The organism is Rhizobium sp. B230/85, assembly GCF_019355735.1.
Lineage (GTDB): Bacteria > Pseudomonadota > Alphaproteobacteria > Rhizobiales > Rhizobiaceae > Rhizobium > Rhizobium rhododendri.
In genome coordinates, this window is record NZ_CP072156.1 from 2,286,421 (window position 1) to 2,399,560 (window position 113,140).

General features: G+C 60.9%; 111 protein-coding genes, 1 tRNA gene, 2 pseudogenes and 1 riboswitch (2 of these 115 running past the window's edge). Of the genes and pseudogenes, 63 read left to right on the forward strand and 51 right to left on the reverse strand.

Annotated features, from left to right (window positions below; translation table 11 throughout):
* Together cysC and J5289_RS11140 are read right to left on the reverse strand one after the other, a co-directional pair.
* On the reverse strand, positions 1-1,200 hold the 5' portion of the coding sequence (cysC, locus tag J5289_RS11135) for an adenylyl-sulfate kinase (RefSeq protein ID WP_209183786.1). It extends 714 nt beyond the left edge of the window; only the first 1,200 of its 1,914 coding nucleotides appear in the window; the start codon lies at positions 1,198-1,200; the stop codon falls past the left edge of the window.
* Positions 1,201-1,714: 514 nt separating this feature from the next.
* Positions 1,715-2,857, reverse strand: a complete 1,143-nt coding sequence (locus J5289_RS11140) for a hypothetical protein (RefSeq protein ID WP_209183787.1) — start codon at positions 2,855-2,857, stop codon at positions 1,715-1,717.
* 212 nt (positions 2,858-3,069) lie between these two features.
* Between J5289_RS11140 and J5289_RS11145 the strand changes: the two genes are divergently transcribed.
* From J5289_RS11145 to J5289_RS11180, 8 genes are all read left to right on the forward strand, one after another.
* Positions 3,070-3,417 carry a transposase gene (locus tag J5289_RS11145; RefSeq protein ID WP_209187428.1) on the forward strand — a complete coding sequence of 116 codons (348 nt, stop codon included), beginning with the start codon at positions 3,070-3,072 and terminating at the stop codon, positions 3,415-3,417.
* Positions 3,418-3,467: 50 nt separating this feature from the next.
* Complete coding sequence (gene tnpB / locus J5289_RS11150; protein ID WP_374108558.1) at positions 3,468-3,761, forward strand: IS66 family insertion sequence element accessory protein TnpB; 294 nt, start codon at positions 3,468-3,470, stop codon at positions 3,759-3,761.
* A gap of 77 nt (positions 3,762-3,838) precedes the next feature.
* A complete protein-coding gene (locus J5289_RS11155) occupies positions 3,839-5,497 on the forward strand; it encodes an IS66 family transposase (RefSeq protein WP_219258763.1) in 1,659 nt (552 codons plus the stop codon).
* Complete coding sequence (locus J5289_RS11160) at positions 5,497-6,081, forward strand: plasmid pRiA4b ORF-3 family protein (protein WP_209187419.1); 585 nt, start codon at positions 5,497-5,499, stop codon at positions 6,079-6,081. Before J5289_RS11155 ends, J5289_RS11160 begins: the two co-directional genes overlap by 1 nt.
* Positions 6,082-6,652: 571 nt before the next feature.
* Positions 6,653-7,213, forward strand: a complete 561-nt coding sequence (locus J5289_RS11165) for a transglutaminase-like cysteine peptidase (RefSeq protein WP_374108282.1) — start codon at positions 6,653-6,655, stop codon at positions 7,211-7,213.
* Between the two features lie 247 nt (positions 7,214-7,460).
* A complete protein-coding gene (locus J5289_RS11170) occupies positions 7,461-8,225 on the forward strand; it encodes a hypothetical protein (RefSeq protein ID WP_209183788.1) in 765 nt (254 codons plus the stop codon).
* Positions 8,226-8,351: 126 nt separating this feature from the next.
* Entirely contained in the window at positions 8,352-9,851 is a 1,500-nt protein-coding gene (locus J5289_RS11175) for a D-alanyl-D-alanine carboxypeptidase (protein ID WP_209183789.1), read from the forward strand.
* A 107-nt stretch (positions 9,852-9,958) separates the two neighbouring features.
* On the forward strand, positions 9,959-10,225 hold the full coding sequence (locus J5289_RS11180) for a hypothetical protein (RefSeq protein WP_142822746.1): 267 nt from the start codon (positions 9,959-9,961) through the stop codon (positions 10,223-10,225).
* Position 10,226: 1 nt separating this feature from the next.
* Here the strand turns inward: J5289_RS11180 and J5289_RS11185 are convergent, their stop codons facing one another.
* Both J5289_RS11185 and J5289_RS11190 read right to left on the reverse strand, forming a co-directional pair.
* Entirely contained in the window at positions 10,227-10,664 is a 438-nt protein-coding gene (locus J5289_RS11185) for a DUF1489 family protein (RefSeq protein ID WP_209183790.1), read from the reverse strand.
* A gap of 61 nt (positions 10,665-10,725) precedes the next feature.
* Positions 10,726-12,132 carry an L-serine ammonia-lyase gene (locus tag J5289_RS11190; protein WP_209183791.1) on the reverse strand — a complete coding sequence of 469 codons (1,407 nt, stop codon included), beginning with the start codon at positions 12,130-12,132 and terminating at the stop codon, positions 10,726-10,728.
* A gap of 211 nt (positions 12,133-12,343) precedes the next feature.
* On the opposite strand from J5289_RS11190, the gene J5289_RS11195 reads away from it, so the two are divergent.
* The 3 genes from J5289_RS11195 to J5289_RS11205 all read left to right on the forward strand — a co-directional run bounded on the left by J5289_RS11195 (position 12,344) and on the right by J5289_RS11205 (position 14,589).
* A complete protein-coding gene (locus J5289_RS11195; RefSeq protein ID WP_111221941.1) occupies positions 12,344-13,036 on the forward strand; it encodes a DUF599 domain-containing protein in 693 nt (230 codons plus the stop codon).
* Between the two features lie 77 nt (positions 13,037-13,113).
* The gene (locus tag J5289_RS11200; protein ID WP_209183792.1) at positions 13,114-14,103 is read left to right on the forward strand and encodes a heparan-alpha-glucosaminide N-acetyltransferase; all 990 of its coding nucleotides are present in this window, start codon (positions 13,114-13,116) and stop codon (positions 14,101-14,103) included.
* A gap of 12 nt (positions 14,104-14,115) precedes the next feature.
* Complete coding sequence (locus tag J5289_RS11205; protein WP_209183793.1) at positions 14,116-14,589, forward strand: isoprenylcysteine carboxylmethyltransferase family protein; 474 nt, start codon at positions 14,116-14,118, stop codon at positions 14,587-14,589.
* An 18-nt stretch (positions 14,590-14,607) separates the two neighbouring features.
* On the opposite strand, the gene J5289_RS11210 is transcribed toward J5289_RS11205, so the two are convergent.
* Together J5289_RS11210 and mgtE are read right to left on the reverse strand one after the other, a co-directional pair.
* On the reverse strand, positions 14,608-15,000 hold the full coding sequence (locus J5289_RS11210; RefSeq protein ID WP_209183794.1) for a MerR family DNA-binding transcriptional regulator: 393 nt from the start codon (positions 14,998-15,000) through the stop codon (positions 14,608-14,610).
* 93 nt (positions 15,001-15,093) lie between these two features.
* Positions 15,094-16,512 carry a magnesium transporter gene (gene mgtE, locus J5289_RS11215; RefSeq protein WP_142822752.1) on the reverse strand — a complete coding sequence of 473 codons (1,419 nt, stop codon included), beginning with the start codon at positions 16,510-16,512 and terminating at the stop codon, positions 15,094-15,096.
* Between the two features lie 164 nt (positions 16,513-16,676).
* Here mgtE and J5289_RS11220 point away from each other — a divergent pair, with 164 nt between their 5' ends.
* Entirely contained in the window at positions 16,677-17,183 is a 507-nt protein-coding gene (locus J5289_RS11220) for a peptide deformylase (protein WP_209183795.1), read from the forward strand.
* A gap of 54 nt (positions 17,184-17,237) precedes the next feature.
* Positions 17,238-17,729 carry a BON domain-containing protein gene (locus J5289_RS11225; RefSeq protein ID WP_209183796.1) on the forward strand — a complete coding sequence of 164 codons (492 nt, stop codon included), beginning with the start codon at positions 17,238-17,240 and terminating at the stop codon, positions 17,727-17,729.
* 69 nt (positions 17,730-17,798) lie between these two features.
* Here the strand turns inward: J5289_RS11225 and J5289_RS11230 are convergent, their stop codons facing one another.
* Together J5289_RS11230 and lipB are read right to left on the reverse strand one after the other, a co-directional pair.
* Positions 17,799-18,338, reverse strand: coding sequence for a hypothetical protein (locus J5289_RS11230; protein WP_209183797.1), 540 nt, complete (start codon positions 18,336-18,338; stop codon positions 17,799-17,801).
* A gap of 376 nt (positions 18,339-18,714) precedes the next feature.
* Positions 18,715-19,434 carry a lipoyl(octanoyl) transferase LipB gene (gene lipB, locus J5289_RS11235; RefSeq protein WP_209183798.1) on the reverse strand — a complete coding sequence of 240 codons (720 nt, stop codon included), beginning with the start codon at positions 19,432-19,434 and terminating at the stop codon, positions 18,715-18,717.
* Between the two features lie 201 nt (positions 19,435-19,635).
* On the opposite strand from lipB, the gene J5289_RS11240 reads away from it, so the two are divergent.
* From J5289_RS11240 to fghA, 10 genes and pseudogenes are all read left to right on the forward strand, one after another.
* Positions 19,636-19,720, forward strand: a tRNA-Leu gene (locus tag J5289_RS11240).
* A 182-nt stretch (positions 19,721-19,902) separates the two neighbouring features.
* Positions 19,903-20,838 carry a DMT family transporter gene (locus J5289_RS11245; RefSeq protein ID WP_209183799.1) on the forward strand — a complete coding sequence of 312 codons (936 nt, stop codon included), beginning with the start codon at positions 19,903-19,905 and terminating at the stop codon, positions 20,836-20,838.
* Positions 20,839-20,922: 84 nt separating this feature from the next.
* A complete protein-coding gene (locus J5289_RS11250; RefSeq protein WP_209183800.1) occupies positions 20,923-21,633 on the forward strand; it encodes a hypothetical protein in 711 nt (236 codons plus the stop codon).
* A 109-nt stretch (positions 21,634-21,742) separates the two neighbouring features.
* A pseudogene (locus J5289_RS11255) lies at positions 21,743-23,216 on the forward strand (acetyl/propionyl/methylcrotonyl-CoA carboxylase subunit alpha); the annotation flags it as partial.
* Positions 23,201-23,464 (forward strand): annotated as a pseudogene (locus J5289_RS29820) (acetyl/propionyl-CoA carboxylase subunit alpha); the annotation flags it as partial. The pseudogenes J5289_RS11255 and J5289_RS29820, both read left to right, overlap by 16 nt.
* Positions 23,465-23,560: 96 nt before the next feature.
* The gene (locus J5289_RS29825; protein ID WP_374108583.1) at positions 23,561-23,752 is read left to right on the forward strand and encodes a biotin/lipoyl-containing protein; all 192 of its coding nucleotides are present in this window, start codon (positions 23,561-23,563) and stop codon (positions 23,750-23,752) included.
* Between the two features lie 101 nt (positions 23,753-23,853).
* Positions 23,854-25,119: a hypothetical protein gene (locus J5289_RS11260; RefSeq protein WP_209187468.1), complete on the forward strand. Its 1,266-nt coding sequence runs from the start codon at positions 23,854-23,856 to the stop codon at positions 25,117-25,119.
* A 149-nt stretch (positions 25,120-25,268) separates the two neighbouring features.
* On the forward strand, positions 25,269-26,396 hold the full coding sequence (locus tag J5289_RS11265; RefSeq protein WP_209183803.1) for an S-(hydroxymethyl)glutathione dehydrogenase/class III alcohol dehydrogenase: 1,128 nt from the start codon (positions 25,269-25,271) through the stop codon (positions 26,394-26,396).
* A gap of 54 nt (positions 26,397-26,450) precedes the next feature.
* Entirely contained in the window at positions 26,451-26,918 is a 468-nt protein-coding gene (locus tag J5289_RS11270) for a YaiI/YqxD family protein (RefSeq protein WP_209206557.1), read from the forward strand.
* Positions 26,915-27,748 carry an S-formylglutathione hydrolase gene (gene fghA, locus J5289_RS11275; RefSeq protein WP_209183804.1) on the forward strand — a complete coding sequence of 278 codons (834 nt, stop codon included), beginning with the start codon at positions 26,915-26,917 and terminating at the stop codon, positions 27,746-27,748. Before J5289_RS11270 ends, fghA begins: the two co-directional genes overlap by 4 nt.
* 75 nt (positions 27,749-27,823) lie before the next feature.
* Here the strand turns inward: fghA and J5289_RS11280 are convergent, their stop codons facing one another.
* The 7 genes from J5289_RS11280 to crcB form a co-directional block, all read right to left on the reverse strand.
* On the reverse strand, positions 27,824-28,213 hold the full coding sequence (locus tag J5289_RS11280) for a DoxX family protein (protein WP_111221925.1): 390 nt from the start codon (positions 28,211-28,213) through the stop codon (positions 27,824-27,826).
* Positions 28,214-28,325: 112 nt separating this feature from the next.
* On the reverse strand, positions 28,326-29,858 hold the full coding sequence (locus J5289_RS11285; RefSeq protein ID WP_209183805.1) for an acyl-CoA carboxylase subunit beta: 1,533 nt from the start codon (positions 29,856-29,858) through the stop codon (positions 28,326-28,328).
* Positions 29,859-29,923: 65 nt separating this feature from the next.
* Positions 29,924-30,409 carry a hypothetical protein gene (locus J5289_RS11290; RefSeq protein WP_209183806.1) on the reverse strand — a complete coding sequence of 162 codons (486 nt, stop codon included), beginning with the start codon at positions 30,407-30,409 and terminating at the stop codon, positions 29,924-29,926.
* 53 nt (positions 30,410-30,462) lie between these two features.
* Positions 30,463-31,251 (reverse strand): ATP12 family chaperone protein, encoded by a 789-nt coding sequence (locus J5289_RS11295; protein WP_209183807.1) that lies wholly within the window; start codon positions 31,249-31,251, stop codon positions 30,463-30,465.
* Positions 31,252-31,260: 9 nt separating this feature from the next.
* The gene (locus J5289_RS11300) at positions 31,261-31,917 is read right to left on the reverse strand and encodes an HAD-IA family hydrolase (RefSeq protein WP_142822773.1); all 657 of its coding nucleotides are present in this window, start codon (positions 31,915-31,917) and stop codon (positions 31,261-31,263) included.
* On the reverse strand, positions 31,914-32,909 hold the full coding sequence (locus tag J5289_RS11305) for an RluA family pseudouridine synthase (RefSeq protein ID WP_111221920.1): 996 nt from the start codon (positions 32,907-32,909) through the stop codon (positions 31,914-31,916). Before J5289_RS11305 ends, J5289_RS11300 begins: the two co-directional genes overlap by 4 nt.
* Before the next feature lie 135 nt (positions 32,910-33,044).
* Positions 33,045-33,422 carry a fluoride efflux transporter CrcB gene (gene crcB, locus J5289_RS11310; protein ID WP_209183808.1) on the reverse strand — a complete coding sequence of 126 codons (378 nt, stop codon included), beginning with the start codon at positions 33,420-33,422 and terminating at the stop codon, positions 33,045-33,047.
* A gap of 155 nt (positions 33,423-33,577) precedes the next feature.
* Between crcB and J5289_RS11315 the strand changes: the two genes are divergently transcribed.
* Positions 33,578-33,850: a hypothetical protein gene (locus J5289_RS11315; RefSeq protein ID WP_111221918.1), complete on the forward strand. Its 273-nt coding sequence runs from the start codon at positions 33,578-33,580 to the stop codon at positions 33,848-33,850.
* A gap of 13 nt (positions 33,851-33,863) precedes the next feature.
* Here J5289_RS11315 and J5289_RS11320 read toward each other — a convergent pair whose 3' ends face one another.
* On the reverse strand, positions 33,864-34,394 hold the full coding sequence (locus J5289_RS11320) for a copper chaperone PCu(A)C (RefSeq protein ID WP_209183809.1): 531 nt from the start codon (positions 34,392-34,394) through the stop codon (positions 33,864-33,866).
* A 181-nt stretch (positions 34,395-34,575) separates the two neighbouring features.
* A riboswitch (glycine riboswitch) is annotated at positions 34,576-34,662 on the forward strand.
* A gap of 154 nt (positions 34,663-34,816) precedes the next feature.
* Between J5289_RS11320 and gcvT the strand changes: the two genes are divergently transcribed.
* The 3 genes from gcvT to gcvP are packed head-to-tail and all read left to right on the forward strand — an operon-like array spanning position 34,817 to position 39,207.
* Positions 34,817-35,953 (forward strand): glycine cleavage system aminomethyltransferase GcvT, encoded by a 1,137-nt coding sequence (gene gcvT, locus J5289_RS11325; RefSeq protein WP_209183810.1) that lies wholly within the window; start codon positions 34,817-34,819, stop codon positions 35,951-35,953.
* Between the two features lie 27 nt (positions 35,954-35,980).
* Positions 35,981-36,343 (forward strand): glycine cleavage system protein GcvH, encoded by a 363-nt coding sequence (gene gcvH, locus J5289_RS11330; protein WP_142822779.1) that lies wholly within the window; start codon positions 35,981-35,983, stop codon positions 36,341-36,343.
* Positions 36,343-39,207 (forward strand): aminomethyl-transferring glycine dehydrogenase, encoded by a 2,865-nt coding sequence (gene gcvP / locus J5289_RS11335; RefSeq protein WP_209206556.1) that lies wholly within the window; start codon positions 36,343-36,345, stop codon positions 39,205-39,207. Before gcvH ends, gcvP begins: the two co-directional genes overlap by 1 nt.
* A gap of 35 nt (positions 39,208-39,242) precedes the next feature.
* Here gcvP and J5289_RS11340 read toward each other — a convergent pair whose 3' ends face one another.
* Positions 39,243-39,866: a LysE family translocator gene (locus tag J5289_RS11340; RefSeq protein ID WP_209183812.1), complete on the reverse strand. Its 624-nt coding sequence runs from the start codon at positions 39,864-39,866 to the stop codon at positions 39,243-39,245.
* 95 nt (positions 39,867-39,961) lie between these two features.
* Entirely contained in the window at positions 39,962-40,354 is a 393-nt protein-coding gene (gene sufA, locus J5289_RS11345) for a Fe-S cluster assembly scaffold SufA (protein ID WP_209206555.1), read from the reverse strand.
* Between the two features lie 276 nt (positions 40,355-40,630).
* Between sufA and J5289_RS11355 the strand changes: the two genes are divergently transcribed.
* Positions 40,631-41,691, forward strand: a protein-coding gene (locus tag J5289_RS11355) for an IS630 family transposase (protein WP_374108560.1) whose coding sequence is annotated in 2 segments (ribosomal slippage) — positions 40,631-41,158 and positions 41,161-41,691 — 1,059 coding nt in all. Because the reading frame shifts where the segments join, the coding sequence is not laid out codon by codon here.
* A 190-nt stretch (positions 41,692-41,881) separates the two neighbouring features.
* Here J5289_RS11355 and J5289_RS11360 read toward each other — a convergent pair.
* The 7 genes from J5289_RS11360 to J5289_RS11390 all read right to left on the reverse strand — a co-directional run bounded on the left by J5289_RS11360 (position 41,882) and on the right by J5289_RS11390 (position 49,077).
* Entirely contained in the window at positions 41,882-42,160 is a 279-nt protein-coding gene (locus J5289_RS11360; protein WP_209183815.1) for a type II toxin-antitoxin system ParD family antitoxin, read from the reverse strand.
* A gap of 49 nt (positions 42,161-42,209) precedes the next feature.
* The gene (locus tag J5289_RS11365; protein ID WP_209183816.1) at positions 42,210-42,590 is read right to left on the reverse strand and encodes an SUF system Fe-S cluster assembly protein; all 381 of its coding nucleotides are present in this window, start codon (positions 42,588-42,590) and stop codon (positions 42,210-42,212) included.
* A 114-nt stretch (positions 42,591-42,704) separates the two neighbouring features.
* Complete coding sequence (locus J5289_RS11370; RefSeq protein WP_209183817.1) at positions 42,705-43,946, reverse strand: cysteine desulfurase; 1,242 nt, start codon at positions 43,944-43,946, stop codon at positions 42,705-42,707.
* 12 nt (positions 43,947-43,958) lie between these two features.
* Positions 43,959-45,233, reverse strand: coding sequence for a Fe-S cluster assembly protein SufD (gene sufD, locus J5289_RS11375; RefSeq protein ID WP_209183818.1), 1,275 nt, complete (start codon positions 45,231-45,233; stop codon positions 43,959-43,961).
* A gap of 22 nt (positions 45,234-45,255) precedes the next feature.
* Positions 45,256-46,011 carry a Fe-S cluster assembly ATPase SufC gene (gene sufC, locus J5289_RS11380; RefSeq protein ID WP_142822795.1) on the reverse strand — a complete coding sequence of 252 codons (756 nt, stop codon included), beginning with the start codon at positions 46,009-46,011 and terminating at the stop codon, positions 45,256-45,258.
* Positions 46,012-46,292: 281 nt separating this feature from the next.
* On the reverse strand, positions 46,293-47,762 hold the full coding sequence (sufB, locus tag J5289_RS11385) for a Fe-S cluster assembly protein SufB (RefSeq protein ID WP_142822796.1): 1,470 nt from the start codon (positions 47,760-47,762) through the stop codon (positions 46,293-46,295).
* Between the two features lie 148 nt (positions 47,763-47,910).
* Entirely contained in the window at positions 47,911-49,077 is a 1,167-nt protein-coding gene (locus J5289_RS11390; protein ID WP_209183819.1) for a cysteine desulfurase family protein, read from the reverse strand.
* A 220-nt stretch (positions 49,078-49,297) separates the two neighbouring features.
* Between J5289_RS11390 and J5289_RS11395 the strand changes: the two genes are divergently transcribed.
* Positions 49,298-49,975, forward strand: a complete 678-nt coding sequence (locus tag J5289_RS11395; protein WP_111221903.1) for an alpha/beta hydrolase — start codon at positions 49,298-49,300, stop codon at positions 49,973-49,975.
* Positions 49,976-50,062: 87 nt separating this feature from the next.
* Here the strand turns inward: J5289_RS11395 and J5289_RS11400 are convergent, their stop codons facing one another.
* Together J5289_RS11400 and J5289_RS11405 are read right to left on the reverse strand one after the other, a co-directional pair.
* Positions 50,063-50,740, reverse strand: coding sequence for a hypothetical protein (locus J5289_RS11400; RefSeq protein ID WP_209183820.1), 678 nt, complete (start codon positions 50,738-50,740; stop codon positions 50,063-50,065).
* A gap of 170 nt (positions 50,741-50,910) precedes the next feature.
* The gene (locus J5289_RS11405; protein ID WP_209183821.1) at positions 50,911-52,035 is read right to left on the reverse strand and encodes an anhydro-N-acetylmuramic acid kinase; all 1,125 of its coding nucleotides are present in this window, start codon (positions 52,033-52,035) and stop codon (positions 50,911-50,913) included.
* Between the two features lie 145 nt (positions 52,036-52,180).
* Here J5289_RS11405 and tyrS point away from each other — a divergent pair, with 145 nt between their 5' ends.
* Positions 52,181-53,437, forward strand: coding sequence for a tyrosine--tRNA ligase (gene tyrS / locus J5289_RS11410; RefSeq protein ID WP_209183822.1), 1,257 nt, complete (start codon positions 52,181-52,183; stop codon positions 53,435-53,437).
* 54 nt (positions 53,438-53,491) lie between these two features.
* Here tyrS and J5289_RS11415 read toward each other — a convergent pair whose 3' ends face one another.
* Entirely contained in the window at positions 53,492-56,923 is a 3,432-nt protein-coding gene (locus J5289_RS11415; RefSeq protein WP_209183823.1) for an AsmA-like C-terminal region-containing protein, read from the reverse strand.
* Positions 56,924-57,027: 104 nt separating this feature from the next.
* On the opposite strand from J5289_RS11415, the gene J5289_RS11420 reads away from it, so the two are divergent.
* The 5 genes from J5289_RS11420 to J5289_RS11440 all read left to right on the forward strand — a co-directional run bounded on the left by J5289_RS11420 (position 57,028) and on the right by J5289_RS11440 (position 61,900).
* Positions 57,028-57,495 carry a peroxiredoxin gene (locus tag J5289_RS11420; protein ID WP_209183824.1) on the forward strand — a complete coding sequence of 156 codons (468 nt, stop codon included), beginning with the start codon at positions 57,028-57,030 and terminating at the stop codon, positions 57,493-57,495.
* Between the two features lie 10 nt (positions 57,496-57,505).
* Positions 57,506-58,336 (forward strand): ferritin-like domain-containing protein, encoded by an 831-nt coding sequence (locus J5289_RS11425; protein ID WP_257623401.1) that lies wholly within the window; start codon positions 57,506-57,508, stop codon positions 58,334-58,336.
* Between the two features lie 106 nt (positions 58,337-58,442).
* Positions 58,443-59,717 (forward strand): M23 family metallopeptidase, encoded by a 1,275-nt coding sequence (locus tag J5289_RS11430; RefSeq protein WP_209183826.1) that lies wholly within the window; start codon positions 58,443-58,445, stop codon positions 59,715-59,717.
* 234 nt (positions 59,718-59,951) lie between these two features.
* Positions 59,952-61,478, forward strand: a complete 1,527-nt coding sequence (locus J5289_RS11435; RefSeq protein WP_142822806.1) for a DEAD/DEAH box helicase — start codon at positions 59,952-59,954, stop codon at positions 61,476-61,478.
* On the forward strand, positions 61,478-61,900 hold the full coding sequence (locus tag J5289_RS11440) for an NUDIX domain-containing protein (RefSeq protein WP_209183827.1): 423 nt from the start codon (positions 61,478-61,480) through the stop codon (positions 61,898-61,900). Before J5289_RS11435 ends, J5289_RS11440 begins: the two co-directional genes overlap by 1 nt.
* 9 nt (positions 61,901-61,909) lie before the next feature.
* Here J5289_RS11440 and J5289_RS11445 read toward each other — a convergent pair whose 3' ends face one another.
* The 5 genes from J5289_RS11445 to J5289_RS11465 form a co-directional block, all read right to left on the reverse strand.
* Positions 61,910-62,230: a TfoX/Sxy family protein gene (locus J5289_RS11445; protein ID WP_111221896.1), complete on the reverse strand. Its 321-nt coding sequence runs from the start codon at positions 62,228-62,230 to the stop codon at positions 61,910-61,912.
* A 4-nt stretch (positions 62,231-62,234) separates the two neighbouring features.
* Entirely contained in the window at positions 62,235-62,852 is a 618-nt protein-coding gene (locus J5289_RS11450; RefSeq protein ID WP_247749093.1) for an NTP transferase domain-containing protein, read from the reverse strand.
* On the reverse strand, positions 62,852-63,547 hold the full coding sequence (locus J5289_RS11455) for an XdhC family protein (RefSeq protein WP_209183829.1): 696 nt from the start codon (positions 63,545-63,547) through the stop codon (positions 62,852-62,854). Before J5289_RS11455 ends, J5289_RS11450 begins: the two co-directional genes overlap by 1 nt.
* Positions 63,547-63,867 carry an XdhC family protein gene (locus J5289_RS11460; RefSeq protein ID WP_374108270.1) on the reverse strand — a complete coding sequence of 107 codons (321 nt, stop codon included), beginning with the start codon at positions 63,865-63,867 and terminating at the stop codon, positions 63,547-63,549. The genes J5289_RS11455 and J5289_RS11460 overlap by 1 nt, the downstream gene beginning before the upstream one ends.
* A gap of 117 nt (positions 63,868-63,984) precedes the next feature.
* Positions 63,985-64,440: a flavin reductase gene (locus J5289_RS11465; RefSeq protein ID WP_209184114.1), complete on the reverse strand. Its 456-nt coding sequence runs from the start codon at positions 64,438-64,440 to the stop codon at positions 63,985-63,987.
* 197 nt (positions 64,441-64,637) lie between these two features.
* On the opposite strand from J5289_RS11465, the gene J5289_RS11470 reads away from it, so the two are divergent.
* The 11 genes from J5289_RS11470 (at position 64,638) to J5289_RS11520 (ending at position 74,415) form a co-directional block, all read left to right on the forward strand.
* Positions 64,638-65,720: an ABC transporter substrate-binding protein gene (locus J5289_RS11470; RefSeq protein WP_209183831.1), complete on the forward strand. Its 1,083-nt coding sequence runs from the start codon at positions 64,638-64,640 to the stop codon at positions 65,718-65,720.
* 101 nt (positions 65,721-65,821) lie between these two features.
* Positions 65,822-66,508 (forward strand): ribulose-phosphate 3-epimerase, encoded by a 687-nt coding sequence (gene rpe / locus J5289_RS11475; RefSeq protein ID WP_111221891.1) that lies wholly within the window; start codon positions 65,822-65,824, stop codon positions 66,506-66,508.
* Complete coding sequence (locus J5289_RS11480; protein WP_374108269.1) at positions 66,495-67,001, forward strand: hypothetical protein; 507 nt, start codon at positions 66,495-66,497, stop codon at positions 66,999-67,001. Before rpe ends, J5289_RS11480 begins: the two co-directional genes overlap by 14 nt.
* 89 nt (positions 67,002-67,090) lie before the next feature.
* Positions 67,091-68,392 (forward strand): adenylosuccinate lyase, encoded by a 1,302-nt coding sequence (gene purB / locus J5289_RS11485; RefSeq protein WP_209187471.1) that lies wholly within the window; start codon positions 67,091-67,093, stop codon positions 68,390-68,392.
* Between the two features lie 74 nt (positions 68,393-68,466).
* Positions 68,467-69,021, forward strand: coding sequence for an alpha/beta hydrolase (locus J5289_RS11490; protein WP_142829152.1), 555 nt, complete (start codon positions 68,467-68,469; stop codon positions 69,019-69,021).
* 111 nt (positions 69,022-69,132) lie between these two features.
* Positions 69,133-71,679: a bifunctional diguanylate cyclase/phosphodiesterase gene (locus tag J5289_RS11495; RefSeq protein ID WP_247749094.1), complete on the forward strand. Its 2,547-nt coding sequence runs from the start codon at positions 69,133-69,135 to the stop codon at positions 71,677-71,679.
* 239 nt (positions 71,680-71,918) lie between these two features.
* Positions 71,919-72,683: a phosphoribosylaminoimidazolesuccinocarboxamide synthase gene (gene purC, locus J5289_RS11500; RefSeq protein WP_111221888.1), complete on the forward strand. Its 765-nt coding sequence runs from the start codon at positions 71,919-71,921 to the stop codon at positions 72,681-72,683.
* 18 nt (positions 72,684-72,701) lie between these two features.
* Entirely contained in the window at positions 72,702-72,944 is a 243-nt protein-coding gene (gene purS / locus J5289_RS11505) for a phosphoribosylformylglycinamidine synthase subunit PurS (RefSeq protein ID WP_142822821.1), read from the forward strand.
* Positions 72,945-72,963: 19 nt separating this feature from the next.
* Positions 72,964-73,221 (forward strand): hypothetical protein, encoded by a 258-nt coding sequence (locus tag J5289_RS11510; protein WP_209183833.1) that lies wholly within the window; start codon positions 72,964-72,966, stop codon positions 73,219-73,221.
* On the forward strand, positions 73,218-73,889 hold the full coding sequence (gene purQ / locus J5289_RS11515; protein WP_209206549.1) for a phosphoribosylformylglycinamidine synthase subunit PurQ: 672 nt from the start codon (positions 73,218-73,220) through the stop codon (positions 73,887-73,889). The genes J5289_RS11510 and purQ overlap by 4 nt, the downstream gene beginning before the upstream one ends.
* 118 nt (positions 73,890-74,007) lie before the next feature.
* The gene (locus tag J5289_RS11520; RefSeq protein WP_209183834.1) at positions 74,008-74,415 is read left to right on the forward strand and encodes a hypothetical protein; all 408 of its coding nucleotides are present in this window, start codon (positions 74,008-74,010) and stop codon (positions 74,413-74,415) included.
* A gap of 15 nt (positions 74,416-74,430) precedes the next feature.
* Here the strand turns inward: J5289_RS11520 and J5289_RS29710 are convergent, their stop codons facing one another.
* Complete coding sequence (locus tag J5289_RS29710) at positions 74,431-74,667, reverse strand: DUF1127 domain-containing protein (RefSeq protein ID WP_209183835.1); 237 nt, start codon at positions 74,665-74,667, stop codon at positions 74,431-74,433.
* A gap of 101 nt (positions 74,668-74,768) precedes the next feature.
* Here J5289_RS29710 and J5289_RS11530 point away from each other — a divergent pair, with 101 nt between their 5' ends.
* The 4 genes from J5289_RS11530 (at position 74,769) to J5289_RS11545 (ending at position 79,516) form a co-directional block, all read left to right on the forward strand.
* Positions 74,769-76,187 carry a PLP-dependent aminotransferase family protein gene (locus J5289_RS11530; protein WP_209183836.1) on the forward strand — a complete coding sequence of 473 codons (1,419 nt, stop codon included), beginning with the start codon at positions 74,769-74,771 and terminating at the stop codon, positions 76,185-76,187.
* 132 nt (positions 76,188-76,319) lie between these two features.
* Entirely contained in the window at positions 76,320-76,913 is a 594-nt protein-coding gene (locus J5289_RS11535) for an acyloxyacyl hydrolase (protein WP_209183837.1), read from the forward strand.
* Between the two features lie 122 nt (positions 76,914-77,035).
* Positions 77,036-79,267 (forward strand): phosphoribosylformylglycinamidine synthase subunit PurL, encoded by a 2,232-nt coding sequence (gene purL / locus J5289_RS11540; RefSeq protein WP_209183838.1) that lies wholly within the window; start codon positions 77,036-77,038, stop codon positions 79,265-79,267.
* A gap of 15 nt (positions 79,268-79,282) precedes the next feature.
* Positions 79,283-79,516 (forward strand): BolA/IbaG family iron-sulfur metabolism protein, encoded by a 234-nt coding sequence (locus J5289_RS11545; RefSeq protein ID WP_142822835.1) that lies wholly within the window; start codon positions 79,283-79,285, stop codon positions 79,514-79,516.
* A 16-nt stretch (positions 79,517-79,532) separates the two neighbouring features.
* On the opposite strand, the gene J5289_RS11550 is transcribed toward J5289_RS11545, so the two are convergent.
* Complete coding sequence (locus tag J5289_RS11550) at positions 79,533-80,684, reverse strand: hypothetical protein (protein ID WP_209183839.1); 1,152 nt, start codon at positions 80,682-80,684, stop codon at positions 79,533-79,535.
* Positions 80,685-80,970: 286 nt separating this feature from the next.
* Here J5289_RS11550 and grxD point away from each other — a divergent pair, with 286 nt between their 5' ends.
* The 3 genes from grxD (at position 80,971) to J5289_RS11565 (ending at position 83,966) form a co-directional block, all read left to right on the forward strand.
* Positions 80,971-81,303 (forward strand): Grx4 family monothiol glutaredoxin, encoded by a 333-nt coding sequence (grxD, locus tag J5289_RS11555; RefSeq protein WP_142822838.1) that lies wholly within the window; start codon positions 80,971-80,973, stop codon positions 81,301-81,303.
* 139 nt (positions 81,304-81,442) lie between these two features.
* Positions 81,443-82,672, forward strand: a complete 1,230-nt coding sequence (locus tag J5289_RS11560; RefSeq protein WP_209184117.1) for a multidrug effflux MFS transporter — start codon at positions 81,443-81,445, stop codon at positions 82,670-82,672.
* Positions 82,673-82,682: 10 nt separating this feature from the next.
* A complete protein-coding gene (locus J5289_RS11565) occupies positions 82,683-83,966 on the forward strand; it encodes a multidrug effflux MFS transporter (RefSeq protein WP_209183840.1) in 1,284 nt (427 codons plus the stop codon).
* A 10-nt stretch (positions 83,967-83,976) separates the two neighbouring features.
* Here J5289_RS11565 and J5289_RS11570 read toward each other — a convergent pair whose 3' ends face one another.
* From J5289_RS11570 to J5289_RS11620, 11 genes are all read right to left on the reverse strand, one after another.
* Positions 83,977-84,801, reverse strand: coding sequence for an inositol monophosphatase family protein (locus J5289_RS11570; protein ID WP_209183841.1), 825 nt, complete (start codon positions 84,799-84,801; stop codon positions 83,977-83,979).
* Between the two features lie 21 nt (positions 84,802-84,822).
* Positions 84,823-85,650, reverse strand: a complete 828-nt coding sequence (locus J5289_RS11575; protein ID WP_209183842.1) for an inositol monophosphatase — start codon at positions 85,648-85,650, stop codon at positions 84,823-84,825.
* Positions 85,651-85,698: 48 nt separating this feature from the next.
* A complete protein-coding gene (ttcA, locus tag J5289_RS11580) occupies positions 85,699-86,571 on the reverse strand; it encodes a tRNA 2-thiocytidine(32) synthetase TtcA (protein WP_142822845.1) in 873 nt (290 codons plus the stop codon).
* 72 nt (positions 86,572-86,643) lie between these two features.
* Positions 86,644-87,573, reverse strand: a complete 930-nt coding sequence (locus J5289_RS11585) for a glutaminase (protein ID WP_142822846.1) — start codon at positions 87,571-87,573, stop codon at positions 86,644-86,646.
* Between the two features lie 67 nt (positions 87,574-87,640).
* Entirely contained in the window at positions 87,641-88,258 is a 618-nt protein-coding gene (rpsD, locus tag J5289_RS11590; RefSeq protein ID WP_111221875.1) for a 30S ribosomal protein S4, read from the reverse strand.
* Between the two features lie 280 nt (positions 88,259-88,538).
* The gene (locus tag J5289_RS11595; RefSeq protein ID WP_209183843.1) at positions 88,539-90,053 is read right to left on the reverse strand and encodes an ATP-binding protein; all 1,515 of its coding nucleotides are present in this window, start codon (positions 90,051-90,053) and stop codon (positions 88,539-88,541) included.
* A 182-nt stretch (positions 90,054-90,235) separates the two neighbouring features.
* Positions 90,236-90,523: a HigA family addiction module antitoxin gene (locus J5289_RS11600; protein ID WP_209183844.1), complete on the reverse strand. Its 288-nt coding sequence runs from the start codon at positions 90,521-90,523 to the stop codon at positions 90,236-90,238.
* A 40-nt stretch (positions 90,524-90,563) separates the two neighbouring features.
* Positions 90,564-91,364, reverse strand: coding sequence for a glutamate racemase (gene murI / locus J5289_RS11605; RefSeq protein ID WP_142822851.1), 801 nt, complete (start codon positions 91,362-91,364; stop codon positions 90,564-90,566).
* Entirely contained in the window at positions 91,345-92,172 is an 828-nt protein-coding gene (locus J5289_RS11610) for an RNA methyltransferase (protein WP_142822853.1), read from the reverse strand. Before J5289_RS11610 ends, murI begins: the two co-directional genes overlap by 20 nt.
* A gap of 76 nt (positions 92,173-92,248) precedes the next feature.
* A complete protein-coding gene (locus tag J5289_RS11615; RefSeq protein ID WP_209183845.1) occupies positions 92,249-94,261 on the reverse strand; it encodes an FUSC family protein in 2,013 nt (670 codons plus the stop codon).
* Positions 94,262-94,306: 45 nt separating this feature from the next.
* Positions 94,307-94,849 carry a hypothetical protein gene (locus J5289_RS11620; RefSeq protein WP_209187472.1) on the reverse strand — a complete coding sequence of 181 codons (543 nt, stop codon included), beginning with the start codon at positions 94,847-94,849 and terminating at the stop codon, positions 94,307-94,309.
* Between the two features lie 230 nt (positions 94,850-95,079).
* On the opposite strand from J5289_RS11620, the gene J5289_RS11625 reads away from it, so the two are divergent.
* Both J5289_RS11625 and J5289_RS11630 read left to right on the forward strand, forming a co-directional pair.
* Entirely contained in the window at positions 95,080-96,291 is a 1,212-nt protein-coding gene (locus J5289_RS11625) for an NADP-dependent isocitrate dehydrogenase (RefSeq protein WP_111221868.1), read from the forward strand.
* Between the two features lie 79 nt (positions 96,292-96,370).
* Entirely contained in the window at positions 96,371-96,817 is a 447-nt protein-coding gene (locus J5289_RS11630) for a GNAT family N-acetyltransferase (protein WP_209206548.1), read from the forward strand.
* A gap of 73 nt (positions 96,818-96,890) precedes the next feature.
* Here J5289_RS11630 and alaS read toward each other — a convergent pair whose 3' ends face one another.
* Together alaS and recA are read right to left on the reverse strand one after the other, a co-directional pair.
* Positions 96,891-99,551: an alanine--tRNA ligase gene (gene alaS, locus J5289_RS11635; protein WP_209183848.1), complete on the reverse strand. Its 2,661-nt coding sequence runs from the start codon at positions 99,549-99,551 to the stop codon at positions 96,891-96,893.
* A gap of 163 nt (positions 99,552-99,714) precedes the next feature.
* Positions 99,715-100,803, reverse strand: a complete 1,089-nt coding sequence (recA, locus tag J5289_RS11640; RefSeq protein ID WP_111221865.1) for a recombinase RecA — start codon at positions 100,801-100,803, stop codon at positions 99,715-99,717.
* A gap of 240 nt (positions 100,804-101,043) precedes the next feature.
* Here recA and J5289_RS11645 point away from each other — a divergent pair, with 240 nt between their 5' ends.
* The 3 genes from J5289_RS11645 (at position 101,044) to J5289_RS11655 (ending at position 103,939) form a co-directional block, all read left to right on the forward strand.
* Positions 101,044-101,988, forward strand: coding sequence for a carbohydrate kinase family protein (locus J5289_RS11645; protein ID WP_209183849.1), 945 nt, complete (start codon positions 101,044-101,046; stop codon positions 101,986-101,988).
* 46 nt (positions 101,989-102,034) lie between these two features.
* Positions 102,035-102,961: a pseudouridine-5'-phosphate glycosidase gene (locus J5289_RS11650; RefSeq protein ID WP_209183850.1), complete on the forward strand. Its 927-nt coding sequence runs from the start codon at positions 102,035-102,037 to the stop codon at positions 102,959-102,961.
* Positions 102,962-103,054: 93 nt separating this feature from the next.
* Positions 103,055-103,939, forward strand: coding sequence for a DMT family transporter (locus J5289_RS11655; RefSeq protein ID WP_209184118.1), 885 nt, complete (start codon positions 103,055-103,057; stop codon positions 103,937-103,939).
* A gap of 17 nt (positions 103,940-103,956) precedes the next feature.
* On the opposite strand, the gene cckA is transcribed toward J5289_RS11655, so the two are convergent.
* Positions 103,957-106,563 carry a cell cycle histidine kinase CckA gene (gene cckA / locus J5289_RS11660; protein WP_142822868.1) on the reverse strand — a complete coding sequence of 869 codons (2,607 nt, stop codon included), beginning with the start codon at positions 106,561-106,563 and terminating at the stop codon, positions 103,957-103,959.
* A gap of 333 nt (positions 106,564-106,896) precedes the next feature.
* Between cckA and J5289_RS11665 the strand changes: the two genes are divergently transcribed.
* Entirely contained in the window at positions 106,897-107,991 is a 1,095-nt protein-coding gene (locus tag J5289_RS11665; RefSeq protein WP_209183851.1) for a flagellar biosynthetic protein FliO, read from the forward strand.
* Between the two features lie 92 nt (positions 107,992-108,083).
* Here J5289_RS11665 and dksA read toward each other — a convergent pair whose 3' ends face one another.
* Positions 108,084-108,503 carry an RNA polymerase-binding protein DksA gene (dksA, locus tag J5289_RS11670; RefSeq protein WP_142822871.1) on the reverse strand — a complete coding sequence of 140 codons (420 nt, stop codon included), beginning with the start codon at positions 108,501-108,503 and terminating at the stop codon, positions 108,084-108,086.
* A 281-nt stretch (positions 108,504-108,784) separates the two neighbouring features.
* On the opposite strand from dksA, the gene J5289_RS11675 reads away from it, so the two are divergent.
* The 4 genes from J5289_RS11675 (at position 108,785) to J5289_RS11690 (ending at position 112,577) form a co-directional block, all read left to right on the forward strand.
* The gene (locus tag J5289_RS11675; protein WP_209183852.1) at positions 108,785-109,294 is read left to right on the forward strand and encodes a histidine phosphatase family protein; all 510 of its coding nucleotides are present in this window, start codon (positions 108,785-108,787) and stop codon (positions 109,292-109,294) included.
* Positions 109,295-109,373: 79 nt separating this feature from the next.
* A complete protein-coding gene (locus J5289_RS11680; protein ID WP_209187473.1) occupies positions 109,374-110,849 on the forward strand; it encodes a YcjX family protein in 1,476 nt (491 codons plus the stop codon).
* The gene (locus J5289_RS11685) at positions 110,846-111,922 is read left to right on the forward strand and encodes a YcjF family protein (protein WP_209183854.1); all 1,077 of its coding nucleotides are present in this window, start codon (positions 110,846-110,848) and stop codon (positions 111,920-111,922) included. Before J5289_RS11680 ends, J5289_RS11685 begins: the two co-directional genes overlap by 4 nt.
* Positions 111,923-112,025: 103 nt before the next feature.
* Positions 112,026-112,577, forward strand: a complete 552-nt coding sequence (locus J5289_RS11690) for a hypothetical protein (protein ID WP_209183855.1) — start codon at positions 112,026-112,028, stop codon at positions 112,575-112,577.
* Between the two features lie 55 nt (positions 112,578-112,632).
* Here the strand turns inward: J5289_RS11690 and folK are convergent, their stop codons facing one another.
* Positions 112,633-113,140, reverse strand: the 3' portion of a protein-coding gene (gene folK, locus J5289_RS11695) for a 2-amino-4-hydroxy-6-hydroxymethyldihydropteridine diphosphokinase (protein WP_247749095.1). It continues 11 nt past the right edge of the window; 508 of the gene's 519 nt are visible here — the last part of the coding sequence; its start codon lies off the right edge, out of view; it ends in the stop codon at positions 112,633-112,635.

Genomic DNA, 113,140 nt, shown 5'->3' on the forward strand with positions numbered 1-113,140 from the left:
TACCGAGATGTTGGCCACGCCTAGCGCGTTGCGCTCAAGCGTCTTTGTCGCCTCATGGGCAAAGCTGTCTACGTTGATGCGGCATTGCAGATCCGTCACCGTGGCGTTGACCTGCTCCACCTCCGTCCGCAGGATATAGGATCGACCGGGTAACAACGGCTGCTCATCGAACCAGACGAGATTGGCGGCGAACTGGTCAGAGACATGCGGATGCGCGGAGGGCGACACAAGCATATTGCCGCGCGATACCTCTACCTCGTCCTCGAGCACGATCGTGATCGCCTGGCCTTCGATGGCGCGCGTAAGATCTCCATCGTCGGTGACGATGCGCTTCACCCGTGTCAATTTGCCGGATTTGGCGATGGCGACGACATCACCCTGCTTTACCGATCCGGAAGCCACTGTGCCGGCAAAGCCGCGCAAATCGAAATCGGAACGGCTCACATACTGCACCGGAAAACGAAATGGCGCGTCGGCAGTTGCCTCCCCGATCGATACGGTCTCGAGCTGCTCCAGCAAGGTCGGACCCACATACCAGGGTGTCCGGTTCGATCGCCGCACGACGTTGTCGCCGTGGCGCGCCGAAACAGGGATCGCCTCGATTGTCTCGAAACCGAGTTCAGCAACAAACCCGCGATACTCCTCCTCGATACGTCGGAATACGTTGCCATCAAATGCGACAAGATCGCATTTGTTCACCGCCAGAACGACGTGGTTGATGCCGAGCAGCGAGGCGATGACCGAATGGCGGCGCGTCTGGGACAGGATCCCCTGGCTTGCATCGACAACGACGACCGCCAGATCGGAAGTCGATGCGCCCGCCGCCATGTTGCGCGTGAATTGAGCTCGACCCGGTGCATCGGAGGCAATAAATTTTCGCTTCGATGTTGAAAAGAACCGATGACCGGGATCATTGTCAGACACCAGCGATCCCTTGGCTTCCTGCGCATTGGCGAGCGGCGAAAAATCGGTGTCTTCATTGTTGGAAGATGCGTACAAATGGCTTTGACTTTCGGACGCAGGTTCGTGTGCAATCACGCTGTCATCGTCCAGAAGCCGGCCAATTAGTGTGGACTTGCCGCCATCGATCGATCCACACGTCAGAAACCGCAGTTGCGGCTTCTGCGTCCGCGCGGTAGCGATCGCTCTTTTTTCATCAGCGGCAGGCTTGCCTAGGGACCTGTTCAAATGGGGGCGCATGCCTGTCAAAATAACCCGCTTATGACTTTGTGTTCATCCGCAAATGCGCGTCCGAATCAAGTTAGAGAAGGGGCTTCCCTTCAGTTATCGCCGGCGGCAGCTGATAGTTTGCCGCGCTTGAACACCTACATTCTAAGGAGCAGGCTCTGCTCAGGTACCGACAACGTGAAGTTGACATCTGCTTCGCTAAGGATTCGTAGGTCACTGTTCAGATAATGTCATTAGTCTCTGGAATTTCAAGTTGGCGACCAATTTAAAAACCAAAAGACAGTTCTTTAAATACCAATCCGTATCCACCTGCGAAATACACTTAGGATTGCAATAAGCGTGAGAAAATCGGCAGAATAACAGGCAGCGGCCTGACACTTCTGAATTGCGGCAATAAATATGTTAGCGCCGCATTCAGGCGTTGAAGTTTTCAACGCCTGAAAAAGATGAGGATAAGGGTGACAGCCGCTCGTAACGTCAACCTGATGCCAACAAAGCCCTATCAATCAACCCCGCGCCAAACTTTTCACCGGCGGCTGATACCCCTGGCCGCTGACAACGCTGCGCGTACGGGAGCCGTGGCGCGCCATGTCCGGCTTTCGGTGACAGCTCTGAAATCGGCTTCAGCCTTTTCAGCGCGAGCTTGTTCGGTGGAAACCGCAATTTGCAGTTTGGCGGCTTTGCTTTCGGCGCGCTCTGCCTGCACGCGCAATCCGGATGCTTCATTCGAGAGCCGAGCGGATTCTTGCACCAACGCGGCCACTTCGCTCTGGAGGCGGGACACTTCGCTTTGCAGACCTTCGGATCCGCTCTTCAACCCGGCTGCTTCGCTTGCAGAACGACCCGCCTCATCAGAAACCCGCGAAAGCTCCGCACGAACTCGAGCCAGTTCGCGCCGCAGCGCAAGCATGTCAACTTCGTCATGCCTCAGTGACGCCGGCCCCCGGTGCAGCGTCGGTGAAGTCTCCCGTTTGGTCCCCTCGTCAGTGCCGACACGCACCTTAGCAGGATCGGCTATTCGCTCGTGGGCCGAATATGCGAGCTCTGGCGTCACCTCCGGCGGGAGGACAGGCTGGAGCGCTCTGAAGAGGTATTGCTTGTCCTCGATTATTTTCGGGAAAGCCAGAAAATGGATCGGTATCTCGACTTTTGCGGCGCGCCAGATCAAGTCGTGGAACGACACAGCCAGCAGGCGTGCCTGATCGAGGGGATTGACCGAGTAGACTACACCGCCAGGTGTCGTTCCCCAAACTTCCCAACTTTGGTCCAGCTCTGCCATCCAGGGAGCCGACTCGTGCATCGCCCGCATCTCTAGGACTGTGCGGCTGGTCGCAGCTTCCACGAGATCGCGAACGGGAATCAAAATTGCGTCCACGGCGATATGCGGGTTAGCCAGGATTTGTTCAAAATACTGACCGATCCACGGAGACTTCACCACATAGGGCAGGTTTTCTCCGGTTCCGCTGACGATTTCTTCCAAGCCGGCATTTGCCGTGTCGTCCCACATTACCTGGCCATCTCTGCTGCGCGAGAGAGTGGTATCGAGCCCGAGTTCTGTTAGATAGCGCACCAGAAAACTGGTGCCTGCACGCCCGGTGCCAGCAATCAGAAGATGACGCTTTGGCGATTGGTATGAGCCCGCCGCTGGATCGGCTTTAGTTTCGTTCAATCTATTACATCCTTTATTGCGCTGATGTAGCGCTGAAAACAAACGGCAGCCGTATTACGCGGATGGCTGCATGAGACAGGGCACTCACCCGTTCATAAGTTTGACGTGGCACCAATGTTTTGTATCGCTCCGGCGTGGACCGCCTTGCGAGTTTTGGGCGATATCGTGATTTTGCGCTCTTGAGAGTGGATTTAAGAGCGCAATGAGGAACTATGGCACAGGCCATTTTGCTGACGGGTCAAGAACGGCGCCGTCGTTGGTCACCGGATGATCGACAGGAAATTCTGGAGGCAGCATTCGCTCCCGGTGCAAATGTGTCGGAGGTAGCGCGTCGTTTTGATGTTTCGACGGGGCTGCTCTACACGTGGCGCCGCCAGGCGCTGTCGGTTGAGGTGACGGATGGTCCTGCCTTCGTGCCCGCGACGGTCGTGGGTGCCGCGGGCGGTGGCGATGTCGTTGCGGCGACGATCGCTGTGGACTTTGCGAACGGTACCAAGGTGAGGATTGCGTCCGGGGCACCTTGTGATCTTGCCGCAGCAGTAATGCGAGCGCTCAAATGATCCCGATCAGTTCGAGCGTGCGTGTTTGGATTGCGAGCGGCCATTGCGATATGCGCAAAGGGATGCAGGGTCTTGCTCTGATCGTGCAGGAAGGTCTGGGCCGTGATCCGTTCAAGGGGGACGTTTTTGTCTTCCGGGGGAAAAGTGGCCGGCTGATCAAGGCTCTTTGGCATGACGGAATTGGCCTTTCGCTATACGCAAAGCGGCTCGAGCGCGGCCGCTTTATCTGGCCGGCGACGGAGGATGGAGCGATTGCGCTGACGGCTGGCCAGATGTCCTATCTGCTTGAGGGAATTGACTGGCGAAACCCGCAGCAGACATGGCGCCCGACGAGCGCGGGATAGCGTTTTTTTGGCGGGATTGCGTGCGGCAGCACCAAGAAAAGCTATACAAATCAGTGGTTTTGTGATTCACTTCGAGCATGGAAACCGGCTCGGGAAATCACCGTGATCATGCTGCAGCCCTGGAAGCAGAGCTAGCGATTGCGCGGTCGGAACGGGCTACTGCTTTGGCCGAATTGGCTGTTGCCAAGGCCAAGGAGGCCGACGATCAGGCCATCATTCTTCGCCAGAAAGTCTATATCGAAAAGCTGCAACGGGAACTGCGCGGTCAGAAGTCGGAACGGACAGCGCGGCTGATCGCGCAGATGGAGCTGATGCTTGAGGACGCCGAAGCGGCGGCGACCGAAGATGAGCTTGCCGCCGAAATGGCCGTTGCCGCAGCTGCTGCGATTGCGGTCACCGGCTTTACGCGCAAGCGGCCCGTCAAGAAGCCTTTCCCGGAATATCTTCCGCGTGAGCGTGTCGTGGTGCCTGGTCCGGTTGCCTGCAGCTGCTGTGGCGGTGAACGGCTTCGCAAGCTCGGCGAAGACATCACCGAAACGATGGAGAGCGTACCGCGTAGCTGGAAGGTCATTCAGACGGTGCGGGAAAAGTTCACCTGCCGTGACTGCGAGAAGATCAGCCAGGCACCTGCACCCTTCCATGTCATACCGAGAGGATGGGCGGGTCCGAGCCTTTTGGCGATGATGCTCTGCGACAAGTTCGGCCAGCACATTCCCCTCAATCGCCAGGTCGAACGTTTTGCCCTGGAAGGTGTGCCAGTCAGTCTGTCGACAGCAGCAGACGCGATTGGCGCGTGCTGCCAGGTCCTTGACCCGCTTGTGAGGCGGATTGAAAGCCATACGTTCGCGTCTGAACGGATCCACGGTGATGACACGACCGTGCCGGTTCTCGCTCTCGGCAAGACCGTCACCGGTCGGATATGGAGCTACGTCAAGGACGATGCTCCGTTTGGCGGAACGGCGCCTCCGTCGGCGATGTTCTATTATTCCCGGGACCGGGCCGGCGAACATCCACAGGCGCATCTGGCCAATTATAGCGGCATCCTTCAGGCGGATGCCTATACGGGCTATGGCCAGCTCTATCTTCCTGATCGAAGTCCGGGCCCGATTCATGAGGCGGCGTGTTGGGCGCATGCCAGGCGACCATTCTTTGCGCAAGCCGATTTGGAGGCAAACGCGCGCCGAAAAGCGCAGGGTAAAAATGCCGCCGTCATCTCGCCGGTCGCCTTGAACATGGTGCAGCGGATCGACGCACTGTTCGAAATCGAGCGCCATATCAATGGCCGTACGGCCGATGAGAGAAAAGCAATCCGCCAGCAGTTGTCAAAACCGCTGATCGACGACGTGGAGATATGGATACGCGAACATCGCGCTAGGTTACCGCGCGACAATGACTTGGCAAAGGCGTTTGACTACATGCTGAACCGCTGGGAATCGTTCACCCGTTTCCTCGACGACGGGCGCATTTGCCTGTCGAACAATTGTGCGGAGCGATCTCTACGCGGTGTGGCACTCGGACGGAAAGCCTGGCTATTTGCCGGTTCCGATCGAGGGGGCCAGCGGGCGGCGGCCATGTACAGCCTGATAGTCACCGCGAAAATGAATCGCATTGACCCACAGGCCTGGCTTGCCGATGTCCTTGCCCGCATCGCCGACCATCCAGTCAGCCGTCTTGATGAGCTTCTCCCCTGGAATTGGCGGGAAACCACAACATCGCCACTGAGGCAGGCGGCCTGATGGCAGGTCCTCTCGTTCGCTTAAAGATCATGCTCGATGACGTTGATCCCTTGGTGATGCGGCGCGTTGTCGTCCCATTCCGCATTCGGCTTGACCGGCTTCATGAGGTTCTTCAGGAGGCTTTCGGCTGGACAAACAGCCATCTGTATGAGTTCAGGATCCGTGACATCGGGTTCGGCGTGCCTGATGGCGGCTTTGATGGTCCCATCGATGCACGCAAAGAAACGCTTCTTGCTGCCATAGAAGATATCGGCGCGAAATCATTCAAGTATCTCTATGACTTCGGCGACGGCTGGACGCACACCGTGAAAATCGAAAAGGTTTTACCGGCGACCGCCGGCTTCGACGATCCCTTCCTGCTTGACGTTGTCGGACGATGTCCACCGGAGGATGTCGGCGGTCCGTGGGGTTATGAAGAGTTCCGCGAGGCCATTGCGGACACCAACCATGAGCGTCACCACGAACTTGTGGAATGGTGGGGCGATGCGCACTACGATCCTGGCGATGTCGACGCCGGCAATCTCCGCAAAAACGTCGAGGCTTTAGCTGCAAAGTGGAAACGCCGATCGCGAAAGAAAAGCTGAACCTGCGGTCCTCGGCGAATGCTTACAATGTTTTGCCAATTCACGATTTGCGCGAGATATGACGAACGCCTGACAAATTCAATCGTTGGGGAATTGTCAGTTCTCAGCTCCGCGCTAAGCGGAGAAAAAAACGCATTTCCGAAAAATAATTTTTTGCACAGCTGCCGGGCTGAAGGCGGAGATAAGTGGATATTGGGGTGACAAAACGTGCTGGGATGTTCTGAAACGGGACAAGGTGTGCTGGATCGGCACAATTTCTTTCACAGTCCGCTCAGGCAGTCGCATTTTGGTACAATGGCGTAAAACCTATAGATATCAGTGGGATGCCGGCGTTGGGGGCTGCTTTCGGCCGTCACTTCGTCTTTTCCCATGTATTTCGATTTTCGTTCAAATTTGCGTCGATTTTTATTCGAGTTTTATTACTGTTTGTCTTTTGTTTTATTCTATTAAGTCCTTAATTTGACTACGTAATTTTGCGTGGGGTAAAAACGTCTGTGGCAATGTCGTCTCCATAACGGGGACGAAAAAAATGATAACATCCTTGCTGCGCAGAGCCGCCACGGCCGCCGTCATGACCCTCAGCCTGATTGGCTTTGCAGAGGCCACACCGGCGACCATGGGGATTACCGGAAATGCTGCTCCGCCGATCGGCCACTACGAATTCTGCCGCGATAATCCGAGCGAGTGCGCCTATGCCGGTGGCGATGCCGGTCCTGCAATTCTCAGCGAAGACCGCTGGAAGACGATCCTCAAGATCAACTACACTGTCAACACGACGATCAAGCCGATGACCGACATGGAACTCTACGGCGTCGAGGAAAAATGGGCGATCCCCACCTGGGCCGGCGATTGCGAGGACTACGCGCTGCTGAAGCGCAAGGAGCTCATCGCTGCCGGGTTCTCGCCGTCCGACACGCTGATGACAGTGGTTCTGCAGCCAAACGGCGAAGGCCATGCCGTGCTGACAGTGCGCACCGACCATGGCGATTTCATTCTCGACAACATGCGCAACAAGGTCATGCTCTGGTCGGATACGGAATACACATATCTGAAGCGCGTTTCGGTCGAAAATCCTTCACGCTGGGTCAAGATCCAGGATGGCCGCGCAGTTGCCGTCGGCAGCGTGAAATAAGCTTTTGCATAACCGGTCGCCAGCGCTTCGCTGTCGTCCGTCAAGCCCGGTCTGTCCCCGTACTCGTCATTGACCGGCGCTTCGAGCCGTTCCCGCTGTCCCGGGAACGGCTCTTTTTTGTTTCCAGCCAATGCAGCCGGCAATTAACCCGACGTTAACCATGATGGCGCCAACTGGGTCGTATCAAGACTCATTCGTATTGTTGCCGGGGCACAAAGCGGCCGGCGGATAAACGAAGGCAAGATCCATGGCCGCCGCCTCCCCGTCGAATACTACCGTGGATAACCACCTACCGCTCGTGAGTGGTGGCGTGGCGTGGCGATTGTTTTTCCTGCTGGCGTTGCTGGTCGTCCTGACGATCGCCATTGCCGTCGGTGGACGCTGGATCGGCAGACGGATTTCACTCGCCGGCCACACCACCAGCACACAGACTTTTGCGATCACCATCGGCGAAGACAGCCTGAGGCTGGCGGCAAATACCATCCGCTTCCCGAGCGAACGCATCGATGGCGTCACCGAGCGTGTCGATCTCTATCTGACGTTTCCCGAGATACAGGGATACAGCGACGCCAACAGTCAGAATTTCAATGATATTTCCCGCTCCTCCTCGCTGGTCTTCCTGCAGCTGACGCAAGGGACGATGTCACGCGACATGTCCGGACGACTGGAGCCGATCTACGCGCATCTGATCGAGGGCGCCCCATTTCCGGGGCCGAACGGACTGACGGCACATCGGCTTCGGTCCGATGCCGGATATGCCGGCGAGACCCTACTGACAGCACCGCGGCTCGGCAAGCCGGACTATGTCGTCCGCTGTCTGCTGCCGTCTTCGCCTGACAAGGCCACCAGTGCAGATTGCCAGAGAGACGTCAAAATCGGTAACGATCTCAGTCTTCTCTACCGCTTTTCCAGCCGCCTTTTGGGCGACTGGGATCATATTGATGCCGCACTTCAGCAGTTTGTGGAAATGCGCCTGACCCAATCCGCAACACCAACGGCTGCCCTTCCCTGAGACGTCGCAAAAGCAGCCAAATCCCGCAACGAACTGTTCATCATAAACCGATTGGTAACGCTAAGCCCCTATTATTGCCCGCAACGGGCGCTCTGGGGAGGTTGCGGCCGGATCGTTGGAATTAAAATGCAAGTGAAGAGTGAAATAGTGCCCAGGTCAATTTTCAGAGCATCGTCGTCCCGTACCCGTCGGTTTGTCACCAAGATTTGCCTCGGTTTCGCCATGATGGTCTCCGTCATTGCCGTCGCATCGCCGTCAAACGCTGCAAAATATGCTGGGATCGTCGTTGATGCGAAGACGGGCAACGTGCTCTATAGCGAGGATGCTGATTCTCTGCGCTATCCGGCGTCTCTGACCAAGATGATGACCCTCTATCTCACCTTCGAAGCGCTTGAATCGGGCCGTATCAAGCTTGACACCCAGATACCTTTCTCTGCGCTTGCCTCAGCCCAGGCACCCACCAAACTCGGCGTTCGTCCCGGCGGCACGATCACCGTCGAACAGGGAATCCTCTCGCTGGTGACGCTGTCGGCCAACGACGCTGCAATGGCGCTTGGCGAATATATCGGCGGCTCCGAGGAAAAATTCGCTGCGCTTATGAATAACAAGGCGCGTGCTCTCGGCATGACGCGCACGACCTACCGCAATCCGAACGGCCTGCCCAACACCGCGCAGATGACAACGGCGCGTGACCAGGCCCGGCTCGGCATCGCCCTTCGCGAGCATTTTCCCCAGTATTACGGCTACTTCTCGACACGCTCCTTCACATTCGGCAGGCGCGTGATCGCCAATCACAATCGCCTCGTCGGTTCGGTTCGGGGCGTTGACGGCATCAAGACGGGTTACACACGGGCTGCCGGGTTTAATCTGGTGACGTCTGCAGAGCTCGAAGGTCGCTCTATCGTCGGCGTCGTGCTCGGTGGCGCCTCTACCCCTGCCCGCGACAACCAGATGCGCAAGCTCGTTGCTACCTATCTGCCAAAAGCATCGCTGCATGCAGACGCCGGCAAGGCTGTGGCGCAGGTCGCCCAGGTGGCCCCGGAGCGTCCGGCCTTCCAGGCACCGGCGCCTTTGAAACCGAATGTCGCCGCTGCCGCAGCCCGCATGGCCGCTATGGGCGATGTTCGCCCGCCCGCAAGCGTGCCCACGCCGTCCGGCCGTGACCCGTCGTCCAGCGTCGCGGCATTCGCCGCAGTCACGCCGACATCGTCCAATCCACTCGTTGCCACCAAGCCACACAACAAGAATGTACCGCCGAACGACGTCGCCTCGATCGCGCCGGCCTACGCCCAGTCGTCCAGCGACAGCGATGACGTCGACAGCGTCGTGACCGCGTCCACCCGCCCGGCCAAGGCCAATCCACTGGATGACAAGGGACCCCGCGGGTGGGTAATCCAGGTCGGCGTTTCTCCCAGCAAGGAGATGGCAAGCGATCTCCTCGACAGCGCCAAGAGCAAGGGCGGCAAGTCGCTGCGCTCTGCAAAGGCCTACACGGTGGCTTTCGGGAGTGGCAACTCTCTCGTCTACCGCGCCCGCTTCGGCGGCTTCGAAGACCAGCGTGAAGCCACCAACGCCTGCAGCGTCCTCAAGCGCTCCGGTATCAAATGCTGGGCGAGCCTGCAGTAGGCCGTCTTGCGATGTACTGGCCGATGCCGCGTTCCAGCATCGGTTCTTCGAATAGACGCGTAATGTTCGTTCGACCCTGAATTTGTAATGTGTACGGGGAATTTAAAATGGCAGTGAACGAGAACAGTCCGGATATCTCGGTCGGGGGGGGCAAGGGCAGGCCGAAAGCCTACGCGCTGCACCCTCTCCACGAGGCGGCAATGCGGATCGCCGAAATCGGGCGCGGCCGCTCCCGGTCTAAAACCAAAGACCTGATCGGTGTACTGTTGTGCCATGGCGCGCGCGCCTGGCGCTATTCGCAGCCCGAAGCACGCATCCATCTGCATGTCTCGACCATCAACAGACAGGCGCCAGTGCTGATGCGGCTTCGCTAATTCAGAGAAGACCGAGTTCGATGAGTTCGCGGCGAAGCTCCGCGGGCATCTCGGCAACATCTGCGCCGAGGCTATGCAGGTCGCGCGGAACGTCTTCCTCGGTCAGGTAGCGCCAGCCCTGGAAGGGGCGGCGCGGTTGGCTGGTGGTCTCGATGACTTCCGGACCGAGGATAAGCCTGCAGCGCGAAATCCCCTCCCCGTCGGTAAAGCTGACGACATCCAGGAGCTTCTGACGGGCCTGGACCTGGCCCTTGATCACCCAGTACAGAGAACCGCCGTCCACAAGCTCCGCGACGCGTTTCGGCACCATCCGGGTCGTGTGCACGCTGTGCGGTTCGAGGCCGGCGGCAAGCGCGGTCAGCGAGCGCTCAGCCACCCATTCACGCAAGTCGTCGATAGAATCGGCGCCGACGCAGAGTTTGATCATATGCAAAGCCATGCGGCCGTTTCAAATCCTTTTGGCCGGCAGCGTCAAGCCTTTCCGGACGGCATCCACAAGCTCAGCACTCGACCACGTTGACGGCCAGTCCGCCTGTGGAGGTTTCCTTGTATTTCTCGCTCATGTCGTAGCCTGTCTGGCGCATGGTCTCGATACAGGCGTCGAGCGGGACGAAGTGCTGCCCATCGCCCTTCAGCGCCAGCGAAGCGGCGGTCACCGCCTTCACCGCACCCAGCGCGTTGCGCTCGATGCAGGGGACCTGCACAAGGCCGGCAATCGGGTCGCAGGTCATGCCGAGGTGGTGCTCCAGAGCAATCTCGGCGGCGTTCTCGATCTGCTCCGGCGAGCCTCCCATGACGGCAGCAAGGCCCGCTGCGGCCATCGCCGCTGCCGACCCCACCTCGCCCTGACAGCCCACCTCGGCGCCGGAAATCGACGCATTGTGCTTGATGATGCCGCCGATGGCTGCTGCCGTCAGCAGATAGTCGCGGATACCGCGCTCGTCGGCATCGTCGTGGAAATGGGTGTAGTAGCGGATCGTTGCCGGGATGACGCCGGCAGCACCGTTTGTGGGGGCCGTGACGACGCGGCCGCCGGATGCATTTTCCTCGTTGACGGCCATCGCGTAGACGCTGAGCCAGTCGTTGGCGAGCAGCGGATTGATGCGGTTGCTCCGCCATTCCTCTTCGAGCTTGGTGTGGATGGTGCGCGCCCGACGACGGACGTTGAGCCCGCCGGGCATAATGCCCTCGCCCTTGAGGCCGCGGTCGATACAACTGCTCATGGCCGCCCAGAGCTTGTCGAGCCCGGCATCGAGCTCCGCCGTGGTCATCTTGGTTTCCTCGTTGGCGCGCTTCATCTGGGCAATTGACAGGCCAGAGCGTTGGGCCATTTCGAGCATCTGCTTGGCGCTGGCAAAGGGAAACGGAATCTTTTCGCCGGCGGCGGGCTTCGATTTATTGGCCCGCATCTGCGCAAGTTCCGTATCGGTCACAACGAAGCCGCCGCCGACGGAATAATAAATGCGCCTGACGAGCAGCCGGTCGTCCTTGTCGAATGCCGAGAAGCTCATGCCGTTGGCATGGCCGGGCAGCGGCGTCTTCTTGTCAAACACCAAGTCGGTCTTGGGCTGGAAGCCGTAGGTCGGGTGGCCGGGGGGCGATATCTGGCCACTGCGCTCCACCTCGGCGATGATGCCGTCCATACGATCCGGATCCACCGTGTCCGGCTGTTCGCCGGTAAGGCCGAGGACGACGGCGCGGCCGGTGCCGTGGCCGATGCCGGTAAAGGCGAGCGAGCCGTGAAGGCTGACCTTGATCTGCGCCACTTGGACATTCGAGGACGGGCGCGGCCATTCGCTCGATAGCAGGAGATCGAGAAACAGGTTGGCTGCCGACATGGGCCCCATTGTGTGCGAACTCGATGGACCGACACCGATCTTGAAGACGTCGAAGACGGAGAGAAACATGAAAACCTGCAGATAGGAGGAACGGCTACAACGAAGCTATGTCAACGACATCACGGGCCACGGCGACCCACCGACATCGGATGGGATGACTGCGACATTACGACACTGCGGCCACGGTTCAAAGATAAGATGCACGTGGCGCTCCTTCAACATTGCACTTGCGGCCGTCATGGCTAGTGTCGGGGCTCGAACAGCCCTGGGGACCCGCTCGATGTCGACCGCCGATTTTGCCGCCTTGGCACTTTTCATCTTTCTCTGGATAGCCCTCAACTGGATCACCAGCAGTTCGAGGTTCTTCAACCGCATCAGCCTGACGCAGGCGATGATCGAGCGCCGGCGCGAATGGATCTACAATTCGCTGCGCCGCGACCTGAAGATGATCGATACCCAGATCCTTGCAGGCCTGCAGAACGGAACCGGCTTTTTCGCCTCGACCTCGATCTTCGCGATCGGCGGCTGTTTTGCGCTGCTCGGTGCCACTGACAAGGTCAATGCCTTCTTTGCCGACCTGCCCTATGTCTTCAACGGCAGTCGGACCACCTTCGAATTGAAGGTCGCCGGCCTCGCTGGCCTGTTCGGCTACGCCTTCTTCAAGTTCGGCTGGGCCTACCGCCTGTTCAACTACTGCACGATCCTCTACGGCGCCATTCCGATGATGGGCGATGTCGACAAGGACCCGGCATTGACGCGCCGCGCCGCCGAGCGCGTCATCCACATGAACATCATCGCGGCCCGCAATTTCAACGCCGGCCTGCGGGCGATCTTTCTCTCCATTGGTTATCTCGGCTGGTTCGTCAGTCCCTATGTGTTCATGGTCACCACCCTGTTCATCATCGTCGTGCTCATACGCCGCCAATTCTTCTCCGACGCGCGCCTTGCCATCATGGATATCGACGTGCCTTGAAATCGCCGCGCTTGTCCTATTTCCGGAACATCTTCGGCTGCGGCCGATGAACAGTGTTTCCCGGAAAGGATAAGTTGATGGCTGCTGTCGCCGAGAGCATCGACGAACCGCGCAAGCCCCCGCGTATCGGCCTGCTCGACACGTTGCGCGGCATCGCCCTGCTGGCCATGGCGAGCTATCACGGCACCTGGGACTTCGAGTTCTTCGGATATCTCGATCCGGGCACGGCCGAAACCGGCTGGCTGAAAATCTATGCCCGCGTCATCGCCAGCACCTTCCTCTTCATGGCCGGCGTCAGCCTTGTCCTCGCAAACCGGCCGGCTATCCGTTGGCAACCTTTCTGGAAAAGGCTGGCGATGATCGCGGTGGCGGCGATTGCCATCTCCGTCGTGACGCGGTTCGCAATGCCGGACGAGTGGATCTATTTCGGCATCCTCCACAGCATCGCAGCACTCAGCCTCATCGGCATCGGCTTTCTGTGCCTGCCGACAGCCTGTATCTGGGCGGCCACGGCAGTGCTCGGCGTCGGTTGGGTCGTGAATGTCTTCGTCATGCCGGGTGCGCTTGGGTCGGACCTGTTCAACCCGCGCTACCTTGCCTGGCTCGGCTTTGCGACGATGCCGGTGCGCTCAAACGACTTCGTGCCGCTATTTCCTTGGGCGCTGGCCTTCTTTGCCGGCTTGAGCGCAGCCACTCTCGCCCTGCGCACCAGTCTGCCGCAGCGGCTGGCATCATTGGGTACCGGCAACAGCCTGCTGGCGAAAGGCGGGCGCCACAGCCTGCTCTTCTATCTGCTTCACCAGCCTATCCTGTTCGGTCTCGTCTATCTGCTGTCGCTGGTCGCACCGGCGCCAAAGCCGGATCCTGCTGTCGGCTACCTCCGCCAATGCCAGGCCACCTGCACCCAGTCAGCAGGCGAAGCACTGTGCCGCAGCTTTTGCCAATGCACGCTCACCCGGATGAAAGCACAAAGTCTTTTCGAGCCACTCCAGTCTGGCGCAATCCAGGCAGATCAGAATGATCAAATACAGAGAATCGCAGTACAGTGTACGGAACAAGCGCAGTGACGGGAGTATTCTATGAATGCCTATCGTGCCAAGCCGCTCAGCTTTCCCTGGCCTCCGTTCATCTATGGGCTTGCCATTATCACGGCGCTCGTTGCTGACGCAGTCATCCAGATACCCATACCAGGACTTCGATCTCCCTATTTCTGGACGCTCGGGGCAGCTCTTACACTCCTGGCTGTCTGGCTGGATCTTTGGGCGATGAAAACGTTGCTTGACCGAAGAGCGACGGTCATGCCCCATCGTCGCTCGGTTCACCTGATGACGACAGGACCGTTTCGCTACACCCGCAATCCGATCTACCTTGGTTATACGCTGGTCACGGTCGGGTGGGCATTGCTGACCGGCAACCCCTGGCTACTGGTCGCTGCCCTCGCCGCGACAGTCGCCACCGACTACGGTGCGATAAGGCACGAGGAACTGCACCTGCTGTCCCGATTCGGCTGTGAGTTCGAATTCTACTGCCGCCACACGCGGCGCTGGCTTTAGCCGGAAGACCGCCATATCTCAGGTTCCGACACCGATTTCAGCCAGTCGGCCTATGCAAGCCTCCTCGACATGGTCGAGTTCGGTCAGCGTATCCTCGATGTCCTTGCGCTTTTGCCGCAAATCGTCCCGCTTTTCGGCAATCCGCTTCATCAGAAGCTTGAGCTGGCCGACCTCGCCGGGCGGTTCGCGGTAGACCATGATGATCTCGCGGATCTCGGCAATCGTGAAGCCAATCCTTCGGCCTCGCAGGATTTCGGCAATAAGCCGACGGTCAGCCTGGCGAAACAGCCTTGTGCGGCCGCGCCGCTCCGGGTGGATCAGCCCTTCGTCCTCGTAGAAACGTAGCGTTCGGGTGGAAACGCCGAACTCGCGCGTCAATTCTGTGATGCTGTAGAATTTGTCGACCGGCAATGGATGGCGCCTCCGGGGCTGCAGCAATGGCTCTTACGTAAAAGTCAATTCTAGCCAATCTCGCCAAGCCCGGCAATCGATCAATGCGGCCGCTCAGTGAATGACAAACCACCATGTGGCGATGCCGAGAAATGCGAAATAGCCGGTGCAGTCGGTAACCGTGGTAACGAAGGCCGACGAAGCGATGGCGGGATCGGCGCCCATCCGGTTCAGCAGCAAGGGCAGCAGGATACCGCCAAGCGCTGCCGCCACGAGGTTGATGACCATCGCGGCACCGACGACCACGCCAAGCTGGAGATCGTGAAACCAGAAGGTGGCGATCGCTCCCATGAGGATGGCGAACACGATGCCGTTGAGCAACCCGACGGTCGCCTCCCTGCGGATGATCCGTGCCGCATTGTAGATATCGAGATCGCCGGTCGCCAATGCGCGTACGGTCACCGTCATCGTCTGCGTACCGGCGTTGCCACCCATGGAAGCGATGATCGGCATCAGCACGGCGAGCGCGATCATCTTCTCGATGGAAGCATCGAAGACACTGATGATGCTGGACGACAGGATCGCCGTCAGCAGGTTGACGGCAAGCCAGAGAAAGCGCGACCGCACCGTCGACGCGACGCTATCCGACAGTTCTTCATCGCCGACGCCGCCGAGCCGCTTGATATCCTCGTCCGCTTCCTCGTTGATGACGTCGACGACGTCGTCGATGGTCAGCACGCCGACTAGACGGCCGTTATCATCGACCACAGCGGCAGACAGCAGGTCGTACTGCTCGAAAAGACGGGCAGCCTCTTCCTGGTCCATCTCTGCCGAAATCGGATGCGTCGTCTCGCGCATGATGTCTTCGATCTTCGTCTGGCGTTTGCTGCGCAGGATGCGATCGAGCGCAAGCCCTCCGAGTAGCTTGAAGGTCGGATCGATGACGAAGATTTGCGAGAAGTCTTCCGGCAGCCCCTCTTCCTCGCGCAGATAGTCGAGCGTCTGGCCGACTGTCCAGAAAGGCGGCACGGCAACGAACTCCGTCTGCATGCGGCGACCCGCCGAGCTTTCCGGATAATCCAGCGCCCGCCGCAAACGAACACGTTCGGTGAAAGGCATCTGCGACAGGATTTCGTCGCGGTCCTGCTTGTCGAGGTCCTCCAGGATATAGACAGCGTCATCCGAATCGAGCCCGCCGATACCGGCAGCAATCCGCTCGTTCGGCAGGTGATCGACGATCTCGCGGCGGATCGCCTCGTCGACCTGCGTCAGCGCCGTCATATCGAAATCGTCACCGAGCAACCCGACAAGCGCCAGCCGTAGGTCGGAGTTCAGCGCCTCGAGAAGATCGCCAAGCTCGGATTCGTGCAGACGCACGACATTGCGGTGCAGAAAACCCGTATCGCCGGCATCGATCGCATGGCTTACCTGCGTCAGAAAATCGGCACGTACATTGCCGTCTTCGTCGTAGATGTCGAAGTGCCCGGTGTGGCTTCCGGCGCGAACGCGTTCGTCTGTGTCGGTCGTCGTCATCCGCGCCTCGCATTTTGCCGCATTCAGCACACCGAGTGAGAATGGCTGGATAAAATCCAATGTCAACAAGCGGATAGCCACGAATTCCTGTGGGATGGGAAGCTTGACACAGCCATTCGTTCAACAGTCTAACCGCTACGCCACAGTTTTAAAAAAAGTGACCCATGACCCCTCTCGCCATTCTTCGCTATCCAGATGCCCGTCTGAAGGTCGCCTGTGCCCCGGTGGTTGCCTTCGATGACGAACTCAGCCGGCTGTCGTCGGATCTGCTGCAGACAATGCGGGCAGCACCCGGGGTCGGAATAACGGGCGCCCATGTCGGCATCCTGAAGCGCGTCATGGTGATCGAACTGCAGCCTGGAGACACCATCCTGACCCTCATCAACCCCGAGATCGTCTGGTCATCCACCGAAACGGCGCGCCATCTGGAAGGCAGTGTCTGCATGCCGGGTGCAACAGAGGAAGTCGTTCGGCCCTCCGGCATCCGCTACACCTATCGCGACATCGAAGGTGCGCACCACGAGCACGCCGCCGACGGCTTTCTTGCCGCCTGTATTCAGCATGAGATCGATCAGCTCGACGGCATCTTCTGGCTACAGCGTCTGTCGAAGCTGAAAAGGGATCGGCTTGTCAAAAAATGGGAAAAAGGTGAAAGCGCCCGACGCGATTGAACCAAGCGCGCTTCAAGCCGTTGTGGGTCTGAAACGACGCAAGGGAGCTCGATCATGGGTGGTATTAAGAAAGACACGACACGCGAAGAAGACTACCGCGACTACGAAGAGCGCGACCTGAAGGAAGGCTGGCCCTATGACGACGACGCCGGCGCCTCCTCGGAGCCGTCCGAGAATCGCCCTTATGGCGAGACGGATGCTAATTTCGATGAAGGCAGTAACAAGAGCTTCACCGTTGCGCGCACCGACGCCGACGGCCAGCAGGAGCGCCAGTCCAACCCCCTGACCTCGACGACACGCGATCTCGTCGAATCGGACGATATCGAGGAGCGGGTGATGGATGCGCTCAGCGACGTCGAGGGTGCCAGCCCGGAAATGATCGACGTGCGCTCGGAAGGCACAGTCATCATCCTCGAGGGTGAAGTCGACGATGCTGCCACAGCGCGCCAGCTCGGACGCATCGCCCGCTCGATCTCCGGAGTGACCGCCGTGCGCAACCTCATCCAGATCATCGGCGTGGACGCCAACATCCCCGACGACGACTGAGAACAATACCGTAAACGCAAGAACGGGCGCCCCGACGGCGCCCGTTTTCGTTTGCGTCAAAGTATGAAATCAGCCTTTGAGCTTTGAATTGCAGAGGCTGTAGTAACCGCCGCCCTTCTGGATCCACTTGACGCCGGCAAGGGCATTCTTGGCTTTGGCATCGTGGTAGGCATCGACGCAGGTGTGGAAGCGGGCCTTGCCTGCAGTTTCGGTCGCATATTTCGGAGAAACGGCGGTGGGCAAGCTCAGGCCGGCAGGCGCTGCCATGGTCGGCTTGGCTGGCTCCTTGGCTGGAGGCGCAGTGGCGTCCGGCTCGTCTGCTGCCTTTGTTGCCGTCGGCTTGGCGGCCATTGTGTTGGCCTTGGTCGGCGCAGCAGCAGTGGTTGCGGCCGGCGCTGCGGCGGCAGGCGCTGCAGCGGCATCGGCGCCGCACTGGGCGGTACGGTAGTCGTTCCACTTCATGCCGTTCAACGTCCCTGCGGCCTGCGCCGCCTTGTACTTGACGCTGCACTCTTTCATCGTCAGGGCCGACGCGGGCGTGATCAAGGTCAGCGAGCCAAGCAGGGCGAAAGAGGCGAAAGATGTGAGTAAGAGTGTACGGCTGGTCATTCCAAGTCCTCACTTTGATGGTTGGGTCAGTATCGATCCCGCGATTCCCCATCTTGCGTTGCGCAGGGAGCCGCTGAAGAAGAGACTATTTCAGCGAAGGTGAACGCAGGATGACGAAAAAGCTAGGCCTCATTTCAAGGGACTAGAAGAGAGGCGGTCGGGATTATGGCGTGCACCAGCTGAAACACCACTCCGCAGAGAACGATGAACGCAAGGCCCATGGGCATCAGCAAATTGTTGTTCAGCATGCATGGCTCCCCCCAATACTTGGTTGGAGCATAGTCTACTATCGCGGACTGGCAAGCCCGATATTAATGTTTGGTTAAGCTTGATGCAGCGCCCAGCAACACAATAATATTAAGATATTCGAAGCATATCAGGACTTGTCTTCAACCGTCGGACCAAACACTGCCTCGAATGACTGTCGCAGGTTGACGTCGACGTCTGCCATGGTGACGGGCAGTCCGAGATCGACGAGGCTGGTGACGCCGTAGCTCGCGATGCCGCAGGGCACTATACCCGTGAAATGCTCCAGATCTGGCTCGACGTTCAGCGACAGGCCATGGAACGTCACCCATTTGCGCAGACGGATACCGAGCGCTGCGACCTTATCCTCCGCCATCGATCCATCTGGCAAAGGCGGCCGTTCCGGACGCCGCACCCAGACACCGACCCTGTCCTCGCGCCGCTCGCCACGCACGTTCATCGTCTCCAGCGTGCCGATGATGACCTCTTCCAGCGCTGCCACGAATGCACGGACGTCCTGGCGCCGGCGCTTCAGGTCCAGCATGACGTAGACGACGCGCTGGCCTGGACCGTGATAGGTGTATTCGCCGCCTCGCCCGGTCGCAAAAACGGGAAACCGGTCCGGCTGGATCAGGTCGGCCGAATGGGCGCTCGTGCCGCCGGTATAGAGTGGCGGATGTTCGACCAGCCACACGAGCTCGTCGCTGCGCCCCTCGGCAATGTCAGCCACTTCCCGTTCCATGGTCGCCACGGCATCGGTGTAGTCCACCAGGCCGTGAGCGACACGCCAGCGCACCGGAGGCGAACCAGGGGCCGGAATCATCGAAATCTCAAGATCCTTGCGCAACATCGCCGTCTGACTTCCCTGCAACAATTTATGTGAGACCGCTGGCAATAGCTGCAGCCGTTATTATGGCGTTATATGGATGGTTTAGAGGGTAAATTCAAACGCTTGTCACAGCATGTGAAAAAATCGGTGATAACGCTCTTGTGCCCCTCTAAGCCTTTTGCTACATGCAGCGCGCCGGAGCAATTCGGCACCTACCACGATGCGGTCGTGGCGGAATTGGTAGACGCGCAGCGTTGAGGTCGCTGTGGGGCAACCCGTGGAAGTTCGAGTCTTCTCGACCGCACCATCTCTTCTCGCAGGCTTTATGCAGCGGAACGAAGAGCTCTCTTTAAAGTCGAAAACGACTTTCGCTTCGGCGAGACGCCGGGGCAGCCGGAAGATGTTATTGTTATCCCTGCTTCTCATAGTTGCTCTTGCCTGCGCATTTCGCCTGTGATTGATGTCACGACGAAAACCGCAGAGCACCCAATGTCCCCAGCTGATTCTTCCTTTCAAAATCCGTTGCGCGGAATGCTGATCATGGCAGGCGCGATGGTTGTGCTTCCGGTCATGGATGCGATTGCCAAATATATGGCGACGTTCGAGGGGATGTCGCCGGGACAAGTGACTTTTTACCGCTTCTTCTTCCAGCTCCTCTGTACCCTGCCGCTGCTTCTGGCCGGAGGGTCTGCCTTTTCCACCAGGCGCCCATGGATGAACCTTTTGCGCGGCGTCCTGCATGGAGCGGCAAGCCTGCTGTTCTTCGTGGCTGTCAAATACATGCCGCTTGCCGATGTTTTCGCCATCTATTTCGTCGAGCCCTTCATCCTGGTCTGCCTGTCGGCACTCTTCCTCGGCGACAGGGTCGGCTGGCGGCGGTGGCTGGCGATCGTGGTCGGTTTCGGTGGCGCGATGATCGTCATCCAGCCAAGCTTCGAGATCTTCGGCCTGAAAGCGCTGTTGCCAGTGGCCTGCGCGTTTCTCTACGCCATCTACCTTTTCATGAACCGCGCCATAGGCGAAGCCGATTCGCCTTTGGCAATGCAGACCATGGCCGGTATCGGCGGTACCGTCTTCATGGCCGGTGCCCTGTTCGTCGGCAATGCCGCTGGAGCTGTGGATTTCTCCCTGTCGTTGCCCGGCTCCACCCTCGGCCTCCTGCTGCTTCTCATCCTCGGCTCGATTTCCGGCTACGCTCATATTCTGGTTGTCAGAGCATTTCGTCTGGCGCCCCTCTCGCTGCTGGCGCCGTTTCAGTATTTCGAAATCATTTCAGCGACGGTGCTCGGCTACGCGCTTTTCGGCGACTTTCCGAACCTCTCCAAATGGATCGGTATTGCCATCATCGTCGGCTCCGGATTGTTCATCATCTGGCGCGAACGGGTGAACTCTCGATTGTTAAAAACAGCCGTATTCGCCGACTAGGACGTTAACCGCGATCCTTGAGGCTTTCTCAACCGGAGGGCGGTAAAGAATTTCCCAGTTTCATGATGAAACGGGAGATAAAAGATGAGCGAGTTCCGTCTCTCTTTTCCGGCTTGGCTTCTTGCCGGAAAGAGTCGGCTTTCGGCCGAAGATGTACTGACATTGCGCAGGATTAGCTTTCCGGATGGCATCCGGGCGTCTGAAGACGCGGCTCTCCTGATGTCGATCCACAATTCCATCCCTGAGAAATGCGACGAATGGCATGGCTTCTTTATAGGAGGGCTGGCCGATTTCGTCGTCAATCACAGCTATCCCCAAGGTTCGCTGGATGATGCGAACGCGGCCTGGCTTATACAGGCGCTGTCCAGCGATGGCGTTGTCCACGCACCGAGCGAATTCGAGGTGCTGATGCAGGTCATCGATATCTCGGCAAACGTGCCGCCTGCGCTCGGCGCCTTCGCCATCGACCAGCTGAGATACGCCCTGGCTGCCGGCACCGGCGCCTATTGCGAGGTTCGCAGCATCGACAGCAGGGGTATTACCCGCCACGACGTCGAGTTTGTCAGGCACGTGTACAGACACTCGACAGACGCCTCTGGCATCGTCCTTTCGGCTGTCGAGATCGAGGCTCTCGACCGTGTTGCGCTGGCAGCGGATCCCCATGCAAACCATCCCGACTGGGCCAGGTTGCGACAGGCAGTCCGGGCGAAGCGCAGTGAAAATACGCCGCGCATCCGCTGGCTCCGCGTGTCGGACGATATGCTGGCAGAGGGCAACACCGAGGCCGCCGCCTAAGCCTGGTAAACTCCGGTTGGGCATTTTACCCGCCGGATGTTTTACAGCATTGAACCGCCTGTGGATTTGCGATTAGAACAGTCGATACTCAAGCCGCTGCGGAGCATCGATGTTCACAAAAATCCTGATCGCCAATCGCGGCGAGATCGCCTGCCGGATCATCAAGACGGCGCGGCGGATGGGCATTGCCACGGTTGCCGTCTATTCGGATGCCGACCGGGACGCGCTGCATGTCGAAATGGCCGACGAGTCCGTACACATCGGTCCACCGCCTGCCGCAGAGAGCTACCTCGACGCAGAGAAAATCATCGCTGCCTGCCGCCAGACCGGCGCCGAGGCTGTCCATCCCGGCTACGGCTTTCTCTCGGAACGGGCATCCTTCTGCGAGGCGCTGGAAGCCGAGGGGATCGTTTTCATCGGGCCGAAGCCCAAGGCCATCAAGGCTATGGGAGACAAGATCGAATCGAAGAAGTTCGCCCGCGCCGCCGGTGTCTCCACGGTTCCTGGCTATCTGGGAGTGATCGCCGACGCCGACCATGCGGAGACTATTGCCGCAGAGATCGGTTACCCCGTGATGATCAAGGCCTCCGCCGGGGGCGGTGGCAAGGGCATGCGTATCGCCTGGAGCAGTGCCGATGTCCGCGACGGGTTCGACCGTGCCAGTTCGGAAGCCAGAAGCTCGTTCGGCGACGACCGGCTGTTCATCGAGAAATACATCGTCGATCCCCGCCATATCGAGATCCAGGTGCTCGGCGATGCTTTCGGCACCGTGCTCTATCTCGGCGAACGAGAATGTTCGATCCAGCGTCGGAACCAGAAGGTCGTCGAGGAAGCACCCTCGCCGTTTCTCGATGCCGCCACACGGAAGGCCATGGGCGAGCAATCGGTGGCGCTTGCAAAAGCCGTCGACTACCAGAGCGCCGGCACCGTCGAGTTCATCGTCGACAGCCAGCGCAATTTCTACTTTCTCGAGATGAACACGCGCCTTCAGGTCGAGCACCCCGTTACCGAGCTTGTCACGGGCATCGATCTCGTCGAGCAGATGATCCGGATCGCAGCGGGCGAACGACTTTCCCTGGCGCAGGAAGACGTGGCGCTGAAGGGCTGGGCCATCGAAAGCCGCGTCTATGCCGAAGACCCCTATCGCAACTTCCTTCCATCAATCGGCCGATTGACCCGTTACCGCCCACCGGCCGAGCGCCGGACGACAGATACGGCTCTCCGCAACGATACCGGCGTCTTCGAAGGTGCCGAGGTATCGATGTTCTACGACCCGATGATCGCCAAGCTCTGCACATGGGCGCCAGATCGCCTGCAAGCCATCGAGGCCATGGGCGAGGCGCTGGACGGCTTCGTCGTCGACGGGATCGCCCACAACATTCCGTTCCTGTCCGCGTTGATGAAGCATCCGCGCTGGCGGGAGGGGCGGATCTCCACCGGTTTCATCGCCGAAGAGTTTCCCGATGGCTTCGCGCCGATGGCGCCGGACGCAGAACAGACCGAAACGCTGGTGGCGATTGCCATGGTCTGCGGCACGATCGATGCTGACCGCCGCCAGCACTATGCCGACCGCCTGCGTCCGCCGCCTGGAGACGAGATGATAGACCGTGTCATCAAGCTCGGGACGGATTACTTCCGCGTGCGGATGGCGAAGCGCGATAACGCAACGCCGTTTACGTATCTCATCGAGATAGCGGGCAATGAGATCGCGGTTGTCACCGGCTGGAGACCCGGCGACGCGGTGTGGTCAGGAACGGTGAACGGGCACAGCGTGACTGTCCAGACCCGGGAGCAGTCCAACGGCCTGCGCCTAGATTGGCAGGGCCTGTCGGTCGTCACCCGGTTCCTGACACCCCGGCAGCATGAACTCGACCGCCTGATGCCCATCAAGACGCCGCCCGATACTTCTAACCTGCTTCTATGCCCGATGCCGGGCCTGCTGGTTTCCATCGCGGTGACGGAAGGGCAACTGGTCAAGGCTGGCGAAACGCTGGCGGTCGTCGAGGCGATGAAGATGGAAAACGTGTTGCGGGCGGAGCGTGACCTGACCGTCGGCGCGATCGCGGTCAAGCCGGGGGAGAGCCTGTCGGTAGACGCTGTCATCATGACATTCGCGTGAGCCGGCCGGATGGTTAAATTGGTCGCTATGATCCTCGCGCTTTCTTAAAGAATCCGGCGAGATAAACGCCTTCAGGAGCAATTGCGCCCTGAGGAAAAACCGTGTCGTCGCTCTATTCCGCCATCCTGTTGCTGGCGATCAATCTCGGCGTACTGTGGCTGCTGATGGCTGCTCCCGTCGGGACGCGCACGATCCGCATGCGTCGCTCCTTCCGCCAGCCCGCCGATGCTCTATGGCAGGCGGTCAATCCGTCTGGAGCCAGCGCCGACTGGCACCATGGGGTCATCTCCAGCCGCGCCATCCTGGATAGACCGGGCATTGTCGAGCAGACCTATCGCCATCTCGACCGCCAGGGACAACCGATCCGCCGGCTTTTCGACGTCAAGATGACCGAGCCGACACCCGGCATGCTTGGCTACACGACAACGGTCGTTGACGACAGCACGCTCGACAATCGCTTCTGGCGCCATTTCCACGAACGGCGTCAGGTCGTGACCGACGCATCCGGCACGACGTTGATCGTCGAGCAGACCGATACCTATCGCGGTTTTGCTTTTCTGATCTTTCGCTATTTCACGCTCCGCCGCGAGTTGCGCGCTCTCGAGGGCTGGCTGAAAACAGGCCAGTCGACGCCCAACGGCATTTTTGAACATCCGCTCGTCCAGACCTTCCTGGCGGTCCTGTCGACCCTGATCCTCTGGCCATTTTTCGGCCTGGATGCCGCCGGGCTGATGATATCCACCTTTCTGACGGTAGTCATCGTCCTGCACGAACTCGGTCATATGGCCGCCTACCGGACATTCGGCCATCGCAAGGTGCGGATGATCTTCGTGCCCCTCCTTGGCGGCATCGCGATTGGCGGACGGCCATACAACAGCCTGTTCGAAGTCGCGACCTGCGCGCTCATGGGATCAGGCATGTCCGCCTTCCTGGTGCCGATCCTGATTGCAGGCATCCGCGCCAACGAGGCCGGCTGGCTGCCGGCCGATTGGCACGGACCTCTGCTAGTCTTCCTGCTCATTCTCGGCGCCTTCAATCTCCTCAATCTTTTGCCGATGTATCGCTTCGACGGGGGTCAGGTTCTGCGCCAGATCTTCACCGGGAAATTCAGCCTCGTCTTTGCCAGTTTCGCAATAACGCTGGCGATTCTTGCCGTTGGCTGGTCCATAGGCCTGACCGCATCTACGCTGCTTGCCGCCCTTGCGGTGTTCACGCTGCTCAGCCTGATCGGCTTCGGCTCGGTCAAGCCAAAGCACGAACTGGAGAAAATGTCCGGTGGCGAGAGACTGCTCGTCTCGTTCGGACTCTATGCCGCCGTGGCGATGCATGCCTATGCCATCCGTTTTGCCGCAGACATCCTGTTCTGATCGCGACCTCTTCGGTCGAAACTCCGGCTGGCGTAGTGGCTTCGACTGTGAACCCGGCTAAGTATCTGATTTTTCGCTTGAGCCGCAGCCGCGCGCCGTGCAATGTCGCCGCACTCGACAATCCAGTGCAAATCACCAGGAGACAGACGATGGACGTACGCGCCGCCGTTGCCGTTCAGGCAGGAAAACCGCTCGAAATCATGACCGTCCAGCTCGAAGGCCCTCGCGCCGGCGAAGTGCTGATCGAGGTCAAGGCGACCGGCATCTGCCACACCGATGATTTCACGCTCTCCGGCGCCGATCCCGAAGGCCTTTTCCCGGCGATTCTCGGCCATGAAGGCGCCGGCATCGTTGTTGACGTGGGCCCCGGCGTGACCTCCGTCAAGAAGGGCGATCACGTCATCCCGCTCTACACGCCGGAATGCCGCGAATGCTATTCCTGCCTTTCGCGCAAGACCAACCTGTGCACCTCGATCCGTGCCACCCAGGGCCAGGGCGTCATGCCCGACGGCACGTCGCGCTTTTCCATCGGCAAGGACAAGATCCACCACTATATGGGTTGCTCGACCTTCGCCAACTACACGGTCCTTCCCGAGATCGCGCTCGCCAAGGTCAATCCCGACGCGCCGTTCGACAAGATCTGCTACATCGGCTGCGGCGTGACGACTGGTATCGGCGCCGTCATCAACACGGCAAAGGTCGAGATCGGCTCGACGGCCATCGTCTTCGGCCTCGGCGGCATCGGGCTCAACGTGCTGCAGGGTCTGAGGCTCGCCGGCGCCGACATGATCATCGGCGTCGACCTCAATAACGACCGCAAGGCATGGGGCGAGAAATTCGGGATGACGCATTTCGTCAATCCGAAGGATGTCGGCGACGACATCGTTCCCTATCTCGTCAATATGACCAAGCGCAACGGCGACACCATCGGCGGCGCCGACTATACGTTCGATTGCACAGGCAATACCAAGGTCATGCGCCAGGCGCTGGAATCGTCTCATCGGGGTTGGGGCAAGTCCGTCGTCATCGGCGTTGCCGGCGCCGGCCAGGAAATCTCCACCCGCCCGTTCCAGCTGGTCACCGGCCGCTCCTGGATGGGCACGGCCTTCGGTGGCGCGCGCGGCCGCACGGATGTGCCGAAGATCGTCGACTGGTACATGGACGGCAAGATCCTGATCGATCCGATGATCACCCACACGATGCCGCTCGACGACATCAACAAGGGTTTCGAGTTGATGCACAAGGGCGAAAGCATCCGCAGCGTCGTCTTGTACTGATCTGGTCGAGGGCGGCCTTCCGGCTGCCCTCCCGTCTTGAAAATGGACCGTCTTATGATTTACGTCGATGCCGACGCATGCCCGGTGAAGCCTGAAGTCCTGAAGGTTGCCAAACGGCACAATCTCGAAGTGACTTTCGTCGCCAACTCAGGCCTGCGCCCGTCACGAGATCCGATGATCAAAAATGTCATCGTTTCCAACGGCTTCGATGCCGCTGACGACTGGATTGCGGAGCATTGCGGCGTTGGCGACGTGGTGGTCACTGCCGACGTGCCGCTGGCCGGGCGCTGTGTTGCGACCGGTGCCCTCGTAACGGGTCCGACGGGACGCGTCTTCGACACGGGCAACATCGGCATGGCAACGGCAATGCGCGATCTTGGCGCCCATCTGCGCGAGACCGGCGAGAGCAAGGGCTACAACGCAGCCTTCTCGCCGCGCGACCGGTCCAGCTTCCTCGAAACATTCGACCGGCTCTGCCGGCGGGCGAAAGCCCAAGTCCCCCCGACTGGAGATCCCACATGAAGGTCCATTCCCAGGTTACCGCTTTCGGCGGAATGCAGGGCGTATACTCTCACGAGTCCGAAGCCTGCCAGTGCGAGATGACGTTTGCCGTCTTTGTGCCCCCGCAGGCCATCGAACGGCCCTGCCCGGTCGTCTGGTTCCTCTCCGGCCTCACCTGCAGCCATGCCAACGTCATGGAAAAGGGGGAATATCGGCGGATGGCGGCGGAGCTCGGCCTGATCATTGTCTGCCCTGATACAAGCCCGCGTGGCAACGATGTGCCCGACGAACTCACAAACTGGCAGATGGGCAAGGGTGCGGGTTTTTACCTGGATGCCACCCAAATGCCATGGGCTGCAAACTTCCAGATGTATACCTACATCACCGAGGAACTGCCGGCCTTCGTCGCCCAGCATTTCCGCGTCGACATGACACGCCAGGGCATCTTTGGACATTCCATGGGTGGCCACGGCGCCCTGACGATCGCCCTGAAGAACCCCGACCGTTTTCGGAGCTGCAGTGCTTTCGCGCCCATCGTCGCGCCGATGACCGCCGACTGGTCGACCGGTGCTTTCAAAAAGTATCTCGGTGAAGATCAGGCGACGTGGCGGGCATACGACGCCTGCGCGCTCGTCGAGGACGGCGCCCGCTTTCCGGAAATCCTGATCGACCAGGGTAAGGCCGACGGCTATCTGGACACCGGCCTGCGCCCATGGCTTTTCGAGACAGCGACCGAAGATACCGGCATCGCACTCACGCTGCGCATGCACGAGCGCTACGACCATTCCTACTATTTCATCTCGACCTTCATGGACGATCACCTGAAATGGCACGCCGAGCGGCTGGTCTAGGAAAATCGGTCTAGACGCGAAAACTTGGGTTGGTATCGAAGCGGGGAAGACGAGCGCTTCCCCGCTTCGAGCCTTTTACTTCTTGCGATTGTCGACGGCCAGCAGGCCCGGGCCTGCGAACACGAAAAACAGGAAGACGAAGCAGAACAGAATGGCAGCATCGCCACCGTTGTTGACCGGAAAGAAATCCTTCGGTGCGTGCGCCATGAAATAGGCGACGGCCATGTTGCCGCAGAGAATGAAGGCAACCGGGCGGGTGAAGAGGCCGAAGAGGAACAGCAGGCCACCGAATGCTTCGAGAATACCTTGGGTCAGAGATAGCGCCGTCAGCGGCCCGGCGTGCTCGCCGTTCGGAAAGGCAAAAAGCTTCTGCGTGCCGTGCTCGATGAACTGCAGCGCCGTCATGATGCGAAGGACGGTGAGCGCGTAGGGTTGGTATTGGTTTAATCGATCAAAAAATGCCATGAAAATCTCCGGTTGAAAGCTCCCGCGCCACCGTTAACCTGAGGCTTCGATTCCACGAAGACACAGCTTCTGACACCACATCAATTTTTCGTGTAAAATCCGCGACTTGTCGTCACAGGGGAATGTTGTCGTGCTTCTTCCAGGGGTTCGACAGGTCCTTGTTCCGCAGCATCTTCAGCGCCCTGGCCAAACGCCTGCGGGTTGAGTGCGGCATGATGACCTCGTCGATATAGCCTCGCTCGGCGGCGACGAAGGGTGACAGGAAACGATCCTCGTACATCTTGGTATGCGCCGCGATCTTGTCCGGGTCGGCGATATCCTTACGGAAAATGATCTCGACCGCCCCCTTGGCCCCCATCACCGCGATCTGCGCAGTTGGCCAAGCATAATTGATATCGCCGCGCAGATGCTTGGACGCCATCACATCATAGGCACCGCCGAACGCCTTGCGGGTGATAACGGTCAGCTTCGGCACCGTCGCCTCCGCATAGGCAAACAGCAGCTTGGCACCATGCTTGATCAGCCCGCCATATTCCTGCGCCGTGCCGGGGAGAAATCCAGGCACATCGACGAAGGTGACGACGGGAATGTTGAAGCAATCGCAAAAGCGCACGAAGCGGGCGGCCTTGCGAGAGGCGTCGCTGTCGAGCACGCCGGCCAGAACCATCGGCTGGTTGGCGACGAAACCGACCGTCGATCCCTCGATCCGGCCGAACCCACAGACGATGTTCTTCGCAAAGCTTGCCTGGATCTCGAAGAAGTCCCCCTCGTCCGCCACCTTGAGGATAAGTTCCTTGATGTCATACGGCTTGTTGGCGCTGGCAGGGACGAGCGTATCCAGAGACATATCCATGTCAGTCACCGACTGGTGACTGACAATCGATGGCACCGGCGCGGTGTTGGAAAGCGGCAACAGGTCGATCAGCCGGCGCACCTGCAGCAGGGTGTCGATATCGTTGTCGTAGGCGCCGTCGGCGATCGACGATTTCGTCGTGTGGATCGACGCCCCGCCGAGTTGCTCTGCCGTCACGGTCTCGTTGGTCACCGTCTTGACCACGTCAGGCCCGGTGACGAACATGTAGGACGTGTCGCGCACCATGAAAATGAAATCGGTCATGGCCGGCGAGTAGACGTCGCCACCGGCACAGGGGCCCATGATGACCGAGATCTGCGGAATCACGCCAGATGCAAGGACGTTACGCTGGAAGACCTCGGCGTAGCCGCCAAGTGCTGCGACGCCCTCCTGGATACGGGCACCGCCGGCATCGTAGAGACCGATGATCGGCGCCCGGTTCTTCAGCGCCATGTCCTGCAGCTTGATGATCTTTTCCGCATGCGCTTCGGAAAGCGAGCCGCCGAAGACGGTGAAATCCTTGGCAAAGACGAACACCGTCCTGCCGCTGACCGTACCCCAGCCTGTCACTACGCCGTCGCCGGCAATACGGTTGTCCTGCATGCCGAAGTCGCTGGAGCGATGCTGGACGAACATGCCGAATTCTTCGAACGATCCGTCGTCGAGAAGCACGTCGATCCGCTCGCGTGCTGTCAGCTTCCCCCGCGCATGCTGTGCATCGATGCGAACCTGTCCCCCGCCGAGCCTGGCCGCCTCGCGGCGTTCTGCCAGTTCCTCCAGAATGTCTTTCATGCCAGCCTCAGGTCCAACCGCATTTCAGGGTCTGTCGTCTCACGCCTCGGTCGCTTCCGGACCCGTCAGTTATCCGGTCGCGGCGCCGTAAGCCCGTAGGCCGCACGAATGCGCGCGGCAATATCCTCGGCCATGAGGTCGTCTATTGCATCGCTATCGGCCGAAAACGTTGTCGACTCGAAGGAGTTCACGGCAACCACCGAGCCTGTATCGATCGCACTGGCGTCGATATCGACCTTTGCGGAGTTGCGGTTCTTCTCGTAGCCCTGTGCCCGCTCGGATTGTGTGATGTGGATGGTGAGTGCCACGGCACCCTCCGTCACAGCACGCTTGGTGGCAGCAATCGCGGCGTTCACCCGTGTGCTGACCTCAGACAGCAGCCTCGGAGACGCGCCATTCGCGGAGACGACAGTGACACTGCGGACATCGTAGACAGGCCCGGGCGGCGGGTTCAGAGGCGGCATATGATAGCACGCGGACAGCAGCACGCATGCTGCCAGCGCCGGCAACAGCCGAACCTTGGTGGAGAAAGAAATTTTGCTGCCGATCATCACGCTACGCCCGTTAGGCCTCAACCTTCGCTATAACGGATTGCAAATCAACACTATTCCGCCAAAGCGTGACGAAAAACCTCGGCAGCGGTCAGAAATTCTGCAAACCGCAGCGACCGTCGGTGCTCCGCTTCTGCATCGCTACCCCACTGTTCGCTCGTCCAGTCCTCGTCAAGATGTGCCAGCGACCAGCTTTCTTCTGCCGGAAGATATCCCTCAGCAAACGCCAGTGTGAGGATCGCCGATCCCGTCAGCGTCGTCAGGGTATGAAGGCCTGCCAGTTGCAGCGGGTTTCCGTATTTCGAGAGCGCTGATTCGAATTTGTCGATGGCCTCTTTCGGCTGCTCCCGATGTATCACGCCTTCGGCCAGCAGAAACCGGGCCCCGAATGTCGCATCTGCCCAGTCCAGTACGGGGTCCCAGCGCTCTGCCTGGCGCCGGACGAGTTCGACCGGCGTATGCGCCCGGTAGCAGATGAGATCGATGCCGCTGTATCGGACGATGTCGTCGGAAACGGCCTTGGGATCTTTGGCGATCCCATCCAGCGCCGTGTTGACCAGCCGCGTGACCGGCATCGTCATCGGGTCGATGAAATCAGCCTGGGCCCGCCATTCCCGGGCGATCCGATCTGCCAGCACCGCGTTTGCAACGCTCAGTGCGTTGCGGGCCGGTGTCTTCACGGGACGACCGTCGAGTTCGACTGCAAAGCCACCCTCGCCCTGGCGAACGCCTACCTCCTTGTAGAAGCGCTTCGGCAGCGGCTTCTTCATGGCCATCTGTGCCCGGCGAACCGGGTCGGGATCGCTCAGCTGCTGGGTGAAATCTGTCAGATCTTCGCGCATCGGATAGCCTCAGACAATATGGCTCAGCAGGTCGTTCGGATGGTGGGCGATGGCGTCTGCACCGCTTGCAAGCAGGTCTTCTATTGCTGCATAGCCCCAGGCGACGCCGATCGCCGTTGCACCGGCGGCCTTGGCCATCTGCATGTCGTAGATCGCGTCGCCAATGACAACCGTATCGTGGGCAGAGATGCCGGTTTCCTCGCAGCACTCGGTCACCATAGCGGGGTGCGGCTTCGACGGGCAGTCGTCGGCTGTGCGCGAAACGACGAAATGCGGCGCAAGGCCGTGCATGTGGAGGATCTCGGTCAGCCCGCGACGGGATTTGCCGGTGACTGCGCCGATCGTCAACGCGTCGCCGCGCGCAACCAGCGTATCGACCAGCGGCCGTATACCGTCGAACAACGGCGTATCCATGCCCGGCTCATCGCGCACATCGGTGTAGATGGTCTTGTAATGAGCCATCATGGCCACCGCCTCGTCGTCGACATGCTGACGGCCCAGCATGCGGGCAATGGCGATATCGAGCGTCAAGCCGATGATCGACTTGGTCGAAGCGATGTCCGGCCGTTTGTGCTTGAAGTCGACGAAGGTGCGGGCCATCACCTCATGGATCAGGCGCGCGCTGTCGACGAGCGTACCGTCGCAGTCAAAGAGAACGAGCTTCATTCTTCGTTGTTTTCATAGGGCGAGAGATCGAAGCCGAGCAGGTTCCAGCTCTGCACCATGTGTGGCGGCAATGGTGCCGTCACGCGCAGCCGTCCGCCGTTCGGGTGCGGTATATCGATGTGGCGGGCATGCAGATGCAGCCGCTTCTGGATACCGCCGGGGAAAGGCCAGTTGTGGTCTTCCTCGAAATATTTCGGATCGCCGATGATCGGATGGCCCATGCCCAGCGCATGAACTCGGAGCTGGTGGGTACGGCCCGTATAGGGCTCCATCTCAAGCCATGCCATAGTCTGCGCAGCTGTTTCCAGCACACGGTAATAGCTGATCGCATGATCGGCGCCGTCTTCGCCGTGCTTGGCGATGCGCATCCGATCGCCGTCCGGTGTCGCTTCCTTCACCAGCCAGCTGGAGATCTTGTCCTCGTGCTTGCGCGGTACGCCCTTGACCAGCGCCCAGTAGGTCTTTTTCGTGTCGCGCTCGCGAAACGCCGCTGTCAGCTTCTGCGCTGCACCGCGGGTGCGGGCGACAACGATCACACCGGTCGTGTCGCGGTCGAGGCGGTGCACCAGACGCGGCTTTTCGCCCTTCTTGCTGGTCCAGGCTTCGAGCATCTTGTCTAGATGACGGTGAAGGCCGGAGCCGCCCTGCACGGCGAGGCCGGCCGGCTTGTTGAGTACAAAGACTTTCTCGTCCTCGTGCAGGAGCATGCGGGCCAGCAGATCGCCGTCGTCGTCGTTCTTCAGGTCGCCGCCGCTGATCGGGCCGCCCTTGATGATCTTCTCGTCGATATCCATCGGCGGAATGCGGACGGTCTGTCCGTACTGGACACGCGCGTCGGTCTTGACGCGTCCGCCATCGACCCGCACCTGGCCGGAGCGAAGCAGTTTCTGCAGCTGCCCGAATCCGAGGCCCGGAAAATGCACCTTGAACCAGCGGTCAAGGCGCATGCCCGACTCTTCCGGCTCGACTAGTCTATGCTCAATCCCGGCCATGCTTCTTCTTTCAAACGATGAGGTCTCGGCCTAAGCCGGCCTTTTGCCGTCGCTTTAGAGCATTTTTCGGCAAAGTGGAAACCGGAATCGTCGCCATTGGTCGTTTGTTACGCTTTCCGGCCCGGTTTTGCCAGATCAGGTCAGTGCCCGCGCCACCATGAGGCCTGCAAAGACCGTGCAGAGCGACACGCCGACGCTGACGAAAACATATAGCAATGCAAGACCGACATTGCCACGCTCGGCCAAGGCGATGGTGTCGAGCGAAAATGCGGAGAACGTGGTGAAACCGCCGACAAGCCCGGTCATCAGCAAAAGGCGCAGATTGTCCGATCCGCCATATTTGCGGGCGATGAGCTCCGCAAACACCCCGATGATGAAAGAGCCGACGACGTTGACGGTCAGCGTCCCCCAGGGGAAGGCAGGCCCGCCGATCCTGAAACCCCAGATGCCGACATAATATCTGAGGACAGAGCCGATTGCGCCGCCGAAAGCGACCAGAAGAACTTGAAACATGAGGTGCTGTTACCGAAGGATTGCGATCCCGCCAAGGTAGAAATCGGCAAAGCCTCATTCGTTTGGCGATCCATAAAATACCACCGGTTTTCTTCAGCGCGCAAGAAGATCGTCGCGATAAGGTTCCATATGCTTCTCCGTCTGGACATCTCGTAATGGTCGAAGTCGTCAACGTTTCCGCCTACATGGCATCCTGGGCCGCTGACATGACCAAACAGCCGACGCTGGTTCCGCCTGCCATCGCCGAGCGGACTGCGCGCAAGGAAGCGCTGCGCCGACTGCGGGATGGTGTTGATGACAGCGACGTCGAAAGCATTTCGCCGATCATTCAGGCAACGACCATTGGCCTCGACCTGATGAATGAAGGCAGCCGCCAGCCGCGCTCCACGCTCCAGCACGCGCTGGATTCTTACGCCGAGAACGACTGACTTGCCGTTCCGCCTAGTTGCCCCTCGCTGACTCCACCGGCAACGACATCGAAACCGCTCCGGCTTTTTCAAACGTCAGCATAACCGGCACGACACCGCCTTGTCTGAAGGGCGCCCTCACTTGCTTGAACATCATGTGAAGCGTGTTCGGCGACAGCACGACCGTCGCGCCCGGGCCGATCACGATGCCATCCTTCAGTTCGCGCATCCGCATGATGTTGTCCTTCATCGTCATTTCGTGAAGCTCGACTTTCGCTGCCGCCGGAGACGAGACGGAGACCAACCGCTCTTCGCTGCTGCCACCATTGTGGATCGTCACGTATCCGCCGCCGACCGGCTGCCCCGGCAACATCGCCCTGACATAGCCGCCGGTGATGTCGAGATCGCCTGCCTTGACCGCCGCTGTGCCGACAGGTTCCGGGCTGGACATCGACATGCCAGACATATTTTTCATATCACTGCTCTGCGCCAGCACTATCGAGGTTCCCGACGCAAGCAGCACCAAGGCGAGTGCTAAAACTCTGAGCGAGTGGTGTTTCTGCATGGCGTTCTCCAGTCTGGCGATGCGCGTTTCACATCGTATGCTATCGCCGGATGATGGGATGTTTGGCCCGAACTTGCAACGCTGCCGCGCAGGCATCGCGAATGCCGGAACGCCGCGACAAAAAACTGCCGGATCGCGACATTTCCACTTGCCAACGCCAGCGCCCGCCCGATAATGGCTTCCAACCCGATTGGGAGAATCCGGCGATGCCGGTGCCGAAGGAGCAACCGCCCCGGAAACTCTCAGGCCCAAGGACCAGTCGGGGGCAGACGAAACTCTGGAGAGAGGCGCCGCGTTGACGGTGCTCGCCGAAGGGATAACAATCTCAGGCGAACGGACAGAGGGGGCTCATCACCAAGGCGCCATTGCGCCGGATCCATGAGCCCGCGCTTCGAGAGAAGTGCAAACGCCGGAGGCGTCGTTTGACCGAGACAGTTGCCCTGAAAAAGACAGCCCTGCACCAGCTGCACATTGCACTGGGTGCCCGCATGGTGCCTTTCGCCGGATACGACATGCCGGTGCAATATCCGGCCGGCGTCCTCAAGGAGCATCTGCAGACGCGCTCAGCGGCGGGTCTCTTCGATGTGTCGCACATGGGCCAGATCATCATCCACGCCCGTTCAGGCACTTACGAGGATGCGGCCCTGGCGCTGGAGACCTTGGTGCCCGTCGACATCCTCGGCCTCAAGGCGGGACGTCAACGCTACGGCTTCTTTACCGATGACAGCGGCGCAATTCTCGACGACCTGATGATTGCCAATCGCGGCGACCATCTGTTCGTCATCGTCAACGCCGGCTGCAAGGACGCCGATCTCGCCCATCTGCAGAAACATATCGGCGATCGGTGCGAGATCACGCTGCTGGACCGCGCCCTCGCTGCGCTCCAGGGCCCCCGTGCGCAGGCAGCGCTGTCGGAGCTCTGGCCGGGTCTCTCGGAAATGAAGTTCATGGATGTCCGCGATGTCGGCCTGCACGACGTACCCTGCCTGGTGTCGCGTTCCGGCTACAGCGGCGAGGACGGTTTCGAGATTTCCATTCCGGCAGACAAGGCCGAAACGGTGGCCAAATGGCTGCTCGACCACCCCGACGTGCAGCCGATCGGCCTCGGCGCCCGCGATTCCCTCCGGCTCGAGGCCGGCCTATGCCTCTATGGCAACGACATCGACACCACCACATCGCCCGTCGAGGCAGGGCTGGAATGGGCGATCCAGAAAGTCCGTCGCAATGGCGGCGCTCGTGCCGGCGGCTTTCCGGGTGCAGAACGTATCCTGGCCGAACTCGATAATGGCGCGTCGCGCCGTCGCGTCGGACTTAAGCCGGAGGGCAAGGCGCCGGTTCGCGGCCATGCCAAACTTTACAGCGATGCCGAAGGCTCGACGGAGATCGGCGAGGTCACTTCCGGCGGATTCGGCCCGAGCGTCGATGGCCCCGTGGCCATGGGCTATGTGCCGACAGCTCTCGCTACGCCCGGAACATCGATTTTCGCCGAGGTGCGCGGGAAATTCCTGCCCCTCGTCGTCACCGCCCTTCCCTTCATCACCCCGACTTACAAACGCTAATACCGGTTTCCCAGAGAGGATATTTCCATGTTGAAGTTCACCGAAGAGCACGAATGGCTGAGCATCGAAGGCGGCATCGCCACGGTCGGCATTACCACCTACGCCGTCGACCAGCTTGGTGACCTCGTTTTCGTCGAACTGCCGGAGATCGGCGCCACTCTGACGAAGGCCGGCAATGCTGCGACGGTCGAGAGCGTCAAGGCCGCCTCCGACGTCTACTCCCCGCTCGACGGTGAAATCACCGAAGTCAACGAAGCGATCGTCGCAGATCCGTCGCTGGTCAACTCCGACCCGATGGGCAAGGGCTGGTTCTTCAAGCTGAAGCTCGCCAATGCCTCCGATGTCGACACGCTGCTGGACGAAGCCGCTTACAAGGAGCTCACCGCCTGATGAATACGCCGACTGAGTTTACCTTTACGGACTACCAGCCGTATGATTTCGCCAACCGCCGTCATATCGGTCCTTCGCCCGAGGAAATGGCGGCGATGCTGAAGGTCGTCGGCTACAAGAGCCTCGATGCGCTGATCGACGCCACCGTGCCGCCAGCGATCCGCCAGACGTCGCCGCTCGCCTGGGGGCCAGCGATGACCGAACGCGAGGCGCTCGACAAGCTGCGCGAGACTGCCAACAAGAACAAGCTGCTCGTCTCGCTGATAGGCCAGGGCTACTACGGCACGATCACTCCGCCTGTGATCCAGCGGACCATTTTGGAGAACCCCGCCTGGTACACGGCCTACACGCCTTATCAGCCGGAAATCAGCCAAGGCCGGCTAGAGGCGCTGCTGAACTACCAGACCATGATTACGGATCTCACCGGCCTCGACGTCGCCAACGCCTCGCTTCTGGATGAGGCCACCGCTGCCGCCGAAGCCATGGCGATGGCCGAGCGCGTGTCGAAATCGAAGGCCAAGGCGTTCTTCGTCGATGCCGCCTGCCACCCGCAGACAATCGCACTGATCGAGACCCGCGCCGAGCCGCTGGGCTGGCAGGTCATAACAGGCAATCCCTTCACCGATCTCGACCCCGTCGATGTCTTCGGCGCCATCTTCCAGTATCCCGGCACCCATGGCCACATCCACGATTTCACCGGCCTGATCTCCAGATTGCACCAGACGGGCGCGATCGCTGTGGTCGCCGCCGACATCCTGGCGCTGACGCTGCTGAAGTCGCCCGGAGAAATGGGCGCAGATATAGCCATTGGTTCGTCGCAGCGGTTCGGCGTACCCGTCGGCTACGGCGGCCCACACGCCGCCTACATGGCCGTCAAGGATGTCCAAAAGCGCTCGATGCCCGGTCGCCTGGTCGGCGTCTCGCTCGACGCTCGCGGAAACCGCGCCTATCGGCTCTCGCTGCAGACGCGCGAACAGCATATCCGCCGCGAAAAGGCGACTTCCAACATCTGCACCGCCCAGGTGCTGCTCGCCGTCATGGCCTCGATGTACGCGGTCTTCCACGGTCCCCAGGGCATCAAGGCCATCGCCCAGCAGGTGCACCAGAAGGCCGTGCTGATGGCCAAGGGCCTCGAAAAGCTCGGCTACACCATCGAGCCAGAGACCTTCTTCGACACCATCACCGTCGATGTCGGTCACATGCAGGCGCTGATCCTGCGCGCCGCTGTCGCGGAGGGGGTCAACCTTCGCAAGATCGGCGAAACCCGAATCGGCATGAGCCTCGACGAGCGGACCCGCCCTGCAACGCTGGAAGCAGTTTGGCGTGCCTTCGGCGGCACGTTCGAGCTCGCCGACTTCGCCCCGGAATATCGCCTGCCGAAGGACCTTTTGCGTACCAGCCCCTACCTCACGCATCCGATCTTCCACATGAACCGCGCAGAAAGCGAAATGACCCGCTATATCCGGCGGCTGTCGGACCGGGACCTAGCGCTCGACCGTTCGATGATCCCGCTCGGCTCCTGCACGATGAAGCTGAACGCCACAGCCGAGATGCTGCCCATCAGCTGGCCGGAACTTGCCGATATCCACCCCTTCGTGCCCGACGACCAGGCGCTCGGCTATCGCGCCATGCTCGACGACCTCACCGAAAAGCTCTGCGCCGTCACCGGCTACGATGCCTTCTCGATGCAGCCGAACTCCGGGGCGCAAGGGGAATATGCCGGTCTCCTGACCATCCGTAACTACCACCGTGCCAACGGCGACGATCACCGCGACGTCTGCCTGATCCCCACCTCTGCCCACGGCACCAATCCGGCCTCGGCACAGATGGCCGGCATGAAGGTGGTGATCGTCAAGGTCGGGGACGACGGCGATATCGACATGGATGATTTCCGCGCCAAGGCAGAGCAGCATGCGGCAAATCTCTCCTGCTGCATGATCACCTATCCCTCGACCCACGGCGTGTTCGAGGAGACGGTGAAGGAGATCTGCGAACTCGTCCACAAGCACGGTGGCCAGGTCTATCTCGACGGCGCCAACATGAACGCTATGGTCGGTCTGTCCCGACCCGGCGATATCGGTTCCGACGTCAGTCACCTGAACCTGCACAAGACCTTCTGCATCCCGCATGGCGGTGGCGGTCCCGGCATGGGTCCGATCGGCGTCAAGGCGCATCTGGCAGCCTACCTGCCGGGCCATCCGCAGACGGACGGTCGCCCCGGCGCTGTCTCTGCTGCAGCTTTCGGCTCTGCCTCGATCCTGCCGATCTCCTGGAGCTATTGCCTGATGATGGGCGGCGAAGGCCTGACGCAGGCAACGAAAGTGGCGATCCTCAACGCCAACTACATCGCGGCGCGACTGAAGGACGCCTATCCGGTGCTCTACACATCGAAGGCCGGTCGTGTGGCGCATGAATGCATCATCGACACGCGGCCGCTGGTCGACAGCGCCGGCGTGACCGTCGACGATGTCGCCAAGCGGCTGATCGATTGCGGCTTCCATGCCCCAACGATGAGCTGGCCGGTGGCCGGCACGTTGATGATTGAGCCGACCGAGTCGGAAACCAAGGCCGAACTCGACCGCTTCTGTGCAGCCATGCTCGCCATTCGCGACGAGGCCCGCGCCATCGAGGACGGCCGGATGGACAGGACTAACAACCCGTTGAAAAATGCGCCGCACACGGTCGAAGACCTCGTCGGCGAATGGAATCGGCCCTATTCCCGCGATCAGGCCTGCTATCCGCCCGGCGCCTTCCGCGTGGACAAATACTGGTCACCGGTCAACCGCGTCGACAACGTCTACGGCGACCGCAACCTCATCTGCACATGCCCGCCCGTCGAGGACTACGCCGAAGCAGCAGAATAAAGACAGATGGCCCCGGATCGAACCGGGGCCATTTTTCAAGCGAAGAACTTGTAGCTCGCAACGCAAAGCGCCAGAGCACCGAAGCCGATCAGCAGGTAGGCCGAGACCCGCCCGACCTTGTCGGCAAACTGGTCCGACAGCCGGTCGCGCGCCAGACGAACCGCGCCGCTGAGGAACAGCCACCAGGCGACCGAGCCGGTAAACGCTCCCCCGACGATAAACGCTGCACTCGCAGCGCTGCTCTCATGGGCAAGACCGAAGGCTGCAAAAAGTGCACCGAAGGAAATGATCGTCGCCGGATTGGAAATGGTCAGGAAGAATGTCGCGACGGTCGTTCGAAAAAGATCGGCGGCGCCGATATCCGCAGCCGCAATCGGGTCGCGGTCGAGGCTCTTGTAGCCGAGCCAGATCAGCAGCAGCCCGCCACAGAATGCCAGCGGCAAAGCGATCTTCGCGAGCACGTCTGCAAATATAGCCAGCCCGCCAACGGCAACCAGGGCGTAGCTCGCATCGCCGAGCGCCGTCCCGAGGCCCAATGCAGCGCCGGCCCAGAAACCGCGTTCCAGCGTGCGGTTGATGCACAAGGTACCAATCGGCCCCGGCGGCGCGGTGATGATGATCCCGAGCAGCGCGCCCTTCAGAAACAGTATCAGCCACATGCTACATCACCGGTCCTGCCGGCAGCAGCGAACGGAGCAAGAAAAGCAAAGGCCGCCCGAGACGGCGGCCTTTGTCCAACGGCGGCAATAAGAGATTAAATGGCTGCAACAGACGCCTCGCGCTGGGAGGCGAGCGCTGCGAGATCCGCAGGCTTGAGTTCGACCGATTCGCCACAGCCGCAGGCGGAGGTCTGGTTGGGATTGGTAAAGATGAAGCCGGAGCGCAGCGTCGTCGTTTCGAAACCCATCTCGGTTCCGAGCAGAAAGAGTACAGCAGACGGCTCGATCCAGACCTTGGCCCCGTCGCGCTCAATCAGATCATCCTCGGGATTGGCTTCGGTCACCATGTCGATGGTGTATTCCATCCCGGCGCAGCCACCCTTCTTGATGCCGACGCGAACGCCCTTGGCATCCGGCCCGGAATTCCCGACAATCGCCTTGACGCGATCCGCCGCGCTTTCGGTCATGGTCATAACTGCAAAGCCCATCGGCCTAGTCTCCTGTGGCAACCGGGTTCAAGGCCCGGTGCTTCGTCTTCCAAGATGTAATACCACGCCATGCTTGGATCAATAGCTAAACCAGCTTCGGCAAGTCGCGCGCACCGTGCACCACCCGGACGATTTCCACACCATCGACATCTTCACGGTAAAGAATGAGGTATCGACCAACTGCTGACAGTCTTATACGCGCCCTCGCTGAGTTCGACTCTTGGGCTTCCCAAAAGGCGATGAATCTGAATCTCTGGCACAAACTGGAGGTTTGCGATGGGAGCGGCGATTTCATTACGTGCAGATTTTGACGCGGAAGGTCTTCGGCGTCTGGCCCGCCAAAGCAAGCATGCGGCTCAAGCACGTCGTCTTTTGGCACTTGCCGCGATCTATGAGGGAGGCTCACGCTCGGATGCGGCGCGGCTGGGCAATGTGACGCTGCAGATCGTGCGCGATTGGGTCTTGCGGTTCAATGCCAATGGCCCCGAGGGGCTGATCGATGGCAAGGCTCCAGGACCCCGGTCACGGTTGAACGATGTTCAGCGGGCCGCACTGGCAAAGGCCATTGAGCGGGGTCCGACGCCCTATCTCGACGGGGTCGTGCGCTGGCGGCTGTGTGATCTGGCCCAATGGCTCTGGGAAGATTTTCGTGTCTCGGTGAGCCAACAGACGCTGAGCCGGGAGGTGCGTGCCCTTGGTTATCGCAAGCTGGCTGCGCGACCGAAACATCATGAGCAGGACCCTCAAGCCATTGAGGAGTTTAAAAAAACTTCCCCGCCGCAGTGGCAGAGATTGCGAGCGGAGTGGCACAAGGAAAACGAATAGAAATTTGGTACCAAGACGAGGCCCGGATAGGGCAAAAGAACAAGATCACCCGTCGCTGGGCAAAGCGAGGCTCAAGGCCGTTCGCGCCGCATGACCAGCGAACCCGCTCCGCCTACATCTTCGGTGCCATCTGCCCCAAGCTCGGCAAGGCCGCCGCTCTCGTCATGCCGTGGTGTGATACCCACGCAATGACCCAGCATCTGGCAGAAATATCCCGTCACATCGCCGATGGCGCACATGCCATCCTCATCATGGACCAGGCCGGTTGGCATATGTCCAACGCACTCGTTGTCCCCACCAACATCACTATTCTGCCGCTGCCGCCGAAATCGCCAGAGCTGAACCCGGTTGAAAATCTCTGGCTCTTCATGCGCGAGAACTGGCTTTCCAACCGCATCTTCAAATCCTACGACGATATCGTTGCCCATTGCTGCGACGCCTGGCGCAAACTCGAGAGCCAGCCTTGGCGGATCATGTCCATCGGACGCAGAGAATGGGCCGATGGGTTCTGATCAATGAGGACGCGTATTAAGCCCTCTCGTAGTTCGTCTCTAGCCACGCCTGTACCCGGCATCGCGCCCAATTGTCTGAATTTACGGTAGATCCCGTCATACCACTTCAGCGCTGCGGCTGGATTTCGCTCGCCAATGTATAAAGCTATTCCCATGATATCCGCCTCCGCCAGAGGACGGACCCAGAAACTCACGAACGGCTCGCGGCGAGACGCGTTACCAATTCAGCACGTGTACGGGAAAACGCCTTTTCGCCATCTGTCGGATGGCCGCTGGCAATCCCAGCGTCCCAAAGTTCGCCGAGCTTCGTATCTGTGAGATCGTGCCCGTTGCGACGTGCCTGCCAATCATTCAATGCAGCTTCGAATACGTCCGAAACCGAAACATATTCGCCGGAGTCGACGGCATCCTGAACTATGGATTGCATCTCGGGCGAAACATCGATTGCAACAACCTTATGACCAGACATTTCTGAACCTCCTGGTCGAAATTACCTGATGAGGGGTTTTACGGCAAGATCAATACCAGCCGACGGAAACCTGCGCTTCTTCCGACATCCGGGCGGGCGTCCATGGCGGGTCGAAGGTCATGCCGACTTCGACGCCGGAAATGCCTTCCACCGCACCCACGGCGTTCTCGACCCAGCCGGGCATTTCGCCGGCAACCGGGCAGCCGGGAGCGGTCAGAGTCATCATGATCTTCACCATCCGGTCGTCCTCTATGTCGATCTTGTAGATCAGGCCGAGTTCGAAGATATCAGCCGGGATTTCCGGATCGTAAACCGTCTTCAGGGCCGCAATAACATCATCGCTCAGGCGCGCCAGCTCGTCGGCCGGAATGCTGGAGTGGACGATGCCTTCGCGCACGTCGGTCGTCTGTTCGCTGTTATCCAGGCTCATCTCGGGCACTCCTTAGAGCAGTTCCGGCAAATGTACGTAGCGGCTTTACATCCGGAAATGCGTAAAAACAGAGAGATAGAGCACTTCTGTGTATAGATGAACGGCAGAAATGCTCTAGGCAAAGAATTTTCGTGCATGATCGAGCGCATCGGCCAATGCGTCGACTTCTGCGCGGGTATTGTACATGCCGAACGATGCACGGCATGTGGAGGTGACGCCAAAACGTTTCAAGAGCGGCTGGGCACAATGGGTCCCTGCCCTGACGGCGACGCCCTGCCGGTCGATCACCATCGATACGTCGTGAGCATGGATGCCGGCCAGTTCGAACGAGAAGATAGCTCCCTTGCCGGGTGCATTGCCGAAGATCCGCAGTGAATTGATGGCGCGCAGGCGTTCGGATGCATAGGCGGTAAGATCGGCCTCATGGCGGGCAATGGCTTCGCGTCCGATGCTGTCCATGTAATCAAGCGCGTAGCCGAGCCCGATTGCCTGGACGATCGGCGGGGTGCCTGCCTCGAACCGGTGGGGCGGGTCGTTGTAGGTCACCGCCTCCTCGCCGACGTCGATGATCATCTCGCCGCCACCCTGGAATGGCCGCATCTCGCGCAGGCGCGACTGCTTGCCGTAAAGCACGCCGATACCGGAGGGGCCGTACAGCTTGTGACCCGTTACCACGTACCAGTCACAATCCATGTCCTGCACGTCGACCGGCAGATGCACCGCGCCCTGGCTACCGTCGACAAGCACGGGGATGCCGCGCGCGTGGGCGATCCGGCAAATTTCCTTGACCGGCAGCACGGTACCGAGTGCGTTCGACATATGGGTGATGGCGACGAGCTTGGTTCGCTCCGTCAGGCTTCTCTCGAAATCCTCGATATGAAACGCACCCTCGTCGTCGACCGGTACCCAGACGAGCTTGGCGCCCTGCCGTTCCCGGATGAAGTGCCACGGCACGATGTTCGAGTGATGCTCAAGGATCGTCAGCACGATCTCGTCGCCTTCACCGATATGCGGCATTCCCCAGCCATAGGCGACAGTGTTGATCGCCTCCGTGGCATTTTTGGTGAAGACGATATCGTCGATACCGGGTGCATTCAGAAACCGTCGCACTTTTTCACGCGACGCCTCGTAGGCTTCCGTAGCGGCATTCGAGAGGTAGTGGAGCCCGCGATGGACGTTCGCATATTCGTTGGAATAGGCATTCGAAATGGCATCGATCACCACCTGCGGTTTTTGCGCCGAGGCACCGTTGTCGAGATAGACGAGCGGCTTGCCGTAGACCTGTTTCGACAGGATCGGAAAATCCCGTCTGATGGCCTCGACGTCATAAGTGGTGGCAGTGGTGATCTTGTCCATCATGGGATCCAATCAGGCGTGCTTTTCGAGCCAGGTCGAGATGATGCCCTTCAGCGCCCCGACCAGGGCTTCGTTTTCAAGTTCCTCGACCACCTCGATGACGAAGGCGCTGACGAGCATCGCCCGTGCCTTGCTGGCGGGAATACCGCGGGCCATCAGGTAGTAGAGATGGGTGTCGTTGATATCGATGACGGTCGCGCCGTGGCCGCACTGGACGTCGTCGGCAAAGATCTCCAGCTCCGGCTTTGCCGAGAAGTCGCCGTCGTCGGACAACAACAGCGTGTTGCACGACATCTTGGCATCGGTCTTCTGGGCATCGAGAGCAACACGGATCATGCCCTGGAAGACACCGCGAGCCCTGTCGAACACAACGTTGCGGATGATTTCCTTCGACGTCGTATTCGGCACGTTATGGCCGAGCGTCATGGTGACGTCCGTATGGGTCTCTCCGCCGAGGAGGTTAACGCCGCGCAGCTGCAGGTCCGCACCCTCGCCTGTGACAGCGATGTGCAGCTCCTGGCGCACAAGCTTGCCGCCGGCATTGACGACAAACAGCGTCAGCTTTGCATCCTTGCCGAGATCGATACGGATCTGGCCGAGATGGGTATCGTCAGCGCCCTGCTCCTGCAGGATGACCCAGGTAACCTCGGCGCCTTCGCCGATGCGGACTTCGCTGACTGCCGAGACAAGCGCGGCATCCGCAGTCACCGCACGGTGACGCTCGATCAATGTCACACAGGAGCGGGCACCGAATGTCACCGGCAAGCGGCTGTGCATCTGTCCGCCGGCATGGATAAACTGGATTTCAAGCGGCGCCTCGAGCTTCGTCTCCGCCGCAATGTCAACGACATAGCCGTCGCGCACAAAACTGCCGTTGATACGGCCGATGGCATCGTCCCTGTCGAGCGCATCAAGGCCAGCGGTCGCGCTGCCGTCGATCAGACTATCGGCATAGGGCTGCACGGTCACGCCGGCAGGCGCCGAGAGGGTACCGCTCAGGCCTTGCGAGACGGTGAGAACCGCCGAACCAGGCACAAGCGGTTCCAGCTCCTCGACGCGGCCGGACGTCGCAGCCTCCGGTACTGAGCGCAAGAGGTTTTTCAGATCGGTGTAATGCCACGCCTCGACGCGGCGCGTCGGCAGGCCGGCCGTCTTCAGCTCGTCCAGCAACCGGTCGCGCAGCGCGAAAACGTCGCCATTGCCCGGCAGTTCGCCGAGTTGCGTGTTGTAGGCCTCGATCAGCGCCAATTCGGCTGCCGTCAGGCGGGTCGTCGTCTGCATGTTCATGGACGTCGTCCTTTCCGCCCTATCAGGCTGCAGCGCCAATGATATCGGCGTAGCCATTGGCTTCGAGATCGTGTGCCAGCGTCTTGTCGCCGGTCTTGATGATCTGGCCCTTGTAGAGAACATGGACCGTGTCAGGCACGATGTAATCCAGCAAGCGCTGGTAGTGAGTGATGACGATGGTGGCGCGATCCGGAGACCGCAGCGCGTTGACGCCATCGGCAACGATCTTCAGGGCGTCAATGTCGAGGCCCGAGTCCGTCTCGTCGAGGATGCAGAGTTTTGGCTGCAGCAGCGCCATCTGCAGGATCTCGGCGCGCTTCTTCTCACCGCCGGAAAAGCCGACGTTCAGCGGCCGCTTCAGCATCGCGGTATCGATCTGAAGCTTGGCTGCAGATTCCTTGACGAGGCGCATGAAATCCGGCGTCTTCAGCTCTTCCTCGCCGCGCGCCTTGCGCTGTTCGTTCATCGCCACCTTGAGAAACTGCATGGTGGCCACGCCCGGGATTTCGACCGGATACTGAAACGCAAGGAAAATCCCCTTCGACGCGCGTTCGGCAGCGTCGAGTTCCAGGATACTTTCACCGTTATAAAGGATCTCGCCCTCGGTGACTTCATAGTCGCTGCGACCGGAGAGTATGTAGGACAAGGTCGACTTGCCGGAGCCGTTCGGCCCCATGATGGCAGCGACTTCGCCGGCCTTCACCGTCAGGTTGAGGCCACGAATGATCTCGGTGCCGTCTTCGGCGATGCGGGCGTGGAGGTTTCTGATTTCAAGCATGTCTGTAATCCATCTTCAAAGTTTGCGTTGCGCGCTTTGCAGCGCTGCAGTCAGAATTTACGCACGCTCAGGGTGCCAGGACCTTAAGCAGCAGAACAATCAGCCGGAAGAAAATGCTGGCCAAAAAAAGCCAAATATCCGCTCCGAGCAATGCGTCGACGACGATCGAGAACCGCCCCATCCGATCCGCAAGGTAACGATACTTGCGGGGTGGGGCCTTGGCTGCAGAGCGTTGGTCGGTGAACGACTGCCCTGCGTTTCCCGGCCGTGTCGATTTCATATCAGCCCACACTGCCCTCAAGTGAAATCGAGATCAGCTTCTGCGCTTCGATCGCAAATTCCATCGGCAGTTCCTGCAGGACTTCCTTGACGAAGCCGTTGACGATCAGGGCGATGGCCTCTTCGGTCGGGATACCGCGCTGCAGGCAGTAGAACAGCTGGTCCTCGGAGATCTTCGAGGTCGTCGCTTCATGCTCGAACTGCGCCGAGGAATTCTTCGCCTCGATATAGGGAACGGTGTGCGCGCCGCAGCGATCGCCGATCAAGAGCGAGTCGCACTGGGTGAAGTTGCGGGCGTTGGTCGCCTTGCGGTGTGCCGAGACCTGGCCGCGATATGTGTTCTGCGAGACACCGGCAGCAATGCCCTTGGACACGATGCGGCTCGACGTGTTCTTGCCGAGATGGATCATCTTGGTGCCGCTGTCGATCTGCTGGTGACCGTTGGAGACCGCAATCGAATAGAACTCGCCACGGCTGTCGTCTCCGCGCAGAATGCAGGACGGATACTTCCAGGTGATGGCGGAACCTGTCTCGACCTGCGTCCAGGAGATCTTGGATCGTGCGCCGCGGCAATCGCCGCGCTTGGTGACGAAGTTGTAGATGCCGCCCTTGCCGTCCTTGTCGCCCGGATACCAATTCTGGACAGTGGAGTACTTGATCTGCGCATCGTCCAGCGCCACCAGCTCGACGACAGCCGCATGTAGCTGGTTTTCGTCGCGCTGCGGTGCCGTGCAGCCTTCGAGGTAGGACACGTAAGCCCCCTCTTCGGCAATGATCAGCGTCCGCTCGAACTGGCCGGTGCCCTTCTCGTTGATGCGGAAATAGGTCGACAGCTCCATCGGGCAGCGAACGCCCTTCGGAATGAACACGAACGAGCCGTCTGTGAATACCGCCGCATTGAGCGTCGCATAATAGTTGTCGGTGGTCGGCACGACGGTACCGAGATACTGCTTGATGAGATCCGGATGCTCGCGGATGGCCTCCGAGATCGACATGAAAATCACACCGGCCTTCTTCAGCTCTTCCTTGAACGTGGTAACGACCGATACGCTGTCGAACACGGCATCGACGGCGATCCGCGACGTCTGGACGCCAGCAAGGATCTCCTGCTCGCGCAGCGGGATGCCAAGCTTCTCGTAGACCTTCAGCAACTCAGGGTCGACATCGTCGATAGACTTCGGTCCTGGCGTGCTCTTCGGCGCGGCATAGTAGTAGATGTCGTTGAAATCGATCTTAGGATAGTCGACGCGGGCCCACGTCGGCTCCTCCATCGTCAACCAGCGACGATAGGCATCGAGACGCCATTCGAGCATCCATTCCGGTTCCTGCTTCTTGGCAGAAATGAAATGGATAATCTCTTCGGAAAGGCCCTTGGGTGCCTTGTCCATTTCGATGATGGTCTCGAAACCATACTTGTATTGGTCCACATCAATCAGGCGCACCTGATCGATCGTTTCCTGGACGGCAGCCATGTCGTTCTCCAATCTCGCCGGATACAAGGTCCGGCAGCTTGTCAACGGTTTAGCAAATTTTCATTTGCCACTATGTAGGTGGCCAATGGGATTTTTTCACCCCGATTGGCAAGCGTAAACTTGCGTTTCCGCAAAATTCAAAATGCGGTCAAGCCGCAACCCCGGAAAGCCTTCGCCTCCCGGCAATTTTCGCAAAAGCTGCGAGCACCCGGTCGATGTCCTCATTCTTCGTGTCGAAGCCAAGCGATATACGCAATGCGCCGAGACGTGGATCGCGACCCATCGCCACCAGCACATGGCTCTCGCCCAGCTTACCCGCCGAGCAGGCAGAGCCCGCCGAGAGCGCAACGCCCTCGAGATCAAAGGCAATCTGCCCGGTTTCAGCCTTCAGCCCGGGCAGCGTGAAGAATGTCGTGTTCGGCACACGCAGCTGGCCCTCGCCGTGAATGATGACGTCAGGTGCCGCATCTCGCATGCCGGCTTCCATACGGTCGCGCAATGCCAGAACGGCCGCATTTCGCAACTGGAATTCAGCGGTGGCCGCAGCGGCAGCGGCACCGAAGCCGATCACCGCCAGCGAATTCTCCGTCCCCGACCTGTGACCCTTCTCCTGGCCACCGCCATGGATCAGCGGCTTAGGCATCATGATCTCACCTCGCGACACAAGCGCGCCTGCGCCTTTGGGACCACCGATCTTGTGCGACGAGACGATCATAAAATCCGCGCCGATCTCGTTGATGTCGGTCTTCACCCGACCGGCACCCTGGACAGCGTCGACGACGAAGGTGCCGCCGTGGCGGTGCACAATCTCTGCTGCCGCCCGGACCGGCTGAAGGATGCCTGTCTCGTTATTGGCGAGCATGATGGCGACCATCGGCAGGCCTTGCGCCTTGTCATGGCTGGACAGCATCGTCTCCAGCGCGACGAGATCGACGACGCCATCGAACGTCACGGGAATTTCGCTGACCCGGTCCTTTGCAAACCGCCCGCCTTCGCGCAATGCCGGATGCTCAATGGCCGAGACGTAGAGGTGGCCAACGGCAAGCGGCGTGCGGCCCATGCGAAACTCAGGCGTCAGCACCATATTGGCAGCCTCGGTGGCGCCGCTGGTGAAAACCACATGCGCTGGGTCAGCGCCGGTCAGGACTGCCACGTCGCGTCGGGCGGCCTCGATGGCGGCGCGCGTGGCGCGCCCTTCGCCATGAACGGAGTTCGGGTTGCCGAAAAGATCGAGTCCATGCAGCATCGCCTCCCGCGCCGCCGGATGGAGCGGGGCGGTTGCATTCCAGTCAAGATAGAGGCGTGATGCCGCCATGACCTGCTTTTCCTGCCTCAGCGATGCGGATTACCGGCGCCGGCTCATTTTTCTTGTAATTGCCGGCGGGCTTGCCTTATGACACCTCCACAACGCGTGGAAGATCATGCAGAGTTTCGAATTGTTCTAAACTGCGTTCTAGAAAAGATGAGCGCGTTCGTCAAGTCAACTTGCTGCCTAATGCATCTTGTCAACGCCGAAAATCAGGTACGGAGTATCGATGCCCGAAGTCATTTTCAACGGCCCGGCTGGCCGCCTTGAGGGCCGCTATCAGCCCTCCAAGGAAAAAAGCGCGCCGATCGCTCTCGTGCTTCATCCGCATCCGCAGTTCGGCGGAACGATGAACAACCAGATCGTCTACCAGCTGTTCTACATGTTCCAGAAGCGCGGTTTCACCACCTTGCGCTTCAATTTCCGCAGTATTGGCCGCAGCCAGGGCGAATTCGACCACGGCGGCGGTGAGCTGTCGGATGCAGCCTCGGCGCTGGACTGGGTGCAGAGCCTGCACCCCGATTCGAAAAGCTGCTGGATCGCCGGCTATTCCTTCGGGTCTTGGATCGGCATGCAGCTTTTGATGCGCCGCCCGGAAATCGAAGGCTTCATGTCGATCGCACCGCAGCCGAACACCTATGATTTCTCCTTCCTCGCCCCCTGCCCGTCGTCCGGCCTGATCATCAACGGCGATGCCGACAAGGTAGCCCCGGAGAAGGACGTCAACGTGCTGGTCGACAAGCTGAAGTCGCAGAAGGGCATCCTGATCACCCACAAGGTCGTGCCGGGCGCCAACCACTTCTTCAGTGGCCAGGTCGATACGCTGATGGGCGAATGCGAGGATTACCTCGACCGGCGCCTCAACGGCGAACTCGTGCCGGAACCCGCTGCCAAGCGCATCCGCTAGTTTCCAAAGCCGAAATTAACAAAGCCGCCGAAGCAATCCGGCGGCTTTGTTCGTTTTTCGAGGACGCCAGATTGACCTTCCCGGAACCTACCGACCGATCGTCGGCCACGGGAACGAAAGCACTTCGCGCGTGTAGCTCTCGACCACGACACTGAACGGAACGCCGTCCCCACGGGTCAGATACGCGCGGTGCTGGAGGACGAACTCAGGTATGGCGAGGTTACCGCTGGTCGAAGGCGGCAGCGCACCGCCCATGTCCCAATCGGCTGGCAGCGGTTGCCAGAGCAGTTCGGCTGAAACGGTGTGCCTTTGAAAATGCAATTCCTGCACCGCGCGTCCGAATGCCGTATCCGTCGTTTCCAGAACGTGATTCATGCTCTCCGTCAAACGCGACGGAACGTACCAGTTGTCGGCTTCGGACAGGATATGGTCGCCGCACATCAGCTTGACCCGGCGATACTTGACGGGCTCGGCATCGGTCACGCCCAGGAGTTTGCGAACCCCTGCATCGGCCGGCTTTTCGGCCCCCGGCTCGAGATGCGCGACAACTTTCGGCGTTGGCGCAAGCTTGTGGGTGGCGCACCAGCGATCGAGCGTCAGCGTGGCGCTATCATGGCTGAGCAGGTCCGCGTTCAGCGCGTTGACGATGGCCAGTGCCGTGAGGCGACCGACGGCGGTGTCGGGCGGACCGGGCTGTTCTGCCGATGCCGCGCCGGTGAGCAAAAGGCCAAGGGCCAGGGTGGATAAAGAGAACCGGGTTTTCATATTTCTGCCTCGCATGTACGCCTTGCCGCGGTGTGATTGCTCCAATCCGCGTAGAACGTTACTACCGCTTGCGGTATGGCAATCCGATGACACACGGATTTCCCGTTTCATTTTCATGTGCTTAGACGCTGAGAAAATGGTGGAGAACTGTCATGCCGCACGCCATACGATCACCCGTGGCGTGCCAGTATACCACCGGTCACCGGGACGCTGACACCCGTGGTTCCCGGATAGGTCAGCGGCAATCCCTCCAGCGAGCGGACCGCGAGGTAGGCCCAGGCTTCCGCCTCCATGCTGCCACCATCGAAGCCGGCCGCTTCAGCAGCAACGACACGGGCGCCTTGCTCTTCCGCCAGTTCGGAAAACTCGGCCATGATTACCGGGTTCAGCCGACCGCCACCGCAGACGACATAGGTTTTCGGCGGCTGCGGCAGATAGCCCGCGAGCTTAAGGATGGACGCAGCCGTGACATGCGCCAGTGTCCGCGCGCCATCGGCAAGCGAGACTTCGCCCTTGACCGGCGGCAGGAAGTCGCTGCGGTCGAGCGACCGGCGGATATTGGCGGAAAAGAACGGGCTTTCGAGATAGCGGCGCACCAGCGGCGGAGACACCGTGCCCCTAGCGGCGGTCTCGCCATTGCGGTCGTAGGCCTTGCCGGTATGGGCCTCGATCCACTGGTCGATCAGCATGTTGCCGGGACCGCTGTCGAAGGCGGAAAGCGCGCCGTTCTCGGCAATGTAGGTGAGGTTGGAAATACCGCCGATATTGACGAACACCACCGGTACTGCGAATTCCGGCGGCAGGTTGGCCGACAGCGCCGCATGGTAGATCGGGATCAGCGGCGCGCCCTGTCCACCTGCAACCATGTCGTTGGCACGCATATCGTAGACGACATCGATGCCAGTCTCCGCAGCCAGCAACGGTCCGTCGCCGATCTGAACCGTCAGCCCCTCGTCCGGGCGATGCAGCACTGTCTGGCCGTGAAAGCCTATGACGTCGATGTCGGTGGGCGACAGGCCGTTGCGCATCAGGAAGGATTTGACGGCCGCCGCATGGCACAGCGTCAGCGCCTGTTCGGCAGCACTGAGATTGCCCGGCCGTTCCCGTCGATCCCTGATGACCTTTGCCGTCTCCAGCGCCTGTTTCCAGCGGCCGCGCAGTTCGTCGTCGTACGGAATATAGAGGCTCGCCCCGCGCTCCACGACCTCTCGTCCGTCGGTGTGCAGCAAGGCGATATCGATCCCGTCCATCGACGTGCCGCTCATCAGCCCTATTGCCGTTCTTATCTTCGTCATGACTCCTCGCAAAACAGCCCGCGCAAAACATTGCCGCCGCAATAGTGCACTTTCGCGAAAACAGTGCTAAACGCGCCGCGACGGTTCAACAACAGCGATTTTGCCCCTGTGCACGCCTAGGGCGGCGCATTCGAGAGACCCTATCATGGCCGAATTCAAATCCGATTTCCTGCACACTCTTCAAGAGCGAGGCTTCATCCACCAGGTTTCAGATGAGGCCGGCCTGGATACGCTGTTCGCCAAGGAAACCGTGACGGCCTATATCGGCTTCGATCCGACAGCCCCCAGCCTGCATGCGGGATCGCTGATCCAGATCATGATGCTGCATTGGCTGCAGGCGACCGGGCACCGCGCCATCTCGCTGATGGGCGGCGGCACCGGCATGGTCGGCGATCCCTCCTTCAAGGAAGAATCGCGCCAGCTGATGACGGTGGACACGATCGAAGGCAACATCGCCTCGATCAAGCAGGTTTTCTCCAACTACCTCAACTACGGCAACGGCAACAACGATGCCATGATGATCAACAATGCCGAATGGCTGCGGTCGCTGAACTACCTCGAATTCCTGCGCGATGTCGGCCGGCATTTCTCGGTCAACCGCATGCTCGCCTTCGATAGCGTCAAGACCCGGCTGGAGCGCGAGCAGTCGCTGTCGTTCCTCGAGTTCAACTACATGATCCTGCAGGCCTACGACTTCGTCGAGCTGGCCAAGCGCTACGACTGCCGGCTGCAGATGGGCGGCTCCGATCAATGGGGCAATATCGTCAACGGCATCGATCTCGGTCACCGCATGGGGACACCGCAGCTCTACGCCCTGACCTCGCCGCTGCTGACGACCTCCTCGGGCGCAAAGATGGGTAAGTCGGCGAATGGTGCGATCTGGCTCAATGCCGACATGCTGTCGGCCTACGATTTCTGGCAGTACTGGCGCAATACCGAGGATGCCGACGTCGCACGCTTCCTGAAACTCTACACGACCCTGCCGATGGACGAGGTTTCCCGCCTCGCCACACTCGGCGGCGCTGAGCTCAACGACGTCAAGAAGATCCTTGCAACCGAGGTGACCGCCCTGCTGCACGGCCGCGCCGCTGCCGAACAGGCGGCCGAAACGGCGCGCAAGACCTTCGAGGAAGGCGGCATCGCCGAGAACCTGCCATCGATCGACGTGCCCTTAGGTGATCTGGAGGCTGGCATCGGCCTGTTGTCGCTGATCGTACGGGCGGGCCTTGCGACATCCAACGGTGAAGCACGCCGTCATGTGCAGGGTGGCGCGGTACGCATCAACGACCAGCAGGTGACCGACGAGCGTCAGGCGATCGGAACCGGCAACGTCACCGCCGACGGGATCATCAAGTTGTCGCTCGGCAAGAAGAAGCACATGCTGATCCGCCCGCAGGGTTGAGGCACTAAAATCATAGCGATCAGGCCGGCCATCGTGCCGGCCTTTTTGTCTCCGCTAGAACTCGAAAATCTGCCGGAAGATGCCGGGGGCGATGACCGAGAGCGGGTTGATCACCAGGTTGGGCGAATCGAATGGGCCCGTCAGCTTGAAGGTGATGCCGATCAGGCCTCGGTCGGTGCCGTTGCCAAGCAGGAAGCCGACGATCGGCACCTCGGCAAACAGCCGGTTCAAGCCGTAGGCGGGCATGAACGTGCCGGTCATGTCGGTATTGCCCTTGGCATCCTTGATCGTTCCCTGGAACGTCGCCCCAACCTGATCGCCGCGCACGACGCCGTTCTCGACGGACACCACGCCCTTGCGGATCGACAGGTGGGCAAAGCCACGCTGGAAATTCTGCGCGCTGGTGTCGATATCGTGCTTGACGGCGGAGTTCAGGCTTTCGCCGTCCCGTCCCGCCGGCGTGGTAACGATGGATTGCAGCTTCTTCTCGTTGACGATGGAAAAACGCCTGATATCGATGGACCCGTCCCAGCTGTCGTCGCCGTCGGCGCGAAGGTTGAGATTGAGCAAGCCGCCTCTCAGATGGCCGTAGACATCAACGAACCGTGCCACCGAGCCGGCGTCGCTGCTGGTGACATGGAACGTGCCACCCTGCCCGCCCTTGGTCATTTCGGTGACGACAGCCTGCCCGGTGCGGGTCACGCCTGAAAAGTCGGCCTGCGTCGCCTTGCCGTTGTTAAGCGCATAGACAAGGCTGACATTCCTGATCGTCTCGTCGTTGAAGCCGATGATCTTGTCGAGCTTGGCGCGGATCGTCGCATCCGTCTTGTCGCTGCCGCCGTCGTCGCCCTTGCTAGGCGCCTTCAGCCGCGCCAAGATCGGCCTGATATCGGCGGCGTTGCCATCGACCCTGACGTCGTAGGCGCCCTTGGTTCGCTTGATCGACAAGGCGAAGTCGTCGACCGACGATAGCTTGATGCTCGAGAAATCGGCGGATGACAATCCGGACTTGCCGATCTGGATGGAGCCGGTCGCTCCGAAGCCATCACCCTTGAGCGTGAAGTTCTTCAACGATGGCTGGTCGGCCGGCCCCGATGCCTCGAACTCGGCATTGGCAGCAATACCGCTTCCCTTCGACCAGCCGATCCATGGCACGGTGAGCGCTGCCTTGGTCAGGTCGATCTTGATGTCCTGCCGGTTTTCATCGATCCGGGTAACCTTCACCTTCAGCGGCCCGTCGACGAAATCGGAGAGCCCCGGGAGGATGGTCTCCCGCTGCTGATTGGAAAGCGTCACGTCGACAACGCGCTCACGCTTGATGGACGATCCCTTTTCCGTCGGCTCCACCATGTCGATTTGCGCCGGGATACCGTCGATGAGCGCGTCTGCGGCGAGATGCACCTCCTGCGGATCGGCATCGATGGTACCGTCGACATTGGTGATCTTGCGACCGTCGAAGGCCTTCAGGACGTCGACCTTGTGGAGCTGCAGGCTGGCCTTCCAGACTGGTGGCGGCGGGTCCTGATCGTTGATCAGGCCAAGAGTCGCCTCGACATCCGCGTCGATCTTGCCGCTGAAATCCTCGGGCTTGAACTCGGTGCGCTGTAATACGCTCAAGGGCTTGAAGGTCAGCAGCTCGCCGACTGCGTCACCATTGCCTGAAAGAGCCAGCTTCATCTTCGCGGTCAGCGGCTTGTCGTAGACCGCAGGAATGGAAAATGTGCTCGGACCGACTGCGACCTGTCGGCCAGACGGAAAATACGACGTACCCTTGACGATATCGACCGAAATGACCGGACCCTTGAGGTCGAAGTGACCCGTCATGTCTCGGATTGGGGGAATGTCACCGGGCACGTTGAGGCGCGAGCCGTTGATATCGAATGCCAGATGGATCTCGTTTTCGTCCAGACGAAGATTACCGGTCGCCGCCGCCTGGGCGAGCCGTCCTCCGGGAATAAACAGTGAAATCGTGGCGTTGCTCATGGCACCACCGAACAGGTTGCCCTGTACCCAGGTGCGCGCTTTAGGCGACATCCAGAAAGGCCAGAGCTGTTTGACGGCAGCGGCCTGCAGCTGCTCCGCCTGGGCGCCGAAGCTGATTTCCGGCGAACCCGGCGCAATGCGCAGCCGCAAGGAGCCAAACAGCGATCCCATCGGCGTGGTGATGCCGATGGTGTCGAGTTTCAGCTCCTTGTCGGCCGTCATGTAACGGCCATTGGCATGGCCATCGAAGCTGAGCGGAGCTTCACCGGCTTCAGAAGTCGCTGCCGTCGCGTTGGCGATCCGGAAATCGACGCCAAAACCCTTGGCAGCGGTCGGATCGACCCGGTCGAGGTCGATGACCGAACCGAAAAACGGCACGACCGTCGATTGGAACGTCGCCAGCGACTTGTTGATCTCGAGCGCCTGGCGATCCGAATTGTAGCTGAGATTGATATCCGCGCCGGAAATCTCCTGCGCATCGCGGTCCATAAAGAGCGTGCCGGGCAGCACCTTGATGGCGGCTGTCAGCTTGGGATCGACACCCGATGCGCCACGGGTGGACGACAGCGAGACGTCGGCAAACCCGGTGATGCCCTGACGCGGCGTCCCGTTCGAATCATAAGCCATCGACAGCGGCACAAGATCGAGGTGGCGGATGACGGCCGTCATCGAAGATGGCCGGTCGGCCTCCTGCGTGGCATTCACATCCAGCGACGCGACTGAGCCGTCGATCGAAAGCTGGCCTTTGAGGCGCAGCGTGTTGGGCGTCGGACGTGAAAACGCCAGCTGGTCGATCACCAGCGAAATCGGCGTGCCACCGTCCTGTCTTGCGAGCTTTACGGCAAGGCCGGATATCTCGACGGCATCCGTACCGCCGCGTTCAACGAAATGCTGCAGGAAATCGAGATTGGAAAATGCCGATTCCAGCGCGGTCGGGATGCTGTCTACCCGGAGGTTGGCGACATCGATGGGCTCGCTCTGCGGCAGCAGCGCGGTGTCCAGAGCTATACCCTTGGCCCGGACGGTTGCGATTGCGATTCGGCCCTGAACGAGCGCAAACGGATCGAGAACCATGCGCACGGCGCCCATGGTCGAGAGGTGCTTTCCGGTTTCCTGGTCGACGACATTGACGTCGCTCGCCTCGAGCGCGAGTTGCATGTCGGATGTGAACCGCAGCACCGTCGAACCGACCTCGGCCTTGTAGCGGGGTCCGATGGCGTTATCGAGAGCGGCCTGGGCCTTGACCGAGAGCGGTTCGTCGAAGATCCCGCTCTCGATGCTGGCGATAACGGCACCGGCAATCAGCGCGATGAAGATGGCAAAAACGCCGGTTATACGGGTCGCATGCCAGACATGTCCACGGCGGCGACGGCGGCGGCGCGGGCTATTGACGATAATCGGATCGTCGACCTGCGAGGACGGCATTTGATCGAGCGGAACCAGATCCTTCTTGCGGAATTTCAACTTTTCGCCCCGGATCAATCCACCGCGTCCTTCTCTCATGCGTTTTTACAGTTGACGGCCCGCAAGAGCGGCGCCAAGCACATTTCACTATATCGGCATAGTCGGTATAGTCATCAAAATCCCGGCAAAAGAAAGGTTTTCCCATGACAGAACTCAGTGTCGGCGCAAATGCGCCCGCTTTCGATCTTCCACGTGACGGCGGCGGAAACGTCTCCCTTGCAGCGTTTCAGGGCAAGCCTGTCGTACTGTTCTTCTACCCTAAGGACGACACGTCGGGATGCACCACCGAATCAGTAGCCTTCACTGGTCTCGCATCGGAATTCGAGAAAGCCGGTGCAGTGGTAATTGGCATGTCGCCGGATTCCGTCAAGAGCCACGACAAGTTCGTCAAGAAACATTCCCTTGGCGTCATCCTCGCTGCCGACGAGGAAAAATCCACGCTGGAAGCCTATGGTGTCTCGAAGGAAAAGAGCATGTACGGCAAGAAATACATGGGCGTCGAGCGCACCACCGTGCTGATTGGTGCAGATGGCCGAATCCTCAGGATCTGGGAGAAGGTCAAGGTGCCCGGTCACGCCGAGGAGGTCCTGGAGGCCGTCCGTGCGCTCTGAGCGCGACGCCGTGACAGTCTCCGAATCCGCCATCGTCTCGCTTCGCGGCGGGGCGATCGCGGCCATCGCTGCCTGCGATGTCGAGCGGAAAGCCGAACTTGCACAGGAGACGGCCAGGCGCTGGTTCGCACGCACCCTGTCGCTGCGCTCACCGCTCGACCCTGTGCTGCCGGACCGCCCGGGACGGCCGGCAAAGCCGGAATTGATCCCGCCGAAGAATATGGAAAAGCGATCCCTTCACAGTGTAAAGGGCCGCATCGCCCTTCTCCACGCCATCGCTCATATCGAATTGAATGCCGTCGATCTCGCGCTCGACATCGTCGCCCGCTTTACGACCGAGAAGGTCCCGAACTCGTTTTTCGATGGCTGGATGCAGGTTGCATTCGAGGAGGCGAAGCATTTCCGGCTGGTGCGCCAGAGATTACAGCAGCTTGGCGCCGACTACGGCGACCTGCCCGCCCATGACGGCCTGTGGCAAGCAGCCCACGCTACCCGCACGGACCTGACGGCGCGTCTGGCCGTCGTGCCGCTCATTCTCGAGGCACGCGGTCTCGACGTGACGCCGGCGCTGCAGACCAAGATGCGCGAAACCGGTGACTACGAAAGCGCAGCCGTCCTCGATGTCATCTACGAGGATGAAAAAGGCCACGTCGCGGTTGGCGCCAAGTGGTTCAGATTTCTCTGCGCCCGCGAGAAACGCGATCCGGTCGCAACGTTCCAAGCGCTCGTCCGCAGCAATTTCAGGGGTCCTCTGAAGGCGCCCTTCAACGATATTGCCCGTGCCGAGGCCGGCTTGACGCCGTCCTTCTACCGCTCGCTGACCTCCACCAGCCGTAGTTGATTTTGCAAACGATTTTGCCACAGGCGGGCCTGCCGAAAGGCTTTGTTAACCATGCTCGTGCCTAATCCTGCCTGCAGCGCAGAAACGCTGCGGTGGGAGAATCGCCGTGGGAAACGGGCAGCAGAACAGGATTTTTGGCGGCGCCAGGCAGCAGCATGTCATCATCCTCGCCAGCGGCGACAAGGTCCGGCACATGACGCTGCGTCCATGGATGACGGCATCCGCCATCGGATGTGCTGCAATCCTCGTCATCGGCTATCTGCTGGCAACCTCCTACCTCGTCCTGCGCGATGATCTGATCGGCGCCACGATGGCCCGCCAGGCGCGCATGCAATACGATTACGAAGACCGAATTGCCGCCCTGAGGGCGCAGGTCGACCGCGTCACCTCACGCCAGTTGCTCGACCAGCAGGTAGTCGAGCAGAAGGTCGACAAGCTGATGCAGCAGCAGATGTCGCTCTCGTCGCGTCACGGCAAGCTCGATGCCTTGCTCGACCGCGCGGAGAGTTCGGGCGTTATCGACAAGCAGCCGCCAGCCTCCGGTGCAGATCATGCCGAATTGAACGCCCGACAAAAGGCCCTCGAACTCGCGAAAGCGGGTAGCCCGGCGGAAGTCACCCCTGACAACTCGACGCTCGCCTACCTGCCCGCCAAGGAAACCGTCGCGGACCACGCCGACCGGGTGTTCTCCAAGGTCACCCTTTCGCTGAAGAAGATCGAGCAGGACCAGCTGAAGCGCATCAAGCGGCTGACCGATGGCGCCGACGATACGGCTGACAACATCCAGTCGATCATCAAGACGGTGGGCGTCACAGTTCCGGCGTCCCCCGCCGCGATCGATGAAGATGGCGGTGTCGGAGGGCCCTTCCTGCCGCCGGAAAACGTCGACCCGTTCGACCAGTCGCTGGCAAATCTCGATACGGCGCTGACGCGGCTCGAAGCGGCGCGCGGAACGGTCGAACAGCTGCCCTTCCGCAACCCCGCACAGGGCAAGCTGATCACCAGCCCGTTCGGCAACCGCAAGGATCCCTTCTTCGGCAAGCTGGCGCTGCATCCCGGTGTGGATTTCCATTTCGATCCCGGCGAGGCCATCAAGGCGACGGCGCCGGGCAAGGTCGTTTCGGCAGGCTGGGCCGGCGGCTATGGCAACATGGTGGAAATAGACCATGGCGATGGCATTTCGACACGCTACGGTCATATGGCAGCAATTACCGTCCAGGCCGGCGATACGGTCAAGGCCGGCGAGCAACTCGGCCTTGCCGGAAGCACGGGACGGTCGACCGGCACCCATCTCCACTACGAAGTCCGCGAGGACGGGCGTCCCGTCGACCCAATGTACTTCGTCAATGCAGGCATCAAGCTCGCCAGCTATATCAATTAGCTAGCCTTGCAATTTACCGCTTTGCGGGGGGCACTTTTGTCCCTATGATCATGACAGCAATGCAACAGGCCGCCGCGCGACGGAATTTTTTAACCCAGCGCGCCGGGAACACTCTCCCGTTGCCTCATTTCCTTGACTTCAGGGCGTTTTGATACTATGTGGCGCTGCATTGCGGCATACAGCCTGTCGACTCATCGTGCGGTCGACCAAACCGAAACGGAAACAGTTTTCCCTTTGACCACATTTGCTGACCTTGGCCTGAGCCAAAAAGTCCTATCCGCTGTCACAGACGCGGGCTACACCATCCCTACTCCGATCCAGGCCGGCGCCATCCCGTTTGCGCTGCAGCGCCGCGATATCTGCGGCATTGCGCAGACCGGAACCGGCAAGACCGCCTCGTTCGTGCTGCCGATGCTGACCATGCTCGAAAAGGGTCGGGCCCGGGCGCGCATGCCGCGCACGCTGATCCTCGAACCGACGCGCGAACTGGCAGCCCAGGTGGCTGAGAACTTTGAAAAATACGGCAAGAACCACAAGCTGAACGTTGCGCTGCTGATCGGCGGCGTGTCGTTCGAAGAGCAGAACAAGAAGCTCGAGCGCGGCGCCGACGTGCTGATCTGCACGCCCGGCCGCCTGCTCGACCATTGCGAACGCGGCAAGCTGCTGATGTCAGCCGTCGAGATCCTGGTTATCGACGAAGCCGACCGCATGCTCGACATGGGCTTCATCCCGGACATCGAGCGCATCGTCAAGATGATCCCGTTCACCCGCCAGACGCTGTTCTTCTCGGCCACCATGCCCCCGGAAATCCAGAAGCTGGCCGACCGCTTCCTGCAGAACCCGGAACGCATCGAAGTGTCGCTGCCGTCCTCGACTGCAAAGACAGTGACGCAGCGTTTCGTTGCCTCGCACGGCAAGGACTACGAAAAGCGCGCGACGCTCCGCGACCTCATCAACGCCCAGACGGATCTCAAGAACGCGATCATCTTCTGCAATCGCAAGGTAGACGTCGCCGATCTCTTCCGCTCGCTCGAGCGCCACGGATTTTCAGTCGGCGCGCTGCACGGCGATATGGACCAGCGCTCGCGCACGACGATGCTGCAGAATTTCCGTGATGGCCAGATCCAGCTGCTGGTCGCATCCGACGTTGCCGCACGCGGCCTCGACCTGCCCGATGTCGGCCACGTCTTCAATTTCGACGTTCCGATCCATTCGGAAGACTATGTCCACCGCATCGGCCGCACGGGACGTGCCGGCCGCTCGGGCGCAGCATTCACGCTGGTGACCAAGCGTGATACGAAGTATATCGATGCCATCGAGAAGCTGATCGATCAGAAGATCGAATGGCTTAACGGCGACCTGAACGCTCTCCCGCCGGCAGATGAAAGCCAGGAAACCGAACGTCCGCGCCGTGGCAGCAGCCGCGACAAAGACAAGGAACGCGGTCGCGGCAGAGGTCGTTCTGCACCGAGCCATCCCGTTCACAAAGCTGATATCGATGTGGTTGATACTGTCGTTCAACCCGTCGAAGTTGCACCCGTACCAAAGGCCGAAGTTGTGAAGAACGAGCGCAAGATCGAGACTAACAAGCCGCAGAACAATAATTCTCGCAACAATCCCGGCCGCCCTTACCCGGCAAACGATGACAATCGCGAACGTCGTGCCCGCTATCATCGCGACCAGGACGACGGCCCGACACCGCTGGGTTTCGGAGACGACATCCCTGCTTTCATGCTGATCGTCACTGCCGCTAAGGTCTGATGACTGCACCGGGCACCGATTTTCCGGGACTGGGCACCGGGCTTGCCATCCTTCGTGACGGCAAGCTTCTGCTCTATAAGCGGATAAAGGCGCCCGAAGCCGGATTTTGGAACATCGTCGGCGGCAAGGTCGACCTGATGGAAGCCTCCGCCTCTGCTGCCAGACGCGAGGCAGGGGAAGAGTCCGGTCTCCAGATTGGACAGATCGACCTGCTCTGCACGACGGAACAGATCATCGAGGCCGACCGCCAGCACTGGGTGTCGCTGATTTATGTCTGCACGGATTTTGTCGGCGAGCCATCGCTGATGGAGCCGGACAAATTATTCGAATTCGGATGGTTCAGCCGCAACGCGCTGCCAAGCCCGCTTTCTGTCTTTACCAGGGCTGCCATCGACCACCTCGACACTGACCTCTTTCCCTGACTTCAGCGGTTACTTCTCCGTCCGCAGCGCCGCCTCGTATGCAAGCCGCACCCATTTTGCCATGACATCGGGATCGTCGAACGCATCCTCCGGGATCGACCAGTACGGCATGAACACCGGCTTGCCCTTCTTCCCCTCGTACGACCAGCGCCTGGCGCCGGCAGATTCGAAAGCGGGCGAACTGACATCGTCGGCCTTCAGCAGCATCTCGTCGCGAAAATCCAGGGCGATGATCCGGCCCTGATGATAGACGCCCTTGCCGCCGAACATCCGCTTGATGGTCACCGGCCCAAGTGCCGCAAACATTTCCTCTATATCCAGATTATCCAAGATCTTACTCCTTGAGGATGCCGCCGGCTGCAAGGACGGCATCCGGCGTATCGACATCGAGATGCGCAGCATGGCCGATCTCGACATCGACAACCGGCAGGCCGCATCCGTCTATGATACCGCGTGCACCGACATCTCCCCCCAACCCCATTATCGCCGGCCTCAGCGAGGCCGGCAGGATCACCGGGTTGCCACGCTTTCCGTCCGAGACCGCGCGAACGACAGCTTGCCCCCCGGCCCCTTCGAACGCGCCGATCAGCGCCATGAGATCGGAGGTTTCGACGGCGGGCATGTCGGCCAGCATAACCAGCACGCCAACGCTCCCCGACGCCGACGCGGCACCGAAACCGGCAACGATAGAACTGGCCATGCCGCTTTCGAAATCTGGATTGTGGACGTTTTCGATTGGGAGCCCTGCCAGTAAGGCCGTTATTTCGGGATGTCTGTGCCCGGTGACAACGAAGACCGGCGCGCCGGTTGCGCAAGCCCGTTCTGCCATGATCCTCACCAGCGAGATGCCATCGAATGTTGCCAGCAGCTTGTGCGGACCACCCATGCGGCTGGCTTTACCGGCTGCCAGCAACACGATTGCAACGGGAGAGCGCGCGATCTTCTCCGGCATCAGGCTGCATCCCCGGGCAAGGACAGGGACCGGCGACGCCATGACTGGATAATCTCGGCCAGGATAGCGACGGCAATTTCGGCGGGGGTCACGGCCCCTATGTCGAGCCCGATTGGAGCATGTATCCTTGAAAGGTCCTCATCGCCAAACCCCTCGGCCTGTAAACGCAGCAGGCGCGCGGCATGGCTCCGTCGACTGCCCAGCGCACCGACATAGAAGCACCCGGCTTGCAGCCCAGCGCCGATAGCGTAGTCGTCGATATCAGGCTCATGCGCCACCGCCACCACAGCGGTGTGGCGATCCACCACCAGCTTTTCCCTTGGCCAGCCGACGATAAGCTGCGCCGACTCGAAGCCATCGGCAGACGAAAAGCCGATCCGGGGATCGATGATCGTGAGATCGAATCCCGCCACACTCGCCATCGACGCCAGTGCCCGACTTATCCGCACCGCGCCGATGACGACGATCCTAGGTTCTGGCACATGGACGTTGAGGAAAAGCTGGCTTCCGTCGAGTGCAATCTTCGACGATCTGCCGCTCCGGAATGCAGATGTGACCGCATCGCCAAGAGCGCCCTCGATCCCTTCGCCTTCGACCACAAGCCGCTTCGTTCCGTCCACGAGATCGGTGACGACAACAGCGGCATGCCGGTCACGACGCAAAGAACATAGCTGGCTAAGCGTTTCCATTCGCATCAGCCTACCTTCTCGATGTAGACCTCGATCCTGCCACCGCAGGAGAGGCCGGCAGCGCGGGCCATCTTGTCCGTCACCCGGAAATCCATGAGCCTCCCGGCGCCGGCCGCGATGACCTCGAGCGCTGCAGCAACCACGTCGCTCTCGATGCAACCGTTCGTGAGCGTACCCTCTGTGGCACCGTCCGAGGAGATCACCATCTGTGTTCCCACCGGCAGCGGCGCCGAACTCCATGTCTCGGTCACCGTCGCCAGTGCCACTGCCGTGCCGGAAGCAGCCCACCTTTCGGCTGTATCGAGGACGTCAGTTCCTGCAAGCATCGACATCTGTCCTCCCGGACGCCACCAAAGATGTGGAATGCGTGGCAATCAAGCGCCGATTGCCGAAGTTAAAGTCAGGCCGGCGTGAGTCAACCCGCGCGCCCACCGGACGAAGATCTATCGGCCAACGGCGTGGTAGTCGCGGTGCATGTAAAGCAGAGCCGGGCGTCGCTCACTGAAACGGACAGCCACCACTTCCCCGAAGATGACGTTGTGAGTCGTGCCGCGCGTCACATCGACAACCTTGCAATCGAAGGCAGCGAGGGCATCGACCAGAACGGGCGCACCAGTCGCCAGCGTGTCGAAATCGCCCGTGGCAAAGCGCTCGTCGGTGGACATCTGCGTCTTGCCGGAGAAGGCATCGGCCAGCATCTGATGATGGGCGCCGAGTGCGTTCAGCGAAAAGATGCCGCTTGCGAGAAAGATGTCGTTCTTGGCATTGCCGCTGTTGAGGCAGACGAGCACCGTCGCCGGATTGTCGGAGACCGAGCATGCCGCCGTGATCGTCACGCCGCGACGGACACCCTCATGCACGGTCGCAACCAGCTGCACGTGGCCGGCGTAGCGGCTCATAGCATCTCTGAAATGGGCCGGATCCAACGACTGTTCCAAGCGATCTCTCCCATTCTGCTGCTGGCATCGCCAATATGGAGCCCACGCGCCAGCTTTTCCACCATGCTCAGGCGAAAGCACGTCTTGTACCGGATTTTCTTTGACGGCAGGGAGTGGTCCGATAAAAGAACAGGAGAAACAATCGGGATTTTCCTTTCATGAACAGGCTGCGTCGATCCCTGCTCGCCCTGGCGCTGCTGTCTGCGGCGGAAAGCAGCCATGCGGCCGGCGTTTCCATCGGCTTGGTCGCGCCCCAGAACGGCACCTTCGCATCTCTCGGCGCCCAGATGATTGCCGGCGCAAAATTCCAGGCACAGGCCGCCAACGACGCCCTGACGACCATTGACGAACCCTGCACCGAGAACAGCGGCCAGGTCATCGCTGACGCCCTGATCAAGGCCAAGGTGCAAATCGCCATCGGCTTCCTCTGCAGCGATTCGCTGGAAGGTGCCCTGCCGCGCTTGAAGGATGCCGGCATCCCGGCCATCACCGTGTCCGTACGCTCGCATATCCTGATGGAAGATGCGCTGAAGAACGGCTGGCCATTGTTCCGTCTCGCTCCGGCAGACAGCGCTGAGGCAAAGCGGATAATCGGCGTCATCCTGCAGAACTGGGCCTCGCAGCCGCTGGCGCTGGTCGATGACGGCACCATCCATGGTCGGGAGCTCGTCGATGCCGTGCGCACCGGTCTTGACGAAAACGGCCTGAAACCGGTCTTCAACGACACGCTTCGCCCGGGTCAGGATCAGCAGATCAGTCTCGTCAGGCGCCTGAAAAAGGCTGGCGCCACAGCCCTGCTTGTCGGCGGAGACCGCAGTGACGTCGCAATCATCGCCCGCGATGCGGCAGCGGACAAGGATGCCCTGCAGATTATGGGCGGCGATGCGATGCGGGCTGCCGACCAGCCCATTCCGCTTGCCGACGGCGTGCTTGCCGTGACCATACCGGACTATGCCAGCCTTCCCCCGGCAGCACAGGCTGCCAAAGCCTTGCGCGACGCCGGTGTCGAGCCGGAAGGCTACGTCCTGCCGACAGCGGCGGCTGCCCTGATCGCCGACCAGGCCGTCACCGCAGCGCTGGCGGAAAAGACCCCCGTCGCCGCGAAGCTCGTGGGAACGACATGGCAGACACCGGTCGGCCCCGTCGCCTTCGGCAACGATCACGAGTTGACCGAGAACCCCTATCGCCTGCTGGAATGGCGCGACCATCGCTTCCAGCCGCCGGTCGCCCCCGGCAACTAGCCGGCAAGCCCCTGCCGCGGTGGAGTGCTGGCGACGCGTCGTTGCCGTTCCTCCCATCCGGTGATAATCAAGCGTCAGATGACTTTGGAGTTTCCCCGACCATGCCGTTGCCGATCCGAATTGCCCCCTCCATTCTCGCCGCCGACTTCTCCAAGCTGGGCCAGGAAGTCCGTGACGTGACCGCGGCCGGCGCTGACTGGATCCACCTCGACATCATGGACGGACACTTCGTTCCCAACATCTCGTTCGGCGCCGATGTCATCAAGTCCCTGCGCAGTTTTACCGATGCCACTTTCGACTGCCACCTGATGATCGCGCCTGTCGATTTCTACCTGGAAGCCTTTGCCAAGGCCGGTTGCGACCGCATCACCGTGCATGCCGAGGCTGGCCCGCATCTGCATCGCTCGCTGCAGACCATCCGCAATCTCGGCAAGAAGGCCGGCGTCACCCTCAATCCGGCGACGCCGCTGTCTGTGCTGGAAAACGTGCTCGACGATGTCGATCTGATCCTCATCATGTCGGTCAACCCAGGCTTTGGCGGCCAGAAGTTCATCCCCGCAATGGCCGACAAGATCCTCAAGGCCCGGCAGATGATCGGCGACCGACCGATCGAGCTCGAGGTCGATGGCGGCGTGACCGTGGAAACCGCATCGATGATCACAGCAGCCGGTGCCAATGTGCTGGTCGCAGGGTCGGCAATCTTCAAGGGCGGCTCGGCTGAGGCCTATCGCAAGACGGTCGGCGATCTGCGTGCCGCTGCCGAGCAGGGCCGCGTTGGCGCGGCGTGAGCCGTCGCTGATCGACAAGGCGGCGCGGACAACGACCGTACCGCTGTATCTGACAGGCGCTGTTGCCTGGGGCGCCCTGATGACGCTTTCCGCGGCAATGGCGCTCTACAGGCACAACGGCCTGCAGACGGACCGGCTCGACAGCCTGCTGATCGTCTATTTCCTCGGCGGCGCCCTCGCCTGGCCTCTTGCCGTAACGGCGGCTGGCTGGTTATCGGGCGGCAAACCGGTAGAGACACGCTTTGCGGCCTGCCTGCTTTGCCTGGCGCTCGCAACCATGTCGATGACGGCTTTTCTCTTCGCGCTCGACTACCGCATCTTCTATTCGCGCTGGCATGCACCGGCCGGATCGCTCATCTGGATGTTCCAGTTCGTCTTCACCGGTGCCAGTGCGGTCTATCAGTTCGGTGTGCTCGGCAGCCGGCTGTTTCTGCCGCTCGGGCTCATCTGGCTGCCGACGGCAAGCTACTATCTGGCGCGACGCCTGCGATGAGCGCCCGCCAAGCGTTGAGATTGTCATCCGTCTTTGCTAAAGGGGCGGCAAGCCTTGAAATTCCTGCTGTTGAAGAAAGCTGAGAGCTTATGATCCCTCGCTACTCCCGCCCGGACATGGTCGCCATCTGGTCGCCCGAAACGAAGTTCCGCATCTGGTTCGAGATCGAAGCCCATGCCTGCGATGCGCTGGCCAACCTCGGGGTCATCCCGAAGTCGGCAGCCGAGACGATCTGGGAAAAAGGCGGCAAGGCGACCTTCGATGTCGATCGGATCGACGAGATCGAAGCCGTCACCAAGCACGACGTCATCGCCTTCCTGACGCACCTCTCGGAAATCGTCGGCCCGGATGCCCGCTTCGTCCACCAGGGCATGACATCCTCCGACGTCCTCGACACCACCTTCAACATCCAACTCGTCCGCGCCAGCGATCTTCTGCTGGCCGATCTCGACCGACTGCTGACGGCGCTGAAGACCCGCGCCTTCGAACATAAGGACACGGTCCGTATCGGACGCAGCCACGGCATCCACGCCGAGCCGACGACCATGGGCCTGACCTTCGCGCGCTTCTACGCCGAAATGGTCCGCAACCGCGCCCGTCTCGTCGCCGCCCGTACCGAAATCGCCACCGGCGCCATCTCCGGTGCCGTCGGCACCTTTGCCAACATCGATCCTTCCGTCGAAGAATATGTCTGCGAAAAGCTCGGCCTTGCCGCCGAGCCTGTATCGACGCAGGTCATCCCGCGCGACCGCCATGCCATGTATTTCGCCACACTCGGCGTCATCGCCTCGTCGATCGAAAACGTCGCCATCGAAATCCGCCACATGCAGCGCACCGAAGTCCTGGAGGCGGAGGAATTCTTCTCGCCCGGCCAGAAGGGCTCGTCTGCGATGCCGCACAAGCGCAACCCGGTGCTGACTGAAAACCTGACGGGCCTCGCCCGGCTGGTACGCATGGCGGTGGTCCCCGCCATGGAAAACGTTGCCCTCTGGCACGAGCGCGATATCAGCCATTCGAGCGTCGAGCGCGCGATTGGTCCGGACACCAGCATCACGCTCGACTTTGCACTCAACCGGCTTGCCGGCGTCATCGAAAAGCTGGTCATCTATCCCGAGAACATGCTTCGCAACATGAACAAGTTCAAGGGCCTAGTCATGAGCCAGCGCGTGCTGCTCGCCCTCACCCAGGCCGGCGTTTCGCGCGAGGATTCCTATCGCCTCGTCCAGCGCAATGCCATGAAGGTCTGGGAACAGGGCAAGGACTTCCTCGAAGAACTGCTCGCCGACCCCGAAGTCCGCGCCGCACTTTCCGAAGAGGAATTGCGCGAGAAATTCGACCTCGGCTACCACACCAAGCATGTCGACACGATCTTCCGCCGCGTTTTCGGCTGACGATCCGAAGGCGGCAGCGTCTGTCTCCGCCTTCATCCCGGCACCGGCGTGTTCAGCTCACAGATGGCAGAAGCATGAAAGTATCCGAAGCAGATATCCTCATCGTCCCCGGCTATACTAACTCCGGTCCCGACCATTGGCAGACCCGCTGGGAGCAGAAGCTCAGCACGGCGCGTCGCGTCGAGCAGGCGGAGTGGTCGAAGCCGGTGCGAGACGACTGGGCAGCCCGCATCGCCGAAGAGGTAAATGCCTCGACCAAGCCCGTGGTTCTGATCGCCCATTCACTGGGCGTGCCCTCGGTGCTACATGCCATCCCGCATTTCAAGAAGCCTATTGCAGGCGCCTTCTTCGTGGCCCCACCAGACGTTACCAACCCGGAAATCCGCCCGAAGCACCTGATGACCTTCGGCCCCTATCCGCGCGATACCCTGCCCTTTCCATCGATGACCATCGCCAGCCGCAACGATCCTTTCGGCACCTATGAGCACGCCGAGGAGATTGCCAAGAGCTGGGGGTCTACCTTGATCGACGCTGGCGAGGCCGGCCACATCAACGCCGATTCCGGCCATGGTCCCTGGCCCGAGGGCACGATGGTCTTTGCGCAGTTTCTCAGCAAACTGAAACCATAAAAACTCCCCTGACTGTTTGAGGGCAAAGTTACATTAGCTTTTCCGCTTATGTTGTTTATCTCAAATTAATCAAATGCACCCACAGTATTGGCAGTGTCTGTGGGTGCTCCTTTGACTTGGTTTTCAAACGATGAGACGCGTTTCGACGGCGTGACGGCGGGCGTCTTCGATGTTCTCCATCGCGTTCCCGTAGCAACCCTTGCCGTCTCGCTGGCCGACCATTGCATGGTCTACGCCAACGCAGCATTCTGTGCGCAGTTTGGTACTCCCACCGGGCATAAGACGGTGGATGAACTTACTCTACCCGACGACCTTCCCCTTCTTCGCAGGCAGTTGAACGGGCTTTCAAGCGAGCCCAGCGTCGAAGCCGTCTCGATGCGGCTGCGGGGCAACTCGGATCGTCCAATCTGGGTTTCGGCGTCCTTCACGAAGCTTGCGACACCGGAAAATTGCATCCTCATCCAGCTGGCCGATATCGACCGTGAAAAACGCCTCATCGAAGACCTCGGCGAAAAGGAAAGTCGCTGGAACTCGGCACTGACAGGCTCGGGGCTCGGGGTCTGGGATCACGACTTCGTCAAGGGACGGTTGAGCTATTCCGAGACCTGGCGAAAAATGCGCGGCTACACGTCGGAGGAGGAAGTCGACGCTGCACTTGAAAACTGGATCCTGTCCGTTCACCCGGACGATCGCGACTATGTGTTGAAGTCCATCGAGCTGCAAAATTCAGGCAAGGCCGTGAGCGGCACCTTTTGCTACCGGGAGCGTCACAAGGACGGCCACTGGATCTGGATCGAATGCCGCGGCGCCGGCGTCGAATGGGACGAGCACGGCACTCCCACCCGAATTATCGGTACCGATATCGACATCACCGCCCGCAAGGCTGCCGAGGAGTTGCTGACACACACGTCGAGACGGCTCGATCTGGCGCTCGATGTCTCCGGCATCGGTGTCTTTGAGGCTAATTTGGATACAGGGGTTGTCGAGTGGGACCATCGCCTGCTCGTCATCTACGGCCTGCAACATACGCCGAGCCTCAAGCGGCTCGACGCATGGATCGAAACCATCCATCCCGATGATCGGGAGAGAATCGAGAGGCATCTCCAGGACCATCTAGCCGCCCGCGAGGCTTTCGAGCAGGAATATCGGATCGTCCGGCCCGATGGTACGGTCCGTGTCATCCGCGGGCGCTCGACAACATTTGTGGACGGCAGCGGCACCAACAGGATGATCGGCGCCAACTGGGATGTGACGACCGAGGTCGGGCTCCGGGACGAGCTGAACCGCGCCAAGGAACTCGCAGAAGCCCGTAACATCGAACTTGAACTGGCCAAGGAGAAAATCGAGCACATCGCTCTCCACGACCACCTGACCGGGCTTCCCAATCGCCGCTATCTCGATCGTGTGCTTTCGGCACGGGCCGAAGAGTGCCGCGCGCAAGGCATGGTCCTCGTGGTCCTCCATGTCGACCTCGACCGCTTCAAGCAGATCAACGACACGCTGGGTCACCGCGCCGGTGACATGATGCTCAAGCATGCCGCCTCCGTGCTGCGCGATGGCGTCGCCGCCGGTGATTTCGTCGCGCGGATCGGCGGCGACGAATTCGTCATCGTCTGCACCCGGAAGGCATATTCAAGGAAGATTTCCGGCCTCGCCGAACAGGTTATTCGCGAACTGCACAAGCCGGTTCGCTACGAAGGCCACGACATCCGGTTCGGCGCCAGCATCGGCATTGCCTTCGACAGCGGCGACGACCTCGATGCCAAGCAACTGCTGCTGAATGCCGATATCGCGCTTTACCGCGCCAAGGGCAGCGGCCGAAACAGGCACGAGTTCTTTTCGCTGGATGCCCGCCAGCATATCGTCACCACCAAGCGCCTATCGGATGAAATCCTCCTCGGCATAGAACGCCATGAATTCATACCGTTTTACCAGCCGCAGTTCTCTGCAGCCACGCTGGACGTCATCGGCGTCGAGACGCTGGTGCGTTGGGACCATCCCGAGCACGGCATCCTGTCTCCCGACAGCTTCATGTCGACCGCCGAGGACCTCGACGTCGTCGCCGTGCTCGACCGCCTGGTCCTCGAAAAAGCCCTCGCCGACCAGCAGTCATGGCGCGACGCCGGGATCGACATCCCGAAAATCTCGGTCAATGTCTCCGCCCGCCGCCTGGCTGACCCCAATCTCGGCAAGGCGTTGCGCGCGCTGAAGATCAAACCCGGTACAGTGTCCTTCGAGCTGCTCGAATCGATTTCCCTCGACCAGTATGGCGAGACATCCCTTGCCAACCTGAAGCGTCTGAGGCGATTCGGCATAGACATCGAAATCGACGATTTCGGCACAGGCCATGCCTCCATCGTCGGCCTCCTCCGCTTGAGCCCCAAGACCCTCAAGATCGACCGCGAACTCATCAAGCCCCTGGTGGCATCGGCCGAGCAACGGCGGCTCGTCGGGTCGATCATCGAGATCGGTCGTTCGCAGAAAATCGGCGTCACCGCAGAGGGCGTCGAGACTATGGAGCATGCCCGGATCCTTGCCGAACTCGGCTGCGACAGTCTGCAGGGCTATGCGCTCGCGCGCCCGATGCCGGCTGCGGAAATTCCGGCCTTCATCCGCAGCGAGTGCTGGCGCCCCGACCGCAATGTCCAGGCCGCCTGAGGACGCCTAGAAGCCGCCCGCAGCGACGGTCATCCGGCCTTTCGCGCCACCTGATTATTCGTCATAAAGTTTGTCATCCCGGTGATACATTACGATTCCCGCGACTTTGACAGCCGAGGGCGGATTCGGAGGAAGGAGAGGCAGGCGCATTGTGAATTTGCTTCTTTTCCTTTATGGGGACGCCCAGAGATTGATCCCTACGCGCCATCCCAAGGGCGCCAACGACAGAGAATTACAAGATGAACCGTCGCCGCCGTATCTACGAAGGCAAGGCAAAGATCCTTTATGAAGGACCCGAGCCTGGCACGCTGATCCAGTTCTTCAAGGATGACGCGACCGCCTTCAACAAGAAAAAGCATGAAGTCATCGACGGCAAGGGTGTGCTCAACAACCGTATCTGCGAGTACATCTTCAACCATCTGAACAAGATCGGCATCCCGACCCATTTCATCCGCCGCCTCAACATGCGCGAGCAGCTGATCAAGGAAGTCGAGATGATCCCGCTGGAGATCGTCGTGCGCAACGTTGCCGCCGGATCGCTGGCAACGCGTCTCGGAATCGAGGAAGGTGTCGTCCTGCCGCGCTCGATCATCGAATTCTATTACAAGTCCGATGCCCTCAACGACCCCATGGTGTCCGAGGAGCACATCACGGCTTTCGGCTGGGCCAACCCGGCCGAACTCGACGACATCATGGCGCTGGCTATCCGCGTCAACGATTTCATGACCGGCCTGTTTCTCGGCGTCGGCATCCAGCTCGTCGACTTCAAGATCGAATGCGGTCGCCTTTTCGAAGGCGACATGATGCGCATCATTCTCGCCGACGAGATCTCGCCGGACTCCTGCCGTCTCTGGGACGTCGAAACCCATGAGAAGATGGACAAGGACCGCTTTCGCCGCGATATGGGCGGACTGCTCGAAGCCTATTCCGAGGTCGCCCGTCGTCTCGGCATCATCAATGAAAATGAGCCCGTGCGCGGCACGGGACCGGTTCTCGTCAAGTAAAAAGGCAGGAAGACACCAGTGATCAAGGCTCGCGTCACCGTCACGCTGAAGAACGGCGTTCTCGACCCCCAGGGCAAGGCAATCGAAGGCGCGCTCGGCGCTCTCGGTTTCGAAGGCGTGGACCATGTCCGTCAGGGCAAGGTTTTCGACGTCGTCCTCGACGGTACCGACAAGGTCCGCGCCGAGGCTGACCTCAAGTCCATGTGTGAAAAACTCCTCGCAAACACGGTCATCGAGAACTATACTATAGCTCTCGACTGAGGGTTGTGGACAAGGTCCAATGACTGAAGCAACGCAGGAACTGATGTACGAGCTGATGAAGCGAATCCAGGGGGACGTTGCAGGCCTGAAGGAGGGCCAGCGTGACCTGCTACAGGAGATGTCCAGCTTGCGCGGACAGTGCCATTTGTTGCAGGGCGACTTCAATAATCTGCGTAATACCGTTGGTCACATAGACATTCGTCTCGAGCGCATCGAAAATCGCCTCGAACTTCGTGAACTTGCAGAAGCACAAGCTAGGTTTGAACCGCACCCATGAAATCAGCAGTCGTTCAGCTTCCAGGCCTAAACCGCGATCGTGATATGATCGCTGCCTTGACGAAAATCTCCGGCGTTGCGCCAATCACCGTCTGGCAGACGGAGACGGAAATCCCGGATGTCGACCTTATCGTCATTCCCGGTGGCTTTTCCTACGGCGACTACCTTCGCTGCGGCGCCATTGCAGCGCGCATGCCAGTCATGCGGGCAATCAAGGAAAAGGCCGAACAGGGCGTCAAGGTTCTCGGCGTCTGCAACGGTTTCCAGATCCTCGTCGAGGCCGGCATGCTACCCGGTGCGCTGATGCGCAACGCCTCGCTGAAGTTCGTCTGCAAGGAAATCAAGCTCGAAGTCGTCAATGCGGACACAGACTTCACGCGCGCCTATGAAAAGGGCCAGGTGATCCGTTGCCCGATCGCCCATCATGACGGCAATTACTTCGCGGATGCCGAAACGCTGGCTTCCATCGAGGGCAACGGCCAGGTTGTTTTCCGCTATCTCGAATACGGCAATCCCAACGGCTCGATGAACCATATCGCTGGCATCATCAACGCCAAGGGCAATGTGCTCGGCATGATGCCGCACCCGGAAAACCTGATCGAGGCCGCTCATGGTGGCTCGGACGGGCGTGGCCTATTCGCCTCCGCACTCGACATTGTCGCGGCCTGAGACATTCCTCCCATTATGCCATTGACCGGCGCGTTCTCCCTGAATGCGCCGCAAAGGCAGCTTATTGGCTCGTGAATTGGCGACGCGAGTTCGGCCCGACAGATTGAAAGACAGATTGATGCGCATTTCTACCAACGGACTTCTGACAGCCGCCGCCCTCTCCGCCTTGGCAGTCTTTGCCGCTTCATGCCAGTCCAAGCGCGCACCTGAGGTCACGCTGACCCAGCCCCGCACGGCGCTATCGACGATGGAGCGCGTCGCTGTTGCCGCCCATGGCTGCTGGTTCAAGTCATCCGACCCCGCCTTCGCGCGCTATACGATGGCCCCGGAACTGAACTCCTTCACCGGCCGGCCGCGTTTCCTCGTTGTTGAGCGCAGCCAGCCGACCGGCCGCCCCTTGCTCGTCGTCCAGGCCGAAGGCAACCCGGCGAAGCTTGCTGCCTTCGGACCCCTGATGAACGGTCCAAACTCGGCTCGCATCACCTCAGACATCAACCGCTGGGCCGGCGGCACCAAGGGCTGCTGAGAAATCATAGGCCGGTTACTCCCAGAAAAATGACTTTGCGACCTCCCGCCGGACCTCTGCGGGAGTGAGGCCTATGTCGCGCAACTGATCCATGGAAAGCGCACGCAGCGCCCGGCGGCTGCTCCTTTTTTCCGACCACACCGCCATCCGCTCTATGATGCCGGCAGCGAAAGCCGTGGGACGAAGACGCCGCTGCGGTGCGTCGCTATAGATTGCACCCCGCCGCCCCCTAATTGTATCGATTGTACCCATCACCTCTACCTCGTTTCCTCGAGAAGTCTGCCAGTCAAATTACCGATCGAATACCGGTCGTAATCTTGACTTTTGACGGGTACAATGGCACGATTGTCACCATGACAAATTGGCTTCCAGACATTTCCAGCGGTACGGGTCCGGTTTACGTGCGGGTCGCCGACAGCATTGAAACCGCGATCAGCCACGGCATATTGCCGCCGGGCGCAAAGCTGCCGCCGCAACGCAATCTGGCCTTCGACATCGGCGTGACCATCGGCACCATCAGTCGCGCCTACGCCCTCGTGCACGAACGAGGATTGGTTGCCGGCGAGGTCGGGCGCGGCACATACGTGCTTGACCGCGAGCACAGCAAGCCGATCACCCAGATGGATCCCATCACGCAGGCCCTGTCCGGCACGCGCGGCATGGAGGCACCATTGGCCACGGTTCGCTTGGATACGACGGCAGCTCCCGATATCGGACAGGGCGAGATCATCGGCCGCCTGTTTGCCGATATCAGCCGCGAAAAGAGCATGGAGATCTCGTCATACTCCCGCACGTTCCCCGCCAGCTGGTCGCTGGCCGGCCAAGCCTGGCTGTCTCGAAACGATTGGCGGCCGGCGGTCGAAAATGTCGTTCCGACGCTTGGCGCCCATGCCGCAGCCATCGCGGTCATTGCGGCAGTCACTTCGCCGGGCGACAAGATCGTCTTCGAGAACCTCACCTATACCCAGGTCAGCCGCGCCACCCGGCTGCTCGGGCGCCGCGCGATCCTCGTAGAATCCGATGAGCAGGGCATCATTCCTGATGATTTCGAGCGCCTCTGCCAGCAACAGCATCCGCGCCTCGCCTTCCTGATGCCAACCGCCCATAACCCGACGCTGACGACGATGCCGGAAGCACGTCGCCGTGCCATTGCCGCGATTGCCCGACGGCACAGCGTCTGGCTGATCGAGGACGACATCTATGGCGGGATGACCGGAGACCAGACGCCGCTGATGGCAAGCATTGCACCGGAACGCACATTCCTGGTCAGCGGACTGTCGAAATCCGTGACGGCGGGCGTGCGCGGCGGCTGGGTCGCCTGCCCGCCACACTTTGCCCAGCGCGTGAAGGTGACGCACAAGATGTCGACCGGAGGACTGCCGTTCATCCTTGCAGAGACGGGAGCGCGCCTCGTCCACAGCGGTCACGCTTTGTCGCTTCGAACCCGCACGGTGGCAGAGATAGCGACGCGCGAGGCGATGGCGCGCGAAGCTTTTGCCGGCTTTGAATTCTCATCCGAGCCGCATATTCCATTCCTTTGGTTGAAACTGCCCGAGCCATGGCTGTCGGGGACTTTCAAGAATGCGGCGCTGGCGGAAGGCGTGCTGATCGACGATGAGGACGAGTTCAAGGCAGCTCGGACGGAGAAGGTCTATCACCGGGTTCGCATTGCCTTTTCCTCTCCCCAGGACCGCAGCGTCGTGCAGGCAGCCTTTATGACCTTGCGTCGGCTGCTCGAAAACGGCTCTGCGGGTTACGATAGCGATAGCTAAAGCAACTGTGGCATTTTGGTGTCAGCCTCCCGGAAAGCGTTAACGCCCTACCGCGACTGCTTTACGCGACATGAGCCGGTGCTACGAATTGGTTGCTGCACCGATTCGTGCACGTGGTTGTTGGAGGTTCTGATGCGCCTGAATGGTACCTTACGTCGCCTGGCCTTCATCAGTGCGGCGTTAGCGTCTGTCGCTTCCGGGTCCTCCGTCATTGCAGCGGACATGAGCCAGGCCCCTGCCGATACTACCAGGATCTTCGACGAACTGCGCTTCGGCGCCAGCGCTTCGATCCAGACCGGACACGATCACGAAAACGGCGTCTTTCCCGATGTCCAGGTGCTCTTCAATCCGTTCGGGTACAATCCGGCCGGCGACTGGAAGGACCAGATCACCCACCCCCGTATCCATATCGGTACATCCATCGGCACCGGCGGGTCGGCTGACCAGCTCTACAGCGGCCTGACCTGGACCATGACCTATTCGAGCGGCATTTTCACGGAAGCCGGCTTCGGTGGTGTCGTTCACAACGGCAATCTGACGGCGGAGAATGATGGCCCCAAGCTCGGCTGTCATCTGCTGTTTCATGAATATCTCGGCGCAGGCTATAATTTCGACAGCCACTGGAGCCTGATGGCGCAGGTTGCACACTCCTCGCACGCCGATCTCTGCAATGGTCCCAATGCCGGCATGACCCGCGCCGGGCTGCTGGTCGGCTACAAGTTCTGATAGCGACCTTGTGCTTTCCTGTGTGATGGCCGCGTTGAGCGGCCATTTTCCTGTCGCACGATCAGACCACATGCGCTAAAGAGACCCTTAAATCCCCTTCAGGTCAGGACTCTCCAGCGCTCATGACTCTTTCCAATACCATTCAGATTACCCCAGAACTCATCGCCGCCCACGGCCTAAAGCCGGATGAATATCAGCGCATTCTGGATCTGATCGGTCGGGAACCCAGCTACACCGAGCTCGGGATCTTTTCGGCGATGTGGAACGAGCACTGCTCCTACAAATCCTCGAAGAAATGGCTGCGTACGCTGCCGACGACAGGCGCCCGCGTCATTCAGGGCCCCGGTGAAAATGCCGGTGTTGTCGATATCGATGACGGCGACTGCGTCGTCTTCAAGATGGAGAGCCACAACCATCCCTCCTATATCGAGCCCTACCAGGGCGCGGCGACAGGCGTCGGCGGCATCCTGCGCGACGTCTTCACCATGGGTGCTCGCCCGATAGCGGCGATGAATGCCCTGCGCTTCGGCTCCCCCGATCACGCCAAGACACGCCATCTCGTCTCCGGCGTCGTCGCCGGCGTCGGCGGATATGGAAATGCCTTCGGTGTTCCGACGGTCGGCGGGGAAGTCGAATTCGACGCACGCTACAATGGCAACATCCTGGTCAACGCCTTTGCGGCCGGCCTGGCCAAGTCAAACGCCATATTCCTGTCGGAAGCCAAAGGCGTCGGCCTGCCCGTCGTCTACCTCGGTGCCAAGACCGGCCGCGACGGCGTTGGCGGCGCGACCATGGCCTCAGCGGAATTCGATGAGCAGATCGAGGAAAAGCGCCCGACCGTGCAGGTTGGCGACCCCTTTACCGAAAAGTGCCTGCTGGAAGCCTGCCTCGAGCTGATGCTGACCGGCGCGGTCATCGCCATCCAGGACATGGGCGCTGCCGGCCTGACATGCTCCGCGGTCGAGATGGGTGCCAAGGGCGACCTCGGCATCGAGCTCAATCTCGATCTTGTCCCGGTGCGCGAGGAGCGCATGACGGCCTATGAGATGATGCTGTCGGAAAGCCAGGAGCGCATGCTTATGGTGCTACAGCCGGAAAAGGAAGACGAAGCCAAGGCGATCTTTGTCAAATGGGGTCTCGATTTTGCCATTGTCGGCAAGACCACCGACGACCTGCGCTTCCGCGTCCTGCATCAGGGCGAGGAAGTCGCCAACCTGCCGATCAAGGATCTCGGCGACCATGCGCCGGAATACGATCGCCCCTGGCGCGAATCCGACAAGCGCGCGCCCCTGCCCGCCAATCTTGTCGCAGCCCCTGAGGATTACGGCCAGGCGCTGCTGTCGCTGGTAGGCTCCGCCAATCAGTCCAGCCGCCGCTGGGTCTACGAGCAGTATGATACGCTGATCCAGGGCAATTCGCTGCAGCTTCCCGGTGGCGACGCCGGCGTCGTGCGTGTCGAGGGCCATCCGACGAAGGCGCTTGCCTTCTCCTCCGACGTGACGCCGCGCTATGTAGAGGCCGACCCTTTCGAAGGCGGCAAGCAGGCCGTTGCCGAATGCTGGCGCAATATCACGGCCACCGGTGCCGAGCCGCTTGCCTCGACTGATAACCTCAATTTCGGCAATCCTGAAAAGCCGGAGATCATGGGCCAACTGGTCGGCGCCATCAGGGGCATCGGCGAAGCCTGCCGCGCCCTCGATTTCCCGATCGTCTCCGGCAACGTGTCGCTCTACAACGAGACCAATGGCGTCGCCATTCTGCCGACTCCGACCATCGCCGGCGTTGGCCTGCTCCCTGACTGGAGCAAGATGGCCCGCATCGGCGGCGCTTCGGACGGCGACCATATCCTGATGATCGGCGTTGACGGCAGCCATCTCGGTTCGACGATCTACATGCGCGACATTCTCGGCGATACCAGCGGCCCCGCTCCGGAGGTCGATCTGTTTGCCGAACGCCGCAACGGCGATTTCGTCCGCTCGGCCATCCGCAACGACCAGGTCACCGCCTGCCACGACATCTCCTCCGGCGGCCTGGTGCTGGCGCTTGCAGAAATGGCCATGGCCTCAGACAAGGGCATGGAGATCACGCTCGGTGAATGCCGCGGCCAGCCGCATGCGCTGCTATTCGGCGAGGACCAGGCCCGCTATGTCATCGCGGTAAAGCCTGAGATCGCCGACTTCGTTTGCATCAATGCCGAAAATGCTGGCGTGCCATTCCGGCGTCTTGGCAAGGTTGGTGGCGACGCGCTGGTGATCGACACGCTTCTGTCAGTTCCCGTCGACCGGTTGCGTCATGCCCATGAATCGTGGTTTCCTGCCTTCATGGACGGCAGCGCCTTGGCCGCTGCCGAGTAAGGGGAGCAGACGACGATGGCCATGAAACCCGGCGATATCGAAGACATGATCAAGGCCGGCATTCCCGGCGCAACAGTAACGATCCGCGACCTTGCCGGCGACGGCGATCACTATGCGGCTGAGGTGGTCTCCGAGGCATTCCGCGGCAAGACACGCGTGCAGCAGCACAAGATGGTCTATGACGCCCTGCAGGGAAACATGGGCGGAGTACTGCACGCTTTGGCGCTGCAGACGTCCATACCTGAGTAACAAACATTGCCGGTTCCTAGAGGACCGGCAGTTTCTTCTGGGTGAACTGCGTGAAATCTGACGCCGGCAGCGGGCCGGCCGTCATCAGCGTAAAATCGAAGGGCGCCTTCAGATCCGGCCCCAGCACGTATTGCCGGTGAACGCGCAGGAAATCGCGCTTGATCTTACGGTAGTGGACGTCGCTCAGCATGGTCTTGAAGCGCACGAAGATAATATCCCCCTGCCTTTTTTCCGGATGGCCGCAAAGCGCCACGACCTTTGTCTTGTAGAAATGGATGGCGTCGGTCAGGCAATGGACCTCAATCAACGAGATCTCCGGACAATCCGCAATCAGCCCTACCCGCGCGCGCAGAACCTTCGCCGAGCGGAACAAAGCGCATTGCAGGATCGCGCTTCCAAGCGTGAGGAAGACTACCCGCTTGCCTTCGAATAACGCCGGCTCCCGCTCGAGCAGAAGGCCGATCACATGGGCTGCCACGGTCGAGCCCATGCTGTGCGACGAGATCACATACTCATCGGCAGGCTCGCGCAGTGCCTCGCGAACCACAACGGCGCAGCGCTCCAGCCAGGCTTGCGCATCGAGGCCACGCAGCCCCGCCATCGCCACAGCCATCTCCCAGTCCGAAAACAGATGCAACGTATGCAGCCTGTCCCTGCGCGGTAGAAACACATACCAAAAAAGCACTGCAGAAAGCGGCAAGCTGCAAAGCAGGCTCCAGGCACCAAGCCCCAGATAATAGGGCACCGCCGCTATCAGCAGGCCTACTGCAGATGCCGCCATCACCAGCATGAACGGAAAGACGAAGAACAATCCGAAACGCCACGCATGGCGGAAGTAGCCGCCCATTCCGCCGCCGACGACGACGCGGACCGCTGCGAGATACCCGAAGCCGAGGCGGGTGAGGAGGTTACGGCTGTTGAGACCCGATACGAGATCATTGTGATCGAAAATGTGCACGCGGCTTTCGGTCTGCCAGTCACTGGCACTGGTACTAACGTCGAAATACGAGGTGGCGCCAGTGCGCTTGAAATCGCCGATAGCGGCATCGTAGCCCCAGACCTCGGCGCTCTGCTTTGCCGAACGTGCGTAACGCGCCCTGTGGGCCGCAGCGTCGAGCGGCTCGAAACCCGGAAAATGCAGGACGACCCGCTTCTGAACCTTTGTCATCGACGTCCATCAATGTCGCGAGAGCCGCGACGAACACAAGTTATCAGGAGGCCCGGCAGGACTGGAAAGACACACTGCATGGCAAGGTGGTTTGCTAGACGAAGTCGCTCGATATTCATAGCCGCAATGTGTCGGCAGGTATCATTTGGTCCAACCCCGCCTCGCCCATCAGCCGCTAAAAAAGGCAATGCCGCACTATTGCGGCTGGAATTTGAGCGACCACATGCTATGTAAGACGAACAATCGACGATGCGGGCCTTGAACCCGCATGTGAAAGGATAATCTGATGAGCGGCATCAACGAATTGATCGACAATGAAGTGAAGAGCAGCGACGTCGTTCTGTTCATGAAGGGCACACCGCAGTTTCCGCAGTGTGGCTTCTCCGGAAAAGTCGTGCAGATCCTTGATTACATCGGTGTCGACTACAAGGGCGTCAATGTCCTTGCCGACGCTGAAATCCGTCAGGGCATCAAGGACTATTCGAACTGGCCGACTATCCCCCAGCTCTACGTCAAGGGTGAGTTCATCGGCGGCTGCGACATCATCACCGAGATGTTCCAGGCCGGCGAACTCCAGCAGCATTTCCAGGAACACGGCGTCCCCGTCCGCGTCGCCTGATCGGGCACCGGGCACCCGCCCGGTTTCCATTATCCAGTCCATCTGCTAGGCGCTGCCTCATAGGCAGCGCCTCAGCACGTCTATGGGAATGAAATCCGTGGCAAACTCCTCCGACGCCATGTCCGCTGGCCGCGTGCCGATGGGCAAACGCGAATTCATCGCGCTGGCTGCACTGCTAATGGCTCTGAACGCGCTTGCGATCGACATCATGCTGCCAGCGCTGCAGCAGATCGGCGCCAGCCTCGGCGTCGAAAATGAAAATCATCGGCAATACATCGTCTCGGCCTATCTCATGGGCTTTGGCGGCGCACAGCTTGTATACGGTCCGCTTTCGGATCGTTTCGGACGGCGCGTGCCGTTGATTGCCGGCGTGGTCATCTACATCCTGTCGTCGCTCGGCATTGCCTTCATTCCCTCGTTTTTCGGCCTGCTGGCATTGCGCTTCGTGCAGGGGCTAGGGGCTGCCGCCACGCGCGTCATCACCATTTCCATCGTCCGCGACATCTATGGCGGCCGGCAGATGGCCGAGGTCATGTCGCTGATCATGATGGTATTCATGATCGTGCCGGTAATTGCGCCGGGATCTGGCCAGATCATTATGCTTTTTGCCAGCTGGCACATGATCTTCGTATTTATCGCCGCCATCGCGTCCTGCGTGCTTGTCTGGGTCTACTTCCGCATGCCGGACACGCTGCATGCCGAGGACGTGCGCCCCTTCACGGTAAAATCGATCCTGGCCGGCTTTGCGATCGTTCTCTCGAACCGCACCGCGCTCTGCTATACGCTCGCCAGCACCTTCATATTCGGGGCGCTTTTCGGCTTTATCAACTCCGCCCAGCAGATCTATGTCGGCATCTACAAGCTCGGTGTCTACGCACCACTGGCCTTTGGGGGTGTCGCTCTTTTCATGGCGTCTGCATCCTTTGCCAACTCGCAACTGGTCGGGCGCTTCGGCATGCGCCGCCTGTCGCACGCCTCGCTGATCGGCTTTAGCGTCATTACCTTCGTTTGGCTGATCGTACAGCTGTCCTTCGCGTCGCCGATGCCGTTTCCCTTGTTCATCGTCTTCTTCGCGCTGGTGATGTTCCAGTTCGGCCTGATCGGCTCAAACTTCAACGCGCTGGCCATGGAGCCGCTCGGCCACGTCGCCGGCACAGCCTCGTCCGTGCTCGGTTTCATGAGCACCGTCGGTGGCGCCCTGATCGGCGCGGCCATCGGCCAGTCCTTCGACGGAACGGCGACGCCGATGGTGGTGGGCTACTTCACGGTGTCGCTGATCGCTCTCGGTTTCGTCCTATATGCCGAGCGCGGCAAGCTTTTCCGGCCGCACAACGCACCCGTCGTCAACGATCCCTCCCTCGCCCACTGACAGGCCTCACATGACCCAGCCTATAACATCGAACGACGTGGCGCCGGGAGGATCGGAGCGCATCGGTCTGGGGCTGGTGGAGTTCATCGTCACCATCGCCCTGATGACCGCCAGCGTGTCTCTGGCGATCGACAGCATGCTGCCGGCGTTACCCAAGATCGGCGCAGCGCTCGGGGTGCCCACCGCCAACGACACCCAGCTGGTGATCGGCGTGTTCTTCTTCGGCTTCGGCCTGGCGCAGCTCGTCTTTGGCAGCCTGTCAGACACCTATGGGCGCCGCAACATCCTCCTTGGCGGCCTTGTCTTCTACGTCATCACGATGTTCGCCGCAGCCTGGACAGACAGCTTCCCGGTCCTTCTCGCGCTACGTTTCGCGCAAGGCGTGGGTGCCGCCGCCGTTCGCATCACCACGATGGCCATGGTCCGCGATTGTTTCGGCGGACGCGAGATGGCGCGGGTGATGTCCTTCGTGATGATCGTCTTCATGATCGTCCCGATCGTCGCCCCGGCCCTCGGCCAGCTGATCATCACCTTTGCGACCTGGCCGTGGATCTTCATTTTGCTCGGCAGCGCCGGCGCGGTGTTGCTGGTCTGGGCGTTTTTCCGGATGAACGAATCCCTGCCCCTCACAGAGCGGCTGCCGCTGTCGACGCGCTCCGTGCTGTCAGGCTTCCGCACCGTGCTCACCAACCGCATCACCTGCGGCTACATGCTCGGCATGACGCTGTTTACTGGTGTCATCTGCGCCTATGTGATGTCGGTGCAGCAGGTGTTCGGCGAGGTATTCGGGCTCGGCGACTGGTTGCCTTTGGCCTTTGCCGCAAGCGCCGGCGGCATTGCCATCGCCAATTTCGCCAATGGCTTCTTCGTCCGCCGTTTCGGGATGCGGCGCATTTCCCACGCAGCGATGATCCTGTTCACGATCATCGCCGTCTGCGGCTTTGTATTCGCACTGGCGATGCCACCGAGCTTCATCGTCACCTATCTGCTGATTTCGTCTCTGCTGGTGATGTTCGCCGTTATCGCCACCAATTTCACCGCCATCTGCCTGGAGCCCATGGGCCACCTCGCGGGTACGGCCACTTCGATCACAGGATTCGTCTCGACGACTGGCGGCGCTCTGGTTGGCGGCGCGGTCGGCCAGATGTTCGACGGCACGACGCGGCCGCTGTTTGCAGGATTTGCAATCTTCGGCGCGCTGACGATCGCGGCCGTCCTATGGGCTGAAAATGGCAAGCTGTTTTCCCACCCCGGCGACGATCCCGTCCTCGACCCCGGTGCCATGCACGGCTGAAACGCCAGTCTCAGAGCGTGAAGACCTCGCGGCGCAGCGTTTCCCAGGATGCCTTGTCCGGCGTGATCAGCAGCCCGCCGTCGAGGTGGTGCGGCAGGTAGCTCGATCTATCGAAGCGCGCCGCATAGGCACCCGCCTCCTCGCTTATCAGCACGCCGGCCAGATGGTCCCAGGGCAGGATCTTGTTGTACATCAGGTAATGTACGTGGGCGCCGGCAAAGGTGCGGTACTCGTGGGCCGCGCAACGGTAGTTGGACGCGAAGCGCACCTTGGCGAGATTACCCATGACCTCGGCGCGCTTGCTCTTGTCGATGAAGCCCGTCGAGGCAAAGCCGGTCATCTGCTCCAGCGGCACCGGCGCTACCACGGACAGGCGCTCCCCCTCGCCGCCTGGCCTGCGGAGCCAGGCGCCGCTACCTTTTTCCGCCATCACCCAGTCGTCGCCCATCGGATCGAATATGATCCCGGCGATGGTTTCACCTCGAACGACCACCGACGCCATGACGCCGAAGGCAGGCACGCCTGCGGCAAAGTTAAATGTCCCGTCGACCGGATCGACGATGATGGCGAGATCCGCGCCCTCGAGCTTGGCGAGGAGGTCCGGATCGGCCGCGACCGATTCCTCGCCGATGAACACCGCCTCCGGCCAGAGCTTTTCAACCTCGGCCTTGATCATCCGCTCGGCCTGCTCGTCGGCTTCGGTGACCAGATCGGTCGCTTCCGACTTGATGCGGATATCGCCGGCACCGAGACGACGGAAGCGCGGCAGGATTTCAGCCTGCGCCGCGTCCCGCAGCAGGTTGGCCAGAACGGTAATGTCGACGGTCGCGGTCATGGCAGTGCTCCTCGATTGATATCAGAGACCGATGATCTCCCGGCGAACGGCTTCCCATGTCTCCCGGTCGGCAGCGGCAATGATACCGCCGGTCATCTCACCCGGCGGATGGGCCGAGCCGTCAAAGCGGGCGCTGTAGCCGCCGGCCTCGCGGTGGATCAGCAGCCCGGCCAGATGATCCCAGGGATTGAGTTTCTCGTGGGCCACGAAGTCGATCTTGCCAGATGCCAGCATCCAGTACTCATGAGCCGAACAATTGTAATAGAAGCTCATCCGGATCTTGGCCATGTTGCCGGCAATCCGCGAACGTTCCGGCTCGCCCATATGCGCCCAGGCGACGATACCGGTCATGGAAGAAACGGGTTTCGGCGCAGCGACCTGCAGGCGCTGGGAACTGCCGTTGCGCCGCGTCAGGTGCGCGCCTCCGCCGGCAACCGCAGTGATGGTGTCGCCGAGAACGGGATCATGGATGATGCCCGCCACCGTCTCGCCGTTGGCGACGACAGCAAGGATGGTGCCGAACATCGGCAGGCCGGCAGCAAAATTGAAAGTGCCGTCGACAGGATCGATGACGAAGGCAAGTTCCGCGCGGTTAAGCGCCGGCACCACCGAGCGATCGGTATCGTAAGCCTCCTCACCGACGATGAGCGCTTGCGGGAAACGCTGGCGCAGAGCTTTCGTTATACGTTCCTCGGACAGCAGATCGGCCTGCGTCACGAGGTCGATGGAAGATGTCTTCTCGGCAATGTCGCCGGTCTGGAGATTGCGGAAACGCGGCATGATTTCCGCTTCGCCAGCCTGCCGGACCTGTTCGACGAGGAAAGCGATGTCATTTTCGTTAATAGCCATAAAAACCCGATCCCTCACAATATGCTGCGCTGCGGCATAACCGCTATGTCACGACGGTTTTGTGACAGCAAGACCGGAAAAATCGAACAGGGCGGGATCGAGCAGATGCGATGGGTTCACATGCGCCAGGGCGCGTAGCATCGTGTCCTTGCGGCCGGGCATGCGGCGTTCGATATCGGCGAGCATGTCCTTCATGGCGTTGCGCTGCAGGCCATCCTGCGAGCCGCAGAGATCGCAGGGAATGATTGGGAACTGCATGGCGGCTGCGAACTTCGCAAGGTCGTCCTCGGCGGCATAGGCAAGCGGACGGAGCACCATCAGGTCGCCCTCGTCATTGAGCAGCTTTGCCGGCATCGATGCCAGACGACCGCCATGAAAGAAGTTCATGAAGAAGGTCTCGAGGATGTCTTCCCGGTGATGCCCGAGCACCAGCGCCTCGCAACCCTCCTCGCGAGCGATGCGATAGAGATTGCCGCGACGCAGCCGTGAGCAGAGCGAACAGTATGTGCCGCCGGCCGGCACTTTTTCCTTTACGATCGAATAGGTGTCGCGATACTCGATCCGGTGCGGCACGCCGACCTTCGTCAGGTACTCCGGCAGCACGTGCTTGGGAAAATTCGGCTGGCCCTGGTCGAGATTGCAGGCGATGAGGTCGACCGGCAGCAGCCCGCGCCATTTCAGGTCGAGCAGCAGCGACAGCAGGCCATAGGAATCCTTGCCACCGGAGACACCAACCAGCCAGCGCTTCTGACCCTTCAGCATGTCGAAATCGTCGAATGCCTGGCGCACTTGGCGCAACAGGCGCTTGCGCAGCTTGTTGAAGGACACGGAGCGCGGCGCATCGGCGAAAAGCGGGTGCGCGCCGGCGGCATCCTCGATGTCGGCTTGGATTTCGTCGACCACGGGCATCGCTATGTTCATATCACCATTCCATCCAGGGTCGGCTGCCCTTGCCTCAGGCCATAGCAGAACGGCCCACCGAAGACACGCCTCTCAATCGCCAAATACCGACCAGCCGGTACGCGCCGCCAGCATTTCGAGCGCCACTGCGCCCAACTGCGAGTTGCCGACCTTGTTCAGCCCCGGCGACCAGACGGCGATGGAGGCGACCCCGGGCGCGATTGCCAGGATACCGCCGCCGACGCCGCTCTTGCCGGGCAGGCCGACGTGATAGGCAAAGTCACCGGATCCATCGTAATGGCCGCACATCAGCATCAGCGCATTGATGCGCCGCGCCCGCTTCGGCGACACGACGGAATGGCCGGTGACCGGGTTGCTGCCGCGCGCGGCGAGATAGAGCCCCGCCTTCGACAGCTGGCTGCAACTCATGGCCAGTGCGCACTGGTGAAAATAGACGCCCAGCACATGCTCGACCGGATTTTCGATGTTGTGGTAGGCCCGCATGAAATTGGTCAGCGCGAAATTGCGAAAACCGGTCTGCGCCTCGGAGCGGGCGACGCGGTCGTCGATGAGAATCGATTCGTCATCGGCCAGATACCGCATGAACCGCAGGAACTCGCCGATCACTTCCTTTGGCGCATGGCCGGACAGAACGACATCGGTGACGGCTATGGCGCCGGCATTGATGAAGGGGTTGCGCGGAATGCCGGCTTCCTGCTCGAGCTGGACGATGGAATTGAAGGCCGAACCCGATGGCTCGCGACCCACTCGCTTCCACAGCTGCTCACCGATCTTGCCGAGCGCCAGCGTCAGCATGAAGACTTTCGAGATACTCTGGATCGAGAACGACATCTCGGCATCGCCGACGCGATAGACGCGGCCATCGACGGTGGTGATCGCCATGCCGAACTGGCGGACGTCGACCTTGGCAAGCTCGGGGATATAATCGGCAACCTTGCCCTCGCCGAGCCGCGGCAACAGGTCGGCATGAATGCTGTCGAGGATCGCCTGCACGTCGGTCATCGTCGCCTCCGAATAGAAAAAAGCCGCCCCGAGGAGCGGCTTTCCAATAGTATGATAATCGCGTCGATTAACGCGAGTAGAATTCGACGACCAGCTGCGGTTCCATGACGACGGCGTAAGGAACGTCGGTCAAGGTCGGCACGCGGACGAAAGTCGCAACCATCTTGTTGTGGTCGACTTCGATGTAGTCAGGAACATCGCGCTCAGCGAGGCCAACGGCTTCGAGAACGATGACCAGCTGCTTCGACTTCTGACGCACTTCGATAACATCGCCGGCCTTGCAACGGTAGGAACCGATGTTGACGCGGACGCCGTTGACCGTGACGTGGCCGTGGTTGACGAACTGACGGGCAGCAAAGACCGTCGGAACGAACTTGGCGCGATAGACGATCGCATCCAGACGCGATTCCAGGAGGCCGATCAGGTTTTCAGACGTATCGCCCTTGCGGCGGTCGGCTTCGGCGAAGATGGCGCGGAACTGCTTTTCGCGCAGGTCGCCGTAGTAGCCCTTGAGCTTCTGCTTGGCGCGCAGCTGAACGCCGAAATCCGAAAGCTTGCCCTTGCGGCGCTGACCGTGCTGGCCAGGACCGTATTCGCGACGGTTAACCGGCGACTTCGGGCGGCCCCAGATGTTCTCGCCCATACGGCGATCGATTTTGTACTTGGATGATGCGCGCTTGCTCATCGTATTTCCCTATCAAGATGTTGGACCGGTTTGTTGCCAAACCAGATCAAGGAAACACGCCCTCCTCTGAACCCGGTTTTCGGGGTTCCGACAGGTTCCTCACATTCGCGAACGGAGGAGCCACGGGACATGTCAAATGAAACACCGGACATTTCTGCCCGGCGTTGGGCGCTGTTTAGGCAGAAGTCATGGAATTGTCAACAACGGATGACGCTGCGAAACGCCTGTACCGGCAAAACCCGCAGAGGCCTGCCGTTCGATCACAGATGTCCGCTGGAATTCACTCGGCAGCCGTCTGTGTCACGGCGACATCGTCGACGGCATTGGCATCGCCCGGCGCAGTCTGGCAATCGATATCGGGAAAAGCCACGACTCGCCTGCCGGAAAAATCGGTGTGCACGACGACGCTGCCCTGTTCCTCGAAATAGCTGAGCAGGCGTCTGGCGCGTCGGGCGGAGTGCGTGCCATAGGCGCGGGCGATACGCGCATCCGACGGGCACGGCTCGCCGCAGATGGCAGCCTTGGCGAGCATCAGGAACACGCCCTGAAGATCGTCGGTGACGCCCTTCGACAACGTCATCGCCGTTGCCCAGTTTTCGGTCTCGGCAGTCACCGGATCCACGCCGGAGCGCGAAATCGCAACCCGGTGACGGAAATCCGGCATCGACAGGGGCGGCCCTGGAATGCGCCGCATGCGCACCCGCACCAGGAACTCCTGGTAGAGGACGGAATCGGTCCGGAAGCCGGAGGCCGGATCGTCGAGGATTTCAGCCAGCACGGCGGCCAGCCGTTCCTGCCGCTCCTCGGGGGTCACATCTGCCTGCTTTGGCCTCGCATCCTCGATCGGCGCCATTGCCGGCGGCACAAACCGCGAAAGCTCGGCCAGGATATCCGTCGTCGGCCTGGGCGTCGGTGTGCGGCGCACGGCAGCGCGCTGGAATTCCTGCGGATCGGGCGTGAAGATCAGCTCTTCGACATCCATCGGCGCATCCGGCAGCGGCATCAGCTTCGGGCTCGACGAGCGCGCCGAGGTTTCCACAGCACCGATGGTGATCGGCAGCGGCCGGCGCGACAGGGCCGGACCAAGTGCTACGAAATGCCCGCGCTGCAGATCGCGGAACATCTCTGCCTGGCGCCGGTCCATTCCGAGCAGGTCGGCAGCACGCGCCATGTCGATATCGAGGAAGGTGCGGCCCATCAGGAAGTTCGAGGCTTCGGCCGCCACGTTCTTGGCAAGCTTTGCCAGCCGCTGCGTGGCAATGACGCCGGCAAGGCCGCGCTTGCGGCCGCGGCACATCAGGTTGGTCATCGCGCCGAGCGACATCTTGCGCGCATCATCCGAGACTTCGCCGGCAACGGCGGGCGCGAACATCTGCGCCTCGTCGACGACCACCAGCACCGGATACCAGTATTCGCGGTCGGCATCGAACATGCCGTTCAAAAAGGCGGCGGCGGCGCGCATCTGCTGCTCGACATCGAGCCCCTCGAGCGTCAGGACGCAGGAGACCCGGTGCTGCCGGATGCGCGTCGCAATGCCCGTCAATTCCGCCTCGCTGCGCTCGCCATCGACGATCACATGGCCGAACTTGTCGGCCAGCGTAACGAAATCACCCTCGGGATCGATGATGCATTGCTGCACCCACTGCGCCGATTGCTCCAGCAGGCGCCGGAGAAGATGGGATTTGCCGGAGCCGGAGTTGCCTTGCACCAGCAGGCGCGTCGCCAGCAGCTCCTCGATATCGAGCTGGGCGCTGGTCCCGCCGGACGCCGTCCCCATGTCGATGCCGACCTGCAATGCACTACCTCGTTCAGTCTAGACTCAGGAAATGTGAAGCTGCCATTGTTCAGCAACGGCGCGCCTCCGTCTATCAGAGAATTCCCGGGCGTTCGCCGCCGCGTTTAGGAAACCCACAAGGGATTTGCAAAGCGCACGCTGGCGCGCCTGACGACAGGGCGGTTCAGTGCGGACCACAGCCTCTAGGCGGCCTTGTCGTCCAATGGCCTCACCGCTGGATGATCGCGCTTCAAGGCTTGCGCCAGATCGTAATTGCATTGAAGCCCCAGCCAGAAGCGCGCCTTGCTGACGCCGGCCATTTCCAGCCGGACTGCGAGATCCGGGCTTATGGCTGCTCGGCCATTCAGAACGCGCGACAACGATACGCGTGAAATCTTCAGGCGCTCGGCAGCCTCGGTAACGGGAAGTCCCAATGGCAGAAGGACATCCTGTCGCAACAATTCTCCGGGATGAGGAGGAGATTTCATCATGTCGGGGACCTCTTGGTTATACGCGCTCCACAACAGCACACTATGCCCTCAGCCCAAACCCCTGCATCAGCCGCCGCGTCGCAAAATCCGGATTGCCCGAGGTGAACACCGCGAAGTCGTCCGCTTCCGGGTGGACGGCATCGGCGAGAACAGGCACGAGGCTGCGGGCGCGGCGGGCGATGGCCTCGGCGGGGTCGAGCCAGTCGACCGGCCAGGGTGCCAGGCGACGGAAGAGGTTGGCCATGAACGGATAGTGGGTGCAGGCGAGCACGACGATGTCGGTCTTGCGACCCTCCTTTTCCACGAAGCATTGGCCGATCTCCTGCAGCACGGCTTCGTCGGAGACCGGTTCGCCCCGGATATAAGCTTCCGCCATCCGCGCCAGGTTTTCCGAGCCGACGAGGCGGACATGGCACTGGGCGGCAAACGACTGGATCAGGTCGCGGGTATAGGCGCGCTTTACGGTTCCAGGCGTCGCCAGCACCGAGACGAGGCCGGAGCGGGTCCGCTCGGCCGCCGGTTTGATGGCTGGCACGGTGCCAACGAACGTCATGTCAGGAAAGGCGGCGCGCAGATCGGCACCGGCGAGCGTGAAGGCGGTGTTGCAGGCGATGATGCAGATCTCGGGATCGTATTCGGCAAGCAGCCGGGCAAACAGCGAGATGATGCGGTCCTTCAGCGGCTGCTCTTCCCAGCCGCCATAGGGAAAACCGGCGTCGTCGGCGACATAGACGAAGCCGCGCTCGGGCATCAGCACCCGCGCCTCGCGCAGCACGGTCAGCCCGCCGATGCCGGAATCGAAGACCAGGATCGGTTTTGGCTCAGTCGTCGGCGCTGTCATCGACGGGTTTTTCCTTGGCGGCATTGCGCGGTTCGGCACGGGAGACGTTGCGCGGAAAGCGGTCCAGCGACGATATCACGCCACGCATGACGCTGATCTCCTGCTCGGTAAAGCCCTGGCGCGAAAACACCGCCCGGAGATTGTCGACCATCTTCGGCTTTTTTTCGATCGGATGGAAATAATTGCGCGCGCTCAGCGCTTCCTCGACATGGTCGAACAGCCCCTGAAGCTGAGATTTCGTCGACGGTCGCTGCGGATTGGCGGCAAAGCTGGTGACGCTCAGGTCCTCCATGCCGGACTTCATCCACTCATAGGACATCAGCAGCACGGCCTGGGCAATGTTCAGCGAGGCAAAGGCGGGATTGACCGGGAAAGTGACGATCTCGTCGGCCAACGCCACTTCCTCGTTGCTGAGACCCCAGCGCTCGCGCCCGAACAGAACGCCGCAGCGCTCGCCGGCGACAAAACGCCCCCGCAGTGTCTCGGCGGCTACGACCGGCGAACGGACAGGTTTATAGCCATAACGCTCGCGGGCCGTCGTTGCATACACGAAATGGAGGTCGGCAATGGCTTCCTCCAGCGTCGGAAATACGCGCGTCGCCTCGATGACGTGGCTGGCATTCGAGGCAGCGGCGGTCGCCTTCTCGTTCGGCCACCCGTCGCGCGGATTGACTAGACGCAGTTCGGCAAGGCCGAAATTCGCCATGGCGCGCGCCACCATGCCGATATTCTCGCCCATCTGCGGCTCGACCAGAATGATGACCGGCCCCTCGGCCAGCAACGGCTTTTCGCTGTTTGTTCCTGACATGACTATCCTCGGTGCGCCGCAGTGGCGAAATTGCTGCCGGAAATACCCGCGAAGGCCCGGAACGGCAAGCCCCGGCTCATGGATAAAGCCGATCGAGCATCGATCCGACCATCTCGATGCCGAGCCGCATGCCGCCGCGCGACAGCGGTAGATGGCGCCCTGTCGCCCGCGCCGACTTGCGGTCGACGAAGAAGCACTCCGAGCCCCTGCCTGAGATGGCATTCAGCCGCTGGAGGTTTTCAGACACATTCAGCGCGATCTCGCCATCCGGATCGTCGCGAGAGAAGGCGATGTTGCGGGCAAAGACCCGGGCCCAGTAGGTGCAGGCCATCAGGATCGCCAGCGTCTGGCGCACATTGCCCGGTTTGCGCACCAGGCTCCAGGACTGGCCGAGGGGCTTGGCCGCGGTGGTAACGTCGCGGTAGGCGGCATCGAGGTTTTGCGACAGGCGGATCAGCTCGAGGCCCGGACCGCTTCCGCCGGCGGCATCGAGCAAAGCCCGGAGCACATCGAACCACCTGGCCAGCGCCCCATCCAGCACGCCTCGCGTCTTCGCTGGAAAGACCAGGAAGGCAACCGCCGCACCGGCCGTCGCGCCGATGATTGTTTCTCCGATACGTAGTTGCAGCACCTGTAGCGTCAGCGCGCCCGTCATGCCGTAGACCAAACATAGAACGATGGAGATGAAGAAGGTCATGGCCCCGTAGGACACCTGGATAAAGTAGAAGCCGAGAAAGATCGACACGACCGAAAGCAAGATGGCAATAGCGGTATGGCCCGCTACCACCAGCGCCAAGGCCATGCCGACGGCAATCCCCAGCACGGTGCCCATCGAGCGCTGAAACGCCTTCACAGCCGTATCGCCGCGCGAATTGGTGTTGGTGAACACCAGGAACGCCGTTAGCACCGCCCAGAACCAGCGCTCGCGGGACAACAGCAGACCGAAGACCATGGCGATGCCGGTGGCCAGCGTGATCTGCAGTGCCGATCGCATGGCGGCATCGTCGAGCGACAGTTTTGGCCACTTGATGACCGTGCGCGCGCCGTTCGCGCCGGCGATATCGCTGAAACCCGTCATGCGGCCGAGAGACAGGGTTTCCGTCAGCGCATCGCGGGCGTCCCGGAGCCAGATCATCGCCCGCATCGTCTCGGAACTGCGCTTGTCCGCCATCGTCTCGAAGCCATCGGTCTCGCGCTCTAGCAGGGCGTCGTCATGGGCAATAACGGCGTGCACCAGCGCAAAGCTCGGCACGGCGCTCTGGCTCATCATGATGGCGCTTTCCGCCGCCAGATGGACGTCGAAAAGCCGCATGGAGATATCCACTGCCGGTGTATCGCTGGCGAGTGTACCGCTCGCCGGCGTATCGACGGCGGGTGCATCGTCGGCCGGCTTGGGAATGAAGCTCTCCGCCATCAGCACGACGTCCTTCAGCCTCTCCTCAGCCTGGAGCAGCGCGCGATGCTCGGTTTCCGATATCCGCCCGTCGCGAACGCTCACCGCAAGTTCGATCAGCATCTGGTTGACCCGGCCGAGCACGCTCTCCAACGCCCGCAACAGGTCCTTGCGCCAGTCATCCGGCAGCAGGACGGAGCGCACGCCGTGGGCGACGAGCGACGAGACGACAGAGCCCATTGCCACCAGTGGCATCTCACCCAGCCGGGGCTGGAAATAGGCACCCATGAAATAGGACATGAAGGCGAACATGCCCACCGCATTCCAGCGCACGCCAAGCGCCCTCACCCAGCTTGCGGCAAAGATGATGGCGAGGAAAGCGACATCGCTGATGTAGCGATGGTCTGCGAGCAGCGCTGCCAGTATGACGGCCAGCACGCTGGCCAGGCAGCCGATCAGCCGTGTCACCAACTGTTCCGATGGACGCTTGTCGCGCACGGTGAAGCCGCCCTGGATCGACAGAAGTATCCCGAGTGCATAGGCGACATCGGGCAGCGGCACAATCGTTGAATGGATGACGAAGAGAATGCTGAATGATAGCACCACGGTCAGCGTCACCCGCGAGGCCTGTCGCAGCCGCGAAAATGCCGGGTCGTTGGCGGCCAGCCAATCACGAAACCGATGGGCGATGTGCATCAGGATCCTTCGTCGTTAAACGCATCGCCAGCCTGTGGCGTCAGGCTACGGCTGCTTGGCGATATCCTGCATGGCGGCCTTGAGGGAACTCGGCTTCCCACTGTCGTCCGTCGTCAGGATGTCGTCGACCACCGGTTTTCCGCCTTCGGTCAGAACCTCGAAGCGAACCTCCGTGAAGGCATCAGACGCTGCAGCGTCCTCGGCGCCCATGCAGCGCGACTTCTGGAACCGCGCCACCACCTCGGTCTTGCCGCCCGATACGGCCCCGGGAACGATCGTCACGTTCTCGAGCGGACAGGCATCCTGGCTGCCGACAATGACGTCGTAGTCGAACGGCGAGATGCCGTCTTCCGTCGCCGGATAATTCTGGGCGGCCTGGTAGCCACGGATGAAATCGGCGCTGAACAGCTGCCGCAGGTGCGACGCATCGAACATGTCCTGCCAGTCGCTGTCGCCGCCGGCCCAGTTGGCCACCGTCGCATCCATGATGGTCTTCACCGGAGAAACGGCAGGATCTGCGGCGAAGGCGCCGGGCGCCTGGATCAACACAAGGGCGGCGATGAGGTATGCAGGCAGCGATCGGGGCATGGCAATGTCCGTAAACACACAAAATATCATTGTAAAAATCGGCTATATCGGCGAGCCTTACAAGCGCCTCGCACTAGAAAAGCGGTGATTGGCCGGGCAGATTTGACGCGCAAAAAGGCGAATTCTGCACCCTTCCCGACTTTGCCTCGGCGCCCCGCGGTGCTATAGCGCTTGAGACTTCAAGTCCAACACACAGGGCCGCCCGGCCATAAGCAGAACGAGGCAGATATATGGAAAAGATCAAGGTTGCAAACCCCGTCGTCGATCTCGACGGCGACGAGATGACCCGCATCATCTGGCAGTTGATCAAGGATAAGCTCATCCTTCCCTACCTCGACCTCGACATCCAGTATTACGATCTGTCGGTCGAAAATCGCGACGCCACCAACGACCAGGTGACGATCGACGCCGCCCACGCCATCAAGAAATACGGCGTCGGCATCAAGTGCGCGACGATCACTCCGGACGAAGACCGCGTCAAGGAATTCAACCTGAAGCAGATGTGGAAGTCGCCAAACGGCACGATCCGCAACATCCTCGGCGGCGTCATCTTCCGCGAGCCGATCATCTGCGAAAACGTGCCGCGCCTCGTTCCCGGCTGGACCAAGCCAATCGTCGTCGGCCGTCACGCCTTCGGCGACCAGTACAAGGCCACCGACTTCAAATTCCCGGGCAAGGGCAAGCTGTCGATCAAGTTCGTCGGCGAAGACGGCGCCGTCATCGAGAAGGAAGTCTACGACGCGCCGGGCGCCGGCGTGGCCCTCGCCATGTACAACCTCGACGAATCGATCCGCGATTTCGCCCGCGCTTCGCTGAACTACGGCCTGATGCGCAAGTGGCCCGTCTACCTGTCGACCAAGAACACAATCCTGAAGGCCTATGACGGTCGCTTCAAGGATATCTTCCAGGAAGTCTTCGACGCTGAATTCAAGACCCAGTTCGATGCTCTGAAGATCACCTACGAGCACCGCCTGATCGACGACATGGTCGCCTCGGCTCTCAAGTGGTCCGGCGGTTATGTCTGGGCTTGCAAGAACTACGACGGCGACGTCCAGTCCGACATCGTCGCCCAAGGCTTTGGCTCGCTCGGCCTGATGACCTCGGTGCTGCTGTCGCCAGACGGCCAGACCGTGGAAGCAGAAGCAGCCCACGGCACCGTGACCCGCCACTACCGCCAGCACCAGAAGGGACAGGAGACATCGACGAACTCGATCGCCTCGATCTTTGCCTGGACACGTGGCCTCGCACACCGCGCCAAGCTCGACGACAACGCGGCACTCGCCAAGTTTGCAGCGACGCTCGAAACCGTCTGCGTCGACACCGTCGAAAGCGGCTTCATGACCAAGGACCTGGCCCTGCTCATCGGCCCCGACCAGCCCTGGCTGTCGACGACTGCTTTCCTCGACAAGGTCGATGAAAATCTCCAGAAGGCAATGGCATAAGCCATTATCTTAATGTGATCGGCAGACGGCGGGGACTTCCCCCGCCGTTTCCATATCTGCAGGCCGGAGACCGGATCCGATGACCAACACCATTCGTCCGCTGGAGCTTGACGACCGCGCCGCCTGGGAGCCGCTCTGGCAGGCCTACCAGCGATTCTACAAGGTCGAGATTCCGCCGGAAACAACAGACCGGACATGGGCGCGATTTCATGACCCGAACGAGCATATGCAGGCGCTCGGCGCTTTCGATGACTTTGGCCGCCTGGTGGGCATCGTCCACGCCATCTTCCACCGCTCGACATGGATGCCGGAATGGACCTGCTATCTGCAGGACCTCTATGTCGAGAACGACCAACGCGGCAAGGGTACGGGTGCAGCCCTCATCGAGGCCGTGGCGGACCTTGCCCGGGCCAATAGCGCCGGTCGCCTGTACTGGATGACCCACGAAACCAATACCGCAGCCCAGCGCCTCTACGACCACATCGCGGCACGATCCGGCTTCATCCAGTATCGCAAGGCCCTATAGCAACCCATTGTAAAACGAAAAACGGCGGAAGCTGATCGCTCCCGCCATTCCAAATCTCAAATCTCAGGACTGGTCAGCCGGCGAGTGCTGCTGCAACGGCCTCGATCGCCTCGTCGGCCTTGGAGCCATCGGGACCGCCGGCCTGCGCCATGTCTGGCCTGCCGCCGCCGCCCTTGCCGCCAAGCGCCGCAGACGCGATGCGCACCAGATCGACCGCGCTGAAACGGGCGACCAGATCTTCGGTCACCGCCACCACGGCGCTCGCCTTGCTATCCTCGGAGACGCCGACGAGGACGACGACGCCGGAGCCGAGGCTCGTCTTGCCTTCGTCCGCCATGCCCTTCAGATCCTTCGGATCGACACCGGCGATAGCCCTTCCGAGGAACTTGACGCCGCCGATATCGCGCACTGCATCGCCGCCATCGCCCTGCCCGCCGCCCATCGCAAGCTTGCGCTTGGCATCCGCGAGCTCACGCTCCAGTTTGCGGCGCTCGTCCATCAGGGCTTCGACGCGGGTGACGACCTCGGCAGGCTGCACCTTCAGCGCTGCTGCCAGAGCTTTGACGCGGTCATCCTGCTCGGCCAGATAATCGCGGGCCGAAACGCCTGTGACGGCCTCGATACGGCGCACGCCGGCGCCGACGGCGCTCTCCGAGAGCACCCGGATCAGGCCGATCTGGCCGGTCGCCGTCACATGCGTTCCGCCGCAGAGTTCGATCGAATAGGGCTTGGCAGCCTTCTCGCCGCGCACCGCCGTGCCCATCGACACGACGCGGACCTCATCGCCGTATTTTTCGCCGAACAGCGCCATCGCGCCTTCGGCAATCGCATCGTCGACGCTCATCAGGCGCGTCGATACCGGCGCGTTCTGAAGCACGATCTCGTTGGCCATTTCCTCGACAACCTTCAGTTCCTCGACCGACATCGGCTTCGGATGCGAAACGTCGAAGCGAAGGCGCTCGGGCGCCACCAGCGAACCCTTCTGGGCGACATGGGTGCCAAGCACCTCGCGCAGCGCCTCGTGCAGCAGATGGGTCGCGGAATGATTGGCGCGCAGCCGGCCGCGGCGATCATGATCGACCGTCAGCACAACGGGGTCGCCGACCTCAATGGTGCCGGTGGCAACGGTTGCCACATGGGCAAACAACCCGTCGCCGCGCTTCTGCGTATCGGACACGGTGAGCTTGACGCCCTCGCCTGCAATCACACCGGTATCGCCCATCTGGCCGCCGGACTCAGCGTAGAAAGGCGTCTGGTTGACGACGATCTGCACCGTCTCGCCATCGGCAGCGCTGTCTAGAGATACGCCATCGCGGACGATCGCCTGGATTACGCCTTCGGCCGTCTCGGTGTCGTAGCCCAAAAATTCCGTCGCGCCGTTCTTGTCCTTCAGTTCGAACCAGACGGTCTCCGTCGCCTTGTCGCCGGAGCCGGACCAATGGGAGCGGGCCTCGGCCTTCTGGCGGGCCATCGCATCGGTAAAGCTGGCGACGTCGACGGCGATGCCGCGCTCGCGCAGCGCATCCTGCGTCAGGTCGAGCGGGAAGCCGTAGGTGTCGTACAGCTTGAAGGCCGTCTCGCCATCGAGCATATCGCCCTTGCCCATGGTGGCGGTTGCGTCGGACAGCAGCGACAGACCACGGTCGAGGGTCTTGTGGAAGCGGTTTTCCTCAAGCTTCAGCGTTTCCGAAATCAGCGATTCCGCCCGCACCAGCTCAGGATAGGCGCGGCCCATCTCCTGCACCAGCGTCGGCAGCAGCTTGTACATCAGCGGATCGCGGGCACCGAGCAGTTGTGCATGGCGCATGGCGCGGCGCATGATGCGACGCAGCACATAGCCGCGACCTTCGTTTGACGGCAGCACGCCGTCGGCAATCAGGAAGGCCGACGAGCGCAGGTGATCGGCGATGACCCGGTGGCTGGCCCGGTTATCGCCGATAGCCATCACGCCGGTTGCTTCCTCGGAGGCCTCGATCAGCGCCCGGAAAAGATCGATGTCGTAATTGTCGTGCTTGCCCTGCAGCAGCGCCGCAACGCGCTCGAGGCCCATGCCGGTGTCGATCGACGGACGCGGCAGGTCGACCCGCTCGTCCTTTGAAAGCTGCTCGAACTGCATGAAGACGAGGTTCCAGATCTCGATGAACCGGTCGCCGTCTTCGTCGGCGGAACCGGGAGGCCCACCCCAGATATGGTCGCCATGATCGTAGAAGATTTCCGAACAAGGACCGCAAGGGCCGGTATCGCCCATCGCCCAGAAGTTGTCGCTGGTCGGAATGCGGATGATGCGGTCGTCGGACAGGCCGGCGATCTTCTTCCAGAGGTTAAAGGCATCATCGTCCGTGTGGTAGACCGTCACCAGCAAGCGCTTGGCGTCGATATCGAATTCCTTGGTGATCAGGTTCCAGGCAAGCTCGATGGCCTGCTCCTTGAAATAATCGCCGAACGAGAAATTGCCGAGCATCTCGAAGAAGGTGTGGTGGCGGGCGGTGTAGCCGACATTGTCGAGGTCGTTGTGCTTGCCGCCGGCGCGAACGCATTTCTGTGCCGAGGACGCTGTCTTGTAGGGGCGCTGTTCCAGCCCCGTGAAAACGTTCTTGAACTGCACCATGCCGGCGTTGGTGAACATCAGCGTCGGATCATTGCGCGGCACGAGCGGGCTCGACGGAACGATTTCGTGCCCATTCGTCTTGAAGTAGTCGAGGAAGGTCGACCGGATTTCATTTACGCCGCTCATGCTATGCCCTTATCGCTGCCGTCGGCAGTCCCCATACAAAATCCACTGGCTTTTATCGCTCGCTCTCGATCCTGTCCAGCCGCACTAACGAAAGCGGCCGCACATCCCGAAAGACGTGCGGCCGGCAGCTTGAACCTACCCTTCGACCTTGCGGTCGGGACCGTTACATATCGGCAGCAACATCGCCGTCGTTGGCATCGGGACCGCCGTTCACCAGCAGCTTGTCGGCGATCAGGCCGGCACTCTGGCGCAGCATCGTTTCGATCTCCTTTGCCAGTTCCGGATTGTCGCGCAGGAAGATCTTGGCGTTCTCGCGACCCTGCCCCAGGCGCTGGCTGTTATAGGAGAACCAGGCACCTGACTTCTCCACGATGCCGGCTTTTACGCCGAGATCGACGAGTTCGCCGGTCTTCGACACGCCTTCGCCATACATGATGTCGAACTCGACCTGCTTGAAGGGAGGCGCCATCTTGTTCTTGACGACCTTGACGCGCGTCTGGTTGCCGATGACCTCCTCGCGATCCTTGACGGCGCCGATGCGGCGGATGTCGAGGCGAACAGAGGCGTAGAATTTCAGCGCGTTACCGCCAGTCGTCGTTTCCGGCGAACCGAACATCACGCCGATCTTCATGCGGATCTGGTTGATGAAGATGACCATCGTGTTCGACTTCGAGATCGACGCGGTCAGCTTGCGCAGCGCCTGGCTCATCAGGCGAGCCTGCAGGCCTGGCAGGCTGTCGCCCATTTCGCCTTCGATTTCAGCCCGCGGCGTCAGGGCCGCAACGGAGTCGATGACCAGCACGTCGATGGCGCCGGAGCGCACCAGCGTGTCGGTGATCTCGAGCGCCTGCTCGCCGGTATCGGGCTGCGAGATCAGAAGGTTCTGGAGGTCGACACCGAGCTTGCGGGCATAGACCGGGTCGAGCGCATGTTCGGCGTCGACGAAGGCGCAGATGCCGCCCTTTTTCTGGGCTTCGGCAATGGTCTGCAGCGCCAGCGTCGTCTTGCCCGAGCTTTCCGGTCCATAGATCTCGACGATACGCCCCTTCGGCAATCCACCGATGCCAAGTGCGATATCGAGGCTCAAGGAGCCCGTGGATACTGTCTCGATCTCGACGATGCTTTCATTCGAGCCGAGCTTCATGATCGAGCCCTTGCCGAATGCCCTCTCGATCTGAGAGAGTGCGGCTTCGAGCGCCTTGCTTTTGTCCACCGATTTTTCCTCTACGAGCCGCAAACTATTCTGTGACATGAGATCCACCTTTAGGTTATTGAAGCCGCACAGGCAACGAAGCAGTTGATGTCGTTTTTGTACTTGATTTGTTCCGGTTCCGCAAGGGGCCTTCAAATAATTGAAACAAAAAGGTAAAATGACCTTTGTTCTATATTTGTTTTCCTTTTTTGTCGCAAAGGCTTAGGCGATCCTCAGCAGGCTTTGCGGGGTTCGCAAATGCGGGTCGATTCGGCTCTTTCGAAATGACCGGGGCTGGGTATGTCTAGGCAGATTCTCGTGCTCGGCGGCGCTCACATCGACAGGCGTGGCCGCATCTTCGGAGAGACCGATCCAGGCGCCAGCAATCCGGGCGCTTGGTTCGAGGAACCGGGCGGCGGCGGCTTCAATGCGGCCCGCAATCTCGCCCGGCTTCACCACGACGTGCGGATGGTCTCGCCACGCGGCGGCGATGCTCTCGGCGACATGGTGGCATCTGCGGCTCGCGAGGCGGGTGTCGACGACCGCCCGTTCGTCTTTCTCGATCGCACAACGCCGAGCTACACGGCGATCATCGAAAAAGACGGAAACCTGGTTATCGCGCTGGCGGATATGGAGCTCTACAAGCTCTTCAGCCCTCGCCGCTTGCTGATCCGCGCCATCCGCGATTCATTCGCATCGGCGGACCTCATTCTCTTCGACGCCAATCTGCCGGCCGAAACACTGGCTGCGATTGCCCGCAAAGCGGTCGATCTCGGCAAGCCGCTGGCAGCCATTGCCATCTCCCCGGCCAAGGTCGTGCGCCTCAAACCCTGCCTTGCCGATATCGACTATCTGTTTCTCAACCAGTCGGAAGCCGCCGCCCTCACCGGCAGCAGGCCGGACGATCCGCTGCAGTGGGTGAGCCAGTTGCAGGCCCTTGGTCTCAAGGGTGGCGTCATCACGCGAGGGCAGCAGCCTCTCGTCGCCTTTGACGGCCGCATCACCCTTACCTTGGAGCCGCCAGCTGTGGACGACGTCGCCGACGTCACCGGCGCCGGCGATTCGCTGGCGGCCGGGGTGCTTTCGGCGCTGATGGACGGTCTCGATCTGGCGGAGGCGGTGCGCCACGGCGCTGCAGCGGCTGCCATCACGGTTCAGTCGCCGTTTGCAACGGCCGCCAATCTGTCGCCGCAGCATCTTCGTCAGGTTCTCACCCTTGTCGGCGCGCCCAAAATACTGTCATGAAGCCCCATCCCGCCCATCAAACCCGCACACTCAGGTGGACAAGACCATGACCAAACCATTTTCCGCTCTGTTGCCGATCTCATATTCAAGTGAAGTCGCCGCCGCCAAGGCACGTGGCGCACCGATCGTCGCGCTCGAATCGACGATCATCACGCACGGCATGCCCTATCCCGGCAACATCGACATGGCTCGCAGCGTCGAGGCTATCATCCGCGAGGAAGGTGCCGTGCCGGCAACAATCGCAGTCATCCACGGAACGTTGCACATCGGCCTTGAACCGGCCGAGCTAGAGAGCCTCGCCCAGACCACGGACGCGATGAAAGTATCGCGCGCCGACCTAGCCTTTGCAATTGCGGAGCGCCGCACCGGGGCAACCACGGTTGCAGCCACGATGATTGCAGCCGCGCGGGCCGGCATCAAGGTGTTTGCCACCGGCGGCATCGGTGGTGTGCATCGCGGCGCCGAGACCAGCTTCGATATCTCGGCCGACCTCGAGGAGCTGGCACGTACCGGCGTCATCGTTGTCTGCGCCGGCGCCAAGGCAATCCTCGATATCCCGAAGACGCTGGAAGTCCTGGAGACCCGTGGTGTTCCCGTCGTCACCTTCGGCAGCCCGGAATTCCCTGCCTTCTGGTCGCGTGCCTCCGGCCTGCCAAGCCCGCTGACGCTGAACAGCCCGGCGGCAATCGCCAATTTCCAGACTGTGCGCGAGCAGCTGGGTATCGATGGCGGCATGCTGGTTGCCAATCCCGTGCCGGAGGAAGACCAGATCGAGCGCGAGGAAATGGAGATCTACATCGAGCGCGCGCTCGACAGCGCCGAGCGCGAGGAAGTGGTCGGCAAGGCCGTCACGCCCTACCTGCTCAGCACGATCTTCGACATCACCGGTGGTCGCAGCCTGAAGACCAACATCGCGCTGGTCGAAAACAATGCGCGGCTGGCTGCCGAAATCGCCGTCGCTCTGGCGGATTAGGCAGAAACGTCGTTCACCGAAGCTGCCGCGCCGATCTCCGGCGCGGTTTTTTGTTTTCAGGGCTGCAGCAGGAAACCTCCCGTGCCAGATATCATGCCTCCAGCCGCCACAGGGCCGCGCGACAGCCGCATACCGCTTGCAGCCCTGATACTTGGCGGCGCTGCCATCGGCGGCTCGCCGATTTTCGTGCGCCTGTCGGAGGTCGGTCCGCTTGCCACGGCGTTCTGGCGTGTAGCGCTGGCGCTCTTGCCGCTTCTTCTCGTCTCACTCGCCAGCCGCCGGAAATCGGCCGTCCAGCCGCGTAATCTATCCGAATGCTTCATGCTGGTGCTGCCGGGCCTGTTCCTCGCCACGGATCTCGTCACCTGGCATCTGTCCATCCACATGACGTCCGTTGCCAATGCGACACTGCTCGCCAATCTGGCGCCGATCTTCGTTGCCGCCATCGGTTGGCTGTTCCTCGGCGCGCGCATCACCAGGCTGTTCCTGCTCGGGCTGGCGACGGCGCTGGTCGGCATCGTCACGCTGAAGGGCGGCCTTTCCGGTCTTGCGAACGGCGATCTCAGGGGAGATGGCCTGGCAACGGTCGCAGCGCTGTTCTACGCCGGATATATTCTGGTGATCGGCAGGCTCAGAACCCGGTTCGACACGCTGCAGATCATGGTCTGGAGCACGGCCGCCGCAACCATCTGTCTTTTCCCGGTGGCCCTCATGATCGAGGGCGTCATGCTGCCACCAAGCCTGTTCGGCTGGCTCATGCTGATCGGCCTCGCCTTCATCAGCCATGCCGGCGGCCAGGTGGCGATTACCTATGCGCTCGCCTACCTGCCGGCCGCATTTTCATCGCTGACGTTGTTGCTGCAGCCGGTGGTCGCCGCGGTACTGGCCTGGGCGCTTCTGAGTGAGAGCATCGGGCCACTGCAGGCCGTCGGTGGCGCCATCGTGCTGGCCGGCATTCTGATCGCCCGACGCGGCTGAAGCGCCACGCTTGCCGATCAGCTGTCCAGCATCTCGCGAACGGCGACAGCCAGTTGCTTCAGCGAAAACGGCTTCGGCAGGAAGCCGAACTTCGAATCCGCCGGCAGGTTGCGCGCAAACGCATCCTCGGCATAGCCCGAGACGAAGATGAACTTCATATCCGGATAGATCTTGCGCAATTCGCGCAGCAGCGTCGGCCCATCCATTTCCGGCATCACCACGTCGGAGACGACGACATCGACCTTGCCTTCGAGTTCCTCGAGAATTTCCAGCGCCTCGACGCCGGACCCAGCCTCATGCACGGTGTAGCCGCGCGTTTCCAGCATCCGCTTGCCGCCGCGCCTCACGGCCTCCTCGTCCTCGACCAGAAGCACGACGGCCGATTTGCCGGTGAGGTCTGCCTGCTCGACGTCTGCAAGTGCGGCGCCCTCGCCCATCGGCGGGGCATGCGGCGCTTCCTGCGGGCTTTCGCCGGGCAACAGGATGTCCATCACGTGGCGCGGCAGGAAAACGCGGAAAGTGGTGCCCCTGCCAACCTCGGAATCGGGCTGGATGTAACCGCCGGACTGCTTGACGATGCCGTAGACCATGGCGAGCCCGAGGCCCGTGCCCTTGCCAACATCCTTGGTGGTGAAGAACGGCTCGAAGATCTTGTCCATGATTTCGGGCGCGATGCCAGTGCCGTTATCGGTGACTTCCACCAGCACCATGTCCTCGTTCGGCAGGTAGGCCGAGTTGAACGCCGCCATGTCGTCCGCTGCGACATTTCGGGTGCGCAGCAGCAGCGTGCCGCCATCCGGCATTGCATCGCGGGCGTTGACGCAGAGGTTGATCAGCACCTGCTCGAATTGCGAAAGATCCGTTTTCACCGGCCAGAGATCGCGCCCGTAATCGACCTCCAGCTTGACGCGGGTGCCCGACAGCAGCCGCTCGACCAGCATACGGAGATCGCCGATGACATCGGTCAGGTTGATGATCGTCGGGCGCATCGTCTGCTTGCGCGAGAAGGCCAGCAACTGGCGCACGAGCACGGCCGCGCGATTGGCGTTGCGCTTGATCTCCATCAGGTCGGCAAAGCTTGCGTCGGCCGGACGCGCCTGCAGCAGCAGATGGTCGGACGACAGCAGGATCGCGGTCAGCACGTTGTTGAAATCGTGGGCGATGCCGCCGGCAAGCGTACCCACCGCATTCATCTTCTGCGTCTGCGCCATTTGCGCCTCGAGCGCCTTCTGCTCCGTCACCTCGACGGCGTAGACGATGGCAGCCTCTTCCGGCGCCTCGTCGCTCTGCTCGATGACCGCATTGATATAGAAGCGGAAATGCCGTGTCTCATCCTTCGGGTTGCGGGAATCGATCGACGGAATATCGCCCTGCCGGTCCTTGGCAGCGGCAAATGCCTGCGCCAGCAGCGGCCGCTCGCTTTCGCTGAAGATCGTCTCCAGCGTCGCGCCGCGCTCGATATCGTCGCGCGAAACCACGTTGGAAAACAACTTCAGGAACGGTGCGTTGGTGCGAAGGATACGCCCTGTCCCGTCGACGGAAGCAATCGCCATCGGCGTATTGTTGAAAAAGCGGGTGAAGCGCATCGCCGCAACCGAGGCAGACTGGTCGTCGTCATCATCTTTCTGGCGGCCGAGCACGATCGTCCGGCTTTCGCCGGGGGCACCGTCACGCATGGAGGTGACGCTGTGCACCAGACGCGCTGGCAGGCTCTGGCCGTTGCCCTTGCGCAGGTCGAGATCGAGGGTGACGGTCTTCTTCAAGCCGGGTTCCGCCTGCACGGACTGGATGAGCGCGAGCCCCTCGCCGGCCACGAGGTCGCCGACCGTGATCGATCCCGGCGTGAACTTGGTGAGATCGAGCCCCAGCCATTCCGCCAGCGTCGCATTGAGATAGAAGATCTCGCCCTTTCGTCCGGCCGAGAAGAAACCGGCCGGTGCATGGTCGAGATAATCGATGGCGTTCTGCAATTCCTTGAAGAAACGCTCCTGGTCGTCACGCTCCGAGGTGATGTCGGTAATCTGCCATATGTGCAACGGCTTGCCGCGCCCCTGCCCCGGTGGCAGCAGGCGGGCTTTCAGGCGGTACCAATGCGCGCCGGAGCCGCTGGAGCCGACGGGACCGAGCGGCTTCATCAGCCGGAATTCCTCGCTGCCTTCCTTGCCTTCGCGCAACTCGTTCGACAGGCGGTAAAGAGCCTGGTTGGATTCGCGGTTGCGCGACAGCAATGTGTCGAGCGACTGGACCTCGGTGGTCTTGCTGGCGCCGGTCAGCTTGCCATAGGCGAGATTGGCGTAGACGATACGGCCCTTGTCGTCGGTGATCAGCGTACCGTCGGGCTGGCTGTCCAGGAACGAGCGCGCAAGACTGTCGGACTGGGTCTGCGGCATCACCTCGACGAAGCCGATGATCGACGAAACCAGGAAGAAAATCCCGACCATGGCGAGGATTCCGAGCGCACCGAGCACGATCTCGTTGTCGAGTTCGTTCTTGAACACGACGAATGCCGCCGCCGCTGCGATCAGCACCAGCGCCAGAAGAATGATCCGAAGCACGATACCGGAACGAACCCCGCGATCGACCAGCGGCACGCTATACTCGTCGGACTGACGCAGCTTGGTCATGAACCCCTCGTTGGCCCGCGCCGCATTCCGTCAATGTGTTGACGGATTTGGAATCAGGACTTTGACCTTCTTAGCAAGTTGCGGGATCGGCAAAAAGCGGCCCTTGGTGGAGAAAGGCTTGAATTCACAAGGAACTGCGCCAGCTTTCTTCAGAATATCGTTCAGAATGCGGGCATTGGCTGTATTTTGGGTGCCGGCATCACAGAATGGCCAATGACATCTTGTTTAGGCAGGGATCCTGTCCCAATGATTGCCGCCTGACACAAGCCTAATCTTGCGGCTTCAGGGCCGCACGCCAGATGACGTAAACGTTGAAATCGGAGTATCGAAACTATGCTGGACGAGATCGCTGGAACCTATGGCAGCCGCCTGTTCGTCGCCGCCGGCGGCGTAGCGGTGGCCCTTCTCGTGCTGGTCGCCATCTTGTGGCTGGTGCGCAACCGGGCGCCCTCGCCATTCGTGCGCGGCGGCAAGGGTCGCCAGCAGCGGCTGCAGGTTCTGGATGCCGCAGCCATCGACGCGAGACGCCGGATCGTCCTCATCCGCCGCGACGGCGTGGAGCATCTCGTCATGATCGGCGGACCCACCGATATAGTCATCGAAAGCGGCATCGGCGATACATCGAGGATTGCGGCGCCCGCCCAGCCAATCGCCAGCGCCCCGCCCGTCCAAACAATCACGGCTCCGGAACCGGCCCCACGGCAGCTCGAAGCCTCGACGGAACCGTCGCCTATCGTCGGTCGGCGCCGGGAGCCCGCTGCTCTCTCATCCCCGCCACCCGCACCGCCGGTCCCAACGACCGAGATCGAACGAGCGGCTCCCGCAGTCTCGTCGCCGATGGCAGCGCCGGAGCCGAGGCAGCAGTTCGCGCCACCAACGCCAGCGCCTGGACCGGAAGTGGAAGCCGCCTCTGTCACTGCCAGAGACGAGCGCCCGGTTGCGGCTGCAGCCCCCGTCCAGGCACCGCCTGTGGAACCGGTTGTCTTCGAACGACAGGCGGAGTTGGACGCCGCCGATATTCTCGATGCCGCCCGCAGCCGTGTCCTGCCCACGGAACACGCCAGGGACAACAGGCCGGCACCTGCGCGCGAGGCAGAACCTCCGGCCCCAGCGCCGATGCTCGCGCAGGATGCCTACAGCGGATCCTATGAGGTCCCAGCACCTGCAGTCGCGCAACCCAAAAAACTCGGCAGCGATTTCGAAAGCGTCCTCGAAGCGGAAATGACCAACAACCTGACGGCAGAGCGCATCGTCCAGCCAATAGCGCCACCGCCCGCCGTCCGCCCCGAGCCGACGCCACGTTCGGAGCCCGTTCCGCCGCAGCAGCGCCGCGACCCCGACATGGCGCCGATCACCGGCGGTGACGCCGCATTGCAGAAGGAAGTTGCCCGCATCTTCGGGGAAATGAGCGTCAACCGCGAGAAATAAAGCGTGGGCCTGACGACGACGCGATGCTGAAAAAACAAAAGGCACGACCGTTGCGGGTCGTGCCTTCTTAACAGATGTGGATCGCTTGATCCCTATTCGTCGCGGTAGACTTTTTCGCGACGCTCGTGGCGTTCCTGCGCTTCGATGGACAGGGTGGCAATCGGGCGGGCGTCGAGGCGCTTGAGGCCGATGGGCTCGCCGGTTTCTTCGCAGTAACCGTAAGTGCCGTCGTCGATCCGGGAAAGGGCTGCATCGATCTTGGAAATCAACTTGCGCTGGCGGTCCCTTGCACGAAGCTCGATGGCCCGGTCCGTTTCGGATGAAGCACGGTCGGCGAGATCGGGGTGATTGGCGCTTTCCTCAGCGAGATGCTCAAGCGTTTCGCGCGCTTCTCTCAGGATATCGGTTTTCCAGACAACCAACTTGGACCGGAAATAAGCCTTCTGCCGTACATTCATGAACTCCTCGTCTTCCGAGGGAACGTAGCTGCTAAGATCGATCTTCTCACTCAACGCGATTCTCCTGAAGAACATCTCATATGGCGCGGGGTATACAGCAAGCGACCGTGCCGGTTCAAGCCTAATACAGCCGCTGAACGGATTTTTAAATCTGTCATAAAAAACGGCTAAAGGTCTAATTTTTCATCATTTATTTTGGCGAAGCTTTTGAGCCGAAGCTATAAGGCTTCTGTGGACCAAGCTTTGTTTTCGCCGTTGCTTGGGATGTCGCGGTTGACGGATGGGCGTCGCGAACGCAAGGTCGATCGATAAACTTCACGATGGAACTGACCCCCATGACCCGTATTTTGCCGCCACCGTCCCGCATCTACCTGCTGCGACACGCCGAGGCAGCGCAGGCGCAGCCGGGCGAGCGCGACTTCGACCGGGCGCTTAATGACAACGGTTTTGCGCAGGCGGAAATCGTCGCCGCCAAGGCGGCAGACAAGGGCTACAGGCCGGATCTGGTGGTTGCTTCGACCGCGTTGCGCTGCCGCCAGACCACGGATGCCTTCAAGCGCGCCATCGGCGCCACCACCGAGGTTCAGTATGTAGACGGGCTCTACGACGCCTCGCAGGAGACCTATCTGGACATCCTGTCGGCCCAGGCCGGCGGCGACTCGATCATGCTTGTCGGCCACAATCCGATAATCTCGCAGGTGCTGGAGGTCCTGATCGGCCATGAGGCGATGCAGAAATCCCTGCCCGGCGGCTTTCCGACAGCGGGATTCGCTGTCCTCGACGCAATCCAGGACCCAGACGGTTCGACGGCGACCTGGATTCTCAGCGATTTCATTCGCGAATAGACGGCGAGCGGCAGGAGGCTGCTTCTTTTCACGGCAGCGCTCCCTATATTGCGATTGACTTCAATGCAGGGATGCCGCTTTGCCGCCGAGCCTCACTTCCTTCACCGACAACGCGCTGATTGCCTTTGACAATATCGCCGACCGGGCTGCTAACCTCGTCAATCCGACCATCCGCCTCGGCGTGACGGGCCTATCGCGCGCGGGCAAGACGGTTTTCATTTCCTCGCTCGTACACAACCTCCTGAACGGCGGCCGCCTGCCGCTGTTCGAGGCTATGCAGTCCGGGCGTATCTCGGCCGTGCGCCTCGAGCAACAGCCCGACGATGCCGTCCCTCGCTTCCAGTATGAAGACCACATCCGGGCGCTGGTGAAGGACCGTATCTGGCCGGATTCGACGCGTGCAATTTCCGAATTGCGCATCACGCTAGAATACCAGAGCGCCAGCGGCTGGAATCGCATTTTCTCCCCCGGCCGGCTATCGATCGATATCGTCGATTACCCCGGCGAGTGGCTGCTCGATCTGCCGCTGCTTGCCAAGGACTACCAGACCTTCAGCGACGAGACGCTGGCTTTGGCGCAAACAGGCGTCCGCGCCGAATTGTCCCGGGAGTGGCTGGCGCTCTCCGCCTCCACGGATGCGGCGTCTCCTGCCGACGAGATGCGTGCCCGCGATCTGGCCCAGGCCTTTACCGCCTATCTGCGCGCCTGCAAGTCGGATGAGCGCTCCCTGTCTACGTTGCCACCGGGACGTTTCCTGCTTCCAGGCGATCTCGACGGATCGCCGGCGTTGACCTTTGCACCTTTGCCGACACCTGCGCCGGGCAAGGCTGGCAAGGGCTCGCTTTGGGCGATGATGGAGCGGCGCTACGAGGCTTACAAGTCCGTGGTCGTCAAGCCGTTCTTCCGCGAACACTTCGCCCGGCTGGACCGGCAGATCGTCCTCGTCGATGCCTTGCAGGCCATCAATCGCGGCCCCGAGGCGATCCAGGACCTCGAGCGGGCGCTGGCCGACGTGCTGGCCTGTTTCCGACCCGGGACAAACAGCTTCCTCTCCTCCTTTGTCGGACGACGCATCGACCGGGTGCTGGTTGCTGCGACGAAGGCCGACCATCTCCACCATGAGAGCCACGACCGGCTAGAGGCCCTCACCCGCCGTCTCGTCGAGAGGGCAACCCAGCAGATCGGCATGACCGGTGCCGGCATTGACGTGATGGCGCTTGCCTCGATCCGGGCCACCCGCGAAGCTACGGTCACGCGCGACGGACAGGTGCTCCCGGTAATCGTCGGAACTCCCATTGCCGGCGAGACGATCAATGGCGATGTTTTCGATGGTATCCGCAACACCGCCGTCTTCCCCGGCGACCTGCCCCGCGATCCGCAGCAACTGTTCGCGCTTCCCGGCACCGAGAGCGATCCCGGTCCGCTGCCGGATGTCAACGTCGTGCGCTTTCGGCCGCCGCTACTCGACCGTTCGCCGACCGGCGTGGTTCTCTCGGTGCCGCACATCCGGCTTGACCGCGCCATGCAGTTCCTGTTCGGAGACCGCCTCGCATGACCCCACCGATCGAAAACGATCCGCCGCATTCCTCACGCAGTCCGGCAGCCTTCTCGATGGAGCCGGAACAGCCGCATGCCGATGCCCGTCAGGCAATGCCCGCCCGCCGTCCGCAAAGCTTCGATGCAGACGTCATCCTCACCCCTGACGAGGAGGATCCCTTCCTCAATCCGTCGTCGTCTCTCGAGGGTACGCTGCCGAGCCTCAAGCCCCGCCGGCGCTTTTCCTTTGCCAAGGTGGCGCTCAGTGCGTTCGGCATCCTCCTTTCGCTCGCCTTCGGACTCTGGACGGATGAGCTGATCCGCAATCTCTTCACCCGCGCCGACTGGCTGGGTTACACGGCGCTGACCGTGCTTGGCATCGGCATCCTCGCGGTGCTCGGAATGGTCGTCCGCGAAACAGCCGGCATGATGCGGCTGGCAACGGTACACGCCATCCGCGCCGAGGCGGAGGCCGCAGCGCTGGAGGTAAAACCTGCGCGTGCCCGGGCGCTGGTCGATCGGCTTTCGACGCTGTTTGCCGCCAAGCCAGCCACCGCCCGGGGCCGTGCCGCGCTGAAGGCGACGGAAGGCGATATCATCGATACGCAGGGCCTGATTTCGCTTGCTGAGCGCGAACTGCTGGGGCCGCTGGACCGCGATGCACGGGCGCTGATCCTCACCGCCTCCAAGCGCGTCTCAGTCGTCACCGCCGTTAGCCCGCGTGCGATCGTCGACCTGCTCTACGTGCTGTTCGAATCCACCCGCATGGTGCGCGCCATGGCCGACCTCTATGGCGGCCGGCCGGGAACATTGGGCATGCTTAAACTGATGCGCGATGTGGTTGCCCATCTGGCTGTCACCGGCTCCATTGCCGTCGGCGACGGCCTCGTCCAGCAGATCGTCGGCCATGGACTGGCCTCGAAACTGTCGGCGCGGCTTGGCGAAGGCGTCGTCAACGGGCTGATGACGGCCCGCATCGGCATTGCCGCAATGGACCTCTGCCGTCCTCTGCCATTCAGGGCGCTGAAGCGTCCGGGCATTGGCGACTTCATCGGCGACCTCTCGCCCGGCGCGGCCAAAAGACAGCCATGACAGGCCATTCTTTAAGGCCTGCACCCCAAAAGAAACCAGCTGTTAACCATTCTGAGGCAAAGTCGGAGCTTAGTTTCCGGTACACCTTTGCCAAGGAAAGCCCATGTTTTCGCGTAAGTTTATTCTTGTATGCGGCCTCGCCGTCATGGCCCTCTCCGTCGTCGACTGGGCGCAATCGGCCAATGCCTCGTCCCGCGACAAGGCTTTCTTCCAGTCGGTGTCCGGCGCATGGCGCGGTCCGGGCGAGATTGTTGCCGGCAAATACAAGGGCACCAAATTCACCTGCAATCTGATCGGCACGCCAAGCCAGGGATCCGCGACAGGCGTCAAGCTCGACGGTACCTGTCGCGTCGGCGTCTTCCAGCAGCCGATGTCTGCCGAGATCACACAGAGCGGCAGCACCTATAACGGCAAGTTCCTGGACGGCGCCGCCGGCAAGGGCCTCGACGTGACTTCAGGGTCCGTCAACGACAACACAGTCGTTGTCGGCCTGAACCGCCAGAAGCTGAACGGCGCCATGATCGCCCGCCTGCAGGACGACAAGTCGATGAACGTGACGATTTCGGTCAAGGTCGACGAGCAGATGGTCCCAGTCATCGGCCTCAGCCTGAAGCGCGAGGCTGTCGACACCATGACCGTCGGCGCCATCAAGTAATCGCTGCCATCCATTGGATTTTTAAAGGCCGGGCTATTGCTCGGCCTTTTGCTGTCTAGCCGCGCTGCCACCAGCTGTTATCTGCATCAGCTACTTCGATGCCGCCGATATCGGCGTTTGCAAGCCACGCCGTCACGGTCTTTCCGGCCACCACCAGATCTGCTGCAATATCCGCGAGCGGCATCAGCACGAAGCCGCGCTCGGTCATGCGGGCGTGCGGGATCTGCAGTTTTTTAGTATCGAGCGCAACATTCCCATAGGTGAGGATATCGATGTCGATCGTCCGGGGTCCCCAGCGCTCGATCCGTTCCCGCTTCATGCCGCGCTCGATATCGAGGCAGATGTCGAGCAAGGTCTCCGGCGGAAGCGATGTACTGATCGCCGCGCAGGCGTTGAAAAAGAACGCCTGGTCCGTTTTCCCCCACGGCGGCGTGCGGTAGAGTTTCGACACCGCGACGATGCTGCAATCGGCGCGCTCGTCGAGGGACTGCAAGGCCGTGGCCATCGCTCGGACCGGATCGGCAATATTGCCGCCAAGACCGAGCATTGCGGTGGTGAAATCA

Coding starts and splice junctions, on each gene's coding strand:
- J5289_RS11145 (WP_209187428.1), top strand. CDS start 3,070: ATGGCACAGGCCATTTTGCTGACGGGTCAAGAACGGCGCCGTCGTTGG.
- tnpB (WP_374108558.1), top strand. CDS start 3,468: ATGCGCAAAGGGATGCAGGGTCTTGCTCTGATCGTGCAGGAAGGTCTG.
- J5289_RS11155 (WP_219258763.1), top strand. CDS start 3,839: ATGGAAACCGGCTCGGGAAATCACCGTGATCATGCTGCAGCCCTGGAA.
- J5289_RS11160 (WP_209187419.1), top strand. CDS start 5,497: ATGGCAGGTCCTCTCGTTCGCTTAAAGATCATGCTCGATGACGTTGAT.
- J5289_RS11165 (WP_374108282.1), top strand. CDS start 6,653: ATGACCCTCAGCCTGATTGGCTTTGCAGAGGCCACACCGGCGACCATG.
- J5289_RS11170 (WP_209183788.1), top strand. CDS start 7,461: ATGGCCGCCGCCTCCCCGTCGAATACTACCGTGGATAACCACCTACCG.
- J5289_RS11175 (WP_209183789.1), top strand. CDS start 8,352: ATGCAAGTGAAGAGTGAAATAGTGCCCAGGTCAATTTTCAGAGCATCG.
- J5289_RS11180 (WP_142822746.1), top strand. CDS start 9,959: ATGGCAGTGAACGAGAACAGTCCGGATATCTCGGTCGGGGGGGGCAAG.
- J5289_RS11185 (WP_209183790.1), bottom strand. CDS start 10,664: ATGGCTTTGCATATGATCAAACTCTGCGTCGGCGCCGATTCTATCGAC.
- J5289_RS11190 (WP_209183791.1), bottom strand. CDS start 12,132: ATGTTTCTCTCCGTCTTCGACGTCTTCAAGATCGGTGTCGGTCCATCG.
- J5289_RS11195 (WP_111221941.1), top strand. CDS start 12,344: ATGTCGACCGCCGATTTTGCCGCCTTGGCACTTTTCATCTTTCTCTGG.
- J5289_RS11200 (WP_209183792.1), top strand. CDS start 13,114: ATGGCTGCTGTCGCCGAGAGCATCGACGAACCGCGCAAGCCCCCGCGT.
- J5289_RS11205 (WP_209183793.1), top strand. CDS start 14,116: ATGAATGCCTATCGTGCCAAGCCGCTCAGCTTTCCCTGGCCTCCGTTC.
- mgtE (WP_142822752.1), bottom strand. CDS start 16,512: ATGACGACGACCGACACAGACGAACGCGTTCGCGCCGGAAGCCACACC.
- J5289_RS11220 (WP_209183795.1), top strand. CDS start 16,677: ATGACCCCTCTCGCCATTCTTCGCTATCCAGATGCCCGTCTGAAGGTC.
- J5289_RS11225 (WP_209183796.1), top strand. CDS start 17,238: ATGGGTGGTATTAAGAAAGACACGACACGCGAAGAAGACTACCGCGAC.
- J5289_RS11230 (WP_209183797.1), bottom strand. CDS start 18,338: ATGACCAGCCGTACACTCTTACTCACATCTTTCGCCTCTTTCGCCCTG.
- lipB (WP_209183798.1), bottom strand. CDS start 19,434: ATGTTGCGCAAGGATCTTGAGATTTCGATGATTCCGGCCCCTGGTTCG.
- J5289_RS11245 (WP_209183799.1), top strand. CDS start 19,903: ATGTCCCCAGCTGATTCTTCCTTTCAAAATCCGTTGCGCGGAATGCTG.
- J5289_RS11250 (WP_209183800.1), top strand. CDS start 20,923: ATGAGCGAGTTCCGTCTCTCTTTTCCGGCTTGGCTTCTTGCCGGAAAG.
- J5289_RS29825 (WP_374108583.1), top strand. CDS start 23,561: ATGCCGGGCCTGCTGGTTTCCATCGCGGTGACGGAAGGGCAACTGGTC.
- J5289_RS11265 (WP_209183803.1), top strand. CDS start 25,269: ATGGACGTACGCGCCGCCGTTGCCGTTCAGGCAGGAAAACCGCTCGAA.
- J5289_RS11270 (WP_209206557.1), top strand. CDS start 26,451: ATGATTTACGTCGATGCCGACGCATGCCCGGTGAAGCCTGAAGTCCTG.
- fghA (WP_209183804.1), top strand. CDS start 26,915: ATGAAGGTCCATTCCCAGGTTACCGCTTTCGGCGGAATGCAGGGCGTA.
- J5289_RS11280 (WP_111221925.1), bottom strand. CDS start 28,213: ATGGCATTTTTTGATCGATTAAACCAATACCAACCCTACGCGCTCACC.
- J5289_RS11285 (WP_209183805.1), bottom strand. CDS start 29,858: ATGAAAGACATTCTGGAGGAACTGGCAGAACGCCGCGAGGCGGCCAGG.
- J5289_RS11290 (WP_209183806.1), bottom strand. CDS start 30,409: ATGATCGGCAGCAAAATTTCTTTCTCCACCAAGGTTCGGCTGTTGCCG.
- J5289_RS11295 (WP_209183807.1), bottom strand. CDS start 31,251: ATGCGCGAAGATCTGACAGATTTCACCCAGCAGCTGAGCGATCCCGAC.
- J5289_RS11300 (WP_142822773.1), bottom strand. CDS start 31,917: ATGAAGCTCGTTCTCTTTGACTGCGACGGTACGCTCGTCGACAGCGCG.
- J5289_RS11305 (WP_111221920.1), bottom strand. CDS start 32,909: ATGGCCGGGATTGAGCATAGACTAGTCGAGCCGGAAGAGTCGGGCATG.
- crcB (WP_209183808.1), bottom strand. CDS start 33,422: ATGTTTCAAGTTCTTCTGGTCGCTTTCGGCGGCGCAATCGGCTCTGTC.
- J5289_RS11315 (WP_111221918.1), top strand. CDS start 33,578: ATGGTCGAAGTCGTCAACGTTTCCGCCTACATGGCATCCTGGGCCGCT.
- J5289_RS11320 (WP_209183809.1), bottom strand. CDS start 34,394: ATGCAGAAACACCACTCGCTCAGAGTTTTAGCACTCGCCTTGGTGCTG.
- gcvH (WP_142822779.1), top strand. CDS start 35,981: ATGTTGAAGTTCACCGAAGAGCACGAATGGCTGAGCATCGAAGGCGGC.
- gcvP (WP_209206556.1), top strand. CDS start 36,343: ATGAATACGCCGACTGAGTTTACCTTTACGGACTACCAGCCGTATGAT.
- J5289_RS11340 (WP_209183812.1), bottom strand. CDS start 39,866: ATGTGGCTGATACTGTTTCTGAAGGGCGCGCTGCTCGGGATCATCATC.
- sufA (WP_209206555.1), bottom strand. CDS start 40,354: ATGGGCTTTGCAGTTATGACCATGACCGAAAGCGCGGCGGATCGCGTC.
- J5289_RS11360 (WP_209183815.1), bottom strand. CDS start 42,160: ATGTCTGGTCATAAGGTTGTTGCAATCGATGTTTCGCCCGAGATGCAA.
- J5289_RS11365 (WP_209183816.1), bottom strand. CDS start 42,590: ATGAGCCTGGATAACAGCGAACAGACGACCGACGTGCGCGAAGGCATC.
- J5289_RS11370 (WP_209183817.1), bottom strand. CDS start 43,946: ATGGACAAGATCACCACTGCCACCACTTATGACGTCGAGGCCATCAGA.
- sufD (WP_209183818.1), bottom strand. CDS start 45,233: ATGAACATGCAGACGACGACCCGCCTGACGGCAGCCGAATTGGCGCTG.
- sufC (WP_142822795.1), bottom strand. CDS start 46,011: ATGCTTGAAATCAGAAACCTCCACGCCCGCATCGCCGAAGACGGCACC.
- sufB (WP_142822796.1), bottom strand. CDS start 47,762: ATGGCTGCCGTCCAGGAAACGATCGATCAGGTGCGCCTGATTGATGTG.
- J5289_RS11390 (WP_209183819.1), bottom strand. CDS start 49,077: ATGGCGGCATCACGCCTCTATCTTGACTGGAATGCAACCGCCCCGCTC.
- J5289_RS11395 (WP_111221903.1), top strand. CDS start 49,298: ATGCCCGAAGTCATTTTCAACGGCCCGGCTGGCCGCCTTGAGGGCCGC.
- J5289_RS11400 (WP_209183820.1), bottom strand. CDS start 50,740: ATGAAAACCCGGTTCTCTTTATCCACCCTGGCCCTTGGCCTTTTGCTC.
- J5289_RS11405 (WP_209183821.1), bottom strand. CDS start 52,035: ATGACGAAGATAAGAACGGCAATAGGGCTGATGAGCGGCACGTCGATG.
- tyrS (WP_209183822.1), top strand. CDS start 52,181: ATGGCCGAATTCAAATCCGATTTCCTGCACACTCTTCAAGAGCGAGGC.
- J5289_RS11415 (WP_209183823.1), bottom strand. CDS start 56,923: ATGAGAGAAGGACGCGGTGGATTGATCCGGGGCGAAAAGTTGAAATTC.
- J5289_RS11420 (WP_209183824.1), top strand. CDS start 57,028: ATGACAGAACTCAGTGTCGGCGCAAATGCGCCCGCTTTCGATCTTCCA.
- J5289_RS11440 (WP_209183827.1), top strand. CDS start 61,478: ATGACTGCACCGGGCACCGATTTTCCGGGACTGGGCACCGGGCTTGCC.
- J5289_RS11450 (WP_247749093.1), bottom strand. CDS start 62,852: ATGCCGGAGAAGATCGCGCGCTCTCCCGTTGCAATCGTGTTGCTGGCA.
- J5289_RS11455 (WP_209183829.1), bottom strand. CDS start 63,547: ATGCGAATGGAAACGCTTAGCCAGCTATGTTCTTTGCGTCGTGACCGG.
- J5289_RS11460 (WP_374108270.1), bottom strand. CDS start 63,867: ATGCTTGCAGGAACTGACGTCCTCGATACAGCCGAAAGGTGGGCTGCT.
- J5289_RS11465 (WP_209184114.1), bottom strand. CDS start 64,440: ATGAGCCGCTACGCCGGCCACGTGCAGCTGGTTGCGACCGTGCATGAG.
- J5289_RS11470 (WP_209183831.1), top strand. CDS start 64,638: ATGAACAGGCTGCGTCGATCCCTGCTCGCCCTGGCGCTGCTGTCTGCG.
- rpe (WP_111221891.1), top strand. CDS start 65,822: ATGCCGTTGCCGATCCGAATTGCCCCCTCCATTCTCGCCGCCGACTTC.
- purB (WP_209187471.1), top strand. CDS start 67,091: ATGATCCCTCGCTACTCCCGCCCGGACATGGTCGCCATCTGGTCGCCC.
- J5289_RS11490 (WP_142829152.1), top strand. CDS start 68,467: ATGAAAGTATCCGAAGCAGATATCCTCATCGTCCCCGGCTATACTAAC.
- purC (WP_111221888.1), top strand. CDS start 71,919: ATGAACCGTCGCCGCCGTATCTACGAAGGCAAGGCAAAGATCCTTTAT.
- J5289_RS11510 (WP_209183833.1), top strand. CDS start 72,964: ATGACTGAAGCAACGCAGGAACTGATGTACGAGCTGATGAAGCGAATC.
- purQ (WP_209206549.1), top strand. CDS start 73,218: ATGAAATCAGCAGTCGTTCAGCTTCCAGGCCTAAACCGCGATCGTGAT.
- J5289_RS11520 (WP_209183834.1), top strand. CDS start 74,008: ATGCGCATTTCTACCAACGGACTTCTGACAGCCGCCGCCCTCTCCGCC.
- J5289_RS29710 (WP_209183835.1), bottom strand. CDS start 74,667: ATGGGTACAATCGATACAATTAGGGGGCGGCGGGGTGCAATCTATAGC.
- J5289_RS11530 (WP_209183836.1), top strand. CDS start 74,769: ATGACAAATTGGCTTCCAGACATTTCCAGCGGTACGGGTCCGGTTTAC.
- J5289_RS11535 (WP_209183837.1), top strand. CDS start 76,320: ATGCGCCTGAATGGTACCTTACGTCGCCTGGCCTTCATCAGTGCGGCG.
- purL (WP_209183838.1), top strand. CDS start 77,036: ATGACTCTTTCCAATACCATTCAGATTACCCCAGAACTCATCGCCGCC.
- J5289_RS11545 (WP_142822835.1), top strand. CDS start 79,283: ATGGCCATGAAACCCGGCGATATCGAAGACATGATCAAGGCCGGCATT.
- J5289_RS11550 (WP_209183839.1), bottom strand. CDS start 80,684: ATGACAAAGGTTCAGAAGCGGGTCGTCCTGCATTTTCCGGGTTTCGAG.
- grxD (WP_142822838.1), top strand. CDS start 80,971: ATGAGCGGCATCAACGAATTGATCGACAATGAAGTGAAGAGCAGCGAC.
- J5289_RS11560 (WP_209184117.1), top strand. CDS start 81,443: ATGGGCAAACGCGAATTCATCGCGCTGGCTGCACTGCTAATGGCTCTG.
- J5289_RS11565 (WP_209183840.1), top strand. CDS start 82,683: ATGACCCAGCCTATAACATCGAACGACGTGGCGCCGGGAGGATCGGAG.
- J5289_RS11570 (WP_209183841.1), bottom strand. CDS start 84,801: ATGACCGCGACCGTCGACATTACCGTTCTGGCCAACCTGCTGCGGGAC.
- J5289_RS11575 (WP_209183842.1), bottom strand. CDS start 85,650: ATGGCTATTAACGAAAATGACATCGCTTTCCTCGTCGAACAGGTCCGG.
- ttcA (WP_142822845.1), bottom strand. CDS start 86,571: ATGAACATAGCGATGCCCGTGGTCGACGAAATCCAAGCCGACATCGAG.
- J5289_RS11585 (WP_142822846.1), bottom strand. CDS start 87,573: ATGACCGACGTGCAGGCGATCCTCGACAGCATTCATGCCGACCTGTTG.
- rpsD (WP_111221875.1), bottom strand. CDS start 88,258: ATGAGCAAGCGCGCATCATCCAAGTACAAAATCGATCGCCGTATGGGC.
- J5289_RS11600 (WP_209183844.1), bottom strand. CDS start 90,523: ATGATGAAATCTCCTCCTCATCCCGGAGAATTGTTGCGACAGGATGTC.
- murI (WP_142822851.1), bottom strand. CDS start 91,364: ATGACAGCGCCGACGACTGAGCCAAAACCGATCCTGGTCTTCGATTCC.
- J5289_RS11610 (WP_142822853.1), bottom strand. CDS start 92,172: ATGTCAGGAACAAACAGCGAAAAGCCGTTGCTGGCCGAGGGGCCGGTC.
- J5289_RS11615 (WP_209183845.1), bottom strand. CDS start 94,261: ATGCACATCGCCCATCGGTTTCGTGATTGGCTGGCCGCCAACGACCCG.
- J5289_RS11620 (WP_209187472.1), bottom strand. CDS start 94,849: ATGCCCCGATCGCTGCCTGCATACCTCATCGCCGCCCTTGTGTTGATC.
- J5289_RS11625 (WP_111221868.1), top strand. CDS start 95,080: ATGGAAAAGATCAAGGTTGCAAACCCCGTCGTCGATCTCGACGGCGAC.
- J5289_RS11630 (WP_209206548.1), top strand. CDS start 96,371: ATGACCAACACCATTCGTCCGCTGGAGCTTGACGACCGCGCCGCCTGG.
- alaS (WP_209183848.1), bottom strand. CDS start 99,551: ATGAGCGGCGTAAATGAAATCCGGTCGACCTTCCTCGACTACTTCAAG.
- recA (WP_111221865.1), bottom strand. CDS start 100,803: ATGTCACAGAATAGTTTGCGGCTCGTAGAGGAAAAATCGGTGGACAAA.
- J5289_RS11645 (WP_209183849.1), top strand. CDS start 101,044: ATGTCTAGGCAGATTCTCGTGCTCGGCGGCGCTCACATCGACAGGCGT.
- J5289_RS11650 (WP_209183850.1), top strand. CDS start 102,035: ATGACCAAACCATTTTCCGCTCTGTTGCCGATCTCATATTCAAGTGAA.
- J5289_RS11655 (WP_209184118.1), top strand. CDS start 103,055: ATGCCTCCAGCCGCCACAGGGCCGCGCGACAGCCGCATACCGCTTGCA.
- cckA (WP_142822868.1), bottom strand. CDS start 106,563: ATGACCAAGCTGCGTCAGTCCGACGAGTATAGCGTGCCGCTGGTCGAT.
- J5289_RS11665 (WP_209183851.1), top strand. CDS start 106,897: ATGCTGGACGAGATCGCTGGAACCTATGGCAGCCGCCTGTTCGTCGCC.
- J5289_RS11675 (WP_209183852.1), top strand. CDS start 108,785: ATGACCCGTATTTTGCCGCCACCGTCCCGCATCTACCTGCTGCGACAC.
- J5289_RS11685 (WP_209183854.1), top strand. CDS start 110,846: ATGACCCCACCGATCGAAAACGATCCGCCGCATTCCTCACGCAGTCCG.
- J5289_RS11690 (WP_209183855.1), top strand. CDS start 112,026: ATGTTTTCGCGTAAGTTTATTCTTGTATGCGGCCTCGCCGTCATGGCC.